This is a genomic window from Roseateles sp. P5_D6, from assembly GCF_054049415.1.
Window position 1 is genome coordinate 1 of sequence record NZ_JBFUMK010000016.1, and the last position, 112574, is coordinate 112574.

105 protein-coding genes (1 of these 105 running past the window's edge) are annotated in these 112574 nt (G+C 67.8%); 69 read left to right on the top strand and 36 right to left on the bottom strand.

The window, feature by feature from the left end; genetic code table 11:
* A partial coding sequence (locus ACXJKM_RS20375) for an integrase core domain-containing protein (protein WP_457354768.1) occupies positions 1-315 on the top strand: 315 nt, incomplete at its 5' end.
* On the opposite strand, the gene ACXJKM_RS20380 is transcribed toward ACXJKM_RS20375, so the two are convergent.
* Positions 312-1544, bottom strand: coding sequence for a potassium/proton antiporter (locus ACXJKM_RS20380; protein WP_457354770.1), 1233 nt, complete (start codon positions 1542-1544; stop codon positions 312-314). The two genes, ACXJKM_RS20375 and ACXJKM_RS20380, sit on opposite strands and share 4 nt — an antisense overlap.
* A gap of 5 nt (positions 1545-1549) precedes the next feature.
* Positions 1550-2698 (bottom strand): mechanosensitive ion channel family protein, encoded by a 1149-nt coding sequence (locus tag ACXJKM_RS20385; protein ID WP_457354772.1) that lies wholly within the window; start codon positions 2696-2698, stop codon positions 1550-1552.
* A gap of 206 nt (positions 2699-2904) precedes the next feature.
* Here ACXJKM_RS20385 and ACXJKM_RS20390 point away from each other — a divergent pair, with 206 nt between their 5' ends.
* The 9 genes from ACXJKM_RS20390 to ACXJKM_RS20430 all read left to right on the top strand — a co-directional run bounded on the left by ACXJKM_RS20390 (position 2905) and on the right by ACXJKM_RS20430 (position 9933).
* Positions 2905-3210, top strand: coding sequence for a DUF2789 family protein (locus ACXJKM_RS20390; protein ID WP_457354774.1), 306 nt, complete (start codon positions 2905-2907; stop codon positions 3208-3210).
* Positions 3207-4178, top strand: coding sequence for an extracellular catalytic domain type 1 short-chain-length polyhydroxyalkanoate depolymerase (locus tag ACXJKM_RS20395; RefSeq protein ID WP_457354776.1), 972 nt, complete (start codon positions 3207-3209; stop codon positions 4176-4178). The genes ACXJKM_RS20390 and ACXJKM_RS20395 overlap by 4 nt, the downstream gene beginning before the upstream one ends.
* Positions 4179-4235: 57 nt before the next feature.
* A complete protein-coding gene (locus tag ACXJKM_RS20400) occupies positions 4236-4571 on the top strand; it encodes an ArsR/SmtB family transcription factor (protein ID WP_457354778.1) in 336 nt (111 codons plus the stop codon).
* 7 nt (positions 4572-4578) lie between these two features.
* Entirely contained in the window at positions 4579-5085 is a 507-nt protein-coding gene (locus ACXJKM_RS20405) for an arsenate reductase ArsC (RefSeq protein WP_457354780.1), read from the top strand.
* Complete coding sequence (locus ACXJKM_RS20410; RefSeq protein WP_457354782.1) at positions 5082-5756, top strand: aquaporin; 675 nt, start codon at positions 5082-5084, stop codon at positions 5754-5756. The genes ACXJKM_RS20405 and ACXJKM_RS20410 overlap by 4 nt, the downstream gene beginning before the upstream one ends.
* A gap of 115 nt (positions 5757-5871) precedes the next feature.
* Positions 5872-6363, top strand: coding sequence for a MarR family winged helix-turn-helix transcriptional regulator (locus ACXJKM_RS20415; protein ID WP_457354784.1), 492 nt, complete (start codon positions 5872-5874; stop codon positions 6361-6363).
* Positions 6354-8213, top strand: coding sequence for an arsenic resistance N-acetyltransferase ArsN2 (arsN2, locus tag ACXJKM_RS20420; RefSeq protein ID WP_457354786.1), 1860 nt, complete (start codon positions 6354-6356; stop codon positions 8211-8213). The genes ACXJKM_RS20415 and arsN2 overlap by 10 nt, the downstream gene beginning before the upstream one ends.
* 2 nt (positions 8214-8215) lie before the next feature.
* Positions 8216-9400, top strand: a complete 1185-nt coding sequence (locus tag ACXJKM_RS20425; protein WP_457354788.1) for an MFS transporter — start codon at positions 8216-8218, stop codon at positions 9398-9400.
* On the top strand, positions 9397-9933 hold the full coding sequence (locus tag ACXJKM_RS20430; protein ID WP_056191545.1) for an arsinothricin resistance N-acetyltransferase ArsN1 family B: 537 nt from the start codon (positions 9397-9399) through the stop codon (positions 9931-9933). The genes ACXJKM_RS20425 and ACXJKM_RS20430 overlap by 4 nt, the downstream gene beginning before the upstream one ends.
* Here ACXJKM_RS20430 and ACXJKM_RS20435 read toward each other — a convergent pair.
* The 3 genes from ACXJKM_RS20435 to ACXJKM_RS20445 are packed head-to-tail and all read right to left on the bottom strand — an operon-like array spanning position 9917 to position 12199.
* On the bottom strand, positions 9917-11446 hold the full coding sequence (locus tag ACXJKM_RS20435; protein WP_056191542.1) for a tryptophan halogenase family protein: 1530 nt from the start codon (positions 11444-11446) through the stop codon (positions 9917-9919). The genes ACXJKM_RS20430 and ACXJKM_RS20435 overlap by 17 nt on opposite strands.
* Positions 11443-11940 (bottom strand): PIN domain-containing protein, encoded by a 498-nt coding sequence (locus ACXJKM_RS20440; RefSeq protein ID WP_056191541.1) that lies wholly within the window; start codon positions 11938-11940, stop codon positions 11443-11445. Before ACXJKM_RS20440 ends, ACXJKM_RS20435 begins: the two co-directional genes overlap by 4 nt.
* 7 nt (positions 11941-11947) lie before the next feature.
* Complete coding sequence (locus ACXJKM_RS20445) at positions 11948-12199, bottom strand: type II toxin-antitoxin system Phd/YefM family antitoxin (RefSeq protein WP_056191539.1); 252 nt, start codon at positions 12197-12199, stop codon at positions 11948-11950.
* A gap of 206 nt (positions 12200-12405) precedes the next feature.
* Here ACXJKM_RS20445 and ACXJKM_RS20450 point away from each other — a divergent pair, with 206 nt between their 5' ends.
* Both ACXJKM_RS20450 and ACXJKM_RS20455 read left to right on the top strand, forming a co-directional pair.
* Positions 12406-13770, top strand: coding sequence for a cation:proton antiporter (locus ACXJKM_RS20450; RefSeq protein ID WP_082532341.1), 1365 nt, complete (start codon positions 12406-12408; stop codon positions 13768-13770).
* 137 nt (positions 13771-13907) lie between these two features.
* Complete coding sequence (locus tag ACXJKM_RS20455) at positions 13908-14441, top strand: HPP family protein (protein WP_457354791.1); 534 nt, start codon at positions 13908-13910, stop codon at positions 14439-14441.
* Here the strand turns inward: ACXJKM_RS20455 and ACXJKM_RS20460 are convergent.
* Complete coding sequence (locus ACXJKM_RS20460) at positions 14438-15541, bottom strand: alpha/beta fold hydrolase (protein WP_457354793.1); 1104 nt, start codon at positions 15539-15541, stop codon at positions 14438-14440. The two genes, ACXJKM_RS20455 and ACXJKM_RS20460, sit on opposite strands and share 4 nt — an antisense overlap.
* A 69-nt stretch (positions 15542-15610) precedes the next feature.
* Between ACXJKM_RS20460 and ACXJKM_RS20465 the strand changes: the two genes are divergently transcribed.
* Positions 15611-16108, top strand: coding sequence for a DUF7482 domain-containing protein (locus ACXJKM_RS20465; protein WP_457354795.1), 498 nt, complete (start codon positions 15611-15613; stop codon positions 16106-16108).
* Here ACXJKM_RS20465 and ACXJKM_RS20470 read toward each other — a convergent pair.
* The 6 genes from ACXJKM_RS20470 to ACXJKM_RS20495 form a co-directional block, all read right to left on the bottom strand.
* Positions 16009-17229 (bottom strand): acyltransferase family protein, encoded by a 1221-nt coding sequence (locus ACXJKM_RS20470; protein ID WP_457354796.1) that lies wholly within the window; start codon positions 17227-17229, stop codon positions 16009-16011. The genes ACXJKM_RS20465 and ACXJKM_RS20470 overlap by 100 nt on opposite strands.
* A gap of 86 nt (positions 17230-17315) precedes the next feature.
* Positions 17316-18812, bottom strand: coding sequence for a hypothetical protein (locus tag ACXJKM_RS20475; RefSeq protein WP_457354798.1), 1497 nt, complete (start codon positions 18810-18812; stop codon positions 17316-17318).
* A gap of 112 nt (positions 18813-18924) precedes the next feature.
* On the bottom strand, positions 18925-19617 hold the full coding sequence (locus ACXJKM_RS20480) for a LytR/AlgR family response regulator transcription factor (RefSeq protein ID WP_457354800.1): 693 nt from the start codon (positions 19615-19617) through the stop codon (positions 18925-18927).
* The gene (locus ACXJKM_RS20485) at positions 19605-20672 is read right to left on the bottom strand and encodes a sensor histidine kinase (RefSeq protein WP_457354802.1); all 1068 of its coding nucleotides are present in this window, start codon (positions 20670-20672) and stop codon (positions 19605-19607) included. The genes ACXJKM_RS20480 and ACXJKM_RS20485 overlap by 13 nt, the downstream gene beginning before the upstream one ends.
* A gap of 75 nt (positions 20673-20747) precedes the next feature.
* Positions 20748-21002: a hypothetical protein gene (locus ACXJKM_RS20490; protein ID WP_457354804.1), complete on the bottom strand. Its 255-nt coding sequence runs from the start codon at positions 21000-21002 to the stop codon at positions 20748-20750.
* A complete protein-coding gene (locus ACXJKM_RS20495) occupies positions 20999-21211 on the bottom strand; it encodes a hypothetical protein (protein WP_056191523.1) in 213 nt (70 codons plus the stop codon). The genes ACXJKM_RS20490 and ACXJKM_RS20495 overlap by 4 nt, the downstream gene beginning before the upstream one ends.
* A gap of 185 nt (positions 21212-21396) precedes the next feature.
* On the opposite strand from ACXJKM_RS20495, the gene ACXJKM_RS20500 reads away from it, so the two are divergent.
* The 5 genes from ACXJKM_RS20500 to ACXJKM_RS20520 all read left to right on the top strand — a co-directional run bounded on the left by ACXJKM_RS20500 (position 21397) and on the right by ACXJKM_RS20520 (position 25561).
* Positions 21397-22533, top strand: a complete 1137-nt coding sequence (locus tag ACXJKM_RS20500; protein ID WP_457354806.1) for an MlaE family ABC transporter permease — start codon at positions 21397-21399, stop codon at positions 22531-22533.
* Positions 22533-23309 carry an ABC transporter ATP-binding protein gene (locus ACXJKM_RS20505; RefSeq protein ID WP_457354808.1) on the top strand — a complete coding sequence of 259 codons (777 nt, stop codon included), beginning with the start codon at positions 22533-22535 and terminating at the stop codon, positions 23307-23309. Before ACXJKM_RS20500 ends, ACXJKM_RS20505 begins: the two co-directional genes overlap by 1 nt.
* The gene (locus tag ACXJKM_RS20510) at positions 23306-24346 is read left to right on the top strand and encodes an MlaD family protein (protein WP_457354810.1); all 1041 of its coding nucleotides are present in this window, start codon (positions 23306-23308) and stop codon (positions 24344-24346) included. Before ACXJKM_RS20505 ends, ACXJKM_RS20510 begins: the two co-directional genes overlap by 4 nt.
* On the top strand, positions 24343-24966 hold the full coding sequence (locus ACXJKM_RS20515; RefSeq protein WP_457354812.1) for a PqiC family protein: 624 nt from the start codon (positions 24343-24345) through the stop codon (positions 24964-24966). Before ACXJKM_RS20510 ends, ACXJKM_RS20515 begins: the two co-directional genes overlap by 4 nt.
* A 130-nt stretch (positions 24967-25096) precedes the next feature.
* On the top strand, positions 25097-25561 hold the full coding sequence (locus tag ACXJKM_RS20520) for a DUF3592 domain-containing protein (protein ID WP_457354814.1): 465 nt from the start codon (positions 25097-25099) through the stop codon (positions 25559-25561).
* 31 nt (positions 25562-25592) lie between these two features.
* Here the strand turns inward: ACXJKM_RS20520 and ACXJKM_RS20525 are convergent, their stop codons facing one another.
* The 8 genes from ACXJKM_RS20525 to ACXJKM_RS20560 form a co-directional block, all read right to left on the bottom strand.
* Positions 25593-27005, bottom strand: coding sequence for an efflux transporter outer membrane subunit (locus ACXJKM_RS20525; protein WP_457354816.1), 1413 nt, complete (start codon positions 27003-27005; stop codon positions 25593-25595).
* 1 nt (position 27006) lies between these two features.
* Complete coding sequence (locus ACXJKM_RS20530) at positions 27007-30294, bottom strand: efflux RND transporter permease subunit (RefSeq protein WP_457354818.1); 3288 nt, start codon at positions 30292-30294, stop codon at positions 27007-27009.
* Between the two features lie 18 nt (positions 30295-30312).
* Positions 30313-31542, bottom strand: coding sequence for an efflux RND transporter periplasmic adaptor subunit (locus ACXJKM_RS20535; protein WP_457354820.1), 1230 nt, complete (start codon positions 31540-31542; stop codon positions 30313-30315).
* A gap of 284 nt (positions 31543-31826) precedes the next feature.
* Positions 31827-33467: a peptide MFS transporter gene (locus ACXJKM_RS20540; protein ID WP_457354822.1), complete on the bottom strand. Its 1641-nt coding sequence runs from the start codon at positions 33465-33467 to the stop codon at positions 31827-31829.
* A 146-nt stretch (positions 33468-33613) separates the two neighbouring features.
* Positions 33614-34123, bottom strand: a complete 510-nt coding sequence (locus ACXJKM_RS20545; protein ID WP_056191502.1) for a hypothetical protein — start codon at positions 34121-34123, stop codon at positions 33614-33616.
* A gap of 198 nt (positions 34124-34321) precedes the next feature.
* The gene (locus tag ACXJKM_RS20550; RefSeq protein ID WP_457354824.1) at positions 34322-35152 is read right to left on the bottom strand and encodes a hypothetical protein; all 831 of its coding nucleotides are present in this window, start codon (positions 35150-35152) and stop codon (positions 34322-34324) included.
* 35 nt (positions 35153-35187) lie between these two features.
* Positions 35188-35586, bottom strand: a complete 399-nt coding sequence (locus ACXJKM_RS20555) for a hypothetical protein (protein WP_056191498.1) — start codon at positions 35584-35586, stop codon at positions 35188-35190.
* Positions 35587-35801: 215 nt separating this feature from the next.
* Positions 35802-36584: an exodeoxyribonuclease III gene (locus tag ACXJKM_RS20560; protein ID WP_056191496.1), complete on the bottom strand. Its 783-nt coding sequence runs from the start codon at positions 36582-36584 to the stop codon at positions 35802-35804.
* Between the two features lie 180 nt (positions 36585-36764).
* On the opposite strand from ACXJKM_RS20560, the gene ACXJKM_RS20565 reads away from it, so the two are divergent.
* The 3 genes from ACXJKM_RS20565 (at position 36765) to ACXJKM_RS20575 (ending at position 40608) form a co-directional block, all read left to right on the top strand.
* A complete protein-coding gene (locus tag ACXJKM_RS20565; RefSeq protein WP_457354826.1) occupies positions 36765-39083 on the top strand; it encodes a TonB-dependent receptor in 2319 nt (772 codons plus the stop codon).
* Positions 39084-39247: 164 nt separating this feature from the next.
* Positions 39248-39916 (top strand): orotate phosphoribosyltransferase, encoded by a 669-nt coding sequence (gene pyrE, locus ACXJKM_RS20570; RefSeq protein WP_457354828.1) that lies wholly within the window; start codon positions 39248-39250, stop codon positions 39914-39916.
* Positions 39916-40608, top strand: coding sequence for a hypothetical protein (locus ACXJKM_RS20575; protein ID WP_056191490.1), 693 nt, complete (start codon positions 39916-39918; stop codon positions 40606-40608). The genes pyrE and ACXJKM_RS20575 overlap by 1 nt, the downstream gene beginning before the upstream one ends.
* 24 nt (positions 40609-40632) lie before the next feature.
* On the opposite strand, the gene gatB is transcribed toward ACXJKM_RS20575, so the two are convergent.
* From gatB to gatC, 3 genes are read right to left on the bottom strand one after another with little or no spacing between them, the layout of a single operon-like run.
* The gene (gatB, locus tag ACXJKM_RS20580) at positions 40633-42081 is read right to left on the bottom strand and encodes an Asp-tRNA(Asn)/Glu-tRNA(Gln) amidotransferase subunit GatB (RefSeq protein ID WP_457321246.1); all 1449 of its coding nucleotides are present in this window, start codon (positions 42079-42081) and stop codon (positions 40633-40635) included.
* Between the two features lie 2 nt (positions 42082-42083).
* Complete coding sequence (gene gatA, locus ACXJKM_RS20585; RefSeq protein ID WP_457354830.1) at positions 42084-43571, bottom strand: Asp-tRNA(Asn)/Glu-tRNA(Gln) amidotransferase subunit GatA; 1488 nt, start codon at positions 43569-43571, stop codon at positions 42084-42086.
* Positions 43568-43867, bottom strand: a complete 300-nt coding sequence (gene gatC / locus ACXJKM_RS20590; RefSeq protein WP_457354832.1) for an Asp-tRNA(Asn)/Glu-tRNA(Gln) amidotransferase subunit GatC — start codon at positions 43865-43867, stop codon at positions 43568-43570. The genes gatA and gatC overlap by 4 nt, the downstream gene beginning before the upstream one ends.
* Positions 43868-44079: 212 nt before the next feature.
* On the opposite strand from gatC, the gene ACXJKM_RS20595 reads away from it, so the two are divergent.
* The 5 genes from ACXJKM_RS20595 (at position 44080) to rodA (ending at position 49962) form a co-directional block, all read left to right on the top strand.
* The gene (locus ACXJKM_RS20595) at positions 44080-45123 is read left to right on the top strand and encodes a rod shape-determining protein (protein WP_457354834.1); all 1044 of its coding nucleotides are present in this window, start codon (positions 44080-44082) and stop codon (positions 45121-45123) included.
* 149 nt (positions 45124-45272) lie between these two features.
* On the top strand, positions 45273-46265 hold the full coding sequence (gene mreC / locus ACXJKM_RS20600) for a rod shape-determining protein MreC (protein WP_457321242.1): 993 nt from the start codon (positions 45273-45275) through the stop codon (positions 46263-46265).
* On the top strand, positions 46262-46783 hold the full coding sequence (mreD, locus tag ACXJKM_RS20605; protein ID WP_457354836.1) for a rod shape-determining protein MreD: 522 nt from the start codon (positions 46262-46264) through the stop codon (positions 46781-46783). Before mreC ends, mreD begins: the two co-directional genes overlap by 4 nt.
* Positions 46784-46786: 3 nt before the next feature.
* Positions 46787-48811 (top strand): penicillin-binding protein 2, encoded by a 2025-nt coding sequence (gene mrdA / locus ACXJKM_RS20610; protein WP_457354838.1) that lies wholly within the window; start codon positions 46787-46789, stop codon positions 48809-48811.
* Entirely contained in the window at positions 48808-49962 is a 1155-nt protein-coding gene (gene rodA, locus ACXJKM_RS20615) for a rod shape-determining protein RodA (RefSeq protein ID WP_056191477.1), read from the top strand. Before mrdA ends, rodA begins: the two co-directional genes overlap by 4 nt.
* Here the strand turns inward: rodA and ACXJKM_RS20620 are convergent.
* Positions 49940-51379, bottom strand: a complete 1440-nt coding sequence (locus ACXJKM_RS20620; RefSeq protein ID WP_457354908.1) for a sensor histidine kinase — start codon at positions 51377-51379, stop codon at positions 49940-49942. The two genes, rodA and ACXJKM_RS20620, sit on opposite strands and share 23 nt — an antisense overlap.
* Positions 51380-51478: 99 nt before the next feature.
* Positions 51479-52150: a response regulator gene (locus ACXJKM_RS20625; protein WP_056191475.1), complete on the bottom strand. Its 672-nt coding sequence runs from the start codon at positions 52148-52150 to the stop codon at positions 51479-51481.
* A gap of 176 nt (positions 52151-52326) precedes the next feature.
* Here ACXJKM_RS20625 and recA point away from each other — a divergent pair, with 176 nt between their 5' ends.
* The 20 genes from recA to ACXJKM_RS20725 all read left to right on the top strand — a co-directional run bounded on the left by recA (position 52327) and on the right by ACXJKM_RS20725 (position 72888).
* The gene (recA, locus tag ACXJKM_RS20630; protein WP_056191472.1) at positions 52327-53364 is read left to right on the top strand and encodes a recombinase RecA; all 1038 of its coding nucleotides are present in this window, start codon (positions 52327-52329) and stop codon (positions 53362-53364) included.
* 21 nt (positions 53365-53385) lie between these two features.
* The gene (locus tag ACXJKM_RS20635; protein WP_457354840.1) at positions 53386-53916 is read left to right on the top strand and encodes a regulatory protein RecX; all 531 of its coding nucleotides are present in this window, start codon (positions 53386-53388) and stop codon (positions 53914-53916) included.
* A 177-nt stretch (positions 53917-54093) separates the two neighbouring features.
* Positions 54094-54747, top strand: coding sequence for a DUF2889 domain-containing protein (locus ACXJKM_RS20640; protein ID WP_457321236.1), 654 nt, complete (start codon positions 54094-54096; stop codon positions 54745-54747).
* Positions 54748-54772: 25 nt separating this feature from the next.
* Positions 54773-55933: an ADP-forming succinate--CoA ligase subunit beta gene (gene sucC, locus ACXJKM_RS20645; RefSeq protein WP_457354842.1), complete on the top strand. Its 1161-nt coding sequence runs from the start codon at positions 54773-54775 to the stop codon at positions 55931-55933.
* 21 nt (positions 55934-55954) lie between these two features.
* Positions 55955-56848: a succinate--CoA ligase subunit alpha gene (gene sucD / locus ACXJKM_RS20650; RefSeq protein ID WP_457354844.1), complete on the top strand. Its 894-nt coding sequence runs from the start codon at positions 55955-55957 to the stop codon at positions 56846-56848.
* A 129-nt stretch (positions 56849-56977) separates the two neighbouring features.
* The gene (locus ACXJKM_RS20655) at positions 56978-57673 is read left to right on the top strand and encodes a TerC family protein (RefSeq protein ID WP_056191462.1); all 696 of its coding nucleotides are present in this window, start codon (positions 56978-56980) and stop codon (positions 57671-57673) included.
* A gap of 10 nt (positions 57674-57683) precedes the next feature.
* Entirely contained in the window at positions 57684-58823 is a 1140-nt protein-coding gene (locus tag ACXJKM_RS20660; RefSeq protein ID WP_457354846.1) for a serine/threonine-protein kinase, read from the top strand.
* On the top strand, positions 58820-59617 hold the full coding sequence (locus ACXJKM_RS20665) for a Stp1/IreP family PP2C-type Ser/Thr phosphatase (protein WP_056191460.1): 798 nt from the start codon (positions 58820-58822) through the stop codon (positions 59615-59617). Before ACXJKM_RS20660 ends, ACXJKM_RS20665 begins: the two co-directional genes overlap by 4 nt.
* Before the next feature lie 52 nt (positions 59618-59669).
* Complete coding sequence (locus ACXJKM_RS20670) at positions 59670-60320, top strand: FHA domain-containing protein (protein ID WP_457354848.1); 651 nt, start codon at positions 59670-59672, stop codon at positions 60318-60320.
* Between the two features lie 165 nt (positions 60321-60485).
* Positions 60486-61271, top strand: a complete 786-nt coding sequence (locus ACXJKM_RS20675) for an MBL fold metallo-hydrolase (RefSeq protein ID WP_056191456.1) — start codon at positions 60486-60488, stop codon at positions 61269-61271.
* 241 nt (positions 61272-61512) lie between these two features.
* Positions 61513-61956, top strand: a complete 444-nt coding sequence (locus tag ACXJKM_RS20680) for a pilin (protein WP_457354850.1) — start codon at positions 61513-61515, stop codon at positions 61954-61956.
* A 244-nt stretch (positions 61957-62200) separates the two neighbouring features.
* Positions 62201-64084 (top strand): hypothetical protein, encoded by a 1884-nt coding sequence (locus ACXJKM_RS20685; protein ID WP_457354852.1) that lies wholly within the window; start codon positions 62201-62203, stop codon positions 64082-64084.
* 1 nt (position 64085) lies between these two features.
* Positions 64086-64496 (top strand): GtrA family protein, encoded by a 411-nt coding sequence (locus ACXJKM_RS20690; protein ID WP_457354854.1) that lies wholly within the window; start codon positions 64086-64088, stop codon positions 64494-64496.
* The gene (locus ACXJKM_RS20695) at positions 64493-66061 is read left to right on the top strand and encodes an NAD(P)/FAD-dependent oxidoreductase (RefSeq protein ID WP_056191448.1); all 1569 of its coding nucleotides are present in this window, start codon (positions 64493-64495) and stop codon (positions 66059-66061) included. The genes ACXJKM_RS20690 and ACXJKM_RS20695 overlap by 4 nt, the downstream gene beginning before the upstream one ends.
* 27 nt (positions 66062-66088) lie before the next feature.
* Positions 66089-67795, top strand: coding sequence for a PglL family O-oligosaccharyltransferase (locus ACXJKM_RS20700; RefSeq protein WP_056191446.1), 1707 nt, complete (start codon positions 66089-66091; stop codon positions 67793-67795).
* Positions 67796-67809: 14 nt separating this feature from the next.
* A complete protein-coding gene (locus tag ACXJKM_RS20705) occupies positions 67810-69456 on the top strand; it encodes a hypothetical protein (protein ID WP_157281017.1) in 1647 nt (548 codons plus the stop codon).
* Between the two features lie 97 nt (positions 69457-69553).
* Complete coding sequence (locus tag ACXJKM_RS20710) at positions 69554-70186, top strand: class I SAM-dependent methyltransferase (RefSeq protein ID WP_162247723.1); 633 nt, start codon at positions 69554-69556, stop codon at positions 70184-70186.
* The gene (locus ACXJKM_RS20715) at positions 70179-70586 is read left to right on the top strand and encodes a GtrA family protein (protein ID WP_056191441.1); all 408 of its coding nucleotides are present in this window, start codon (positions 70179-70181) and stop codon (positions 70584-70586) included. Before ACXJKM_RS20710 ends, ACXJKM_RS20715 begins: the two co-directional genes overlap by 8 nt.
* The gene (locus tag ACXJKM_RS20720) at positions 70586-71719 is read left to right on the top strand and encodes a glycosyltransferase family 4 protein (protein ID WP_457354857.1); all 1134 of its coding nucleotides are present in this window, start codon (positions 70586-70588) and stop codon (positions 71717-71719) included. Before ACXJKM_RS20715 ends, ACXJKM_RS20720 begins: the two co-directional genes overlap by 1 nt.
* Positions 71716-72888, top strand: a complete 1173-nt coding sequence (locus ACXJKM_RS20725) for a glycosyltransferase family 2 protein (protein WP_056191437.1) — start codon at positions 71716-71718, stop codon at positions 72886-72888. The genes ACXJKM_RS20720 and ACXJKM_RS20725 overlap by 4 nt, the downstream gene beginning before the upstream one ends.
* Here ACXJKM_RS20725 and moaC read toward each other — a convergent pair.
* Positions 72879-73358, bottom strand: a complete 480-nt coding sequence (moaC, locus tag ACXJKM_RS20730; protein ID WP_457354859.1) for a cyclic pyranopterin monophosphate synthase MoaC — start codon at positions 73356-73358, stop codon at positions 72879-72881. The two genes, ACXJKM_RS20725 and moaC, sit on opposite strands and share 10 nt — an antisense overlap.
* Before the next feature lie 74 nt (positions 73359-73432).
* Here moaC and ACXJKM_RS20735 point away from each other — a divergent pair, with 74 nt between their 5' ends.
* Positions 73433-75025, top strand: a complete 1593-nt coding sequence (locus ACXJKM_RS20735; protein WP_457354861.1) for a M48 family metalloprotease — start codon at positions 73433-73435, stop codon at positions 75023-75025.
* Here ACXJKM_RS20735 and ACXJKM_RS20740 read toward each other — a convergent pair.
* Positions 75022-75654, bottom strand: coding sequence for a glutathione binding-like protein (locus tag ACXJKM_RS20740; RefSeq protein WP_457354863.1), 633 nt, complete (start codon positions 75652-75654; stop codon positions 75022-75024). The genes ACXJKM_RS20735 and ACXJKM_RS20740 overlap by 4 nt on opposite strands.
* A gap of 69 nt (positions 75655-75723) precedes the next feature.
* On the opposite strand from ACXJKM_RS20740, the gene ACXJKM_RS20745 reads away from it, so the two are divergent.
* Positions 75724-76353: a TetR/AcrR family transcriptional regulator gene (locus tag ACXJKM_RS20745; RefSeq protein WP_457354865.1), complete on the top strand. Its 630-nt coding sequence runs from the start codon at positions 75724-75726 to the stop codon at positions 76351-76353.
* Positions 76354-76539: 186 nt separating this feature from the next.
* Here the strand turns inward: ACXJKM_RS20745 and ACXJKM_RS20750 are convergent, their stop codons facing one another.
* Positions 76540-76896, bottom strand: a complete 357-nt coding sequence (locus ACXJKM_RS20750) for a phage holin family protein (protein WP_235531772.1) — start codon at positions 76894-76896, stop codon at positions 76540-76542.
* A gap of 220 nt (positions 76897-77116) precedes the next feature.
* On the opposite strand from ACXJKM_RS20750, the gene ACXJKM_RS20755 reads away from it, so the two are divergent.
* The 7 genes from ACXJKM_RS20755 to ACXJKM_RS20785 all read left to right on the top strand — a co-directional run bounded on the left by ACXJKM_RS20755 (position 77117) and on the right by ACXJKM_RS20785 (position 83549).
* Entirely contained in the window at positions 77117-77797 is a 681-nt protein-coding gene (locus tag ACXJKM_RS20755) for an energy transducer TonB (protein ID WP_457354910.1), read from the top strand.
* Between the two features lie 97 nt (positions 77798-77894).
* On the top strand, positions 77895-80204 hold the full coding sequence (locus tag ACXJKM_RS20760) for a TonB-dependent receptor (RefSeq protein WP_056191423.1): 2310 nt from the start codon (positions 77895-77897) through the stop codon (positions 80202-80204).
* 28 nt (positions 80205-80232) lie between these two features.
* Positions 80233-80928, top strand: coding sequence for a Fe2+-dependent dioxygenase (locus ACXJKM_RS20765; protein ID WP_056191422.1), 696 nt, complete (start codon positions 80233-80235; stop codon positions 80926-80928).
* Positions 80925-82043: an alpha-hydroxy acid oxidase gene (locus ACXJKM_RS20770; RefSeq protein WP_056191420.1), complete on the top strand. Its 1119-nt coding sequence runs from the start codon at positions 80925-80927 to the stop codon at positions 82041-82043. The genes ACXJKM_RS20765 and ACXJKM_RS20770 overlap by 4 nt, the downstream gene beginning before the upstream one ends.
* Before the next feature lie 10 nt (positions 82044-82053).
* Positions 82054-82338, top strand: a complete 285-nt coding sequence (locus tag ACXJKM_RS20775) for a PepSY domain-containing protein (RefSeq protein WP_056191418.1) — start codon at positions 82054-82056, stop codon at positions 82336-82338.
* 6 nt (positions 82339-82344) lie between these two features.
* Positions 82345-82890 carry a cytochrome b/b6 domain-containing protein gene (locus tag ACXJKM_RS20780; protein WP_457354867.1) on the top strand — a complete coding sequence of 182 codons (546 nt, stop codon included), beginning with the start codon at positions 82345-82347 and terminating at the stop codon, positions 82888-82890.
* Between the two features lie 221 nt (positions 82891-83111).
* Entirely contained in the window at positions 83112-83549 is a 438-nt protein-coding gene (locus tag ACXJKM_RS20785; RefSeq protein ID WP_056191416.1) for an SWIB/MDM2 domain-containing protein, read from the top strand.
* Between the two features lie 117 nt (positions 83550-83666).
* Here ACXJKM_RS20785 and ACXJKM_RS20790 read toward each other — a convergent pair whose 3' ends face one another.
* On the bottom strand, positions 83667-84056 hold the full coding sequence (locus tag ACXJKM_RS20790) for a response regulator (RefSeq protein ID WP_457354869.1): 390 nt from the start codon (positions 84054-84056) through the stop codon (positions 83667-83669).
* A 221-nt stretch (positions 84057-84277) separates the two neighbouring features.
* Here ACXJKM_RS20790 and ACXJKM_RS20795 point away from each other — a divergent pair, with 221 nt between their 5' ends.
* Positions 84278-85090 carry an MHFG family PEP-CTERM protein gene (locus tag ACXJKM_RS20795; protein ID WP_056191411.1) on the top strand — a complete coding sequence of 271 codons (813 nt, stop codon included), beginning with the start codon at positions 84278-84280 and terminating at the stop codon, positions 85088-85090.
* Here ACXJKM_RS20795 and uvrA read toward each other — a convergent pair whose 3' ends face one another.
* Entirely contained in the window at positions 85091-87994 is a 2904-nt protein-coding gene (uvrA, locus tag ACXJKM_RS20800; protein WP_457354871.1) for an excinuclease ABC subunit UvrA, read from the bottom strand.
* Between the two features lie 71 nt (positions 87995-88065).
* Here uvrA and ACXJKM_RS20805 point away from each other — a divergent pair, with 71 nt between their 5' ends.
* The 5 genes from ACXJKM_RS20805 to ACXJKM_RS20825 all read left to right on the top strand — a co-directional run bounded on the left by ACXJKM_RS20805 (position 88066) and on the right by ACXJKM_RS20825 (position 96572).
* Entirely contained in the window at positions 88066-90051 is a 1986-nt protein-coding gene (locus ACXJKM_RS20805; RefSeq protein ID WP_457354873.1) for an alpha/beta hydrolase family protein, read from the top strand.
* 137 nt (positions 90052-90188) lie between these two features.
* A complete protein-coding gene (locus ACXJKM_RS20810; protein WP_056191405.1) occupies positions 90189-90413 on the top strand; it encodes a hypothetical protein in 225 nt (74 codons plus the stop codon).
* A gap of 151 nt (positions 90414-90564) precedes the next feature.
* Positions 90565-91815 carry a hypothetical protein gene (locus ACXJKM_RS20815; RefSeq protein WP_056191403.1) on the top strand — a complete coding sequence of 417 codons (1251 nt, stop codon included), beginning with the start codon at positions 90565-90567 and terminating at the stop codon, positions 91813-91815.
* Positions 91816-91911: 96 nt separating this feature from the next.
* Complete coding sequence (locus ACXJKM_RS20820; RefSeq protein ID WP_457354875.1) at positions 91912-94872, top strand: ATP-binding protein; 2961 nt, start codon at positions 91912-91914, stop codon at positions 94870-94872.
* Positions 94873-95153: 281 nt separating this feature from the next.
* Positions 95154-96572, top strand: coding sequence for a pectate lyase family protein (locus ACXJKM_RS20825; protein WP_082532331.1), 1419 nt, complete (start codon positions 95154-95156; stop codon positions 96570-96572).
* Between the two features lie 53 nt (positions 96573-96625).
* Here ACXJKM_RS20825 and ACXJKM_RS20830 read toward each other — a convergent pair whose 3' ends face one another.
* On the bottom strand, positions 96626-96970 hold the full coding sequence (locus ACXJKM_RS20830) for a hypothetical protein (protein ID WP_056191399.1): 345 nt from the start codon (positions 96968-96970) through the stop codon (positions 96626-96628).
* Positions 96945-100505, bottom strand: a complete 3561-nt coding sequence (locus ACXJKM_RS20835; RefSeq protein WP_056191397.1) for a Dyp-type peroxidase — start codon at positions 100503-100505, stop codon at positions 96945-96947. Before ACXJKM_RS20835 ends, ACXJKM_RS20830 begins: the two co-directional genes overlap by 26 nt.
* A gap of 206 nt (positions 100506-100711) precedes the next feature.
* Between ACXJKM_RS20835 and ACXJKM_RS20840 the strand changes: the two genes are divergently transcribed.
* Positions 100712-100993 carry a hypothetical protein gene (locus tag ACXJKM_RS20840; protein ID WP_056191395.1) on the top strand — a complete coding sequence of 94 codons (282 nt, stop codon included), beginning with the start codon at positions 100712-100714 and terminating at the stop codon, positions 100991-100993.
* 136 nt (positions 100994-101129) lie between these two features.
* On the opposite strand, the gene recQ is transcribed toward ACXJKM_RS20840, so the two are convergent.
* Positions 101130-103019, bottom strand: coding sequence for a DNA helicase RecQ (recQ, locus tag ACXJKM_RS20845; RefSeq protein ID WP_457354878.1), 1890 nt, complete (start codon positions 103017-103019; stop codon positions 101130-101132).
* Between the two features lie 29 nt (positions 103020-103048).
* Between recQ and ACXJKM_RS20850 the strand changes: the two genes are divergently transcribed.
* Entirely contained in the window at positions 103049-103543 is a 495-nt protein-coding gene (locus tag ACXJKM_RS20850) for a cupin domain-containing protein (RefSeq protein ID WP_457354880.1), read from the top strand.
* Between the two features lie 265 nt (positions 103544-103808).
* Here ACXJKM_RS20850 and ACXJKM_RS20855 read toward each other — a convergent pair whose 3' ends face one another.
* Positions 103809-104027: a SlyX family protein gene (locus ACXJKM_RS20855; protein ID WP_457326125.1), complete on the bottom strand. Its 219-nt coding sequence runs from the start codon at positions 104025-104027 to the stop codon at positions 103809-103811.
* A gap of 313 nt (positions 104028-104340) precedes the next feature.
* On the opposite strand from ACXJKM_RS20855, the gene ACXJKM_RS20860 reads away from it, so the two are divergent.
* Positions 104341-105822: a 3-keto-disaccharide hydrolase gene (locus ACXJKM_RS20860; RefSeq protein ID WP_457354882.1), complete on the top strand. Its 1482-nt coding sequence runs from the start codon at positions 104341-104343 to the stop codon at positions 105820-105822.
* Positions 105823-106141: 319 nt separating this feature from the next.
* On the opposite strand, the gene pbpC is transcribed toward ACXJKM_RS20860, so the two are convergent.
* A complete protein-coding gene (gene pbpC / locus ACXJKM_RS20865) occupies positions 106142-108469 on the bottom strand; it encodes a penicillin-binding protein 1C (RefSeq protein WP_457354912.1) in 2328 nt (775 codons plus the stop codon).
* A gap of 143 nt (positions 108470-108612) precedes the next feature.
* Here pbpC and ACXJKM_RS20870 point away from each other — a divergent pair, with 143 nt between their 5' ends.
* The 4 genes from ACXJKM_RS20870 to ACXJKM_RS20885 all read left to right on the top strand — a co-directional run bounded on the left by ACXJKM_RS20870 (position 108613) and on the right by ACXJKM_RS20885 (position 111552).
* The gene (locus tag ACXJKM_RS20870; protein WP_457354884.1) at positions 108613-110169 is read left to right on the top strand and encodes a DUF4331 domain-containing protein; all 1557 of its coding nucleotides are present in this window, start codon (positions 108613-108615) and stop codon (positions 110167-110169) included.
* A gap of 20 nt (positions 110170-110189) precedes the next feature.
* Positions 110190-110729, top strand: a complete 540-nt coding sequence (locus ACXJKM_RS20875) for a PEP-CTERM sorting domain-containing protein (protein WP_457354886.1) — start codon at positions 110190-110192, stop codon at positions 110727-110729.
* A gap of 119 nt (positions 110730-110848) precedes the next feature.
* Positions 110849-111136, top strand: coding sequence for a type II toxin-antitoxin system Phd/YefM family antitoxin (locus tag ACXJKM_RS20880; RefSeq protein WP_457354888.1), 288 nt, complete (start codon positions 110849-110851; stop codon positions 111134-111136).
* Positions 111133-111552, top strand: a complete 420-nt coding sequence (locus ACXJKM_RS20885; RefSeq protein ID WP_457354890.1) for a PIN domain-containing protein — start codon at positions 111133-111135, stop codon at positions 111550-111552. The genes ACXJKM_RS20880 and ACXJKM_RS20885 overlap by 4 nt, the downstream gene beginning before the upstream one ends.
* 28 nt (positions 111553-111580) lie before the next feature.
* Here the strand turns inward: ACXJKM_RS20885 and ACXJKM_RS20890 are convergent, their stop codons facing one another.
* Positions 111581-111961: a YfeK family protein gene (locus tag ACXJKM_RS20890; protein WP_056191382.1), complete on the bottom strand. Its 381-nt coding sequence runs from the start codon at positions 111959-111961 to the stop codon at positions 111581-111583.
* Positions 111962-112025: 64 nt separating this feature from the next.
* Here ACXJKM_RS20890 and ACXJKM_RS20895 point away from each other — a divergent pair, with 64 nt between their 5' ends.
* Positions 112026-112574, top strand: the start of a protein-coding gene (locus ACXJKM_RS20895; RefSeq protein ID WP_457354892.1) for an aromatic ring-hydroxylating oxygenase subunit alpha. It continues 564 nt past the right edge of the window; 549 of the gene's 1113 nt are visible here — the first part of the coding sequence; the start codon lies at positions 112026-112028; its stop codon lies off the right edge, out of view.

Genomic DNA, 112574 nt, shown 5'->3' on the forward strand with positions numbered 1-112574 from the left:
ATCAAGCGGCTGCTCACCGACAACGGCGCCGCCTACCGCTCCAAGCTGTTTGCCAAGGCCTGCAAAGAGCTTGGCATCAAGCACAGCTTCACCAAGCCGTACTGCCCACAGACCAACGGCAAGGCCGAGCGCTTCATCCAGACGTGTCTGCGGGAGTGGGCCTATGGTCGCGTCTGGGCCAACAGCGGTGAGCGCACGGCCTGGTTGCCAGCGTTCCTGACCTACTACAACGCTCGACGGCCTCACTCCCCTCTTGGCTACAGCCCTCCTGCCTCCCGGCTCGGTGGGTACAACCTATCGAAACTCAACACCTAGCGCTCACCCTGATCAAGCCCCAGCCAGCGCGCCAGCAGCGCCAGCGTCGGGCCCTGGATGAGCAGGGACAACAGCACGACGACGAAGGCCACGTCGAAGAAGCGCCAGCCGTTCGGCAGGCCGGCCAGCACCGGGTAGGTGGCCAGCACGATGGGCACCGCGCCGCGCAGGCCCGACCACGCCACGAAGCACTGCGCCCGCCAGCCAAAGCCCAGCGGCGCCAGGCACAGGAACACCGCGGCGGGCCGCGCGACCAGCATCAGGCCGGCCGCCAGCAGCAGGGCCGGGCCGATCAGGCGCAGGACCTCATGCGGCGTGACCAACAGGCCCAGCAGCAGGAACAGCACCGCCTGGGCCAGCCAGGTGTAGCCGTTCAGCCCGGGCAGGCTCATCGCCGCCACGCGTTCGGCGCGGTGGCGCACCAGCAGGCCGGCCACATACACAGCCAGGAAGCCCGAGCCGCCGCAGCGGTTGGTGACGGCGAACAACAGGAAGCCCAGGGCCGCCATCAGCAGCGCCGTCAACCCGTCGTGGTCATCTGTGATGGGCAGCTTGCCCACCCACCATGCGGCCAGCAGGCCGCCCAGTACGCCGGCGAGCAGGCCCAGCCCGAGCTGCTCGCCCAGCAGGGGCAGCAGGTCGACCAGGCTGTTCACTTGCGCGTCGCCCGGCTGGCCGAAGGGCATCAACCAGGCGATCAGGCCGATAGTCAGCACCATGGCCATGGGGTCGTTCAGGGCCGACTCGACCTCGATGGTGGCCGCCAGGCGTGGCTCCAGGCGCAGCTTGCTGGCGGCGAACTGCGCAAACACGGCGGAGGCATCGGTGGACGAGACCGCCGCGCCCAGCAGCAGGCCTTCGGTCCACGGCATGTCCAGCACCGCCTTCGCGATTCCCGCGACGATGGCGGCCGTGATCGCGACGCCTACCGTGGCCAGCAGGCTGGCCGGCAGCATCGCGCGGCGCACCTCGCTCCAGCGCGTGCGCAGGCCGCCATCGAACAGGATGAGGGCGAGCGCGAGATTGCCGACGGTGACGGCCAGCCGGTGGTCGTCGAAGGGCAGGCCCAGCGGCCCATCCACGCCGGTCAGCATGCCAACCGCCATGAAGACGAGCAGATGCGACAGGCCGAGGCGGTGGGTGTAGAGGGCGCCGGCGATGGCGACCAGAACGAGCGCAGCAATGGCCGCCGTCAGCAACTCGGGGCCGGCGGCGGCGCTGTGGATCACAAAGTTCAGCCTGCCGCGGCGGGCACGATGTCAGGCGCATCAGGCGACGAGCCTTTGCGCGTTGGTGCCGGGCCGCCCGGCGCCGGTGACTGCAAGCCGACAACGTTGACGGTGTTGGTGGTGAACGCCAGACGGATGCCGCGCTGCTGCAACTCGCGCATCAGCGCCAGGTTCAGCGTCTGCTGGTGGTCCATGTAGACGTCATAGCTGGGATCGTTGACGCGGTAGACCACCTCAAAGTTCAACGAGTTCTCGCCGAAGCCCTTGAAGTGGGCCCGTACCAGTTCGAGCTTGGGGTCGGCGTCGATCAGCCCCTTGACCAACGGCGGCACCGCGGCAGCGTCGTCGGCGGACGCATCGGACGTGATGCCGAAGGTGAAGGCGACGCGGCGCGTCTGCAGGCGCTTGAAGTTGGCCACCGTGCGCTTGAGCAGTTCGGCGTTGGACATGACGATCTGCTCGCCGCCCAGGCTGCGGATGCGCGTCGTCTTCAGGCCCACGCGCTCCACCGTGCCGGTGACGTCGCCGACGGTGATGGAGTCGCCCACCTCGAAGGGCTTGTCCACCGCGATGGCCAGCGACGCAAACAGGTCGCTGAGGATGTTCTGCACGGCCAGCGCCAGCGCGATGCCACCGATACCCAGGCTGGCGACGAAGGCCGTGATGTTGACGCCCAGGTTGGACAGCACGGCCAGCACCACCACCACCCACAGCGCGCCGCGCAAGCCCCAGCTGAGCAAGGTGGCCGAGGCCGACAGCGCCGCCGTACCGCCATGGCGCGTCTGCTGGGCCGCGAGCACCTGCGCCACCGCCTGCTGGGCCCACAGGCCGAGCTGCAGGGCCACGACGGCGAACCACAGCTGCGACACGCGGTCATGCCAGCGGTCGTCCAGCGGCAGCATGTTGAGCCCGACCAGCAGGCCCACCACCCAGATCAGCGCGCCATTAGTGCGCTCCAGCACGCTGACGAGGCCGTCGTCCAGCGTGCTGCTGGTGCGCTGCGACAGTTTGCGCAAGCGCTGCACGACGAAGCGCAGGCCGACCTTGATGATGACGATGGTCAAGGCGCCGGCCAGCACGGCGGGCAACACGTCGGTCCAGCCCACATCGGGCCACGCGGCCTGCATGCGCGCAATGAATTCATTCCAGGTCATCGCGACCTCCTGCAGTCTTCAATCCCATGACCGTAGGTGCGCCGTTCCCGCCAGTCTGTCAGCGGGTGACAGCCGGCGGTGTGGGCCTCGGCTGACAGGGACGGCCGTCGTGGACGGGGTGTCGGCTGACACCGCGCAGCGGCGCCGACATCTAAGGTCTAAGCCTCACGGTTTCCGCCTTGAAACCCTTTGAAAGAGGATCCGCCATGGACACCACCACCCACCATGACATGCAGGCCCTGTTCTGCCAGCTCGGCCTGCCGGATTCGCCGGCCGAAATCAAGCAGTTCATCCGCCTGCACCGGCCGCTGCCGCAGACGCTCAACCTGTCGGAGGCCCCGTTCTGGAACGCCAGCCAGGTCGCCTTCATCCGCGAGCAATGGCATCAAGACGATGGGGACTGGTGTGGGCAGATCGACCAGCTGAACGCCGCGCTGCGCGAGCACCCGGACCCGTCGGAGCTGGAACAGGCGGACTGCACGCGGGATCCAAGCCATCCGGATTGCCAATGAAGCAACCGTCCTGGGCAGCGCTGCTGAATCGCAACGCCGCGCTGCTCCGACAGGCCGCAAAGCCGCTTCGCGAGCGCCATCGTCCGCCGTCCAGCGCGGGCAGCTGGTTGATGGGCCTGGTGATGGCCGCGGACGGGCCGCGCCGCTACTACCTGTTCCGGCCCGCGAGCGCGCGCTTCGGCGAACGGCTGCCGTTGCTCGTCATGCTGCATGGCTGCCACCAGGACGCCAAGAGCTTTGCCGCCAGCACGCGCATGAATGCCGTCGCCACGCGCGAGCGCTTCCTGGTGCTCTACCCCGAGCAGCCACGGCTGTGCAACACCCAGGGCTGCTGGAACTGGTTCGACACACAGTCGGGCCGCGCCTTCGCCGAGGCCGGCTGGATCATGAAGGCCGTCGACCAGGTCTGCATGCTGTACACGGCCGACCGCGAGCGCATTGCCGTGGCCGGCCTGTCGGCCGGCGCCAGCATGGCGGCCCTGCTGGCCACGCGCTACCCGCAGCGCTTCAAGGCCCTGGTCATGCACTCGGGCGTGCCGCCCGGCACGGCGAGTTCGCCGGTCTCGGCCGTCGGTGCGATGCAGGGACGGCGCCAGCCGCTGCCACCCGGCTCGGCCCAGGACTGGCCGCCGCTGATGGTCATCCACGGTGACGCGGACCGCGTCGTGTCAGCCCGCAACGCCGGTTCTGCGGCGCTGATGTGGTCCGAGGCGGCCGGCGCACACCAGGAGCCGGCGCAAGAACAGCGCCGCGGCAAGCGCTACCCGATGCGGGTGACGCAGTTCAAACGCTCGCGCGAGGTGGTGGCGACGCTGGTGGAGGTCGACCGACTGGGCCACGCCTGGAGCGGCGGCGCGGCGCGCCAGCGCTTCAGCGACGCCAACGGGCCGGACGCATCACGCATGGTCTGGCGCTTTGTCGCCCGGCAGTTCGAGGCGCAGCAGCCAAAGATCAAATCCCTTCGCTGAGCGCCGGCATTGCCGGACCGCTTGCACTTCAATCCATGATTCGATAATAATGGAATCATGGATGAACAAGCCGTCGAGCAATTTGTAATCAAGGCCCTCGCAGCCCTGGCCCAGCCGCTGCGGCTGCAGGTATTCCGGGCCCTGGTCGTCGTCGGTGATGCGGGGCTGACACCCGGCGCCATCCAGGAGGGGCTGGGCGTAGCACCAGCCACGCTGTCCTTCCATCTGAAGGAGCTCGTCAACGCGGGCCTGGTGACCCAGGAGCGCGCCAGCCGCAACCTGATCTACCGCGCCCAATACGACAGCATGAACTCGCTGCTGGGCTATCTGACCGAGAACTGCTGCCAAGGTGCGAGCTGCGCCGTACCGAGCGGCGCGGCATCCTGCTGCTGAGATCGCCATGACCACCCATGTTCTCATCCTCTGCACCCACAACTCCGCCCGCAGCGTGCTCAGCGAGGGCATGCTCAACCACTGGGCAAGGAAGCTCGGCCGCGACGTGCAGGCGCACAGCGCCGGCAGCGCCCCGAGTGGCCGCATCAACCCCTTTGCGCTGGAGGCACTGAGCAACGCCGGCGTCGATATTTCGGGCTACCGCAGCAAGAGCTGGGATGAATTCAGCCAGGACGGCGCACCACCGCTGTCCATCGTCATCACCGTCTGCGACAGCGCGGCCGCCGAGCAGTGCCCGGTCTTCTTCGGTGGCAGCGGCAGCCAGCCGGTCAAGGTGCACTGGGGCTACCCGGACCCTTCCAATGCCGAGGGCGGCGATGAGGGCAAGCGCCGCGCCTTCGAGCTGACGCGCCAGGCCATCGGCTTTCGGCTCCTGCAGCTGCTGCAACTGCCACTGGCCACGATGAGCAAGGCCGAGCTGCAGCAAGCCCTCGTCGGGATCTCAAAGGCATGAACCTGCCTCGCCGACTCCTCGCCGAAGCCCTGGGCACGGCCCTGCTGCTGGCCATCGTCATCGGCTCCGGCGTCATGGCCGAGCGCCTGTCCGGCGGCAACGTGGCCCTCGCGCTGCTGGCCAACACGCTGGCCACGGTCGGCGGCCTGTACGTGCTGATCGAGGTTTTCGGCCCGGTCAGCGGCGCTCACTTCAACCCCGCCGTCAGCGCCGTGATGGCCTGGCGTGGCGAGCTGCCTGTCGCCGCCCTGCTGCCCTATGTCGCCGCGCAACTGACCGGCGCAATGCTGGGCGCGTGGCTGGCCCACGCAATGTTCGACATGAGCGTGCTGCAGTTCTCGACCAAGCTGCGCGCCGGCACGGGGCAGTGGATCGCGGAGGGCGTCGCGACCTTCGGCCTCGTGCTCGTCATCCTGCGCGCGCCGGGCTCGCGCGTCGCGGCCATGGTGGCGGCGTATATCGGTGCGGCCTACTGGTTCACCGCGTCGACCTCCTTCGCCAACCCGGCGGCCGTGTTCGGCCGCATGTTCAGCGACAGCTTCGCCGGCATCGCGCCCGCCAGTGCACCGGGCTTTGTCGTTGCTGAACTGGTGGGCGCCGTGATGGCCGTGGCGGTGAACCGCGTGCTGTCAGGCACGGCCGCCGAGGTCACGGCCCGACGCGCGGCCTGACCGTGACTTGAACGCGCGGGGCTGCGAGCCCCGCCTTTTTGACCCAGGTAGTTGCTATTGACAACGAACAAAGCGGACCTCAACATGCGCCCAGATAGTTGCTATACACACCAAAATGACCGAGTCCACCCCCGGCAGCCTGTTGCGCGAAGTGGCGCGCCTGTACACCCGCGCCCAGCGCGTCGTGGCCGACTGCTGCCGCACCACCAGCACGCAATGCCATCTGCTGACCGAGCTGGGCCGCTCCGGGCCGCTGCCGCTGTCGGAACTGGGCACGCGGGTCAGTCTGGAGAAGAGCTGGGTGTCGCGTGCCGTGGAGGCCATGGCAGCCCGTGGGCTGGTGAGCAAGGAGCCGAACCCGCTCGACGCAAGGAGCTGGCTCGTCACGCTCACCGCCGACGGCGAACGCACCGTCCGTGAGCTGAACCAGACCCTCGACGACCATGCCCAGCAGCTGCTGGCATCCCTGAGCGAGCGCGAACGCGCCGCCGTCGAGACCTCTTTGCTGACGCTCCTGAAGGCCTTGCGCGAAGACCCGGCCGCGACCTGCTGCCTGCCGCCCCAAGTGCTGAAGGAGCCCATCCAGGATTCCAAACCATGCTGTTGAACGACACCCCCTCCCTGCGCCAGGCCGGCGCCGCCGACTGGCCCGCCATCGAAGCCCTGCTGCTGGCGAACAAGCTGCCCACCGAGGGCGCGCAGGCGCACCTGCCCACCTATCTGCTTGCCATCAGCAACGGCGAGGTCGTTGGCTGCGCCGGCGCCGAGGTCTACGGCCATGTCGCCGGAACCATCGCGCTGCTGCGCTCGGTGGCCATTGCCCCGGGCTTGCACAAGCAGGGCATCGGGCGCCTGCTCGTCGAGCGGCTGCTGCAGGAAGCCCGCTCGCGCGACATCGCGGCCCTCTATCTGCTGACCGTCACGGCGCCGGAGTACTTCGCGCAATACGGCTTCAAGCGCATGAAGATCGAGGACGCACCGGCCGCATTGAAGGCCTCGGCCGAATTCCAGGGTGCCTGCCCGGCCTGCGCGGCGCTGATGACGCTGGTGCTGCGTGAAGCGCCGGTCGCCGATGGCCCGCTGCCGGTCGCGGTGCTTGGCGCCGGGCCGGTCGGGCTGGCGGCCGTCGCCCAGCTGATCGAGCGCGGCCTGCCGTTTGTCGCGCTGGAGGCCGGCGCGACGGTGGGCGCCAATCTCGTTGACTACGGCCATGTGCAGCTGTTCTCGCCGTGGCAGTTCGACGTCGACCCCGCGATGGCCCGCCTGCTGTTGCCCACTGGCTGGACAGCGCCGCCGGCGGCCGAGCTGCCCAAGGCCGGCGAGGTGGTCGAGCGCGTGCTCAAGCCCTTCGCAGCGCTGCCCCAGGCGGCTGCCGCGCTGAAGCTCGGCGCACGCGTCGTGGCCATCAGCCGCGAGGGTTTCGACAAGGTCAAGAGCGCCGGGCGCGACCAGGCTGCCTTCCTGATCCGCTACGAGCAAGGCGGCGAAGTGCACGAGCTGCGCGCCCGCGCCGTCATCGACGCAACCGGCACCTGGAACCAGCCCAATCCGGTCGGCGCCAACGGCCTGCACGCCATCGGCGAGACCGAGGCAGGGGCGCAGATCTTCTACGGCATTCCGGACGTGACGGGCGCACAGCGGGCGCGCTACGAGGGCCGGCGCACCCTGGTCGTCGGCGCCGGCCACTCGGCCGCGAATGCGCTGCTGGCGCTGGCCCAACTGGCCAGGCAGTCGCCCGGCACGCGCCTGGCCTGGGCCGTGCGCACGCCGACGCTGCAGCGCGTCTTCGGCGGTGGCGCCGCGGACGCCTTGCCTGCCCGCGGCGCGCTGGGCACGTCGCTGCGCCGGCTGCACGATGGCGGTGCACTGGAGTTCTTCGGTGGCCTGCGCATCACGCGGATCGAGCGCGTGGGCGGGCAGCTGCGCCTCAGCGGTTTGGACCCGAAACAGCAGCCCGTCGTCGTTGACGGTGTCGACGAAATCATCTGTGCGACCGGCCAGCGCCCCGACCTGTCACTGGCCAGCGAGCTGCGCGTCAAGCTCGACCCGTGGCTGGAATCCACCGAAGCGCTGGGGCCGCTGATCGACCCGAACCTGCACAGCTGCGGCACGGTGCGCCCGCATGGCCACCGCGAGCTGGCCCACCCGGAGCCGGGCTTCTACACCGTGGGCGTGAAGAGCTATGGCCGCGCACCGACCTTCCTGATGGCGACGGGCTTCGAGCAGGCGCGCTCGGTCGTCGCCGCTATCGCGGGCGACCTGACGGCGGCGGACCGGGTCGAACTGGAGCTGCCGGAGACGGGTGTCTGTTCGGTCAACCTGGCGGTCGAGGGCGAAGCGTCCGGCTGCTGCGGCCCGGCAGCGGTGGTGGCCGTGGCCGCGCCCAAGTCGGGCTGCGGCCCGAGCAGCTGCGCCCCCAAGCCGACGCCGGAGCGCGCCACGCGCTGCTGCGGCTGAGCATGGCAGCCAGCCGCCTGCGCGTCGTCGGCTCGCTGGGCACGGCCCAGACGCTGGCCTGGGCCTCGACCTACTACCTGCCGGCCATGCTGGCGCGGCCGATGGCGGCGGAGCTGGGCGTGTCGGAGCCGACGGTGTTCGCGGCCTTTTCCGCGGCCCTGGTCGTCTCGGCGATCGTTGGGCCGCACTCGGGCCGCCGCATCGACCACTGGGGCGGCCGGCCGGTGCTGATGGTGACCAGCCTGCTGTTCGCCGTCGGCCTGGCGCTGCTGGCCCTGGTCGATGGGCCGGCCGGGCTTTTCGCCGCCTGGCTGGTGTTGGGCGTGGCGATGGGCAGCGGGCTCTACGAGGCGGCCTTCGCGTCGCTGGTGAGGCTGTACGGCCATGACGCGCGCAGCGCCATCACCGGCATCACGCTGATCGCCGGCTTTGCCAGCACGGTCGGCTGGCCGTTGACGGCGGCGCTGGAGCACACCTTCGGCTGGCGCGGCGCCTGCTGGGCCTGGGCGGGGCTGCATCTCCTGGTGGGCCTGCCACTGAACGCCTGGCTGCCCAAGGCCGCGGCGCTGGCGGTGCCCACCCAGGCGCCAGCGGCCGCGAACGGCGAAGCGCCGCCGATGCGGACCGCCGCGCTGCTGGCCTGGGTGTTCGCGGTGACGTGGTTCATCAGCACGGCGATGGCTGCACATCTGCCACGGCTGCTGGACGCCGCGGGTGCCGCGCCGGCGGCGGTCATCTTGATCAGCGCCCTGGTCGGCCCGGCCCAGGTCGCGGGGCGACTGCTGGAGTTCGGTTTCCTGCGGCGCTTGCACCCCTTGCAGTCGGCGCGCGCCGCGGCGCTGATGCATCCGCTGGGCGCGGCCCTGCTGGCCGTCATCGGCGCACCTGCCGCCATGGTGTTTGCGCTGCTGCATGGCGCGGGCAACGGCGTGCTGACCATCGCCAAGGGCACGCTGCCGCTGGCCTTGTTCGGGCCGCTGGGCTACAGGCAGCGCCAGGGCTTGCTGGTGCTGCCGGCGCGCCTGGCGCAGGCGCTGGCGCCATGGCTGTTCGGCCTGCTGCTGGCGGACTTCGGAACCGGCGTGCTGTGGTTGTCGACCGGTCTGGGCCTGAGCGCGCTGGCCGCCCTGCTTTTCATCCATGTGCCCGCGCGCACCACCCAGCCATTCATGGAGGACCCGCCTTGAAGATCCGCACCGCCACCCCCGAGGACGGCGCCGCCGTCGCAGCCATCTATGCGCCCATCGTGGCCCACACCAGCATCTCCTTTGAGACGGAGCCGCCGGACGCGCAGGAGATGCGCAGCCGCATCGAGAAGACGCTGGCCAGCCTGCCCTGGCTGGTGGCTGAGGATGCAGACGGCGCCATCTGCGGCTATGCCTATGCCAGCAAGCACCGCGAACGGGCGGCCTACCAGTGGTCGGTGGACACGACGGTCTATGTGCGCGAGGGCATGCGCGGCCAGGGCGTCGGCCGGGCGCTGTACGAGCGGCTGCTGCCGCTGCTGGCCGAGCTCGGCTACTTCCAGGCTTTTGCCGGCATCGCCTTGCCCAATGCGGGCAGCGTCGGCCTGCACGAGGCAGTGGGTTTCGAAGCCCTGGGCGTGTATCGCAACGTCGGCTTCAAGAACGGCGAGTGGCGCGACGTGGGCTGGTGGCAGAAGGCGCTCAGGCCCCTGGACACACCCTCGCCGCCCCAGGCCTTCAGCGCCCCGCGTTGATCTGCTGGATCAGCGCCCGGTGGCTGGGCAGATCGGCGATGGCGCGGTCGGCAAAACGCTGGATCTTGGCGAACAGCTTGTCGGCGTCCGCCATCTGCGGGAAATCGCTGCGGCCGGCGCTGAGGTCGGTGGCGAAGCCCATGCCGTAGAGGATGTACTGGTAGTTGAAGAAGGCGAAGGTTTCGGTGTCGAGCACGAAGTCGAAACGGCCCGGCGGGCGCAGCTGCCACTCCTCCAGCAAGCCGGCCAGTCGATCCGGGATGGTGGCCGGCGCGGCGTTGTCGCGCCAGAAGGGCTCCTGCCGCTGGCTCAGGCAGTAGTGCAGCTTCAGGAAGTTGATGATGTTCTCGAAGCGCGCCGTCATCAGCTCGTTGAAGCGCCGCGCCGGTGCGTGCATGGGGCCGCTGTGCGGCAGCATCTCGGCAATCATGCCGACGGCCGCCTCGATGAGGACGAGGCCGGTGGCCTCCAGCGGCTCCAGGAAGCCGGCCGACAGGCCGACGGCGACGCAGTTCTTCACCCACTGCTGCTCGCGGTAGCCGGGCGTGAAGGGGATGCTGCGCATTGCCAGGTCTTCGTTGCCCGCGCCGCAGTAGCCGCGCAGGATGTCGGCGGCACGGTCGTCGCTGAGATGGTCGCTGGAATAGACGCAGCCGATGCCGCGCGCGCCGTTCAGGCCGATCTCCCACAACCAGCCCGCCTCGTGGGCGGTAGCGATGGTGGAGCTTTCCATGACCGCATTGGCATCCAGCGGCACCTTGCAGGCCAGGGCGCGGTCGACGAAGAGCTGGTGGCGCACGGACTTGAAGTTCGAACCCATCGCCCGGCCGATGAGCTCGGCGCGAAAGCCCGTGCAGTCGATATAAAGCTCGGCCTCGAAACGGCCCAGCTGGGCGGTGTCGAGATGGGCGATGGCGCCCGTCGCATCGAGAACGACGTCAGTCACCGTGCCTTCGACGTGGCGCACGCCGAGCTCACGGGCGCGCGCGGCCAGCAGCTTGGCGAGCTTGAGCGCGTCGAAGTGGTAGGCGTAGTTCAGCGGCGCGGCATAAGGCGCTTCGCCGGCCCGCTTGGGCGCGCGGTGGGCTTCGGCGACGCGCACCTGCAGCGTCATGGCCTCGGCGAAGGGCATGCGCCCGGCCTCGTCCTGCAGCAGCCAGTAGGGCACCAGGTTGAGGTCCTCCGTGTAGAAGGGCGCTTCGAAGGGATGGAAGAACTGCTGATGCTGGCCCGCGGTGGGCGTGCGCGCCCAGTCGACGAAGCGGATGCCCTGCTTGAGCGTGGCCGAGGTCTCGCGGATGAAGCGCGCCTCGTCGATGCCGAGGAATTGGAGCGTGCTGCGGATGGTGGGGAAGGTGCCTTCGCCGACGCCGACGCTGCTGATGTCGGGCGACTCCAGCACGGTCACCTCCAGGTGGCTGCGCTCGGACAGCTTGAGGGCCTTGGCCAGGTAGGCGGCGGTCAGCCAGCCGGCCGTGCCGCCGCCGACGATGAGAATGCGTCGCTTGTTCATGCTCTCGTATAGAGGTTCTTCAGCCACTGCTGGCCGGTCTGGGCGCCATGGCTCCAGTCCTCGTCCTCGTCACTGGGCTGGGCGACGTAGCCGGAGGGGTTGAGCAGCTTCACGCGCCCGACGCGGAATGCCGAGACGCGGTGGGTGACGAAGGTGAGGCCATGTTCCAGCGCCGTCGCGGCGAGCAGGCCGTCGCGGGTATTGGCATAGGGCAGCTGGGCCCGGCGGCGCACGACGGCCGCGTCCACCGGCAGCACGCGGCCTTCGAAGGCGGGAATGACGCGGCTATCGATCCAGTCGCGCACGACGAGGCCGGCGGCGCGGTCCTTGCGGCCCAGGCGGGCGGCGGCGTTCTCGATCTCCAGCAGGTTCAGCGCCGAGATGAAGAGTTTTTGGCGCGGCAGGCCGGCGGCCCAGGCGGCCAGGCCGGCGTCGGACTGGCCGGCCTTGGCCTTGCGCAGTTCGAGAACGATGCTGGTGTCGAGCAGGAACATGGCGCCCTCAGGGGAGGTTTTCGCGGTGATCCCAGGCGCCATCGGCCGCGGCGTCGGCCGCATCGATCGTCACGACCTCGGGCATGGCCAGCAGCTCCAGGATGCTCTCGCCCTCGCCGGTCAGGCGGCGGTACTCGGCAATGCTCATCAGCACATGAGTGGGCTGGCCGCGGTCGGTGATGACGACCGGCTCGACCTGCGCCGCCCGCTTGGCGAGGCTGACGTCACGGTTGAAATCGCGGCTGGTGAGCAGTTTCATGGCCTCGCCAATGTACCTACCTACCTGCAATCGCGCAATTGGGATGTAGGTACATAGGCCCGGATCTGTTCGACCCAATGGACATTGAAAACCCGGCTGGCAAAGTGTTCCACGTGGTGAGAGCGCTTTCACCAAAAGAGGCAGACAACGTTGTACAAAACCGCGCGGCGGTGCGTGGCAACGGCAAAAAATCTACAGGAACAGCCATGGAATTCGACCTTCTTGCCATCATGGGCGACGTGTTCGCCAAGCATGGTCCCGCTGCGGCCGCGGCCGCCAAGACCTACGCGCCGGGCGATTTCAGCGTCCACTTCTTCCTGCAGCTCGGGCTGATCATGCTGGCGTGCCGCGTGGTTGGCTGGGCCGGCCGCAAATTCCTGGGCCAGCCCCAGGTGGTTGGAGAAATGATCGCGGGCGTCATCCTCGGCCCGTCGCTGCTGGGCCTGTTCTTCCCCGACGTGCAGTCCGCCATCTTCCCGAAGGAGATGCGCAGCGTGCTGTACTCCGGTGCCCAGCTGGGTGTGGGGCTGTACATGTTCCTGGTCGGCACGACGCTGCGACTGGACCACTTCGCGACCAAGGCGAAGAGCGCGATGGGCGTGTCCTTCGCCGGCATCGCGGCGCCCTTCTTCATCGCCTTCCTGATCACACCGCTGCTGCTCCAGGTTCCCGGGCTGTTTGCCGAAGGCATCTCCACGGCGAATGCGACCCTGTTCATGGGCGCCTGCATCGCGCTGACGGCCTTCCCGATGCTGGCCCGCATCATCAACGAGCAGGGCCTGGCCAACACCTCGCTGGGCACCCTGACGCTGACGGCCGGCGCCTTCGACGACGCCGCCTCCTGGTGCGTGCTGGCCCTGGTGCTGGCGGCCTTTGGTGCGGGCCCCGGCGTGGCCGTGCTGGCCATCGGCGGCGGCGTGCTGTGGGCGGCCTTCGTCATGCTGTTCGGCAAGAAGCTGCTGGCCCCGCTGGGCCGCATGGTCGAGCGTGATGGCCACATGAGCAACACGGTGCTGGGCATCACGCTGATTTGCTTCTGCACGTCGGCCTTCATCATGGACGCCGTCGGCATCCATGCCATCTTCGGCGGCTTCATCCTGGGCGCCGTCATGCCGCGCGGCCTGTTCGCTGCCGAGCTGAAGAAGAAGGTCGAGCCGCTCACGGTGATCCTGTTGCTGCCGATGTTCTTCACCTACTCAGGCCTGAACACGCGCCTGGACATGATCAATTCGGTGCAGCTGCTGCTGATCGCCGCCGGTGTGCTGGTCGCCTCGGTGCTGGCCAAGTTCGGCGCCTGCTACCTGGCGGCCCGCATGGCCGGTGAAGACAACCGCACCGCTTTGGGCATCGGCGCGCTGATGAACTCGCGCGGCCTGATGGAGCTCATCATCATCAACATCGGCCTGCAGAAGGGCATCATCGGCCCGGCCCTGTTCTCGATGCTGGTGCTGATGGCGGTGGTGACGACCATGATGGCCACGCCGCTGTTCGAGATCTTCTACGGCCGCAAGGCGCGTGCATCGGGCGAGCTGGAAGCCGTGCCCGGCACGCCGGCCAGCAACCCGGCCTGAGGCCTCGTTTCGCTCTCCTCGCCATCGCTGAGAGGTGTCGGTGGCGTTCTCAGGGGCAAGGCTGCAGGCCTGCCCCCTTTTTATGCCCTGAGTTGGCGCGCTCCTTGCTGCGACTCCGAGACCTGCCGAGGACATCCATGAGCGAGCTTGCTCCCGACGTCGTGGCCCGCCCGCCTGCGCCGGCGCCCGTCGTGCATCCCACGAGGGCGCCCACTTACACCCTGAGCCAGGGCGTCCTCGCCTGCGCCGGCGTGTTCACCATCATTGGCGTGCTGGCGATCGGCTCGTTCAACCTGGGCGTGCTGCTGCTGCTGGGCTCCTTCGGCTCGACCGCAGTGATGATGTTCACCTTCCCGGAGCTGCACTTCTCGCAGCCCCGCAGCGTCATCGGTGGGCATTTCATCTGCACAGCGGTGGGCCTGGCGGTGCTGGCGGTGTTCGGCCCGGCGTGGTGGTCGCTCGCCGTGGCCGCGGCGGTCTCGGTGGCATTGATGATGCTCACGCGGACGATGCACCCACCCGCGGGCTCCAATCCCGTGATCGTGTTCCTCGTCGCACCCAAGTGGGGCTTTTTGCTCTTTCCCACGCTGTTTGGTGCGCTGACGATGGTGGTCGTCGCGGTGCTTTATCACCGGGCCACGCGGCGGGCGTATCCGGCGTACTGGTACTAACGCACCAACGGACGCACCTGCTCGACCAGAGCGAGCAGGAACTTGCCGGGCTCCTCGTGGGGCGCCAGATGCGCCGAGTGCTCGAACCAGACGAGCTTCTTCACCGGCGCCTTCAGCTGGGTCAACCAGGGTTCGATGACCGAGGACGGCGTGGTCAGGTCGTGGCGGCCGAGGAACATGAAGACCGGGAAGCGCGTCTCGCGGATGCGCGTGTGGTCGACGCGCCGCATGTCGGGCAGCAGGGCCGGCACCGACAGCTGGCCGCCCTGGTCGATGGCCAGGCGGTCCTCGAACTCGTAATAGGGCGACAGCCGCGCGGCGCGGAAGTAGAAATCGGCGTTGTCGCGGTAGGCGGCCAGGCCGCCATAGGCCATCACCCATTTGCGCGCGACATTGACCTTGGCGAAGGGGATCTCGCCCTCGCCGGGATAGGGCACGATGGCTTCCAGCTCGGTCAACGCGACCGTGTCATGGCGCTTGCGCGCCTCGGCCAGCAGCGCCTCATATTGCGCCTTTTCGTTGGCCTGCAGATTCATCAACGGCCCGACACCGACATAGGCGCTGACCCAGCTCGGCTTGGCCATGGCCGCGTCCAGGCCGATGACATTGCCCCAGGAATGGCCCAGCAGGATGACGCGCTCGACCTGGAGGCGCTGGCGCACCATGGCGATCAGCTCGATGAGGTCGTCCGCCATCTGCCGGCGCGTCAGCGAGGCCTTGTTGGCGGCCTCGCCCCCATGGCGCAGCGTCTTGCCGGTGCCGCGCTGGTCCCATTGCACGACGGTGAAGAAGTCCTCCCAGCCGCGCTGGTAGGGCCAGCTGCGCCCCATCTCGGCCGCGCCCGGCCCACCGTGCACATAGATGAGCACCGGGTTGGCCCGGTCGGCGCCGCGGATGGTGATCCATTGCTTGAGCCCACCCAGCTCGACGGCCTCGCTGATCTCGACCGAATTGGGCGCCACGAGGCGCTGCTGATCGGCAATCATGGGCCGCACGGTGGCGTAGGCGGGCTCGGCAGGGGGCGGCGCAACGGGCGCGTCCGCGGCATGGGCCAGGCCGGCGAAAAACAGCAGCGTGGCGGGCAGGAATTTCTCGATCATGGCGGCCGGGCGTTGAACGGGCGGCGCACCATAGCACCAGGGCCGCCCGGCCTGCACGACCGCCACGCCATGAGAGACCTTCCCTGGTTCCTGCTACCCGCCCTGCTGCTGTCCGCCTGCGCTGCGCCAACCGGCATCACCTTGCCGCGCCAGCAGGCTTGGGTCGAGGGCAAGCGCGTCGAGTACGTGACGACGGACATCTCCGACGGGACGATGGCCGCGCAGGCGGGCATCCACCACGTGCCGCGCCTGGCCGGCGCCGTGGGCATGGGATCGGCCTCCCTGACCGAGCGCGTCTACAAGTTTGCCGACGGCGCGCAGATCAGCGTCTTCGCCTCCGGGCCGGCAGCCGTGGGCGCGGTCAAGCCCGACCCGAACTACAGCCCCCTGTGGCGGCTGGTGCTGGTGCGCTGGAAACCGGCCAGGCCGCCGCGCGAGCTGCGCTCCGAAGAGGCGGTGCTGGACGCTCAGGCCTCGGGCGACGTCGAGCTCGACGTGACGGGCATCGTCGTCAACTGCCCCATCACGCGCGGCGTGGACGGCAGCGCCTTGCGCGGCGTGCGCTGAATGCCGACCAGCAACGCCAGCCCCGGCACGCGGCGCAGCACGAGATAGGCGCTGCCGCTGATGGCAAAGGTCAGCACGATCAGCAGCACCGCCTCCAGCCCCCAGGGCAGGGCCAGAGGTTTGAGCCACTGGCTCAGCACGACGATGACGCTCTGGTGCAGGATGTAGAGGCAGAACACCGCCTTGCTCGCCTCCCGCAGCAGCGGCGATTCCTTCGTGAAGGCGCGCTGGGCCCAGCCCCCCGCGGCGACGATGGCAAACCAGGTCAGCGAGCCCCGCAGCGTGCGGGCGGCGGTCAGGACGGCATCGCTCGGCGTCGCCTCGGCGTACTGCTGGCTGAAGACCATCAGCACGGCCCAGCCCGCCAGCGAGACGCCGAGGGCCACCCAGCGCAACCGCAATGCCGCCGCCCAGAAGTCTTGCGCCAACGGCGTGCGGCTGGCCCAGCCGATGGCAAACAGCCAGCCGTATTGCAGGTGGTTGTAGAGGTCATGCACCAGGTCGTGCTCGACCGGGAACCGCGGCTTGATGAAGATGCGCATCAGCGCCAGCGGCACGGCGGGCAGCAGCAGCCAGGCCCAGGTGGGCAGCCGCAGCTCGCCGCGCAGGCGGATGAAACGGGCCAGCAGCGCCCCCAGCACCGCATACAGCCACAGATAGGGCAGGAACCACAGGTGGTTCCAGGTCGGCACGTCCATGCAGTCCTGGCCGCGGCAGTATTTGCCGCCCTTCAGGTAGGCCTCCCAGAAGTCGAGGTAGCCGCCGTCGCCGGGCAACTGTGCCGGCACCTTGGTCAGCACCTCGAAATAGGCCTGCGGCGTGACGATGACGGCCATGCCGAAGAGCAGCGGCAGCAGCAGGCGCAGCGAGCGGTCCTTCAGCGTGCCCAGGGCGCCGCGCTTGGTGAACAGCCCCTGGCAGGCCGCGCCGGCAATCAGGAACAGCAGGCCCAGTCGCCACGGCGAGCTGAGCTGCATAAAGGGCTCGAGGGCGCCGCTGGCCGCGGGGCTCTTCACATGCCAGTCCCAGGTCACGTAGTACATGCCCACGTGATACGGGATCAGCAGCGCGAAGGCGGCAACGCGCAGGCCGTCAAGGAAGGGGAGGCGGTTCGTGTTCATGGCCGCCAGCTTCGCGCTAGCACGGCGCGCGAGCCAGCGCGCTGGGGCGAGTGGCGCCGCCCCAGGGGCCAACGGCTCTCAGCCTCTCAGGGCAGGCTGCTGAGCCGGATGCTGGCCGCCGCGTCGGGCGCGCCGCGCAGCTCGGTCAGCAGCACCGCCTTGCCGTTGACACGATGGAAAACATAGCGGCCAACCTGCGCGAAGCGGTCCGCGCCCACGGTGACAGGCGCCAGCGAGGCACGTGCCTGCAACGCCATGTCGGTCGCGTTGAAGGTGCCGACCCGTGTGAAGCAGGCGTAGAGCATGTCCAGGCGAGGATCGCAATTGAACTTGTCCTGCTCCAGCACCACGAGCTGGTTGCTCACGAGGCTGTCGCTGATGGACAGCGCCGCATAGCCGAAGCTGGCCGTTGACGTTGACGCCGACATCGCGAAGGAGCCGGCATAGCGCATGTCCAGGCTTGGATCGCTGGACGCCGTGAAGACCTTGCCGCAGGCGGTGTACAGCCGTGAGCTGGTTGCCGAGGCCCACACCTGGCCGCAGATTTCATAGTCGCCGTGATAGGGCGAATCGACGGCATCACGCGGGCCAGTGGCTTCCAGCGTGACGTTGTAGATGTCGTTGGGCGAGACGTCCCGGGTCGAGAAATAGATGCGGTCACCGGCGGCGTGCAGTACCGGCCGCACCGGGCTGTAGATGTTGGCCGTGGCGGTCTTGTCGATGCCGTTGGCCGTGTCCACCCAATGCAGGTAGGCCCAGGTCGGCGCCGAGCCGAAGGCGTAGATGCGGCCCTGGCCGTCCAGCACGACGGCGCCGACCGGCATGCTGACCGCAAACCGGCTGACCGCCATCGCCGCGCCCGACGTGGCCGGCACGAGGTCGACGAATGAAACGGCGCCGTCATGCCCCACTGCCGCGCGCCGGCCGTCGGGCGACAGCGCCACCGAGGTCGGCACCGAGGCCAGCGCGACGCTGCGCGTCTGCCCATCGGCGAGCGAGCGCAGGTTCAGCGCGGCGGCCGGCGCCTTGGACACCGACACGACGGCATCCAGGCTCGCGCTGTAGGCAGCGGCAACGACGTCATGCGGCAGCGTGACGGCGTCAGCCAGCACCTGCGGCGGTTGGCCGGCCTCGGGCTCGGCGAAGTAGCCCACCTTGAGTTTGACCGGCACGACGAAAGGGCTGCCGCGCGCGGGCGTGGCGCATTTCGAATCGATGCAGACCTCGACGGTGATCGTGTCGTCATAGCTGCCCAAACCGAGCACGCCAGGAGACGACAACCCGACCTGCAGGTCCAGCCCCGAGTCGGTGCGCGGTGATTCGCCAATGAAGTTCAGGGCCTTTTTCGTGTAGGTCACGCGGTAGTAGTAGCCCTCGGCGGGCGGACGATCCACCAGCAGCGCGAGCTCGACCTTCTCGACCTGGTTGCGCCGGTAAAGGTCGCGCTCCACGGTCACGCTGGACATCGACATGTGGGCGCCGATGTCGTTGGACGGGGTCACCGGCGTGGTCGTGCCGCCGGGCGTGCTCGACCCCCCGCCACCGCCACCGCCACAGGCGGCCAGCACCAGGCAAGAGGCCATCAACGCCCACCGCACACGCCTGCCCATCGCGCCCCCCCGGCCTGTGGCCTTTTGATTGGGCGACGATGCTAACCCGGTCAGCGGCTTGCTTCGTTAGCACACGTATCGACCGTCAGCCGGCGATCGCGTCCAGAACCCCGCGGTAGCCGCGTGACACGCGCAGCGTTCCGCCGCAACTCAACGTCAGCACGGCCTCGCCACTGGACAGGCGCTCGATGCGCCGCACATGCACCGGATTCACCGCGTGGCTGCGGTGCACGCGTACAAAGCGCGCGGCCCAGCCGGGGCGGCCCAGCGCATCGGCCAGCGTGGCGCGCTCCAGCAGGCTGCGCGGGGGCAGGTGCAGCTCGATGTAGTTGTCGGCTGCCGAGATCCATTGCACTTCGGCCAGCGCAATGCGCTCGCCTTCAACCCACCACTCGCCCACTGGCGCCGCGGGGCGCGCCAGCGACTCGCGCACGCGCGCCAGCGCCGCGGCCAGCCGCTCGGCCGTGTAGGGCTTGAGCAGATAGTCCAGCGCCGCCAGCTCGAAGGCCTGCAGCGCGTGCTCGGCGTGCGCCGTCGAGAAGATGATGCAGCGCACACCGGCCTCGCGCAGCGCGGCGGCCAGTTGCACGCCGTTGCCGCCGGGCATCTCGATGTCGAGCAGGGCCAGGTCGGGCGGCGTGGCGAGCGAACGCACGAGGGCCAGGGCCGACGGCGCGTCGGGCGCCTCCATCAGCTCGGCCACGTCCGTCTCGGCCGCCAGCAGGCGGCGCAGCTTGGCGCGCGCGGCGGGCTCGTCGTCGACGATCAGCGCGCGCATGGCAGCTCCAAACTCAAGCTCATGCCGCCACCGTCGGGCCCGAAATTGACGCTGGCAGCATCGGCATAGCGGGCTTCCAGCCGCTCACGCAGATTGCGCAGCCCCAGGCCGCCATCAGGGTCAGGCGGCGAATCGGGCGCCGGGGTGTCGCCATGGTTGCTGACGGTCAGATGCAGCCGCTCGCCGACGCGCTTCGCGACGACGCTGACCGTCACCCGGCCACGATGCCGCGCCACGTCATGCTTGACGGCGTTCTCCACCGGCGCCAACAACAGCAGAGCAGGCAGCCGGCAGGCGCTCGCCGCCTCGTCGGCCTCGATATGCACGACCAGCCGCTCCGGCCCGAAGCGGGCCTGCATCAGCGCGAGGAAGGGCTGCACCAGCGCCAGCTCCTCGCCCACCGTGTGCTCGGCGCGCTGTTGGGCTGCCAGCGTCTGGCGCAGCAGGTCGGCGAGCTGGCACAGCAGCTTGTCGGCGCGCGGCACGTCCTCGTACATCACCGAGCTGATGAGGTTGAGCGTATTGAACAGGAAGTGCGGCTGCACCTGATCGGCCAGGCGGGCCAGGCGCACCTCGGCCAGCTCGCGGCGGGCGCGATCCAGCTCCTGCGCTCGCGCGGCGGCCGCCTGGGCCATCCAGACGCCGCGCGAGATCAGGCAGAAGCTGAGATAGCTGACGGCGTCCTTGCCACCCTCAAAGACAAGCACCGTGGCCAGATCGTCGGGGTGGTAGCCCACGCCGGCCAGGCCGTAGACCGCAAAACGCAGGCCGAACATGCCGGCGATGTGCAGCAGGCTGAACAGCGGCATCGCGGCCGCATGCGCCGCCAGCTGGCGCTGCCAGGACCGGCCCCGCAGTTGGCCCAGCAAGGCATGCACACCCAGGGCCAGCAGGCCGATGACGCTGACCGAGCTGAACTCCCACAGGAACGGCTCCCAGGGGTGGGTGCCGCCCGAAAGGCGGTAGGTCTGCAGCGCGGAGATGCTCAGCAGCAGGCCGATGATGGCCAGCACGGCGACATAAGGCAGGCGCCAGCGGCGCGGCAGGATGGTCATGCCGCGAGGTTAGCCCGGGCAGGGGCTGCGCCTCGGCGCTTCGCCCCGGCCAGGGCGCCATTCGTCCCAGGACCGTCAGCGGTTGGGCCGTGGTTTGCTGTCGGCCGCGCCGTGCTCGCCACCCTTCACCATGCCGCCGCGGCGATCGGCATCCAGCCCCGGCGTAGCGCGCAAGTCAGTGTCAACCTGACCCTGCTTCAGATCGCGCGCCGCACGATCCACCTGAGGGTCGGGCCTGGCGTTGGTCGCCGAGTTCTGCTGGTCACGCTCGTGCGGCAGCGACGGCTTGCCCTCGGGCCGGGCGGCGTCGGGGTTGATGGTCTTGCTCATCGCCTGGCGTGGCTCTTGCCAGCCTGCTCGGCATCGCGCATCTCGCGGGCCTCGTCGATGCTGCGCGGCGCGGCCTCGCGGGCGGCTGGTTCCACACCGCCGCTTTTCACGAACTTCTCGGCGGACTCGCGGTGGCGGCGCGCGGCGTCGTAATTGCCTTCGCCCTGCAGACCGTCGCCCTGGGTCGGGCTTTTGGAGGTGGATTTCATCGCGGGCTCCGGAAGAAGATCAGTTGAACAACTTTCGGCGACGAGCGCAGCGGTCGCGGTCATCCAGGCCGCCTTCGCCCTGTCGGCGCAGGCCGACAGGGCGGTCGCGGCGGCGCGCCGTCCTACAAAGCGCGCAGTCGGCGTCCGGGCCACTGGCAAGACGGCGCGGCAGAGCATGGGTCGTCATGTCCTCCACCCCTGCTGCCTCACTGCCTCCGCCCGCCGACACCGCAAGCACCGGCGAGGGCAAGGCGCATTGGGAAGGCGAAGGCCCGCAGTGGCGCCTGGTGCTGGCGGGCGACGGCGCCGATGTGGCACTGCCCAAACCGCCCGCCGAGTTGCCGGTGGCGGCGGGCACGCGGCTGGGCTTTGACAGCTCGGCGCTGTCGCACTGGCAGCCACCACTGGCCGGCGCGCTGTGGCAGCTGCTGGCACCGCTGGCGCGAGGCGGCGTGCAACTGGACCTGGCTGGCCTGCCGCGCGGCCTGCAGCCGCTGCTGTCGCTCAGCCTGCCCAAGACCGAGGCCGCGCAGAAGAAGAAACCAGCCGCCGATGACGAGCCTCAGGCGGAGCCCGAATGGCGCAAGACCCTGGTCTTCGTCGGCGACATGCTGGGCGCCGTCGGCCGGCTGGCGCGAGGCAAGAGCGCTATGCGCATGAGCGACTGGCTGTGGCAGATCGAGCAGACCGGCCCGCGCAGCCTGCCCATCGTGCTGCTGGTCAGTTCGCTGGTGGGGCTGATCGTGGCCTACATGGGCGCCGAGCAGCTGAAGCGCTTCGGCGCGCAGAGCTACATCGCCAATCTCGTCACCGTCGGCGTCGTGCGCGAGATCGCGGCCCTCGTCGTCGGCATCGTGCTGGCCGGCCGCGTGGGTGCGGCCTTCGCGGCCCAGATCGGCAGCATGCGCGCCGGCGAGGAGATCGACGCGCTGACGACGCTGGGCGTGGACCCGATCGAGCACCTGGTGCTGCCGCGCATGCTGGCCCTGCTGGTGACCGGCCCACTGCTGACGCTGTGCGCTGGTGCCGCAGGCCTGGCCGTGGGCTGCGGCGTGGCCGTCGTGCTCTACGACGTGCCGGCCGCGGCCTACCTGGCGACGACGCGCGAGGCGCTGGAGGGCTGGGACCTCTTCGTCGGCCTGCTCAAGGGCAGTGTGTATGCGGTGCTGGTGGCACTGGCCGGCTGCCGCCAGGGGCTGAATGCCGGTCGCAGCGCCCAGGCAGTGGGCGAGGCGACGACGGCGGCGGTCGTGCAGGCCATCGTCTGGATGGTGGTGGCGGCCTCGGCGCTGACCGTCATCTTCCAAAGGCTAGACATCTGATGGACAAGGGCGAGGTCCTGATGCGTGTCGAGAACCTCAGCCTGCACGCCGGCGGCAAGGAGTTGCAGCATGGCCTGAACTTCGAGGTCAAGGCGGGTGAGGTGTTCGCCATCGTCGGCGCCAGCGGCTGCGGCAAGAGCACACTGCTGCGCCACATGATCGGGCTGCAGACGCCGCAGACCGGCCGCGTGCTGTGGACGGCCGGCGGCAAGGAACGCGATGTGCACGGCGACGATCCGCCGCGGCGCGAGATCGGCGTGGCCTTCCAGGCCGGCGCGCTGTGGAGCAGCATGACCGTCGGCGAAAACATGATGCTGCCGCTGGAGCTGTACACCGAGCTGGACGAGGCCGAGCGCGAGCGCCAGGCCCGCTTCAAGCTCGCCCTGGCAGGTTTGAACGACCCCGCCACCTTCGACGCCGAACCGGCCGCGCTGTCGGGTGGCATGCGAAAGCGCGCGGCCATCGCCCGCGCGCTGATGCTGGACCCGCCGCTGCTGTGCCTGGACGAGCCCTCGGCCGGCCTGGACCCGCTGACCTCGGCGCGGCTGGACGACCTCATCAAGCAGCTGAAGAACGATGTCGGCTCGGCCATCGTGCTCGTCACGCACGAACTGGAGAGCCTGTTTGCCGTGGCTGACCGCGTGCTCTTTCTCGACGTCGAAGCACACACGGCCACGGCGCTCGGGCCGCCGGCAGAGCTGCGAGACCAAGGACCCGAACCGGTGCGCGAGTTCCTGACCCGTGGCCAGTACGAACCGCAGAAGGAAGCCGCGTGAAGCGCCGCCGCGCCAGCCCCCTGGCCATCGGCGCCTTCGTCGTCGGTGCGCTGGCCCTGCTCGCCGTGGCCCTCGTCGTGCTGCCGGGCCAGCACTGGTTCAAGCAGCCGCAACGCGTCGTGATGTTCTTCTCCGGCTCGGTGTTCGGGCTGCAGAAGGGCGCGCCGGTGGTGTTCCGTGGCGTGCGCATTGGCGACGTGACCGACATCAGCGTGCACTACGACAGGGAAACCGACAGCTTCGCCATCCCCGTCGTTGCCCAGCTGGATGCCGACGCCGTGCGCGGCCTGAACGGCCGCAACGACAGCGACGACATCGGCCACGCCTTGCCTGCCCTCATCAAGCGCGGCCTGAGCGCCCAACTCGGCACGCAAAGCCTGCTGACCGGCCAGCTCTACATCGACCTGGACATCCGCACCAAGCAGCGCGGCACGCTGCGCGGGGGCTTTCGCGGCGACATGACGGAGATCCCGACCGTCGCGACGGCCTTCCAGGCGCTGAAGAACCAGCTCGAGAGCGTGGACCTGCGCAAGGTCCTCGATGACCTGAGCCAGATCGCAAATTCTGCTCGCTCGCTGATCGCAGCGCCCGAGCTGAAGCAGGGCCTGAAGGACTTCGCGGCCACCGCGGGCCACGCGCGCAAGCTGGCCGCCCAACTGGAGCAGCGCGCCGCGCCGCTGACGCGCAGCGCCGAACGCGCCATGGCCAGTGTGGATAGAGCTGGCGACAAGGTGTCCGGCGCGGCTGACAAGGTGGGCGTGGGCGCCGACAAGGCCAGTGCCGTGCTCGACCCGAACGGCCCGGTCATGCGGGACCTGCAACGGGCCCTCGCAGAGCTGAGCCGCGCCAGCGCCTCGCTGCAGGAGGCCGCGAGCAGCGATGGCCCCTTGCTGCAGCAGACCGAGCGCACGATGCGCGACTTGTCGCAAGCGGCGCGGGCCTTGCGCCAGCTCGCCAACACGCTGGACGCGCAACCCGAGGCGCTGCTGCGCGGCCGCAAGCCCGACACCACGCCCGCACCGGAGCCCGCACGATGAAGCCGATCGCCCTGCACCGCCGAGACCTGGTCCTGGGCCTGCTGGCCGCGGCCACCCTGGCCGGATGCGCCACGCGCGACGCGCCGCCGCGCCGCCTCTATGGCCTGACAAGCACGCCGCCCCTGCCGGCCAGTGCCAAACCCGGCCAGGATGGCCGCGCCTGGGTGCTGAGCCCGCAGATCGCGCTGCCCGAACTGCTGGACCGCGACGAGATCCTGGTTGCCGAGGGCAGCGCGGGCCTGAGGCCCTGGCCCGAGGCGCGCTGGGCCGAGCCGCTGCGTGACGCGCTGCCGCGCGTGCTGGCCGAGGACCTGGGGCGGCTGCGCCAGCCCTACCCGGTCACGTTGGGCACCAAGTCGCAGCCCGACAACGGCGCGGAGTCGCTGCGCCTGGTCGTGCAGGTCGATGAATGGCTGGCTCGCCAGGATGGCGGTGGCCTGCAGCTGACGCTGCGCGCGCGCTGGCGCTGGGCCCCGCTGCACGCGCCGATCAATACCGCCCTGCCTGCCGCCGGCGCCGCCGAGCTGACCGTCCCGTGCGCGGCGAACGCCGATGCACTGGCCGACGCTTACCGTCGCAGCATCCTGGAGCTGGCCGCACGCATGGTCGCGGCCTCCTGAACCCGTCACTTCAGGGAGACCCTGAGGCGATCGCGCGGCCGGCGCGGAAACAATAGCGGCCGCAGGGGCGGCTGCCTCGTTTAAAAAAGAACCGCGCCCGGGCCGCCCGAGGGCGCCAAGGGAGTGTGTGATGTTGGAAAGTCTCAGGTCCTGGGTCATGGTGCTGGCATTGCTGATCGGCGGCCCCTACGTGATGTTCAGCGGCGCAAACGACTCGCGCGACATCAAGCGCCTGCAGGCCAATGGCCGCGAGACCACCGCCACCGTGGAAAGCATCGAGTGGCGCAAGAAGCGCAGCGGCTCGGAGAGCGGTTTCCGCGGCCACATCGTCTTCAAGACGGAGGCCGGCAACCTGGTCAACGCCGAGATCGGCCTGCCTCAACAACAGGGCCAGGCCATGAAGGACGGCAAGGCCGACCCCATGGTCAAGGTGCGCTACCTGCCCAATGAACCCAGCGTCGTGCGCTTGGCCGACATGCAGGACAACACCAGCGAAACCCGCTGGATCGGCGCAGTCATGTTCCTCGCCGGCCTGGGCCTGTTGTGGTGGCGCTGGCGCAAGAACTCGGGCGGGCCGGCGGCAGTCGCGGCTTGATGGAAGTGGGGCCGGCGATGCCGGCCCCGGATCACTGCGCCACCGTCAAGCGGGCCGCGAACGCCTTGTGCACGCCCAACAGGGCGGCGGCGCGCTGGGTCTGTACCTGAATCAGCGCGTCTGCCGCCGCCAGGCGCTCCTGCTCGACGCTGAGCAGCGCGTAGAAGTCGGTCACACCGGCCTCGTAGCGCTTCAAGGCCAGCTCGCGGGCACGCCGCGTCGCGTCGGCGGCGGTGGCCTGGGCCGCGGCCTGAAGCTCCGTCTCGCGCAGCGTCGACAGGCTGCCCTGGGCGTCCTGCAGGGCCGTCAGCTGGGCCTGCTCGGCACCGGCGACAGCAGCCTCGTAGCCAGCGCGAGCCGCGCTCTCCTCGGCCTTGCGAGCGCCGAAGTCGAGAAAATTCCAGTTCAGCGCCGCGGCAAGGCTGTGGATCTGCGTACCGCTCTTGAACAGGTCACCGGCGCTGCCGGCGCTCCAGCCGATCTGGCCGGTCAGGCCCAGGCTGGGCCAGCGCGCGGCCCAGGCGACATGAGCGCGTGATGCGGCAGCCTGGGCGCGCACGGCGGCGGCCTTTACGTCCGGGCGTTGGGCCAACAGGCCTGCGGGGTCAGGCAGCTGCCCCAAGCTGATGAGGCGGGGCTCGGGCATGGCGGGCAAGGGGTCGCTGTCGGCCTTGTCGCAGTCGGCTGGCGGCTGGCCGCGCAGCACGTCGAGCTGCAGCCGCGTGAGGCAGGCCGCGTTGCGCAGCGCCGGGACGCTGGCCGAGGTCTGCGCCACCAAGGCTTCAGCGCGGGCCTGGTCCAGCGCGGTGCCGCGGCCGGCGCCGACGCGGGCCTTCACCAGATCGAGCAGCTGGTTCTGCACGACCAGGGTCTCCTTGGCCAGATTCAGGCGGTGGCCGAGGCCGATGAGCTGGGTCTGCAGGTTCAGCGCCGTACCGGCCAGGCTGAGCTGGGCGGCGTCACGATCGAGCGCTGCGCCTTCGGCGTCATAGCTGGCGGCCCGGGCGTTGGATGCGGCGCGGCCCCACAGGTCCACCTCCCAGCCCGCCGTCGCATTGACGCCGTAACTGGTGAAGTTGTTGAACACGCCCTGCTCGTTGGGCGCGCGCTGGCGGCTGGCGCTGGCACCCAGGCCCACGGTCGGGAAGCGCTGGGCACCGGCGGCCGTCGCAAAGGCTTCGGCCTGCTTCAGCCGCGCGGCGGCGGCACGCAGGTCCCGGTTGTTGGCCAGCACCTCGTCGACGACGCGCTGCAGCTGGGCGCTGTCGACGAAGGCGGCGGTCATGGTCGCGGCGCCAGGATTGGCCCCGGCCTCGATGGCAGGCAACTGAGCGAAGCTCGCGGGCGCCAGGTTCTGCGGTCCGGAGGAGAGGCCGGGCGCGGCGCATCCGGCCAGCAGGACGGCGGCGGAAGCAGCGGCGAGAGGGGTCAGGCGGGCGAGCATTTCAGTGGCCCTCCTTCTTGGGTGCAGCATCGTCGATGCCGGGATGGAAGGCATGCGCGGAAGCGTCGATCTGGGCACGCACCGTGGCGGCGCGGGCGCGACGCTTCTGGGTGCTGGCGCGCAGCAGGCTGTAGAAGACCGGCGTCAGGAAGATGCCGAACAGCGTCACGCCCAGCATGCCGGCGAACACCGCAATGCCCATGGCACGGCGCATCTCGCTGCCAGCGCCACTGCCGAGGATCAGCGGGATGACGCCGGCGCAAAAGGCGATGGACGTCATCAGGATGGGGCGCAGCCGCAGGCGGCAGGCCTCGATGACGGCCTCGCGGATGGTCTTGCCCTGCTCCTCCAGCTCCTTGGCGAACTCGACGATCAGGATGGCGTTCTTGCACGCCAGGCCGACCAGCACGACGAGCGCCACTTGCGTGAAGATGTTCAGGTCCCCCGCCTGCCCGAACGGCGGGAAGTGCGACAGCCACACGCCGAACAGCGCCGACAGGATGCACATCGGCACGATCAGGATGATGGCCAGCGGCAGGCTCCAGCTCTCGTACTGGGCAGCCAGCACCAGGATGACGAGCAGCACCGAGAACAGCAGCACCGCGGCGAGCGTCGGGATCTGCACGTTGAGCACCGGCACGTTGACGCTGCGGGTCAGGCGGTCCTGGTAGCTGAGCTCGGTGAACTCATAGCCGAAGCCGCGCGGCAGGTTCTTCAGCAGGCTCTCGATCTCGCCTTCGGCCTGGCCGCTGGAGAAGCCCGGCTTGGGCGCCCCGTTGACGTCGGCCGACGGGAAGCCGTTGTAGCGCGTCACGCGCGTCGGGCCGAAGGTCGGCTCGACGCTCATCAGCGAACCCAGAGGCACCATGTCGCCGACACCGTTGCGGGTCTTGAGCTGGACGACGTCCTCGGCCTTGGCGCGGAAGGGCGCGTCGGCCTGCACGATGACCTGGTAGGTCTTGCCGAACTTGGTGAAGTCGTTGACGTACAGCGAGCCGAGGTTGATCTGCAGCGTGTCGTAGATGGACGCGAGCGGCACGCCCATCTGCTTGGCCTTGACGCGGTCGACGTTGGCGAACAGCTGCGGCACGTTGATGTCGTAGTTGGAATACGGCTGGCCGATGGAGGTGTTCTGGTTGCCGTAGATCTGGCCCAGCGTGCCCCAGACGGCGCCATACAGGGCCTGTTCGCCCTGGCTGCTGCGGTCCTGCACCTGCACCTTGAAGCCGCCGGCAATGCCCAGCCCGTCGACCGGCGGCGGCGGCACGACGAACATGCGCGCGCCCTGGATCTGCTGGATGGCGCCGTTGACCTGGCCGAGGATGGCCTCCTTGCTCTTCTCGCGCGAGGTGCGCTCGTCAAAGCTCTCCAGGCCGAAGAAGACGATGCCCTCGTTGGGCGCGGCCGAGAACCCGGCGCTGGACAGGCCGGGAAAGGCCACCGAGTCCTTGATGCCGGGCACTTTCAGCGCGATCTCGCTCATGCGGCGGATGACTTCCTCGGTGCGGTCCAGGCTGGCGCCGGCCGGCAACTGGGCGATGCCGATCAGGTACTGCTTGTCCGGCGCGGGCACGAAGCCGCTGGGGATGCGCGCCAGCAGCAGGGCCGTGGCGCCGAGCAGCAGCGCATAGACGACCAGCGCGAGCGACTTGCGCTTCAGGATGCCGGTGACGCCGCGGCCGTAGTCTTCCGAGCGGCGGTGGAAGAAGCGGTTGAACCAGTTGAAGAAGCGGCCGAACACCTTGTCCATGCCGCGCATCAGCGCGTCCTTGGGCGCGTCATGCGGGCGCAGCAGGATGGCGGCCAGCGCCGGCGACAACGTCAGCGAGTTGAAGGCCGAGATCACCGTCGAGATGGCGATGGTGACGGCGAACTGCTTGTAGAACTGGCCCGACAGGCCCGGCACGAGCGTCAGCGGGATGAACACCGCGCACAGCACCAGGGCGATGGCGATGATGGGGCCCGAGACCTCCTGCATGGCCTTGACGGTGGCCGCATGCGGCGTCAGACCATCCTGGATGTTGCGCTCGACGTTCTCGACCACGACGATGGCGTCGTCCACGACGATACCGATGGCCAGCACGAGGCCGAAGAGTGTCAGCGTGTTGATGGAAAAGCCCAACAGCAGCAGCACGGCGAAGGTGCCGATGATGGACACCGGCACGGCCACCAGCGGGATGATGGAGGCGCGCCAGGTCTGCAGGAAGATGATGACGACCAGCACCACCAGGCCGACGGCCTCGAACAGCGTGTGCACGACCTTTTCGATGGAGGTCTGCACGAAGCGCGTCGGGTCGTAGACGATGGCGTAGTCCACGCCCTTGGGGAAGCTGGGCTTGAGCCTCTCCATGGTCTTGCGCACGTTGTCCGAGATGGCCAGCGCGTTGGAGCCCGGCGCCTGGAAGATGGCGATGGCCGCGGCTTCCTTGTTGTTCAGCAGGCTGCGCAGCGCATAGGTGTTGGCGCTGATCTCGACGCGGCCGACGTCCTTCACGCGCACCAGGGCACCGGTCTTGGGCTCGCTGCGCACGACGACGTCGCCGAACTCTTCCTCGCTGACGAGGCGGCCCTGCGCGTTGATGGCGAGCTGGAAGTCCGTGCCCTTGGGCGACGGCGAGGCGCCGACCACACCGGCCGCCACCTGCGTGTTCTGCTCGCGGATGGCGCCGACGACATCACTGGCCGTCATGTTGCGGGCGGCGAGCTTTTGCGGGTCCAGCCAGATGCGCATGGCGTAGTCGCCGGCGCCGAAGCTCAGCACCGAGCCCATGCCGGGCACGCGCAACAGGTCGTCGCGCACATTGAGCGTGCCGTAGTTGCGCAGGTAGAGGGCGTCGCGCGAGTTGTCCGGGCTGACCAGGTGGACCACCATGGTCAGGTTGGACGCGGCCTTCTCGGTCGTCACGCCGATCTGGCGCACGATGTCGGGCAGGCGCGGCAGGGCGCGGTTGATGCGGTTCTGCACCGCGGTCTCGGCGGCTTCCGGGTGGGTGCCGATCTTGAAGGTGACAGTCAGCGTCATGCCGCCGTCGCCGGTGGCCTGGCTGTCGAAGTAGAGGACGTTCTCGAGGCCGTTGATCTGCTCCTCGAGCGGCGTGGCCACCGTCTCGGCGATGACGCGCGGGTTGGCGCCGGGGTACTGGGCACGCACAACAACCTGGGGCGGCGCGACCTCGGGGTACTCGGAGATCGGCAGCAGCGGGATGGCCAGCGCGCCGATCAGGAAGATGAAGAGGGACAGGACGGTCGCGAAACGCGGCCGGTCGATGAAGAAGCGTGAGATGTCCATGGCAGGGGCCGCCTTTGTTTACTTCGAGGCGGCGGAGGCCGGAGCGGAGGCGGGAGCCGGGGCAGCGCCCGGTGCGCCCGGCGGCGCGGCGGGGATGGGCATGCCCTTGTCGTCGACCTTCAGCACCTGCGGCGTGACCGGCGCGCCGGGGAAGGCACGCAGCAGGCCGTCGACGATGACCATCTCGCCGGCCTTGACGCCATCGACGACGCGCATGCCGTCGATCAGCGCGCCCGGCGTGACGGGGCGGGGTTGCACGATGTTGTTGGGGCCGACGATGAGGACGATCTTGCGCGTCTGGTCGGTCGTGATCGCGCGGTCGGGCACGACGACGGCGTTGTAGTTGCCGCTGCCGACCAGCTTGATGCGGGCGAACAGGCCCGGCGTGAACAGGCCCTGCTTGTTGTCGAACACCGCGCGGCCGCGGATGGAGGCGGTGGCCGGGTTGAGGCGGTTGTCGACGAAGTCCATCTTGCCGGCGTGCGGATAGCCCTGCTCGTTGGACAGGCCCATCTGCACCGGGTTGGCGACGTCGCGCGACGAGCTGCGGCTGCCGTCGCGGGCGGCGCGCATGTACTTCAGGTAGGTTGCCTCGCTGGCGTCGAAATAGGCATAGACCTTGTCGCTGGAGACGACGGTTGTCAGCACCGGGTCGCCCACGCCGACGAGGTTGCCCGGCGTCACATTGGCGCGCGAGGTGCGGCCGCTGACCGGCGCCGTCACGCTGGCGTACTCGACATTGAGCTTGGACTGCACCAGGGCCGCCTCGGCCGCCTTCTGGTTGGCCTCGGCCGAGCGCAACGCCGAGCGCAGCTGGTCGATCTCCTGCTGGCTGACGGCGTTGATGCTGATCAGCTTCTCGGAGCGGGCCAGATCGGTCTTGGCGAGCTCGGCCTGGGTCCGGGCTGCAGCGATCTGCGCCTCCACCCGCGCCACGTCGGCCTTGAAGGCGCGGGCGTCGATGGTGAACAGCGGGTCGCCCTTCTTGACGAGCTGGCCTTCCTTGAAGCGCACCGCGTCGACGGTGCCAGCGACTCGGGAGCGCACGTCGACGGTATCCGGCGCTTCCAGGCGGGCGGTGAACTCGTCGAACTCCTGCACCTCGCGCTGGGTAGCGGGGGCCACCGACACGGGCGGCGGGCCGCCATGAGCCCCCGGGCCGCCGCCGCCCTCCTGCTTCTGACCACAGGCGGCGAGCAGGGCGATGAGGACGGGAGACAGGGTCAGCGCCAGATTCTTCTTGGACATGGGGGGCTCCGAATGCAAGCGGGCGACTGTAAGCACATCACCGCGGCACCGTTACCCCAAAACCTAAAGCCCATTCAGGCTGCTGACATTACTTGTCAACAGGTCGGAACTGTGAACAGCCGGTTGTTTGCGCGCTGGCTCCGAGGCGGCCAGCCGTAGGCAGGCCCCATAACCGTGCGTGTCAGCGGTTCGCGTGCAAACAGCCGTCAAAAAAGCCGCCGGGCACGGGGCCGGGCGGCTCTGGCAGTAACGCACGGGTTTCATGACCCCGCGCAGATGATTTATTAGTGGACGCCGTGCATCTTCTTCTTCATCCACGGGGTCAACAACATCAGTACGAGACCGGCGCCGATGGGGATGGCCGTGAAGATCAGGAAGAAGGCCGACATCGAGTACTTGGTCGAGATCTCGTCGATGTAGGCGCCGGTGGAGCCGGCCAGCTTGTTGGCAATGGCCGTGTTCAGGAACCAGACACCGAACATCAGGCCCAGCAGGCGCGGCGGCGCCAGCTTGGAGATATAGGACAGGCCGACCGGCGACAGGCAGAGCTCGCCCATGGTGTGCAGCAGATAGGCCAGGCTCAGATAGATCATGCTGACCTGGGCCGTCTTGGCGCCTTGGGCGATGCCGGACGAGCCATAGGACAGCGCGGCGAAACCCAGGCCCAGCAGCACCAGGCCGACGCCGAACTTGACCGGGCCAGGCGGGTTCCAGTGCTTCTCCCACATCTTGGAGAACATCGGCGCCAGGATGACGAGGAAGAAGCTGTTCAGCACGCCGAACCAGCTGGCCGGCACTTCGGACTGCTCCAGCGCGAACTCGCGCGCCAGCATCCAGATCACCAGGCCCCAGATGACGGCAAAGGCCAGCCCCAGCATGCCGTTGGCCAGCAGATAGCGGCTGCCGGTGCTGCGGTTGAGCTTCCACAACAGCCAGGTCAGGATCAGCGCGGGCAGCACGGTCATCAGCGAATTGACGACCTTGAAGACGAAGCCGCTGGTGCCGATCAGCGTGCGGTCGGTGTAGTCGGCCGCAAAAATGGTCATCGAGCCGCCAGCCTGCTCGAAGGCAAACCAGAAGAAGATGGTGAAGAAGGAGAAGACGAAGATGGCCTTCAGGCGATCTTCCTCTTCAGTGGCGCGAAAGAAGAACCTGAAGACGGCTTTCCAACGCTGCCACATCACCGACGGCAGGAATCCGCGCAGGATGAAGACCACCAAGTTCACGCATTGCCGCAGGAACGAGGTGTCGCTCTTGGGCGGCGGCGCGCCGACCTCGCCAAAGATGTGCTGGCTGAAATAGAACTGCAGCGCACCCAGGATCATGAACAGGCCCGCGAGGCCGAAGCCCAGGTGCCAGGACACCTTTTCGCCGATGTAGCCGCACAGCAGGATGCCGAAGAAGGCACCGGCGTTCACGCCCATGTAGAACAGTGTGTAACCGCCGTCACGGGCGTTGTCTTCCTTGGGGCCGTAGAGCTGGCCGACGATGGCCGACACATTGGGCTTGAACAGGCCCGTGCCCAGCACGACGAGGCCGAGGCCGATGTAGAAGCTCGGCACCGTGTTCAGGAACATCGAGATGTGGCCGGCCGCGATGACGAAGCCGCCGAACAAGACGGCGCGGCGCGTGCCGAGGTAGCGGTCCGCCAGGTAGCCGCCCAGCACCGGCAGCAGATAGGCCATGCCCGTGTACCAGCCATACAGCGACGTTGCCTCGGCACGGCTCCATCCCCAGCCGCCCTTGGCGACCTCGGTCACGAGGAAGAGCACCAGCAGGCCGCGCATGCCGTAGTAGGAGAAGCGCTCCCACATCTCGGTAAAGAACAGCACGAAGAGCTGATTGGGCTGGCCGAGGATGGTCGCCGGGGTAGGCGCCGCTCGGCCGGCCGTGGCCGGGTTGGCCACGGGGGTGGTGGTAGTCACGTCAGTCGTTCCAGGTGAAACCGCGAGGAGGCGGGCGGGTAGCCCGTGCGGAAGCCTGGAATTGTCCCGCCAGCAGGGCGTTTTCCGCGGACGGGCGGCCCAGGGATTGCCCTGGGTCGGTTCAAGCCCGCGGTATGCCGAGGAACTCAGGGCGCAGCGGCGTGCGGTGCGCCCGCGGCGGCGGCGAGAACGGGCTCACGCTCCGGCAGGATGTAGACCAGGCTCTTGCCAGCGCCCAGTGTGGGCAGCACGACCTCGTCGAAGAAGGCCGGTTCGACGACGACGCAGCCCAGCGTGATGCGACGGTCTTCCAGCTTGGCCGAGGCCAGGCGCTCGGGGCGGCGCTGGCTGGCCGGCGCGGGACGCAGCCGGTGGATGGCAAGGTTGGCTTCGTAGTCGAACCAGACAATGCGCTCGCCGTTCAGGTTGACGCCCGGCTGGGCTTCGAAGCGGCCGGCCGGTGTCACGCGTTCGTTGACCTTGAGCGCCGCCGGCTGCTTGCCGCGCGAGCTCTGCGGCTCCTGGTCACCGGGCGTCAGGCCCAGCAACACGGGGGCGCGGCCGACAAGGCTGCCGTCCGCGGCATAGATCGACAGCGTCGCCTGGCGCTTGTCGACGATCGCAAAAGGGCGGCCGTCCCGGGCGTCACTGGCCACCGGCCTTGAGATGACCTGCGCACCAGCCGAAGCCGTCGCAAAAAGGCTCCACACTGTGGCGATGCCACACATGACGGCCCTGGCCCGATCTGCCCAACTGCTGCCCACTCGACGCCCCTTGTCCCGGGCGGCGCAACCATCGCGCCTGCCTTGGCGGGCAGTCTAGGAAAGCAGTCTTGTAACCAACAGACAAGGACTTCACGGTTTGGCGTTGTTACCTCGTCTTGACCCGGCCTGGGCCAGCACCTGGGGCGGTGCAGCGCCTGGGAAGAAGGCCATCAGGGATTTCTTTTCCGGCAGCACGTAGACAACGGCACGGCTCTGGCCCAGGTTGGGCAGGACGGTGCGCTCGAAGAAATCGACGGGAACGTTGATGCAGCCCCAGCTGATGCGGTTGTCGGCCGCCGTCTTGGTGGCCAGGCGCTCCAGGCGGCGCTCCTTGGGGTTGGAGTTGATCACGCGGTGCATGGACACGGCGGCGTCGTAGTCCACCCAGACGACCTCCTTGCCGTCGGCGTTGCGGCCAGGGGCCGACACGAAGCGGCCGGCCGGCGTCGTGCGCTCCTGCGGCTTGATCTGCTCGATGCTCTTGCTGCCGATGCCAGCCACCGTGAGGTCGCCGGAGGCATAGCCGAGCAGCACCGGACTGGTGCCAAGCAGGCGGCCACCAGCGGTGAAGACGTAGACCTGGGCGCGGCGCTTGTCGATGATGGCGAAGGCGCTGCTGCCGTTGTCGGCCTCGCGCACGGCCCAGGCGGCCACGCGGGTCACGTCCAGCGGCGCACGGACCTTGCCGAAGTCAAGCTGGCGGTCGATGACCGCGGGCGGCTGGGTTGGGGCGGGCGCCTTGGCGACAGCCACCGGGCGATGGGCGGACGCCACGGCGGGCTTGCGCTTGAAGCTGCCGCTAAAGAAGGTGAAGAAAACGGCCAGTGCCAGGGCAGCGATGACGCCACCCTGGCCGAGGCCGATGAGGATGTCACGCCGCCGGGCTGCGGCGGCGAGATCAGCGCGTTCTCCGAAACGCATGGTTTGTGACGGAGGCAGCGCTCAGCCGACGACGATCAGTGACGGTCGGCGCGGGGGGCGGGCGCAGCCGGCTGGTCGTACGACGGGCTCGGCGTGGTCGTCGTGGTCGTGGTCGTCGTGTCAGTCGTCGTGGTGGTCGGCGTCGCGGCGGTGCTGTCGACCGGCGGCGTCACCTTGGCCGGGTCGTCGGCGGGCGGCTGCTGCTCGGCCATGGCGGCCGTGGCGGCGGTGCTGTCCGCAGGCGCCGCTGCATTCGGATCAGCCGGCGCCGCATTCGGGTCGGCAGGGGTCTGTTCGCTGGTGGGCGAAGCCGTGGCAGCGGCCATCGGGTCGGTAGGCTGCTTTTGATCTTCGGTCTGGGCGAAAGCCAGGCCGATGCTGGTCACGAGAACGGCGGCGGTCAGTGCACTGGTGGCGGTCTTGAGGGCGGACATGGGGGGAACTCCTTTTGAAAGCGGGAACCGGCCTGGAGCCGGGTGGCTGGGCCGGGCATTTCCACCGGCTGAGGTCCACTCTAGGCCTGCACCCTTGCGCCCGGCGTCGGCGCCGAGCGTCATCTCATGTAGGAGGCTCCCCCAGTCCGTAGCGGCCGGTTACGCCGTGTAGCTGCCGTGCCTCGCCGCTCGCATTCGCCTGAGCCTTCGCAGCCTCAGAGATTGAAGTCGTAGTCCACCGTCAGCGGTGCGTGGTCGCTGAACATCTGACCGGTGTAGATGGCCTCCCGCCGGGCCAGCGCCGCGATGCCGGGTGTGGCGAGGTGGTAGTCCAGCCGCCACCCGACGTTGTTGGCGCGCGCCGCACCGCGGGCGCTCCACCAGGTGTATTGCTCGGCCTTGTCGTTCAACGTACGGAAAACGTCGACGACACCCCCGTCGTCGAAAAGCGTGGTCAACCAGGCGCGCTCCTCGGGCAGGAAGCCGCTGTTCTTCTGGTTGCCGCGCCAGTTCTTCAGGTCGATCTCCTTGTGCGCGATGTTGACGTCGGCGACGAGGATGAACTCGCGCTCGGCCTTCAACGCCTGCAGATGAGGGTAGAGCGCCGCCAGGAAGCGGTACTTGACCGCCTGGCGCTCCTCGCCACTGGTGCCGCTGGGAAAGTAGACGCTGATGAGGCTGAGCTTGCGGCCGGGCTTGTCGAAACGCTTCTCCACCCAGCGGCCCTCGCAGTCGAACTCGGGCATCGCCAAGCCCGTGATCAGGTCGCTGGGCTCTTCCTTGGTGTACAGGCCCACGCCTGAGTAGCCCTTTTTCTCGGCGTAATGGAAATGGCCGTTGAGCAGGTCGCAGCTGCGGAACTTGGCTTCCACGACATCCGCCTGCGCCTTGAGCTCCTGCACGCCGACGGCATCGGCCTGCTGCTTGTCGAGCCAGTCGAAGAAGCCCTTGCTGGCGGCGGAACGCACGCCGTTGAGGTTGGCGGTGATGAAGCGCATCGGATTAGGGAGAGGGTTTGACCTGGAGAAGTATCGCAGTGCAGCAAATGCACAACACAGCGGCACGCTTTCATCACGGAACCGTCATGTGATCTTTACGATCCAGTAGGAATCAGAGGCGCCGCGAGCGCCCATTTCTTTACCCACTTGCCCGCGAACCCGTCAACCCGAGGATTTCTCATGCCCAAATACAGCCTTTCACCGACCCTGCTCGCGCTGGCGCTGAGCACGGCCTTCCCGATGGCGGCCCTGGCGCAAGCCACGCCGACAGCCGAAGCCAAGAAAGACGTCAGCCAGCTCGAAGCCGTCATCGTCACCGGCAGCCGCCGGGCCGAGAACCTGAAGGAAGTGCCGCTGTCGATCTCGGCGATCAAGTCCGAGGATCTGGACACCTACAACGCCAGCGGCCAGGACGTCCGCGCCTTATCTGGCAAGGTGCCGAGCCTGAACATCGAGTCCGACTACGGCCGCACCTTCCCGCGCTTTTACGTGCGCGGCCTAGGCAACACCGACTTCGACATGAACGCCTCCCAGCCGGTCGGCCTGGTGTACGACGATGTCGTGCAGGAAAGCATCGCGCTCAAGGGCTTCCCGGTCTTTGACATGGCCCAGGTGGAACTGCTGCGCGGCCCGCAGGGCACGCTGTTCGGCCGCAACTCGCCGGCCGGCGTCATGAAGTTTGATTCGGCCAGGCCCACCAAGCGCCTGGAAGGCTACGCCAACATCGGCTTCGGCCGCTGGAGCGCCGTCAACCTCGAGACGGCCGTCAACGTGCCGGTGAACGAAGACCTGCAGCTGCGCGTGGCGGGCCTGGCCCAGCGCCAGAGTGACCGCGTCCACAACCCGGTGACCAGCGCGACGTCCGACCTTGAAGGCTACAACGACAAGGCGCTGCGCCTGCAGGCCCTCTACAAGAGCGGCAACTTCGAGGGTCTTTTCAAGGTCCAGGCCCGCGACTTCAAGGGCACGGCCACGACTTTCCGCGCCAACATCATGAAGCGCGGCACCAATGACCTCGTCGATGGCTACGACGACAGCTCCTACCCCAGCGACGGCTACAACTCGCAGACGCTGAAGTCCAGCGAGATCAGCGCTCGCCTGCGCTGGGATTTCGACGGCGTGTCGCTGTACTCCATCACCGCCCACGACCGCGCCAAGTTCTACAGCCGCGGCGACGTGGATGGTGGCTTCGGCTGCCGCTTCTGCGGCATCCCGGACGGCCCGAAGTACTACCCCTCCGGCTCGAACACGCCCTACCCGTCCGTCATCCCGTTTGACGCGCAGACGGCCGACGGCATCCCCTACCTGCGCCAGACCACCCAGGAATTCCGCCTGCAGTCCAACACCAGCGCGCCGTTCCAGTGGATCGCCGGCCTGTACTACTTCAACGAGAAGCTGCAGGTCGACAGCTTCAACTTCGACAGCTTCGCCGCGGGGGACCCGCAGAACGGCTATGCCGTGCAGCACCAGGAAGCCAAGTCCTGGGCGGCCTTCGGCAATGTGAAGTACGCCGTCACGCCGGACTTCAAGCTCACCGCCGGCCTGCGCTACACCGACGACAAGAAGGACTTCGACGCCGTGCGCACCTGGACGCCGGGCAAGGCCAACAACGTCGACATCATCGGCCCGTTCTACACCCACCCCAAGTCCACGAACTGGAGCTGGGACTTCGGCGCCAACTACAACCTCGACAAGTCCACCAGCGTGTTCGCGCGCGTCGCCACCGGCTACCGCGCGCCGTCCATCCAGGGCCGCGTGCTCTTTGGCGACTCGATCTCGGTGGCGAACTCCGAGAAGGTGCTGTCCGTCGAGGCCGGCTTCAAGGCCGACCTGCTCGACAACACCGCCCGCGTCAGCGGCACGGTGTTCAAGTACCGCGTCAAGGACATGCAGCTGACGGCCGGCTCGGGCTCGACCAATCAGAACCGCCTCGTCAACGCCGCCAAGGCCGAGGGCCAGGGCTTCGAGCTGGACGCCCAGGCCATCATCGCGCGCGACTGGCGCACGACGCTGGGCTTCTCGTACAACGACACGAAGATCAAGGACGCCAATCTCTTCGTGCAACCCTGCGGCAATGCCAACTTCCAGTTCCTGGAAGCCAACACCGGCTGCACGGTGCTCGACCCGGCCGGCCCGCTGGCTGGCACGGTCAGCATCAACGGCAACCCGCTGCCGCGCGCACCCAAGGTCACCTGGAACTGGACGCTCAAGTACAGCGTCGAGCTGGGCAACGGCGAGCTGAGCGTGCTGACCGATTGGGCCTACAAGGACAAGTACAACATGTTCCTGTACGAGGCCGTCGAGTACAAGGCCAAGTCGGCGCTGGAAGGCGGCCTGCGCGTGGGCTACGGCTGGAACAACGGCAAGTATGAAGTGGCGGCCTACTCGCGCAACATCACCAACCACCGCCAGGTCGTCGCCGCCATCGACTTCGACAACCTGACCGGCATCGTCAACGAGCCCCGCAGCTACGGCGTTCAGTTCAAGGCCAGTTTCTGACCTTGTGGGACGGACCTGGCCAGGTAATCCTGGACAGCTCGGTCCTCAACTGATTCAGCGTAAGACGTCATGCGGGCCCCGCCCGCGACTTGGTGAAAACCATCGACGGCCCGGCCCCTTCTAGGGGTCGGGCCTGTTTTTTTGACCCCTAGAATCTTTGTCACATGTCCGCCGCGCCCACCGACTCTCTCGCCCAGTCTTTTGTCGCCTTCGCCGTCGAGGCCGGCGTGCTGCGCTTTGGCGAGTTCAAGACCAAGGCCGGCCGGCTCAGCCCCTATTTCTTCAACGCCGGCCTGTTCGATGACGGTGCCAAGCTGGGGCGACTGGCTGGCTTCTACGCCGAGCGGCTGATGGCCTCGGGCCTGCAGTTCGACATGATCTTCGGCCCGGCCTACAAAGGCATCACGCTGGCCGCCGCTGTATCCATGGAGCTGGCGCGCCGCGGCCACAACGTGCCGTTCGCCTACAACCGCAAGGAAGCCAAGGACCATGGCGAGGGTGGCACCCTCGTCGGCGCGCCGGTCCAGGGCCGCGTGCTGATCATCGACGACGTCATCTCCGCCGGCACCTCGGTGCGCGAATCCATCCAGATGATCGAGGCCGCCGGTGCCGCGCCCTGTGGTGTGAGCATTGCGCTGGACCGCCAGGAGAAGGCGGCCGAAGGCGGCGTCGACAGCCCGCAGTCTGCCGTGCAACAGGTTCAGCAGCGCTACGGCCTGCCGGTCGTCGCCGTGGCGGGTCTTGCCGACCTGCTGGCCTTTCTTGAAGGCGCGCCGGAGCTGGCCGCCCACCGCCCGGCCGTGCTGGCCTACCGAGAGCGTTACGGGGTCTGATGCGCGTCCTGCCCGCCCTGCCCGTTCTTGCCGGCCTGTTCGTCGCCAGCACCGCGCTGGCGCAAGACGTCACGCCCGCCAAGGGCATCTACACCTGCACGACGGCCGATGGCCGCAAGCTGACCGGCGACCGCCCCATCCCCGAGTGCACGACGCGCGAACAGCGCGTGCTCAACCCCGACGGCTCGCAGCGCGCGACGCTGCCGCCCTTCCTCAGCCCCGAGGAGCGCACCGCCAAGGAGGCCGCGGACCGCCGCGCCGCGGCGGAACGCATTGCCCAGTTGGACGCCATCCGCCGCGACCGCACGCTGATGCTGCGCTATCCCACCGAGGCCGCCCACCAGCGCGCCCGCAACGCCGCGCTGGACGACTCCAACAAGGCCATGCGCATGTCCGAGCGCCGCATCAAGGACCTGAACATCGAGCGCAAGCCCCTGCTCGACGAGGCCGAGTTCTACAAGGGCCGCCCACTGCCGGCCAAGCTCAAGCAGATGCTGGACGCCAATGACGCGAGCATCGAGGCCCAGCAGGTTCTCATCGAGAACCAGAAGGCCGAACTCGTGCGCATCAACAAGACCTTCGACGCCGAGCTCGCCCGGCTGAAGAAACTCTGGGCCGGCGCCACGCCGGGCTCGCTGCCACCGCTTGGCGAGCTGCCGCCGACGGCACCGCCGCCGACGCCCAAGCGCTGAGTTCAGCTTCGGGCAAACCCTGGGCTAACCGAGCTTCTTCTTCAGCAGTTCATTGACCAGGGCGGGGTTGGCCTTGCCCTTGGTCGCCTTCATCGCCTGGCCGACCAGCGCGTTGAAAGCCTTGTCCTTGCCGGCCCGAAACTCGTCGACCGACTTCTGGTTGGCGGCCAGCACCTCGTCGAGGATGGCCTCGATGGCGCCGGTGTCATTCGACGTCCTGAGGTCCTTGGCGTCGATGACTGCATCGACATCCTTGCCCTCGCCGCTCCACAAGGCTTCGAAAACTTGCTTGGCAGAGTTGTTGGAGATCGTGCCGTCGGTAATGCGCACGATCAACTTGGCCAGCAACTCCGGGCCGACTGGCGCGGCATCAATCTCGCGGTCTTCCGAATTCAGCCGGCGCGACACCTCGCCCATAACCCAGTTTGCAACCAGCTTCGGAACCGCACCCGCGGCCTTCGCGGCCTCGTAGTAGCGCGCCGTCGCCAGGCTCTGCGTCATCATCGTCGCGTCATAGGCGGGCAAGCCATCGACGCTCTCGAAGCGCGCCGCCATCACGCGCGGCAGCTCGGGCATCTCACCCTTCACGCGCTCCACCCATTCCGGCGCAATGACCAGCGGCGGCAGGTCGGGGTCGGGGAAGTAGCGGTAGTCCGCCGAGTCTTCCTTGCTGCGCATCGCGCGGGTCTCACCCGTGTCGGGGTTGTAGAGGATGGTCGCTTGGCTGATTCGGCGGCCGTCCTCCAGCTCATCGATCTGCCAGTTGACCTCGTAGTTCACCGCGTCGACGAGGAAGCGGAAGCTGTTGAGGTTTTTGATCTCGCGGCGCGTGCCGTAGGGCTCGCCGGGTTTGCGCACCGASACGTTGRCGTCGCAGCGGAASGASCCYTCCTGCATGTTGCCGTCGCAGATGCCCAGCCACATCACCAGCGCATGCAGCGTCTTGGCGTACTCGACCGCCTCCGCACCCGAGCGCATGTCGGGCTCGGAGACGATCTCCAGCAGCGGCGTGCCGGCGCGGTTCAGGTCGATGCCGGACTGGCCGTGATAGTCCTCATGCAGGCTCTTGCCCGCGTCTTCTTCGAGGTGGGCACGGGTCAGGTTGACCTTGTGCTTGACGTCGCCGACGAAGAATTCGACCGAGCCACCCTGCACCACCGGGATCTCGAACTGGCTGATCTGGTAGCCCTTGGGCAGGTCCGGGTAGAAGTAGTTCTTGCGCGCGAAGATGGACAGCGGCGCCACCTTGGCGCCGACCGCCAGGCCGAAGCGGATGGCGCGCTCGACGGCCGCACGGTTCAGCACCGGCAGCGTGCCGGGCAGGGCCAGGTCCACCGGCGAGGCTTGCGTGTTGGGCGCGGCGCCGAAGGCGGTCGAGCTGCCGCTGAAGATCTTGCTCTGCGTGGAGAGCTGGACGTGGTTTTCGAGGCCGATGACGACCTCATAACCGCGGATGAGCTTGGAAGTTGGCATATTCAGAATCCTGCGGGCGCGGCCAGATGCCAGTCGGTGGCCTGCTGGAGGGCATGAGCGGCGTGCAGCAATTGCCCTTCCTTGAAGTAGTTACCGATCAACTGCAGGCCGACGGGCATGCCGCCGTCGCCCAAGCCCACCGGCACGCTCATGCCGGGCAGGCCAGCAAGCGAGCCGGGCAGCGTGAAGATGTCGGCGAGGTAGGCCTGGGTCGGGTTGTCCTTGCCCTCGCCATGCTTCCAGGCGACGGTGGGCGCCACCGGGCCGGCGATGACGTCGCACTGGGCGAAGCACTGCTGGAAGTCGTCAGCGATCATGCGGCGCAGCTTCTGAGCCTGCAGGTAATAGGCGTCGTAGTAGCCGTGTGACAGCACGTAGCTGCCAATCATGATGCGGCGCTTGACCTCTGGGCCGAAACCCTCGGCGCGCGTCTTCTTGTACATATCGAGAAGATCGTCGTACTTGGCCGCACGATGGCCGAACTTGACGCCATCAAAGCGGCTCAGGTTGGAACTCGCCTCGGCCGGCGCAATGATGTAGTAGACGGGAATGGCCAGTTCGGTGCGCGGCAGGCTGACGTCCACCAGCGTGGCGCCCAGCTTTTCCAGCTCGGCCAGACCCGCGCGCACGGCGGCGTTCACGTCCGCCGACAGGCCCGCCGGGAAGAACTCCTTAGGCAGGCCAATGCGCAGGCCCTTCAGCGGTTTGCCGGCAGAAGCGCCCTCGCGGGCCGCCAGCATCTGCGCATGAAAGTCCTGCGGCGGTTGCTGCACGCTGGTCGCGTCGCGCTCGTCGAAGCCGCTCATGCTGGACAGCAGCAGCGCGCAGTCCTCGGCCGAGCGGGCCATGGGGCCGGCCTGGTCCAGGCTGGAGGCGAAGGCGATCATGCCGTAGCGGCTGCACACGCCATACGTCGGCTTGATGCCGGTGATGCCCGTGAAGCTGGCCGGCTGGCGGATGGAGCCGCCGGTGTCGGTGCCGGTCGTGCCGGGCACGAGGCGGGCTGCCACGGCGACGGCCGAGCCGCCGGACGAGCCGCCGGGCACGCGACTGACATCCCAGGGGTTGTGCGCCGGACCGTAGGCGCTGTTCTCGTTGGCCGAACCCATGGCGAACTCGTCGCAGTTCAGCTTGCCCAGGCTCACCGTGCCGGCCGCGTTCAGCCGCGCGACAACGGTCGCGTCAAACGGGCTGCGGTAGCCGGCCAGGATCTTGGAGCCGGCCGTCGTCGGCATGTCGGCCGTGACGTAGATGTCCTTGTGCGCAATCGGCACGCCGGTCAGCGCAGCGGCATTGCCGGACGCCAGCACCGCGTCAGCGGCAGCCGCACGGGCCAGCGCGCCGTCGGCGTCCACATGCAGGAAGGCGCCCAGGCTGGCGTGGGCGGCAATGCGCTCCAGCAGGCTTTGCGTCGCCTCGCGGCTGGACAGGGCACGGCTTTTCAGGGCGGCGGCCAGCTCGGCCACGCCCATGTCGTGAACGGGCTTCATTCGATGACCTTGGGAACGAGGAAGAGGCCGTCCTCGACGGCCGGGGCGCTGCGCTGGTTCAGCTCGCGCTGGTTGGTCTCGGTGACGACGTCATCACGCAGGCGCAACTGCACCTGCTGGATGGCCGACAGCGGCGTGTACAGCGGCTCGACGCCGGCCGTGTCGACGGCGCTCATCTGGTCCACGATCTTGAAGAAGTCGTTCAGGTTGCCCAGCAGCGCCGCAGATTCAGCCGGTTGCAGTTCCAGCCGGGCCAAATTGGCGATGCGGCTCACGTCATCGGGAGTGAGGCTCATGAGTCGTTTTCAGAAGTAAGGATTGAGCCAGAAACCCAGTATTGGCGGGCTCAAAACGAAGGGGTTCGGTTATTATCGCCGTCCATCTTCATGGCCTTCGGGGCTGCCCTCTCAGCGACAGATTTCGTCGCGGTCCGGGCGGCCTTGCTGCTTTAAGCACCCCCCATTTTCAGAGCCGCGCCCCGCCGGCGAGGCTCCTTCCGCGCCCACCCATGTTCGCCTCCCTGCGCCGCTATTTCTCGACCGACCTCGCCATCGACCTCGGCACCGCCAACACCCTGATCTACGTGCGTGGCAAGGGCATCGTCCTCGACGAGCCCTCGGTCGTTTCCATCCGCCACGAAGGCGGCCCCAACGGCAARAAAACCATCCARGCCGTYGGCCRCGARGCCAAGGCCATGCTGGGCAAGGTSCCCGGCAACATYGAGGCCATCCGGCCGATGAAGGACGGCGTCATCGCCGACTTCACGGTGACCGAGCAGATGCTCAAGCAGTTCATCAAGATGGTCCACGACTCGAAGACCTTCAAGCCGAGCCCGAGGATCATCATCTGCGTGCCCTGCGGTTCCACCCAGGTGGAGCGCCGTGCGATCCGCGAGAGCGCCCTGGGCGCCGGCGCCAGCGAGGTCTACCTGATTGAGGAACCCATGGCCGCCGCGATCGGCGCCGGGCTGCCGGTGGCCGAGGCCWSGGGCTCSATGGTSGTCGACATCGGCGGCGGCACSACCGAAGTCGGYGTSATYTCGCTGGGCGGCATGGTCTACAARGGCAGCGTGCGTGTCGGCGGCGACMRSTTCGACGARGCCATCATCAAYTACATCCGCCGCAAYTACGGCATGCTGATCGGCGAGCCCACSGCCGAGGCSATCAAGAAGARCATCGGCWSCGCCTTCCCCGGCTCCGARGTCAAGGAGATGGARGTCAAGGGCCGCAACCTCTCCGAGGGCGTGCCGCGCAGCTTCACGATCTCGTCCAACGAGATCCTGGAAGCCCTGACCGACCCGCTGAACCAGATCGTCTCCGCCGTGAAGAACGCGCTGGAACAGACGCCGCCCGAGCTGGGCGCCGACATCGCCGAGCGCGGCATGATGCTGACCGGCGGCGGCGCACTGCTGCGCGACCTGGACCGCCTGCTGGGCGAGGAAACCGGCCTGCCGGTGCTGGTGGCCGAAGACCCGCTGACCTGCGTCGTGCGCGGTTGCGGCATGGCGCTCGAACGCATGGAGCGCCTGGGCTCGATCTTCACGTCGGAGTGAACCGGCCTTCTTCCCACGCTGAAGCAATGCAACCACAGAGGCACAGAGGCACGGAGAACAGACCGGCTCCGCATTTCCTCTGTGCCTCTGTGCCTCGGTCGTTGCGTTTATCGTCGCAACCGCCACTGTCTGCCTGACCTCGCGGCGCCATGCCCCTCGGCACACTAGACCGCACCCCACCGCCGTTCTTCCGCCAGGGTCCGTCGGCGCTGACCAAGCTCGCGCTGTGTTCGGCGCTCGCGCTGCTGCTGATGGTGGCGGACGCGCGTTTCAAGCTCATGCAGCCGGTGCGCGGCGCCTATGCGCTGGTGCTGCACCCGGTGCAGCGCCTGCTGCTGACGCCGGTGGACGCCTGGGAGACGGCTGGCGACTACCTGCGCGGCACCAAGCGCGCCATGGAGGCCGAGGACCAGGCCAGGCGGCAGCTCAGCGCCCAGGCCGAGCGCCTGTCGCGCGCCCAGGCGCTGGAGGCCGAGAACGACCATCTGCGCAAGCTGCTGGGCCTCAAGCCCTCGCTGATTGCGCCCTCGATGCCTGCCGAGGTGCTGTTCGAAGCACCCGACCCCTTTTCGCGCCGTGTTGTCATCGACCGGGGTGCCACGCTGGGCGTGGTGGCTGGTTCGCCGGTCATCAATGAGGCCGGCGTGCTGGGGCAGGTAACGCGCGTCTACCCGCTGTCGGCCGAGGTCACGCTGCTGACCGACAAGGAGGCAGCCATCCCGCTGTTGAACGCCCGCACGCAGATGCGCAATGCCGCCGCCGGCCGCGCTGACGGATCGGGCATGGAATTGCGCTTCCTGGCGGCGAACGCCGACATCAAGGTCGGCGACCTGATGACGACCTCCGGCCTGGACGGCGTCTACCCGCCGGGCCTGCCGGTCGCCAAGGTCAGCGTCGTCGAGCGGCGCGGCGATTCCAGCTTCGCCCAGGTGCTGCTGGCACCCATTGCCCAGCCCGACAGCGCCCGCCACGTCCTCATCTTGCTGCCGCAGGACCGTCATCTGCCTGCCAAGAAGGAAGCGGAAGCGGCCGCCGCCGATGAAGCCGCCTCCGCCGCGGCCACCAAGGCCGCCGTGCGCGCCGCCAAGAAGGCCGAGCGTGCTGAAAGAGCCGCCGCCAAGGCTTCGGGAGCCTCCCAATGATCATGCCGCGCGCCGCCGACCAGCTGCTGCTGCCGGCCAACCCCTGGTTCATCGGCTTCACGCTGATCGTCGCGCTGATGATCGACATGGTGCCGGCCGGCCGGCTGGCGGCCTCGCCTGACGTGCTGGCCGTCGTGCTCGTGTTCTGGGGCGTGCACCAGCCCCGGCGCGTCGGCGTGTTGTGGGCCTTCATCTTCGGCCTGGCCATGGACGTGCACGACGGCGCCCTGCTCRGGCAGCATGCGCTGGCCTACAGCGGCCTGAGCTTCGGCGCCATCACGCTGCACCGCCGCCTGACCTGGTTCCCGCTGGGCGCCCAGGCCGTGCAGGTGCTGCCGCTGTTCTTCGGCGCCCATGCGCTGGCCTTGATCGTGCGGATGATCATCGGTGGCATGTGGCCGGGCTGGGGCGTGCTGCTGGCGCCGGTCTTCGAGGCGGCGCTGTGGCCCGTGGCGAGCTTCCTGCTGCTGGCACCGCAGCGCCGTGCGCCCGACCGCGACGCCCACCGGCCACTCTGAGCCGTGGTCGTCCTCAAGAACCTCCACCAGGAGCTGTCGCGCTTTCGGCTGCGCGTGCTGGCCGCGGGCGCCTTCGTGCTGTTCTGCTTCGGCCTGCTGGTCGCGCGCCTGCTGTGGTTGCAGGTGGTGCAGTACGACAGCTTCGCCGAACGCGCCGAGTCCAACCGCATCGCCGTCGTGCCCATCGTGCCCAACCGCGGCCTGATCAAGGACCGCAACGGCGTCGTGCTCGCAAGCAACTACTCGGCCTACACGCTGGAAATCAACCCCGAGAAGGTCGTCGATCTGGACGCCACCATCGAGGCCCTGGGTCAGGTCATCGAGGTTCAGGCCCGCGACAAGCGCCGCTTCAAGCGCCTGCTGGAAGAAACCAAGCACACCGACTCCCTGCCCATCCGCACCAAGCTGACGGATGAAGAGGTCGCCCGCTTCACGGCCCAGCGCTTTCGCTTCCCCGGCGTGGAGATCAAGGCGCGGCTGTTCCGCTCCTATCCCCTGGGCGAGGTTGGCGCCCACCTGATCGGCTATATCGGCCGCATCAACCAGGCCGAGAAGAAGGCCATGGACGATTGGGAAGAAGAAGACCTCGCCAACTACCGCGGCACCGAGTACATCGGCAAGCTGGGCCTGGAACAGGCCTATGAGAAGGAGCTGCACGGCGCGACCGGTTTCGAGCAGGTGGAGACGAGCGCAGGCGGCCGCGCCGTGCGGCGCCTGGCCCACAAGCCGCCGACGCCCGGCAACACGCTGAACCTGTCCATCGACATCAAGCTGCAGGCGCTGGTGGAGCGGCTCTTCGGCGAGCGCCGCGGCGCGCTGGTCGCCATCGATCCGCGCAACGGCGAGGTACTGGCCTTCGTCTCCAAGCCGACCTTCGACCCCAACCTCTTCGTCGACGGCATCGACGCCGACTCCTGGCGCGACCTCAACGAGGACATCGACAAGCCACTGCTGAACCGGGCCCTGCGCGGCACCTACCCGCCGGGTTCGACGTTCAAGCCGCTGATGGCCATGGCGGCGCTGAACAGTGGCAAGCGCTCGCCCAGCACGGTCATCATCGACAACCTGACCTACAGCTTCGGCGGCCGCACCTTCGGCAGCCCCGAGACCGATCGCGCCGGCCCCAAGGACATGCGCCTGGCCATCGTCAGCTCGTCCAACGTCTATTTCTACAGCCTGGCCAACGAGATGGGCGTGGACCTGATCCACGACCAGCTGGAGCCCTTCGGCCTGGGCCGCAAGACCGAGATCGACGTGCAGGGCGAGGTCACCGGCGTCCTGCCCTCTCAGGACTGGAAGCGCCGCTACTTCGCCAGGAGCCCGGCGAATCAGAAGTGGTTCCCCGGCGAGACCATCTCGCTGGGCATCGGCCAGGGCTACAACAGCTTCACCATGCTGCAGATGGCCACGGCCTACTCGACCATCGCTTCCGGCGGCCAGCGCTACAAGCCGCGCCTGGTGCGCGAGATCGAGGACGTGGTGAAGCACGAGCAGCGCCGCATCGCCAGCGATGCGCTGCCCGCGCTGCCGCTGAAGCCCGCCGACGTCGCCGTCATTCAGAACGCGATGAACGGCGTGACGCTGGAGGGCACGTCGCGCCAGGTCTTCCTGGGCGCGGGCTACCAGAGCGGCGGCAAGACCGGCACCGCCCAGGCCGTCGGCTTGAAGGCCGGCGAGAAGTACAGCAGCATCAAGGCAGACGAGCGCAAGCGCGACCATTCGCTCTACGTCGCCTTCGCGCCGGTGGACAACCCGACGGTGGCCCTGGCCGTCATCGTCGAGAACGCCGGCTGGGGATCTTCTTCCGCTGCGCCGATTGCGCGCCGCGTATTCGACTATCTACTGCTGGGCCAGTACCCCAGCGAGGAAGACATCGCCAAGACGCAGCTGGGCCAGACCTTCGCCCCCACCGGCACACCGCGCAAGGTGGCGGACGTGCCACTGTCAGGCTGGCAGCCGATAGCGCCCTCGGTCTCGGCCTCCGCAGCTTCGGCGCCCCCCGCACCCACCTCGGGAGCCTCGCGATGACCGTCATCGAACGCCCGCCCCTGTGGCAACGCCTCAAGCCCTGGCTCAGCGGCTTCGACATCCCGCTGCTGCTCGCCGTGCTGTGGATGTGCGGCTGGGGCCTGCTGTGCATGTACTCGGCCGGCTACGACCACGGCACGCGCTTTGCCGACCATGCCCGCAACATGGTGCTGGCACTGGGGCTGATGTTCATCGTCGCCCAGGTGCCGCCGCAAAAGCTGATGGCCCTGGCCATTCCGCTGTACACGATCGGCGTGATGCTGCTGATCGCGACCGCTCTCTTTGGTGTCACGAAGAAGGGGGCCACGCGCTGGCTCAGCATCGGCGTCACGCAGATCCAGCCGTCCGAGCTGCTCAAGCTGGCGACGCCGCTGATGCTGGCCTGGTGGTTCCAGAAGCGCGAGGGCCTGCTGCGCTGGCCCGACTTCATCGCCGCCTTCGCGTTGCTGCTCGTGCCCTTTTTGCTGATCGCCAAGCAGCCCGACCTGGGCACCGGCATCCTGGTGCTGGCGGCCGGCCTTTACGTGATCTTCTTCGCCGGCCTGCCGTGGAAGCTCATCGTGCCGGCCCTGGTGCTGGGCGCCGCCGGCGCGACGGCCCTGGTGCTCAGCGAGGACGCCATCTGCCAGCCCGACCTGAAATGGCCGGTGCTCAAGGAGTACCAGAAACACCGCATCTGCACGCTGCTGGACCCGTCCAAGGACCCGCTGGGCAAGGGCTTTCACATCATCCAGGGCGAGATCGCCATCGGCTCCGGCGGCATGACCGGCAAGGGCTTCATGCAGGGCACGCAGACCCACCTGGAGTTCATCCCCGAGCGCACCACCGACTTCATCTTCGCGGCCTTTGGCGAGGAGTTTGGACTGATGGGGGCGCTGGCCCTGCTGGCCGGCTTCACCGCGCTGATCCTGCGCGGGCTGATGATCGCCTCCGACGCGCCGACCCTGTTCACCCGCCTGATGGCCGGCGCGGTGACGCTGTCCTTCTTCACCTATGTCTTCGTCAACATGGGCATGGTCAGCGGCATCCTGCCGGTCGTGGGCGTGCCCCTGCCCTTCGTCAGCTATGGCGGTACGGCGATGGTGACGCTGGGGTTGTCGCTGGGGCTGCTGCTGTCGATCGCCCGCGTCAAGAAGCTGGTGAAGACGTAGCCGGAAACCTGATCGTGAACCGTGCCCCCGGCCCCTGGCCGTCGGGCGTCTCGCCCCCCACGGCGCGCCGCACGCGCGCGTCATCCAGGGTCAGCTCGGCCTCGTGGTGCTGCACGATCTCCTGCACGATGGCCAGCCCCAGGCCCGAGCCTTCCACACCGCTGCCGAGCGAGCGGTAGAAGGGCTGGAACACCTTGTCGCGCTCGGCGGGCGCGATGCCCGGCCCGGTGTCCTCGACCTGCAGCACGACAACTTGGCCAAAGGGGTCCTCCACCACGCGCACCGTCACCAGGCCGCCGGCCGGCGTGTAGAGCAGCGCGTTGTCGACGAGGTTGCGGATCAGCTCCCCGATCAACACTGGCTGGCCATGCACACGCAGCCGGCTTTCATCCGGCACCACGCCGTCGTAGCCCAGGTCAATGCGGCGCTCCAGCGCGCGCGGCACGAAATCGCGCACCGTGTCGATGGCGATCTCGGCCAGGCTGACGGGTTCACGCCGCATGGCCTGTTCGGCGTCTTCAGCGCGGGCCATGGACAGCAGCTGGTTGACCATGTGGGCCGCTCGCTCGCTGGCGCGGGCAATCTGGGCCAGCGAACGTTTCAATTCATCAGGGTTGGAGCGGCCAGCATCGATCTCGCGCTGCATGAACTCGGCCTGGGTACGCAGGCCAGCCAGCGGCGTCTTGAGCTGATGGGCAGCGTCGGCCAGGAAGTGCTTCTGCCGGCTCATCGATGAGTCCAGCCGCGCGAGCAGGTCGTTGATGGCCTGCACCAGCGGCGCGACCTCATCGGGCACGCGCTGCTCGTCAATGGGCGACAGGTCTGAACTCTCGCGCGAGCGGATGCGCCGCTGCAATTCATTCAGCGGCGAGATGCCACGCGCCAGCGCCAGCCAGACCAGCAGCACCGCCAGCGGCAGGATGACGAACTGCGGCAGGATGACGCCCTTGATGATCTCGTTGGTCAGCCGGGCGCGCTTGCCCAGCGTCTCGGCGACCTGCACCAGCATGGTCTTGGCCGACCCGGCCTGCCCCTCGGGCGCCACCCAGAGATAGGCCACGCGCACGGCGTCGGTGCCGACCTCGTCGTCGCGGAAATGCAGCTCCCAGGGCACGACGGGGGCATCCTCGGTCGGCACCGCCAACGTCGCATCGCCACTGAGCAGTTCGCCACGCAGGCCCAGCACCTGGTAGAAGACCGTGTCCGACGCGTCCGCCCGCAACAACGCCGCGGCCTCGGGCGCCAGCGCATAACGGTCCTTGCCCTTGACAGGCGCCGCCTCGGCCGCCACCTGCAGCCCGAGGCTGCGCGCCATCTCGCCCAGCTCGCGGTCATAGGGCCGGCTGGCAATGCCCTGCGCCACCAGCCAGGTCAGTGCGACGCTGATCGGCCAGATCAGCAGCAGCGGCGCGAGCATCCAGTCGAGGATCTCGCCGAACAGCGAACCCTGCGCAGCAGGGGCGCCCGCCCGAACCAGCGTGCCCTGTTCGGGGCTGGCGCCGTCCTTGTTGGGCATTTAGGAGTTGATCTTCTCTAAGCAGTAGCCGAGGCCGCGCACCGTCGCGATGCGAATCGGCCCCTGCTCGATCTTCTTGCGCAGCCGATGGATATAGACCTCGATGGCGTTGTTCGAGACTTCTTCGCCCCATTCGCACAGGCGCTCGACGAGCTGGTCCTTGCTGACCAGCCGCCCGGCGCGCTGCAGCAGCACCTCCAGCAGCGACAGCTCGCGGGCTGACAGCTCCAGCATCTGCTCGTTGATGTAGGCCACGCGGCCAGTGGCATCAAAGGTCAGCGGCCCGTGCTTGATGAGGCTGCTGGCGGTGCCCAGGCCACGGCGGGTCAGCGCGCGCACGCGCGCCTCAAGCTCCTGCAATGAGAAGGGCTTGGCCATGTAGTCATCGGCGCCCAGGTCCAGCCCCTTGACGCGCTGCTCGACGCTGTCCGCCGCCGTCAGGATCAGCACCGGCATGGTGGAACCGCGTGCGCGCAGCTTGCGCAGCACCTCCAGCCCATGCAGGCGCGGCAGACCAAGGTCGAGGATGACGAGGTCGAACTCATGCGTCGCCAACGCCGAATCGGCCTCGGTGCCAGAACTGACCCTGTCGACAGCGTAGCCAGAGGCCCGCAAGGCCCGCAGCAAGCCATCGGCCAGCACTTGGTCGTCTTCGGCAATCAGGATGCGCATAGGTTTTGTCTCCGCCGCCGATGTTAGGCGGTGGCACGCTGGCTCATGCCATGAGCCACCCCACACCTAGGATGCTCCTCAATCCTGATCCGCTAGCTGCCGTGGATCGGGGGACAAACCACTGTACAAACCCACAGCTTGCCCCATAATTCAGCCCATTCCCCACGGAGATTCGCATGGACGCCCCCGTCAAAGCCCTGAACACCGAAAAAGCCAAGGCCCTGCAGGCCGCCCTCGCCCAGATCGAAAAGCAGTTCGGCAAGGGCTCCATCATGCGGCTCGGTGAAGGCGAGGTCATCGAAGACATCCAGGTCGTCTCCACCGGCTCCCTGGGCCTGGACATCGCACTGGGCGTCGGCGGCCTGCCACGCGGCCGCGTCGTCGAGATCTACGGCCCCGAGTCCTCCGGCAAGACGACGCTGACCCTGCAGGTCATCGCCGAGATGCAAAAGCTCGCCGGCACTTGCGCCTTCATCGACGCCGAGCACGCGCTGGATATCCAGTACGCCCAGAAGCTCGGCGTCAACCTGCAGGAACTGCTGATCAGCCAGCCCGACACCGGCGAACAGGCCCTCGAGATCGTCGATGCGCTGGTGCGCTCCGGCTCGGTGGACCTGATCGTCATCGACTCGGTCGCGGCGCTGACGCCCAAGGCCGAACTCGAAGGCGAGATGGGCGACAGCCTCCCCGGCCTGCAGGCCCGCCTGATGAGCCAGGCCCTGCGCAAGCTGACCGCCACGATCAAGAAGACCAACTGCATGGTCATCTTCATCAACCAGATCCGCATGAAGATCGGCGTCATGTTCGGCTCGCCCGAGACGACCACCGGCGGCAATGCGCTGAAGTTCTACGCCTCCGTGCGCCTGGACATCCGCCGCATCGGCTCGATCAAGAAGGGCGAGGAAGTCATCGGCTCCGAGACCAAGGTCAAGGTCGTCAAGAACAAGGTCAGCCCCCCGTTCAAGACTGCCGAGTTCGACATCCTCTATGGCGAGGGCATCAGCCGCGAGGGCGAGATCGTCGACATGGGCGTGGTCGCCAAGGTCGTCGAGAAGTCCGGCTCCTGGTACGCCTACCAGGGCGAGAAGATCGGCCAGGGCAAGGACAACGCTCGCGAGTTCCTGCGCGAGAACGTCGACGTGGCCCGCGAGATCGAGAACAAGATCCGTGAATCCCTGGGGGTCGCTCCGCTGACCACGGCGGCCGAGGAGTAAGCCTCTGGGCGGGCCTCCCCCATGGCGACCCGGGCGCCGCTGTCGTTGAAAGCCCGCGCCATTGGCCTGCTGGCCCAGCGCGAGCACAGCCGTGCCGAGTTGCGGCGCAAGCTGTTGCGGATCGAGCAGCAACGGCGGCAGCGTGCGCGCCTGGCCGCGGCGCGGGCCGCCGGCGAGGGCGAACCGTCGGCGGCTGTCGAAGAGGAAGATGGCGCTGAGGACGTTGCGGTCGCGGTCGATGCCTTGCTCGACGCCCTCGCGGCCACCGGTTACCTGGACGAAACCCGTTTCGTCGAGTCCCGCCTGCATCTGCGCGCCAACCGCTTTGGCGCCCAGCGCATCCAGCAGGAACTGGCCCAGCACGGGCTCAAGCTGGGTGCCGAACAGCAGGCAGCCCTGCGCGAAACCGAGATGGAGCGTGCCCGCGAGGTCTGGCGCAAGCGCTTCGGCGAGGAGCCTTCGCGCGAGGCGGCCGAGCAGGCGCGCCAGACCCGTTTCCTGCTGGCACGCGGTTTTGCCCCCGAAGTGGTGCGCCGCTTGCTGAGGGCCTAAGGGCCGCTTGACCGAGCGCGCAGGGGGAGTTTTCACCCTCCGTGCTACATTGCCGCCTGCCCCAAAAACGAGGGTTCACCCGGTTACAAGCCCCTTTGCCCCTCTGGCAGAGCGGTGCAAAAACCGGGCCGACCCCGTCCCGGCATCGGCCGGGGTGATTCGCCATTCCCCCGTTTCATGCCTGTCGCCCACCCGTCCGTCCCGCGCCGCCCGCTGCATCGCCGCGCCCTCGATGTGCAGGTGTTCGCGCGTGATGACGGCTTGTTCGACGTCGAAGCCAGCCTGACAGACACCAAGACGCATGACGTGCCACTGGCGGGCGTGCCGCGCAAGGCCGGCCAGCCTATCCACGAGATGCACCTGCATCTGACCGTGGACGCGACGCTCACCATCACCGCAGCCCGTTCCGAGACGCTGTGGATGCCGTATCCCGGCGCCTGCGACCACCATGGCAATGCCTATGCCCGCCTCATCGGCCTGAACCTGATGAAGGGCTTCCGGCAGGCCGTCGGTGAACGCCTCGGCGGCACGCGCGGCTGCACCCACGTCACCGAGCTGTGCCAGATCCTGCCGACGGCCGTCATCCAGGCCATGGCTGGCTCCGTCATCGATACACGTGAGAGCCCCCACGCGCCTTCGGCGCTGCCCCCCGAGGGGGCTGAGACGCCTAGGGGCGGCCCGTCGCCGTCTCGCGAAGGCGATGCCGCCGGCAACCCGCCCTTCCAGCTCGACCGCTGCCACGCCCTGCGCCGCGACAGCGTGACCGTCGCCAAGTTCTATCCCCGCTGGCATCAACAAACCGCTGCCCAGCCGGCCACTTCCGAATCCTGACTTCCCCGACCCGAGAGACCCAGCCATGAAAATCCACGAATACCAGGGCAAAGAGATCCTGCGCCAGTTCGGCGTGCCGGTGCCGCGCGGCATCCCGGCCTTCACCGTGCAGGAAGCCGTCGAGGCCGCCCAGAAGCTGGGTGGCCCGGTCTGGGTGGTCAAGGCCCAGATCCACGCCGGCGGCCGCGGCAAGGGTGGCGGCGTCAAGGTCGCCAAGACACAGGACGATGTCAAGGCGCTGGCCGAGAAGATCCTCGGCATGCAGCTGATCACGCACCAGACCGGCCCTGAAGGCCAGAAGGTCCGTCGCCTGTACATCGAAGATGGCGCTGACATCAAGAAGGAGCTCTACGTCTCGCTGGTCACCGACCGCGGCACGCAGAAGGTCGCCTTCATCGCGTCGAGCGAAGGCGGCATGGACATCGAGGAAGTGGCCCACTCCACGCCCGAGAAGATCATCACCGAGATGATCGACCCGCTGACGGGCCTGACCGAAGCGCAGTCGCGCAAGATCGCTGCGGCCATCGGCCTGACCGGCGCCTCCATCGACCAGGCCGTCGACATCTTCGCCAAGCTCTACAAGTGCTACATGGACACGGATGCGTCGCTGGTTGAAATCAACCCGCTGAACTGCGACTCCAAGGGCAACCTGATCGCCCTGGACGCGAAGTTCAATTTCGAYGCCAACGCGCTGTTCCGCCACCCYGARATCGTSGCCTAYCGCGAYCTGGACGAAGAAGAYCCSGCYGAAGTYGAAGCCAGCAAGTTCGACCTGGCYTACATCAGCCTGGACGGCAACATCGGCTGCCTSGTSAACGGCGCMGGCCTGGCCATGGCSACSATGGACACCATCAAGCTGTTCGGCGGCGAGCCGGCCAACTTCCTGGACGTCGGCGGCGGCGCCACGGCCGAGAAGGTCACCGAGGCCTTCAAGATCATGCTCAAGAACAAGAGCGTGAAGGGCATCCTGGTCAACATCTTCGGCGGCATCATGAAGTGCGACACCATCGCCGAAGGCGTSATCACCGCCTGCAAGGCCGTGAACCTKTCSGTKCCRCTGGTCGTGCGCATGAAGGGCACCAACGAAGAMCTGGGCAAGAAGATGCTGGCCGAWTCYGGCCTKCCCATCATCGCSGCMGACACSATGGCCGAAGCGGCSACCAAAATCGTCGCCGCAGTCGCCTAAGCCCGCCCAGAGGAATCAGACATGTCCATCTACATCAACAAARACACCAARGTCATCACCCAGGGCATCACCGGCAARACCGGCCAGTTCCATACCCTGGGCTGCCAGGCCTATGCCAACGGCAAGAACGCCTTCGTCGCGGGCGTGAATCCGAAGAAGGCTGGCGAGAAGTTCAGCGAGATCCCCATCTACGCGACCGTCAAGGAAGCCGCCTCGCAGACCGGCGCGACCGTGTCGGTGATCTACGTGCCGCCCGCCGGTGCCGCCGCCGCGATCTGGGAAGCCGTCGAAGCCGACCTGGACCTGGCGATCTGCATCACCGAAGGCATCCCGGTCCGGGACATGCTGGAAGTGCGCAACAAGATGAAGGCCAAGGAAGCCGCTGGCGGCAAGCGCACGCTGCTGCTGGGCCCCAACTGCCCCGGCCTGATCACGCCGGAAGAAATCAAGATCGGCATCATGCCGGGCCACATCCACCGCAAGGGCCGCATCGGCGTCGTGTCGCGCTCCGGCACGCTGACCTATGAAGCCGTGGCGCAGCTGACCGAGATCGGCCTGGGCCAGTCGTCGGCCGTCGGCATCGGCGGCGACCCGATCAACGGCCTGAAGCACATCGACGTGATGAAGGCCTTCAACGATGACCCGGACACCGACGCCGTCATCATGATCGGCGAGATCGGCGGCCCGGACGAGGCGGAAGCCGCGCGCTGGTGCAAGGCCAACATGAAGAAGCCGATCGTCGGCTTCATCGCCGGCGTCACGGCGCCCCCCGGCAAGCGCATGGGCCACGCCGGCGCGCTGATCTCCGGCGGCGCCGACACGGCCGATGCCAAGCTCGCCATCATGGAAGAGTGTGGCTTCACGGTCACGCGCAACCCATCCGAGATGGCCAAGCTGCTCAAGGCCCTGCTCTGAGCCTGCTCTCCGTGAGCAATTCGAGGGCCGTTCACTGAACGGCCCTTTTCCTTTGCTGCCTGCGTAGTTGCACGCAGACGCAGCCCGCCCGGGCGGACCGACACTCGGGCGACCAACACCGAGCCTGCCATGGACCTGCTGAACGCCGCCTTCTTCATCGCGCTGCTGAAGATCATCTGGGTCAATATCCTGCTGTCCGGCGACAACGCCGTCGTCATTGCGCTGGCCTCGCGCAATCTGCCGCACAGCCAGCAGAAGAAGGCCATCGTCTTCGGCAGCGGCGCTGCCATCCTGCTGCGTGTCGTGCTGACGCTGTTCGCCGTGCAGTTGCTGCAGCTGCCCTGGCTGAAGCTGATCGGCGCCGTGCTGCTGCTGTGGATCGGCATCCAGCTGCTGGCCGACAGCGAAGACGACGCCGACGTGCACGCCAGCGGCAATCTGTGGACGGCCGTGCGCACCATCCTGATCGCCGACCTCGTCATGAGCCTGGACAACGTCATCGCCGTCGCGGCCGCCGCCAACAGCGCGCCCGAGGGCGCCCGCCTGATGCTGCTCATCATCGGCCTGGGCCTGTCCATCCCACTCATCATCTTCGGCAGCACGCTGCTGTTGAAGCTGATGGAGCGCTTCCCGGTCATCATCACGCTGGGGGCCGCCCTGCTGGGCTTCGTCGCCGGCGAGATGGCGACGACCGATGCGGCCGTGCACGAGTGGTTCGAGGCGCATATGCATGGCCTGGACTACGCCGTCAGCATCAGCTGCGCGGTCCTGGTCGTCGTCGTTGGCATGGCGCTGGCCCGCCGCAGCAAGCGCGAGGCCGCCTAAGATCGACCGCATGGCAAGCGGCGGCAAATCCGGCAAGGCAGGCAGCTTTTGGCAGCGCCTCATCGGTCGGGTGCCCGATCCTGCTGGCTCACCGTACGGCGATCCGTCGGCCCTGCCGACCGTGCAGCAGACTCAAGGCCCCGGCGCGTCCACGCCGCAGGTCAGGGCCGCACAGCCGCCCCCCGACCTGCGCGATTTCGAACTCGGTGCCGAGATCGGCCGCGGCGCGATGGCCGTGGTCTACAAGGCCACGCAACGCTCAACGGGCCGCCAGGTCGCCATCAAACGCCTCGCGCTGAGCCGCGAGTTCTCGGCCGAAGACCTGGCGGACGTGCGCGAGCGCTTCATGCGCGAGGCGCGTGCCGCCGGCCAGCTGGAACATCCAGACATCCTGCAGGTCGTCGACGCCGGCCAGGACGGCGCTGACGCCTGGATCGCCCTCGAATACGTGCTCGGCCGTGACCTGAGCAGCTTCACCAAGGCCGGCCAGCTGCTGCCCGCCCGGGAAGTCGTGCAGATCGGCGCGCGGCTGGCGCGGGCCCTGGCCTATGCCCACAGCCAAGGCGTGGTGCACCGCGACATCAAGCCCGCCAATGTCATGCTGGACCGCATCAATGGCAGCCTGAAGCTGATGGACTTCGGCATTGCCCGCGTTGGCGACGGCAGCCGCACCCGCACCGGCCTCGTGCTGGGCACGCCGTCCTTCATGTCTCCGGAGCAACTTGCCGGCCTGACGGTGGACGGCCGCAGCGACCTCTATTCCCTGGGCGTGCTGCTCTACCAACTGCTCAGTGGCGCACTGCCCCATCAGAGCGAGTCCATGGCGCGGCTGATGCAACAAATTGCGACCGAGCCAGCGCCGGACGTCCGCATCCATCGCCCCAGCCTGCCCGAGGCCCTCGCCCTGGTGCTGGCCCTGGCGCTGGAGAAGCGCCCCGAGCTGCGCTACGCCGACGGCGAGCAGATGGCTCGTGATCTCGAAGCCGTGCTCGTGCTCGGCCTGCAGGCCGAACCCGCTGCGCCCGAAACGGCTGCAGTGGCTTCCCCCCAGGATGCGGCCTTCGCACAAACACTGCGCTTGGCGCCTGAGGAAGCAGGGCAGAATCCTTGCTCCTCTGCCGAGCCCCACGAGCCACCGCAAGCCTCATGACCCTGGAGTTCTTCAGCGCCACCGACGTGGGACGTGCGCGCGACAACAATGAGGATTCGGTCGCCCTGGACGAGGCCGCAGGCCTGACCGTGCTGGCCGACGGCATGGGCGGCTACAACGCCGGCGARGTGGCCAGCCAGATGCTGACCAGCTTCGTCAGTTCCGAGCTGGGCCGCTGGCTCAAGGACGCCGGCCGCGAGGCCCGGGCCGGCGAGGTCAAGCGCGCCATGGACATCTGCGTGGACAACGCCAACCGCGCCATCTTCAACGCCGCCAACACCAACCCGCGCTATGCCGGCATGGGCACGACGCTGGTGCTGGGCGTCTTCCGCCCCGAAGGCCTGCTGCTCGGCCATGTCGGCGACTCGCGCGCCTACCGGCTGCGCGCCGGCCGCCTGACGCAGATCACGCGCGACCACTCGCTGCTGCAGGAGCAGATCGACGCCGGTCTGCTGACCGTCGAAGAAGCCGCGTTTTCCAGCAACAAGAACCTCGTCACGCGCGCTGTCGGCGTCGAGGACACGGTGCTGATGGAGCTCCATCTGCACGAGGTCCAGCCGGGCGACACCTACCTGTTGTGCTCCGACGGCCTGTCCGACATGCTCGACGATGACAGCCTCGCCAACCTGCTCAACGGCAATCCGGCCTTGCCCGAAGCTGCACGCGCACTGATCAACGCAGCCAATGACAGCGGCGGTCGCGATAACATCGCGCTCATCCTGGCCCGCGCAGAAGGACGCCAACGTACCGAAGGACGGGGCTGGTGGCCCTTCGGTCGACGCGGCGGCAACTGACTTGCTACCCCATGCAAAGTCAGGGCACGTACAACAGAACTTGAGGTCATAAATGGGCAAACTGGTGGTTTCGCTCGACGGCGTCGTGATCAAGGAGGTGCAGATCACCAAGGACAAGACCACCCTCGGTCGACGTCCCTACAACGACATCGTCATCGACAATCTCGCGGTCAGCGGCGAACACGCCGTGCTGCAGATGGTCGGCGCCGACGTCTTCATTGAAGACCTCAATTCCACCAACGGCACGTACATCAACGGCAAGGCGATCAAGAAGCAGCTGCTGGCCGACAACGACACGGTCGAAATCGGCAAGTACAAGATCAAGTTCCTGCTGAACGACGGCGGCGACTACGAGAAAACCATGATCCTCAAGCCCGGTTCCGGCGCACCGCCGAACCTGGGCCTGGGCTCCTCCTTCGGCTCACTGGGTGCCGCCGCCATCGGCCCGGCCTCCATCAAGGTGCTGACCGGCGCCGCCGCCGGCCGCGAGGTCGCGCTGACCAAGGTCGTCACCACGCTGGGCAAGCCCGGCGTGCAGGTCGCCTCCATCACCAAGCGCCCCACCGGTTATGTCTTCGCCCACGTCGAAGGTAACCAGCGCCCCAGCGTCAACGGCATCCCGCTGACGGGCGAATCGATTGCACTCCGCACCGGCGACCTGATCGAGCTGGCCGGCACGCAGATGCAGTTCATCCAGGGTTGATCGCCCGAAGTCCAGGCCGGCCGCGGCCTTCGCGGCTGCTGTGACTTCCTCACGATAGCGACACCCCCAACTCGGTAATCCGACCGTCCGACCCGCGGGGCGGGTGCGTACATTCTTGGCTCGGCCTCGCCTGATGCGAGCCACCCATTCCGAGCCACGCACCGCATGAACATCCGCGTCCTGGGCTGCTCCGGCGCCATTGCCGCCGGCTACAAGACCACTGCCTTCCTGCTGGACGACGATGTCCTCATCGACGCCGGCACCGGCGTGGGTGACCTGCCGCTGGATGCGCTGGCCGCCGTCGACCACATCCTGCTCAGCCACTCCCATCTGGATCATGTGCTCGGCATCCCGTTGCTGGCTGATGCGGTGCTGCGCCTGCGCGCCGCGGCGGGCCGCCCGCCCATCCAGGTCCACGGCCTGCCCGAGACGTTGGCCGCCCTGCGCCAGCACATCTTCAATGGCGTGATCTGGCCGGATTTCACCGTCCTGCCCAGCCGCGAGGCGCCGGTGCTGAGCCTGCACCCCTTCCAGATCGGCGACCGCGTCGACCTGGGCGGCCGCCTCATCGAAGTGCTGCCGGCAGCCCACACCGTGCCGGCCGTCGGTTTCGCCGTCGATGCCGGCACCGCGAGCGGCCACGCGCACTGGGTTTTCACCGGCGATACCGGCCCCAACCCGGCCCTGTGGCGGCGCCTGGCCGACCTGCGCCTGTCCCATCTCGTCATCGAGACGGCCTTCAGCGACGACGAGGCCGAGGTGGCCCACGTCAGCCAGCATCTTCATCCGGCGGAGCTGGGCCGCGAATTGACCCATCTGGCCGGCAGCGTCGACGTGCGCATCACCCACATCAAGCCCGGCGAGGTCGAAGCCGTCATGCAAGGCGTGCAGGCCTTGAACAGTCCCCATCGGATCAGCGCGCTGCAGGCCGGCCAGGAAATGGAACTTTGAGCCCGCCTTGCGATCGAGTCTGGCGCCCTGCGGCGCCATTTTTTCGCCTGACGTTTCTCGGCCCGCCACGCTGCAATGACAGAACGCGTCAGCTCGAAGTGACGTTTTTTGTCAGATCTGGCGACTCAACCACCTCAGCCGTGCGCTTTCGCACAGTTTGAGGGCCTGAAAAAGCTGGCACGGCCCCTGCATTCAGGGGGTGTGCCCTCCTCCCACCACTCACACTCGCTGGAGTACTGACATGAACCTGAAAGCACGCGCCCAACAAGGCTTCACCCTGATCGAACTGATGATCGTCGTGGCCATCATCGGCATCCTGGCTGCTGTGGCGATTCCGCAGTACAAGGACTACACGTCCAAGTCCAAAGCAGCGTCTGCCTTGACCAGCCTGGACAGCTACAAGACTGGCGTGGCCCTTTGCGCACAGGAAGCCGGTGGCGTTCTGACCACCTGCGATCTTGGCGCAAACGGCGTTCCTCCGACCATGGCCACTGCGCTGGTTTCCTCCGTCGAAGTCGCGGATGGCGTCATCAAAGCCAACGTTCCCGCCAGCGCGATGGGCAACAGTTCGGCAGGCACCATCGTGCTCACGCCGACGGTGAACGAGGCGAACATTTCCTGGGCGATTACGTCCACGAACATGCCCGCCGCCGTGACCGCAGCCCTGATTAAGAACAACAGCTGATTTCCGAACCGCTGATATTGACAGGGGCTGCGGCCCCTGTTTTCGCTTTTACGCCGGATTCGCGATGCGCTTTTGAACAGTTGGCCCGCCACTTCCATTCGACTTTTCGAATGAGTGCGCCACAAGAGACTATTAAGCGTATCTGGCCCTTGAGCACAAACCAGCAGCGCGCATCTCGTGCGTCGCCCAGCCTGCTCTCGCAACCAGGATGCATTCGCACCTATCCTTGCCTTAAGAACTGGTAATGCTCACGCAGAGTCGTCTGTATTTGCTGTCTGCGGTGTTTTCCATTTTCGCCTGGACGCTTCTGGCGCATCCGTATCAAGGCCTGTGGCACGACGGCGTCTTGTATTTTGGGCAGGCGCTTTTGCACTCCCGCGCACCTCAGCTTGGCCACGACGTCTTTTTCGCTGCTGGCTCGCAGGACCAATACTCCATCTACGCCCATGTGATGGCGCCGCTCTATGTGCACCTGGGGCAGGCGGCCTCCCACATCAGCGTGCTGCTCACCAGCTGGCTGCTCATGGCTGGCGCAGTATGGATGCTGTTGAAGCGATTTGACGCCACCAAGGCCTGTCGCCTCTGGGGCCTGCTCGCGTTTTCAGTGATGTCGCCCATCTATGGCGGCGGCTGGGTATTCAGCTACGGCGAGCCATTTGTCACCGCGCGCAGCTTTGCCGAACCCTTGCTGCTCTGGAGTTTGGTGGCATTGCTGGCGAATCAAAAAGGCGCTGCCTTGGCATTGCAAATGTTGGCAGTGGTGTTTCATCCACTGATGACATTGCCCATCCTGGCGTTGAGCTGGTGCTATCTCGCCGCGGCCGACCGCCGCTGGTTGTGGCTTCTCTGTGCGATTCCCATCGTCCCCATACTGAGCGTGGCAGGCGTCTCTCCGTGGAATGGATTGCTGAAGGCTTATGACCCGTACTGGTGGTCGTTGGTAGACACAGGCAACAGTGAGGTGGCTCTCGGCAACTGGACGCTCGCCGATGGTTTTACCGTTGTGCTGGATCTCGGCGTCCTCGTCTCTTCAGCCCGGCTTCGCCCTTCCGATGCCTGGACACGACTGCTTTTTGCAGTCGTCATCACGACTGTGGGATTGCTGAGCCTCGCAGCGTTCGGGGTGGATGCCTGGCATTCGGTGCTTCTTACACAGTTGCAGGTCTGGCGTGCACATTGGATTGCCCACCTGATGGCCATGGCGCTGGCGCCGTGGTTGATTGCCAGACTTTGGCAACTTGGGGGGCTTTGGAAAGCAAGTTCCTGCGCCCTCGCACTTGCATTGCTCAACTCGCATATCGGAACCTCTCACGGTGGCGCAACGCTGCTGCTTTGGGCGCTAACCTCGGCGGCGGCATGGCGCTTGCGCCACGTCTCGCGCACCACGATTGTTCTGTCATGCTCAACCATCCTGCTTTGCACCATAGGCCTGTCCGTCTACCAACTGGACGACTTGCTGCAACAACAGGCTTGGCAGTTTCCCGATGCCGGCTGGGGCGATCGATTCATCAAGTTTGCGGCCTTCCCAACGGTGGTCGCGCCGTGCTTTGCAGCCTTGCTGTTCGTGGCAAGCAGGCGGCAGTCAGGAGCACTGCTCGCGGCAAGCGCCAGCGCTTTGCTGGTACTCGCATCGTTGATGAGCTGGGATCAAAGGCCCGACCTCGTGAGGGCCGTTGAATCACCTCCGACGTCCGTCCATCCCTTCAACGCGCACATCCCCATACAAGCAACCGTCTACTGGCCAAACCAACTGGTTCCGGTGTGGGGACTGCTTGAGCGATCCAGCCATTACTCCCAGCAGCAAGGGGCGGGCGTGCTATTCAACCGAGATACCGCGTTGATATACGGACCTCGCCGGGAGGCATATCGTTTGATCGACGAGGATCGCAAGAAATGCAGGACTGGTGCCGTGCTAGGCAGGGATCGTGTCGCTCTCTCTTACTGCGACATGCCCACGGAACAACGACTGGTGACCCTGTGCCTTCAACCAGACGCACCCGATTTTCTTGTCCTCATGAATCGACTCAAGCCGCAGCCTCTTGCCACTTGGCAACCGCCAGCTCAACGGGACCTGCCGCAAACCTACGTGCTCTACACCTGCTCTCAGCTGACTGCTCACCAAGCCTGACATGCCCCCGACATTGCGAGAGCTTCTGATCTATTCAGTGGCCAGTGCTGCGGCGCTGGTGCTGGACACCTCGGTGTTCACATTGAGCTTGCACGCGGGCATCAATGTGCCCATCTCCGCGTGCCTGGGGTTCAGTCTGGGCCTCATGTTGGTCTACACCCTCAGTACACGGCATGCATTTACCCAGCATCGCCTTAGCAACCGCAGCAACGAGTTCTGGTTGTTTGCAATGATCGGCATGGCAGGCCTGCTGCTGACCGAAGTGCTGCTGTGGTTCCTGGTCCAGCGGCTCGGACTTTTTCCGTTGCCGGCGAAGCTCGCCACGGCTTGCGTCGTCTTCTTGTTCAACTTCGTAACGCGCAAGGCATTGTTGTTCACGGCCCGCGGTGCGGCATTCAGCGCGCCGCAATGACACAGCCTCGCACCCTCATCATCGGCGCCGGCCCCGCGGGCCTCACCGCAGGCCTGGAGCTGCTGCGCGCTGGCTACCCCCAGGTCACCATCCTCGAAGCCACCGACGCCATCGGCGGAATTTCCAAGACGGTCAACTACAAGGGCAACCGCATCGACATCGGCGGGCACCGCTTCTTCTCCAAGTCCGACTGGGTGATGGATTGGTGGCGCGACGTGCTGCCGGTGGCCAGGCCTGAAAACGGCGGCGATGCACTGCTGGCCTACCAGGGCCAGCAGCGCCTGCTGGGCAGCCACCAGGCCACGGCTAGCGAAGCGGACGAAACGGTGATGCTGATCCGCAGCCGCCAGTCGCGCATCTATTTCGGCGGCAAGTTCTTCGACTACCCGCTCAAGCCCGGCATGGGGCTGGTGCGCAACATGGGCCTGGCGCGCTGCCTGCAGTTCGCCGGCAGCTACATGGCCGCCGCAGCCCGCCCGATCCGGCCTGAAAAGACGCTGGAAGACTTCTTCATCAACCGCTTCGGGCGTCAGCTCTATCTGCAGTTCTTCAAGGACTACACCGAGAAGGTCTGGGGCGTGCCCTGCCGCGACATCAGCGCCGACTGGGGTGCACAGCGCATCAAGAGCCTGTCCATCGGCAGCGCCGCCAAGCAGGCGCTCAAGAAGATCGTCACCGGCACCACCGACACCCAGCACACCTCGCTGATCGAGAGCTTCCTCTACCCCAAGTACGGCCCCGGCCAGATGTGGGAAACGGCTGCGGCCGAGTTCGAGCGCTGCGGTGGCCGGCTGCTGCGCGGCTGGACGGTCGACGAGATTCACCGCCAGGACAGCAAGGTCGAGCGTGTCGTCGCCCGCGACGCAGCCGGCGAACATCAAAGCTTCGACGCCAGTGCGGTCGTCTCGACCATGCCCATCCGCGAACTCGCCCAGGCCCTGCGCCCTGCGCCCGATGCGCCGGCCCTGGCCATCGCTTCTGGCCTCGAGTACCGCGACTTCATCACCGTCGGCTTGCTCTACCGCCGCATGAGCCCCAAGGTAGCAGGCAAGGCACGCCATGTGAGCGACAACTGGATCTATATCCAAGAGCCTGGCGTCAAGGTCGGCCGCGTGCAGGTCTTCAACAACTGGAGCCCCTATATGGTGGCCGACCCGGAAACCGTCTGGCTCGGCCTGGAGTTCTTCGCCCGCGATGACGATTCGCTGTGGGCCATGAGCGAGGAGGCCCTCAAGGCGCTGGCCGTGCGCGAGATGCAGCTACTGGGCCTGGCCGACGAGGCCGAACTGCTGGACGCCACCGTGCTGCGCCAGCCGAAGGCCTATCCAGGCTATTTCGGCGCCGCCTTCCAGCGCTTCGATGAACTGCGTGGCTGGCTGGACGGGCTGGACAACCTCTACCTGTGCGGCCGCAACGGCATGCACCGCTACAACAACCAGGACCACTCCATGCTGTCCGCGCGCCTGGCCGCGCAGGCCATCCTCAACGGCGGCGCCTGCCGCGATGCGATCTGGGCCGTCAACATCGACGACGACTATCACGAGGAAGCGCCGACGAAGAACTGAGGCTGGCCCATGCCATCATCCGCGCCCATGTCGTCCCAGAGCACCCCCTTCGCTGAGGCCCCCGCCACGCCACTCGGCCTCGTTCTCGCCGCCGCCCTGCCACCGCTGCTGGCCTTCAACCAGACGCCCGCAGCCACGCTTTACAACCAGTTGCTGGCGCTTGCCGGCTGGGGTCTGGTCCTGGTGCTGTGGGCTCCTGCCACGCCAGGCTGGCGCGCCGGGCTGAAAAGCCCCGCTGCCATGGCGCTGGCGCTGCTGCTGGCCGCGCCGATGAGCTCCGTCGTGTGGCGTGCCCTGCCGCTGTCGCTGGGCCTGGGCGCCACGGCCATCATCGGTGCCGGCCTGGCCGTACTGCTGGTGGCGCAAGGGCTGTCGACCCAGTCCCGCCAACTCGCCGCCGAAGCCTTCTGCTGGGGACTGCTGATCACGGGTCTGTTGACGGTCGCAGTCTGCATCGTGCAGGTCTTCCTCCCGGCGGGCGCCGACGGCAACTTCATCGCTCGTTCAGGCGTGGTGGGCAGCGCGGTAGGCAATCTGCGCCAGCCCAACCACCTGGCCAGCCTGATGATGTGGTCGTCCATCGCTGCCGTCTTCATCACGGAAAAGCGCGGCTGGCGGCCGGCGCTGGCGCCACTGCTGTTTGCCTTTGTCTTCACCATCGTGCTCAGCGCCTCTCGCACCGGCTATGTCGGCATCGCGCTGCTGGCCTTATGGGGCGTGGTGGATCGCAGCCTTTCGCGCAGCGCAAGGCTGTGTCTGCTGGCCACGCCGTTGATGCTGGGCGTCAGCTGGTGGGGCATGTCGTTGTGGTCGGCCGAAAGCGGCCATGCCTTCCGCGCCGCTTCGCGGCTGTCGGAGGGTGCCGGCTCGCCGTCGCGGCTGGCCATCCTGCGCGACGCCTGGGCGCTGACAACGGCCAACCCGCTGCTGGGTGTTGGCTGGGGGGAGTTCAACTTCGCATGGAGCCTGACGCCATTCCCGGACCGCCCCATCGCCTTCTTCGACCACACGCACAACATCGCGTCGCAGCTCGCCGTCGAGCTGGGCCTGCCCTGGGCCGGCGCGGTGCTGCTGCTGCTGGCCTGGGCGCTGTGGAAGGCGTGGCGCAGCCCCTCCGAGAAGGCAGAAGACACGCCGCTGCGCCGCATGGCACTGATGATCGTGCTGACCATCGCCTTGCACAGCCTGGTCGAGTACCCGCTCTGGTACGCCTATTTCCTGCTGCCGGCCTGCTTTGCACTTGGCCTCGCTCTCCCTGCCGAAGCGCCGGCCAAGCCGGCGGGCGCCACGCCCTGGCGGATGATCGGCGGCCTGCTGATCGCCGGCAGCGCCTTCGCGGTGTGGGACTACCAGCGCGTCGTCGCCATCTACATGCCCAGCGAGGATGCCATGCCGCTGGGCGCTCGCATCGCCGATGGCCAGCGCTCGCTGTTCTTCAGCCACCAGGCGGACTACGCGGCCGCCACCAGCCAACCCCCCGGGCCGTTCGCGCTGGAGGCTGCACGCCGCACGGCCTTCAACCTCATTGACGCACGACTGCTGATGCACTGGTCGCAGTCGCTGGAAAAGACCGGCGACGTGCAAGGCGCGCGCTTCCTTGCCGACCGCCTGCGTGAGTTCCGCAACCCGACCGGGGACAACTGGTTCGCCGCCTGCGAGAACACGGCCTCGGCACCCGCCATGTCGCAATGCCTGCCGGCTTCAGCCGTCATCGATTGGCGGACACTGCGTTGAGAGACAAGGGGCCCGTGACCTTTGCGTCAGGCGATCGCGCCATCCGTTGCTTGGTTGTCGCGACATTGACGCTGGCATGTGCCGCACCGGTCATTACCCGGCTGTCGCGCATGGAGGGCATGCCGTTCGAGAGCTATCCCATCTACGAGCGGCTGTTTGCCTTCAATGACGTCTGGCAGTCACTGGCGATGCTCGCTGCACTGGCGGTGGCGCTGGCCTCGCAGCCGCTGCGCGAGATGGCATCGCGTTTGGCGGCGTGGATGAGTGAACGCCCGGTGCGGACCTCGCTGCTGTGTTTTCTTGGTCTGGCCTTGGGCGCCCAGTTGGTCTATCGAGCCCATCCGCTGTCGATGGACGAGTACGTGCCCTGGATGCAGGCCCACGCGCTGGCCAAAGGACAGGGTGCGCTGCACTACCCACCAGCGCTGCTTGATGCCATCGTGCCGCTGGAGTTCCAGGGTTCCTTCGTTCTCGTCGACCACGCCAGCGGCGCTGCCACATCGGTCTACTGGCCTGGTTTGGCTTTGCTGTTGACGCCGCTGGTGGCACTTGACCTCGGCTGGTGCCTGAATCCCGCCTTCGGCGCATTGACCCTGCTGCTGCTGCACCATCTCGCCCGTGATGCAGCCGGTGATGCACGAGCCGGTGGCTGGGCAATGTTGACAGCCTTGGCCTCGCCACAGTTCGTCGTGAACGCGATGTCCTGGTATGCGATGCCGGGCGAGCTGGCGCTGAATCTGCTTTTCCTGTGGTTGTTGTTGCAGCCACGACGTCGCGCCGCCTTCGCCGCAGGGTTCGTTGGCGGTTTGTGCCTGGTCATGCACAACCCCGTGCCGCATGCCTTGATGGCTGCACCCTGTCTTGTCTGGCTGGCTATGGACCGCAGCCGCTGGACGCGGCTGCTAGGGGTACTGGTGGGCTATTTGCCGCTGGGGGTAGGCCTGGGCCTGGGTTGGTGGCTGCTGAAGTCAGGCTTCGGCGACATCGTGACACACGCCGCAGCGCCCCACGGGCTGCTGGAAGTTTTCGGCCGCGTCCTCGTCTGGCCCGATTCGACGCTGCTAACAGCACGTTGGCAGGCCATCTGGAAGATGTGGATCTGGGCCAGTCCGGGCCTGCTGTTGCTGCCACTGATGCCACGGGCACGCCCGCTCGCGGAGCGCCTGCTACTCGTTGCCTTCGTGCTGACCTTCGCCTTCTATCTGTTCGTGCGCTTCGATCAGGGCCACGGCTGGGGCTTTCGCTACATGCATCCGGTCTGGGGTGCGCTGCCCGTTGCGGCCGGCCTATGGCTACTCGGCGCGCAGGGCTGGGCCCGGCAATGGGGGACGGCCACGCTCGCTGCCGGCCTTTTGGCGATGCCGGTCTTCCTGTGGCAGACCCAAGCCAGCATCGACCGGGCGCTGTCCTTTCGCATCGCGCCCGAAGGTCCCGGCGACTGGGTGGTGTTTGTTTCACAGACGACGGGCCGATACCGCGGCGACCTGGTGCAGAACGCCGACAGCCCCGCGCCGCGCCTGACGCTGATCAGCCGGGGCGAGCGTGCAGATCGCACGCTGATGGCACGACATTTCCCCGACGCAGTCGAAGTGATGCAAGACTCTCGCGGCTCGGCCTGGCGCCTGCCGGCAGGCCGGCTTTCGGGCGCTAACGCGCCCTAGCCTGTTCAGGGCCGAATGACGACTTCAATCTGTCTCAATCCGACGCTTTGCCACATGAACCCAGCGCAGGTGGTGCGCCATGCTGAGGACGCCATTCATGACTTCCAACTCCACGCATCCTTCTAACGCGAGAGGTCTGATTGACCGGCTCAGCACCAGCGCATACCGCCGCAGCATCCTGGACGGCATCACCGCAGCACTCAAGGATTCTTCACCGGTGAACCAGGCGCTCGACTTCGGGGCGGGCGACGGCTTCTTCGCTGCGAACCTGCCACAGCTGACCGCCATCGAGCAGGTGACGCCGATCGACGTGGTCGAGCGCATCTCCAGCTGGGTGAAGCCAATGCTCTACGACGGCGGCAGGCTGCCATTCGACGATCGCAGCTTCGATCTCTGCTACGCCATCGACGTGTTGCATCACTGCCCGGATCCGCTTGCCGCGCTGGCCGAGATGATGCGTTGCACGCGGCGCTACCTGCTCATCAAGGACCACAACCACAACGGGCCGCTGGGTCGGGTCGTGCTGGCCGTACTCGACGAGTTGGGCAACCGCCGGTTCGGCATCCCCTCTCCGCAGCACTATCAGCAGCGCTGGGCCTGGGTGGACTGGATAGAGTCCCAAGGCTTCGTGCGCCGGCACTGGTCTCACCCAATGGCCTGCCACCGCGGCGTGCTGGCGTCGACAAACTCGCTGCAGTTTCTCGGGCTATGGGCCCGCCAGCATGACTGAGCTCAGGCTGCACCCCAAGCTCGGCCGTCACGCAGTCGTCGGAGCGGGCTGCGCGCTTCTCAGCATTGGCCTCGTTCACATCGGCACTGCCGTGTTGCACTGGCAATACCTCGCGGCGGCGTGGCTGACTTGCTTCACCACGATTCCGATCAGCTACTTCCTGCACCGCCGCTACACCTTCAGCGTGGCCAATCGTGCCGGTTGGGCCGAGTTCGGCCGGTTTCTCGGCCAGCAGTTCCTGCAGTTTTGTGCGGGTCTGGTGCTGCTGGCGATCGGCGTCGAATGGCTCGATCTGAATCCGACACTGGCCATGGTCGCCGCGACTGCTGTCCTTTGGCTGTTTTCATTTCTTGTCCAATCGCGCTGGGTATTCCGCGCTGAGTTGCAGGCCAGACGCTGATGAGTGCCTTGCGCGTATTGCAGATCAGCGCGTTTTTTCCCGCGCATGGCGGTGGTATCGAGATAGTGGCCGGCGCACTCGCGACCAGGCTGCCCAACGCTGGTGTCGAAGTGCACTGGATGGCCGGTGGCCCGCGCGAGGAATGGCCCGACAGGTGGCCGGGTGCGACATTGGATTGCGAGCCGGCATGGGACCCGCTCGGGCGGCGTCTTGGCCTACCCTTCCCCATTTGGGGGGCCGCCAGTTTCGGGCGGCTGTGGCGGCGCGTCGGCCAACATGATGTCGTGCACGTGCACGACTTTCTCTACCTGCCGACGCTGGCCGCGATGCTGTTCGCGGCGCTGCGACGCAGGCCCGTCGTGTTGACCCAGCATATCGGCTCGATTCCCTACCGCTCGCGCTTTGCGCGCGGCCTGCTGACGCTGCTGAACCGCAGCCTTGGCGCCTTCGTGTTGCGCAGGGTGGCGCAAGTCGTGTTCGTTGGACTGCCGGTGCAGCACCACTTTGAGCGCTTCGTACACTTTCGTCGCGCACCACGCTTGATTCCAAACGGCGTGGACCATGCCCTCTTCTACCCTCGCCTGGCCGCGTCGGAAGGGCCGCTGCGCATGCTGTTCGTTGGCCGCTTCGTCGAGAAAAAGGGCCTGCCCTTGTTGCGACAATGCCTCGATCTGCCAGGCGCCTCGTGGACCTTTGTCGGCGATGGCCCACTGGCGCCGCAAGGCGGCCCCCGAGTACAGCTGACCGGCCGCCTGAATGCCGGCCAAGTGGCCCAACAGTTGCGTGAAGCCGACCTGCTGGTGTTGCCGAGCACCGGCGAAGGCTTCCCACTGGTCGTACAGGAGGCGCTGGCCAGCGGAACGCCGGTCCTCGTCAGCACCGAAGTGTTTGAGGCTTTTCCCGGCGTGGATGAAGGCTGCGTCTTCCACGTTGAGCTGCGCAACGGCGCGCCGGAGCGCGCATTGCGCGAGCGCCTGAGCCAACTGCTGGCGCAGCCCGAGCGCCTGAGGAAGGCCCGCGTTGCGGCGGTCGAGCTGTCGCGCCAGTGGGATTGGGACACCACCGTGCAGCGCTATGTCGACCTGTATCACGGCCTCGCCCGGCCCGCTGCGAAACCCACGACGTCTTCATGAGCGCTCCCCTCGAACTGACCATCCTCATGCCTTGCCTGAACGAGGCGCTGACCGTGGGCCAATGCGTACGACAGGCGCGCGCCTTCCTCGCGGCAAGTGGCATTCAGGGTGAGGTCGTGGTGGCAGACAACGGCTCCAGCGACGGCAGTCGCGAGTTGGCCGAGGCCGAGGGTGCGCGGGTCGTGGCCGTGCCTGAGCGCGGCTATGGCGCGGCGCTGCAGAGCGGCATCGCAGCCGCGCAAGGGCGCTTTGTCATCATGGGCGACTCAGACTGCAGCTACGACTTCTCGCGCCTGGACGCCTTCGTCGCCGCGCTGCGCAGTGGTCAGCAGCTGGTCATGGGCAACCGCTTTTCTGGTGGCATCGCGCCAGGCGCCATGCCCAGGCTGCACCGCTACCTTGGCAACCCGGTGCTCAGCTTCATCGGGCGCCTCTTCTTCAGAAGCCCGGTGCGCGATTTCCACTGCGGCCTGCGCGGCTTCGACCGCATTGCGATGTTGCGCCTCGGATTGCAGTCGCCCGGAATGGAATTCGCCAGCGAGATGGTCGTCAAGGCAACATTGCACGGACTGCACATTGCCGAAGTGCCGACAACGCTCTCCCCCGACGGCCGCGATCGGCCGCCTCACCTGCGAAGTTGGCGCGATGGCTGGCGCCATCTGCGTTTTCTGCTACTGCACGCGCCGGCGTGGCTCTTCATGTACCCCGGCCTCGCGCTATTCCTGCTGGGTACTGCGGCAAGCGTCGCACTTGGCATCGGCCCGGTGCCACTTGGCTTCGCAACCCTGGATGTGCACAGCATGCTGTATGCAGCGGCATTTGCGTGCCTCGGCCTGCAAATGCTGCTGTTTGCCGGGACCTGCTCATTGCATGCAGTGCGCATAGGCGTATTGCCCCAGTTGCCAAAGGGCCTCGGCTGGGTTCATCGAGTTCAGCTGGAGTCCGCCCTGCTGCTGGCACTGGCGCTATTTCTCGTCGGGCTCGGGTTTGCGTGCGCGAGCGTTTGGCTGTGGTGGCACCAATCGCGCTTCGGAGCTGCCAACCCGGCGCAGCTGATGCGCGCCGTCATCCCCGGCGCCACTTTCATTCTCGCCGCCGGCCAGATAGCGATGAGCGCCTTCATGTTCGAGTTCATCCGCATGGCGCCGCAGCGCCCGAGTCAAGGCTGAGCCCAGTCGCCGCTCTTGCCGCCCTGCTTCTGCAGCACCCGCACGTTGCCGATGACCATGCCGCGGTCCGCGGCCTTGCACATGTCGTAGATGGTCAGCAGGCCGACCTGCACGGCGCACAGCGCCTCCATCTCGACGCCGGTGCGGCCCAGCGTCTCGACCTGGGCGCGGCACAGCACGCGGCCGCCGGCTTCGTCCAGATCGAAGTCCACCGCAACGCGAGTGATCGGCAGCGGGTGACACAGTGGCACAAGGTCGGCGCAGCGCTTTGCGCCCTGGATCGCCGCGATGCGTGCCACGCCCAGCACATCGCCCTTCTTGGCCGTGCCGCTGGCGATCAATGCAAAGGTCGTCGGCTGCATGCGGATCTCGCCGGCCGCAACGGCGACACGGTGGGTCTCGGCCTTGGCCGACACATCGACCATGTGCGCCTGGCCCTGGGCGTCGAAGTGAGTCAGCGGGGTCGACATACCAAGAAACATTCAGGAAACCGAGTTGCAGGCATCATAGACAGCCGGCTCCCGCCGGCCGGAGTCTCTGTTCGATGAAGAAGTCACCCGCCTCCCGCGCCCTGCTGACCCTGCTTGCGGCCGCCTGCCTCATCACCACCAGCCCGATCCGGGCCCAGGTCAACCTGCCCGCCCTGGGTGACTCGGTCTCGCAGGATCTCGATGTCGTGGCCGAGCGGCAGCTCGGCGAGCGCTACATGCGCATGATCCGCATCGACCCCGCGTGCGTGCAGGACCCCATCCTGCAGGAGTACATGGCCGGCATCTTCGAACCGCTGGTGGCCGCGTCGCGCAAACTCGGCCATATCGGCGAAGACATCCAGACCCGCTTCGCCTGGGAAAGCTTCCTCGTCGAGGACAAGAGCGTCAACGCCTTTGCGCTGCCGGGCGGCTTCGTTGGTACCCACCTGGGGCTCATCGCGATGACGGTGTCACGCGACGAGCTGGCCTCGGTGCTGGCGCACGAGATCTCGCACGTGACGCAGCGCCACATCGCGCGACGCATTGCCGGTGACTCCAAGAACAGCATGGTCGCCATCGCGGGCCTGCTGCTGGGCGTGCTGGCCGCGTCGCGCGGCAACATCGACCTGGCCAATGCCGGCATCGTCGGCGGCCAGGCGGCGGCCACGCAGTTGTCGCTGAACTTCTCGCGCGACATGGAGCGCGAGGCCGACCGCGTCGGCTTCAACGTGCTCGTCGAGGCCGGTTTCGCGGGCAGCGGCATGGTCAGCATGTTCGAGCGCATGGAGCAGGCTTATCACCTGATGGACAACGGCGCCTTCCCCTACCTGCGCTCCCATCCGCTGACGAGTGAGCGCATCGGCGACGCACGCACGCGCCTGGCCCTCGAACCGTTCGCGCGCCCGCGGGGCCTCGCCGAGCATGCGCTGATGGCAGCGCGTTCGCGTGTGCTGATGGACCCCCGCGTCGAGGCCTGGAAGGTACTGGAGAACTACGACGCCGGCGCCCGCAACATCCGCGAGAGCGGCGGCTACGAACAGCTCGGGGCGCGCTATGCCGCGGCGCTGGCGTCCATCAAGCTGCGCAACTTCGACCGCGCAGAGGCCACGCTGCGCAGTGCGGAGGTGACGTTGCAGCTCGTCAACCCCAGCCCCGCCGAGACGGTGGCCGCCAGGCGGCAACTGACCTATCTGCGTGCCGAGCTCGCGCAGGCCCGCGGCCGCCCGATGGAGGGCACCGCCGCGCTGGACACGCTGTCAGGCGAGAAATCCCGCCCCATGCTGATGCAGCGCGTGGGCCTGGCGCTGGCGGCCGGCCCGGGGTCGCCAGCCCTGCGCGAGGCCGCGGATGCACTGCAGACCCATGTCAGCCTGGAGCCGCGGGACTCCCTGGCCTGGGCCCAGCTCGCACTGATCTGGCAGAAGCTGGGCCAGCCGCTGCGGGCCGTGCGGGCCCAGGCCGAGGTGCATGCCGCCGCCGGCGACTTGAACGGTGCCATCGACCGCATGCGCTCAGGCCTGCGCCAGTCACGCGGGCCGGATGCCGACCAGGTCGAAGCCTCCGTCATCGACGCCCGGCTGCGCGCCCTGGTCTATGAGCGCCAGTCGCTCCTGGGCGAGATGTACCGCGGCCGCTACATCCCGCCGGACGTCGAACTGCCAAATTAAGCGGCCTGCAAACGCTGCTCTTCCTGGTACAGCGCGAACTCCTCGCGCAGCGCCCGTGCCACCGCCTCGCGCTGGCCGATGCGGCGGTGATAGGCCTTGACCGCGGGCCATCCGCCCAAGTCCACGCCGGCATAGGGCGCCCAGTTCAATACGACGGCGAGGTAGATGTCGGCGATGCCATAGCTGCCCTCCAGGTATTCGTGCTGCTGCAGATGCGCTTGCAGGACGCCCAGGCGCAGCGCCGCCTTTTCCATCGAATAGGCCTTCACGTCGGCGCCGGCCTTGGGATCGAGCAGCGGCACGAAGACGGCCTTGTGCAGTTCGGTGCCGATGAAGCCCAGCCATTGCCGCACACGGGCGCGCGCATCGGCTTCGGCGGGCAGCAGGCCGGCCGCCGGGAAGGCCTCGGCCAGATATTGCAGCACCGCGGCGTTCTCGTTCAACAGCCAGCCCTCGGGGGTGCGCAGCGCCGGCACCTGACCCATCGGGTTGACCTGCCAGTAGTCGCGCCCGTCCAGTGTGCGCTTGGCCTTGCCGTCCACCTGCGTGAAGCGCGCATCGGCACCCACTTCGTACAGCACGGTGCGGCTCGCCAGCGAACAGGCCATGGGGGAAAAGAACAGCTCCATCAAGATCTCCAACAGTGTTTTTGTACTGTATTGAATAGAATTCATTGTCGTCAATGAATTTCATGCGCCGTGGTACAAAAATCTGAAGATGAGGCCAAGCCACCCCCGCGCCCTCGCGGGCGGCCACGCAGCTTCGACACCGAGGCCACGCTCGCGCAGGCCACGCTGGCGTTCTGGCAGCGCGGCTATGCAGCGACGTCGTTGGATGACCTGAGCCATGCCACGGGCCTGAACCGGCCCAGCCTGTATGGCGCCTTCGGGGACAAGCACGCCCTCTATCTGCTGGCGCTGCGCCTGTATACCGAGCAATCCAATGCCGCCATCGCCGCGGCGTTGGCGGACCGTTCGCTACGCGATGGCCTGCTGCGCGTCTACGAGTTGGCGCTGCAGCTCTACTACCCGCCCGACGAGGCCGCGCGGGGTTGCCTGCTGATTGGCACGGCGGCCACCGAGGCGCCGCGGGACGAAGCCATTCGCCAGCAGCTCGGCGATTCGCTGCGCGGTTTCAACACCGCTTTCGAGGCGCGGCTGCAGCGGGCAGTCAACGAGGGCGAGCTGCCGCGCGGCACCGATGTCGCGATGCGCGCCCAGCTCGCATCGGCGGTGCTGCATTCGATGGCACTGCGCGCCCGCGCTGGCGATGCGCGCGAGGAACTGGCCGCCTTCGCGGCCGCGAGCCTGGACTTCGTCTGCCGCTGACGCGTCAGTGATCCATTTCGCGTTTGCGGCACCCGGAATTTGCGGGCCGAGCGCTGGGCCGCTCCCGAGCCAGCCCGCCTAGGGCGATGTGCTTGCCGGTCAATCCGGCAAGTATCGCCGTCCCCTGGGGGGACCGACTGGACTCGCCGGCGTTCAGCAAGGAGAGGCTGGGCGAGGGGCCCCGTCTCAGTCGCCAGGGAAGACGCGCTCGACGACGACGTCGATGACCATGCCGCACAGGCTGTAGATCAGCGAGCCGATCAGCGCGGCGGCAAAGCCCGTCACGGCCAGGCCATCCAGCACCGTGGCGGCCATCCAGAACATCAGCGCGTTGATGATGAAGAGGAAGAGGCCCAGGCTGAGCACCGTCACCGGCAGCGTCAACAGCACGAGGATGGGCCGCAGCAGCGTGTTCAGCAAGCCCAGTACGAAGGCCGCAATCAATGCAGACGTGAAGCTCTTGACGATGACGCCGGGGTAGAGGTGAGCCACCAGCAGCAGGGCGCCAGCGAGCAGCAGCCAACGAACGAGGATCTTGGTCATGGCCGCGAGCATATCGGGCCACCGCCAGAGCGGTGTCGCATGACTGCAGCATCGCGACGCCGCATCAAATAGGAATCGTTCGCATTCGTGTTAAGATTTTTTCATCGAACACGGTCCTGTCTCGCTCGTGAAGCCCGCCCTCGCCTTTGTTGCCTCCAATTCGGCCCTTCCCGCGCCGGTCGYCGTCCCATCGCGACCGGCGGTGGTGCTGCCGTTGCGAGTGCCGGAACCGCGGCTCAGCTTTGCCGAGATGGGGCGCCCGTCGCGCAGCCGGCGCCTGTTGCTGGTGGGCATCGCGGCGCTGCATCTGCTGGGGCTGTGGGGCCTGAGCCAGGTGCAGGATGTGCACCGCACGGTGGCACGCCTGGCACCCGTCGTCGTGCGCCTGGTGGCACCGGCCGAACCGCCCAAGCCATTGCCACCGCCCCCAGTCGCGATGCCGGAGCTGAAGGCGCCGGCGCTGACGATGGTGGACCCGCCGTTGATCGCCGTCGCCGCCGCACCCGCACCCTCTCCTGTAGTCGCGGCCCTGCCGCCACCGCCGCCGGCGGTCATTCCGGTGCAGACGGCGCCAACGCCCGTCATTCCAATCACACCCCCACCGGCCCCCCAGATCAAGCAGATCCCCGCCAGTGCGGTGCGCTATCTGAAGGAGCCGCGCATGACGGTGCCGCTGATGTCCAAGCGGCTGCACGAGTCCGGCGTCGTGCACCTGCGCGTCATCGTCGACGTGCGCGGCCAGCCGCGTGAGATCACCCTGGCGAAGTCCTCGGGCTTCGCCCGCCTGGACGAGCAGGCGCTGCAGGACATGCGCAGTGCCCGCTTCGTGCCATACACCGAGAACGGGCAGCCCGTCGAGTGGGAGGTCATCGCGCCGATGTCCTACGAAGTCGACCGCTGACCCCACCTCCTTTCCCTGAGTAGCCATGCCGTGGGCGGCGCCTTGCGCCGCCGTGGGCAAAGCCATGCCCATTCAACACGATCCCTCGGAGAAATCCATGTCCCGCAAGAACAAATCGAACAAGTCGAAGACGCAGGCGCTGCTACCCCTGGGCGCGCTGGCCGCCGGCTTCGGCCTGGCCACGGCCACCCTGGCCCAGACCGCGCCCACACAGAAAGCGCCCGCCAAGGAAGAAAGCGTGCTGCCCACCGTGCGCGCCAAAGCCACTGCCGAGCCGCAAGGCAAGGACGGCTACCAGGCCACCGAGACGCGCATCGGCAAGGGCAAGCAGGACATCCGCGACATCCCGCAGTCCCTGACCATCGTCACCGAGAAGCTCATCGACGACCGCAACCTCGACAACGTCAAGGAAGTGCTGAAGAACACCGCCGGCATCACCTTCCAGGCGGCCGAAGGCGGCGAGGAAGACATCAAGATCCACGGCATCTCGCTGCAGAGCACCGGTGACATCTTCATCGACGGCATGCGCGACCCGGCCTTCTACGACCGCGACACCTTCTTCCTCGACAAGGTCGAGCTGCTGCGCGGCTCCGGTGCGCTGATGTTCGGCCGCGGCTCCAGCGGCGGCGCGGTCAACCAGGTCACCAAGCAGGCTGTGCTGGCCGACCAGAACGAGATCAACGTCGGCGCCTACAGCCACGGCGGCCTGCGCGTCACCGGCGACTTCAACAAGCGCAGCGGCGAGACGACGGCCTGGCGCATCGGCACCATGGTCAACCGCGCCGACAACGACGGCTCGGGCAACATGATCAACAAGGCCGGGCTGGCCGGCTCGGTGCGCACGGGCATTGGCGAAGACGACGAGTTCGCCCTCACGCTGTACGCCCTGGACAACAACAACGGCATGAACTACGGCATGCCGTGGATCAAGCCCACGCCGACCGCTCCGAGCAGCGCCACGACGCTGCTGCCGCTGGCACCAACCGCCTACTTCGGGCTGGCCAGCGACCGCAACAAGGGCACGGCCAACTACGTGATGGGCTCGCACACGCACCGCTTCAGCCCCAACGTCGAGCTGGTCACCAAGGCCCGCTATGCGTCCTACACGCGTGACCAGCGCGCCGGCACGGTGCGCTTCGCGGCTGCAGCCCTGCAGCCGGGCGGCATTGCCGCGTCACTGGCGACCTTCGGCCCCAACACCGTGCTGGCCCGCGGCACCCAGCTGAAGATCCAGGATCTGCAGACCATCACCGTGCAGAGCGACCTGAGCGCCAGGTTCAAGGCCGCCGGCATGGAGCACCATGTCATGACCGGCGTGGACTTCGCCCAGGAGAAGAAGCAGGTCTACAACGACAGCCCCGGCTTGACGGCAGCTCAGCGTGCGGCCTTCTACGCGGCGCTGGGCCTCACCAAGCCCAGCACGCTGGCCGGCACGCCCGACGATGGTGCCGGCATCGACGAGTCGCGCCGCCAACCTCTGAAGGCGAGCGAGTACACCTCCCGCTCTGCCGGCGCCTACGTGCAGGACATGGTGTCACTCACGCCGCACTGGAAGCTGCTCGCCGGCCTGCGCTACGACAAGCTCAAGGGCGACTACGACAACTTCAACTACAGCTACAACGCCACCGGCACGCCGGGCTACGACAAGATCGCTCGCTCAACGACCGACAGCTACCGGATGAACGTATCGGAGTGGAGCAAGCGCGCCGCCGTGCTGTTCCAGCCGAATGCCCAGCTGTCCTTCCACCTGATGGGCGCGACGTCCTTCAACACCTCGGGCGACACCTACTCGCTGAGCGCCACCAACGCCAACATCCCGCCCGAGAAGTCGGTGAACATCGAGCTGGGCGGCCAGTACGACAGCGCCGACGGCAGGCTGACGACGCGTTTCGGCATCTTCCGCGCCACCAAGCTGCACGAGCGCAATACCGACCCGCTGAGCAATCTGGTCGTGCTGTCCGGCAAGCGCCACGCCCAGGGCATCGACGTCGACATCACCGGCCGCATCACGCCGGAATGGGAAGTCTTCGGCACCTTCACCTGGATGCCGACGGCCATCATCGACGTCGGTGCCGAAGGCGCGGAAGGCGAGGGCACGCGCCCGTCGCTGACGCCGCGCTACTCCGGCAGCTTGTGGACGACCTACAAGATCACGCCGCAATGGCGCGTTGGCGGCGGCTTCAACGCTCGCAGCGGCCAGCAGCCCAACCGCAACCCCGGCTTCTACGCGCCCAAGTTCATCATCGGCAACCTGATGGCCGAATACACCGTCGTCGAGGACGCGCTGCTGTTCCGCCTCAACGTCGACAATGTGACCAACAAGCGCTACGCCGACACCCTCTACACGGGCCACTACATCCCGGGCAAGGGCCGCGTCGTCGCGCTGACGGGCACCTACAAGTTCTAACCTCCTCCCAAAAGGCCCGCGCCACGCCATGCTGCTGAAGATCCCCCAGATCCTCGACGCTGCCGGCGTGGCCCGGGCCCGCGAACTGCTGGCCATCGCTCCGTGGGCCGATGGCCGCAGCACTGCCGGCCGCCAGGCCGCGCAGGTCAAGAACAACGAACAGCTGCAGCCCCTGAGCGAGAAAGATCGCGAACAGCACCGCGAGCTGCAGACGCTGGTGTTGCAGGCGCTGGAGAAGCACCCGGTGTTCTTCTCCGCCACGCTCCCGAAGCGCGTGCTGCCGCCGCTGTTCAACCGCTATGCCGGTGCCAGCAATGCTTACGGCAGCCATGTCGACCAGGCCGTGCGCTATCTGCCCGGTGGGGTGCAGCGCGTGCGCACCGACATCTCCTGCACCCTGTTCCTCAGCGCACCGGCCGACTACGACGGTGGTGAGCTCGTCATCGAACACGCCTTCGGCGAGCAGCGCGTCAAGCTCGCCGAAGGCGACCTCGTCGTCTATCCCGGCAGCAGCGTGCACCGCGTCGAGCCCGTCACGCGCGGCGAGCGGCTGGCCAGCTTCTTCTGGATCGAGAGCATGGTGCGTGGCGACGAACAGCGCCGCCTGCTCTATGAGATGGACATGAGCCTGATGAAGCTGCGCGGCGAGCTGGGCGAAACGCCCGAACTGGTGCAGCTCACCGGCACGTATCACAACCTCTTGCGGATGTGGGCCGACACGTGACTGCGCCTCGCATCGAGTCGTTGCCGGACGGCCTCGCCAACCTGGCAGATTTCGAATCGCACGCCCAGACCCGCGTCGATGCCAAGGCCTGGGCCTATCTGAACGGCGGCGCGGCCGACGAGATCACGCTGCGCGCCAACCGCGCGGCCTGGGACGCCATCAAGCTGCAGCCCCGCGTGCTGCGCGACCTCTCCGGCGGCCACACGCGCGTGACGCTGCTCGGCCGCGAGCTGCGCCACCCCATCCTGCTGGCGCCCATCGCCTACCAGCGCCTTTTTCATGCCGACGGCGAGCTGGCCATCGCCCACGCCGCCGCCGCCCAGCAGGCCGGCCTCATCCTCAGCGCCCAGGCCAGCATGACGATGGAAGAGGTCGCCGCACCGATGCTGGCCGACCCGAGTGCCGGCCCGCTGTGGTTCCAGCTCTACTGGCGTGACGACCGCGACTTCATGCGTGCGCTGCTCCAGCGCATCGAAGCCACCGGCTACCAGGCCCTGGTGCTCACCGTTGATGCACCCGTGCACGGCGCGCGCGACCGTGAGCGCCGCATCGGCTTCAAGCTGCCCGATGACATCCGCGCGGTGAACCTCGGCGGCGTCAAGAAGCCGCTGAACCTGCAGCCCGGCCAGAGCGCGCTCTTCGACGGCCTGATGCCGCGCGCCGCCACCTGGCGTGAGATCGACTGGCTGCGCGCCGAGAGCCGGCTGCCGCTGCTGCTCAAGGGCGTCACGCACACCGACGATGCGCGTGAAGCCCTGGCCCGCGGCGTGACCGGCTTCATCGTCTCCAACCACGGCGGCCGCACGCTGGACACGCTGCCGCCCACCGCCGAACTGCTGCCACCGCTGCGGGCCGCCCTCGGGCCCGACGTGCCGCTGCTCGTCGACGGCGGCATCCGCCGCGGCACCGATGTGCTCAAGGCCATGGCCCTGGGTGCCAACGCCGTGCTGCTCGGCCGCCCCTACGTTCATGCCCTCGCCGCCAGCGGTGCGCTGGGCGTGGCGCATGCGCTGCGCCTGCTGCGCGACGAACTCGAGATCGCCATGGCGCTCTCCGGCTGCAAGACTCTCGCCGACGCCGGCCCGGCGCTGCTCTGGCCAGGCAACTCCCGTTGAAAGGCTCACCATGAAATTCCTCGCCTCCCTTCTCCTCGCTTTCACCGCCTCCGCCGCCTTCGCTCACGGCAACGTCTCCTGCCCCGCCGTGCCCAAGGAAGAGAAGAAGCCGCAGATGGAACTCCAGAAAAAACTCGAAGGCGAAGGCTGGAAGGTCCGCAAGGTCCAGAACTACAACGGCTGCTACGAGGTTTACGGCTTCGATGGCGCCGGCAAGAAGGCCGAGGCCTTCTTCAATCCCAAGACCTTCGAGCGCGTCTATCCGGAAGGCGAGCAGCCCGCCGAGAAGAAGTAGATCAGCATGCGCGTGCGCGTCTGGGACGGCCTTGTGCGCCTGCTGCACTGGACGCTGGCGGCCGCCGTCGCGACCGCGTGGATCAGCGGGCACTGGCCGCCCAGCCACTTCGACGCCTGGCACCACACTGCCGGCTATGTCGCGGGCGCGGCCGTGATGCTGCGGCTGGCCTGGGGCTTCGTTGGCCACGGCTATGCGCGCCTCGCCCAGTTCGTGCGCCGGCCGCGCACGGTGCTGGCCTATGCCCGCGCGATGCGCGCCGGGCGCGAGCGGCGCTACGTCGGCCATAACCCGCTGGGCGGATGGATGGTGCTGGCGCTGTGGTCCACGGCCGCCTTGCTGACGCTCAGTGGCTGGCTCTACACGACCGACTGGCTGTGGGGCTACGAATGGCTGTCGGACCTGCACGCGATGCTCGCCTGGCTCGTCGCGACCCTCGTGATCGGCCATCTCGGCGGCGTCCTTTTGACGAGTTGGCGGCATCGCGAGAACCTCGTCAGCGCCATGTTCAGCGGCATGAAGCGCGCGCCCGGCAGCGACGACATCGCCTGACTGCAAGGCCCGTGAAGGCCCAAGTGATGCGGCCTAGCGACAAGCAGGGCCTCAAAGGCCCGATTTCATGGGCCTTTGCGGGTCATCCCCTCTATGAAAGCCTTCTCTTCCCCTAGGGAGCGCAGTACCATCGCCGCCGCAGGGTGCTAGAGAGTATTGAAGGCTTACGCGGCCTTCACCCGGACCCGGCACATCAACAACCTTTGATGGAGTGAATCGACATGGCAACTGCGAAGAAGGCCGCGCCCGCGAAGAAGGCGGCGGCACCGGCTAAGAAGGCCGCACCGGCGAAGAAGGCAGCAGCGCCCGCAAAGGCGCCTGCAGCAAAGAAGGCAGCTCCGGCCAAAAAAGCCGCGGCACCTGCGAAGAAGGCAGCTCCGGCCAAAAAAGCCGCAGCACCCGCCAAGAAGCGCACGCCCAACGCCGCCTTCATGAAGGCCCTCACCCCCAGCGCCGCTCTTGCGGCCATCGTCGGCGCAGCTCCCCTGCCGCGCACCGATGTGACCAAGAAGGTCTGGGAATACATCAAGAAGAACAAGCTGCAGGATGAGCTGCAGAAGCGTGTCATCAACGCCGACGCCAAGCTGAAGGAAATCTTCGGCAAGGCCAAGGCCGACATGTTCGAGATGACCAAGCTGATCAACAGCCACCTGAAGTGAAGCGGCGCCGCGCAAGCGGCCTCGTCAACACAAGCCCGGTTCTGCCGGGCTTTTTTTCGTCCATATCAGCCGACCGTGGCACAGCGGGTTCACTGCTATTACAGCGGCGGGCCGACCCTAGCCCAGCAGCTTGTGCAAGCCGGCCTGAAGGATCGGCACGTCGATGGGTTTGAGCCAGTAGTCGTCGAAGCCCGCCGCGCGGGCGGCGCGTACGAGGGCACCCGGGTTGTCGGCCGAGAGCGCAACCCAGCGCGCGCTCAAAGCTGTGGCCAGGCTGGCGTCCGCGGCCACGCGTTCGCGCAACTCCAGGCCGGTCATGTCGGGCAGGTTCATGTCGACCAACACCAGCGCCGGCTGGCATTCGGCCAGGGCCGCCAGGGCCTCGGCGCCTGTCTCGACCATGCGCAGCTCCCAGCCCTGCAGCAGCCGGAACACCTCCTCCATCAGGATCAGGTGGATGCGGTCGTCTTCGACGTAGAGCACCAGCGGCGCGGCGCGATCGGGCATGGAGGGTTCGGGGGGACTGCGGGAGGCGGTCGGCACGATAGCAGCAATGGCGGGCCGGACCAGCAAGCGATGACGGGCAATCGTTTTCAGCCTTTTGCGTGATTTATCTCACCCGATGGCCACCCCCTCTTTGCGGGTCTTCAACGCGGATAAACCCTAGCCTTCCCTAATACTAGGGACATGCGCCCTGGTTCGGGCGCTTCCCTTTTGCGGGCCTTCCGATGTCCTTGATCGCCACCCTCGCCCTCGCCGTTTCCGCCGGCTCCACGCTGCCCCAGTGCAGTTGGGACCGCCCCGGCGCCAATCCATTCATGGGCGACGTGGTCGCGGCCGTCGATCGCTACCAGGACATCCCCACCGCGACGCGCGAGAAGCTCAAGGCCCGCATGAAGGCGCGCAGCTATGACGACATTGCCGTCATCGGGCGCGATGCCATCACAGGCAAGGCGAGCTACGCACCCGAGATTCGCGACATGCATTTCGGCCCCGGCGCCGTCTGCCGCACGGTGACGCGCAGCAAGTGGACGGCGACGACGCAGGAGCGCGGCCTCGTTTATTGCGAGGACGGCCAGTGCATCCTGGTACCCACCGTCTGCCGCAACGTCAGCCGCATCCGCCGCCTGGACAAGCCCAGCGCCGTGGCACCGGCCCACGCCAGCAACGTCGCCTCGTCGACTCGTGAGGGCGAAGAAACCGCGCCACTGGAATTCGAGGCCCCGGGCGCCGGCCCCGCAGCCGCAGCGCCGGACAGCTTTGCCACCGCATCCGGCGTGTCAGCGCTGTCGAGTTCGCCCGCTCAGGGCGGCAGCCTGCTGGCTGGCGGCGGCGCCAGCGGCCCTGCCAACGCCGGCGGTGGTGGGGCTCCCGGCCTCGTCAACCTCGGCATGCCCGCCCTGCCGCCCGGCACGATTCGCCCGGCCGACGGCCCCATTGATCTGCCCCACACGCCGGCCGTGCCCGAACCCGGCACCTGGGCCATGATTGCCCTGGGCCTGCTCGTCATCATCTTCCGCGCGCGCCAAAGGCGCCGTTGATCAGCGCCTGAGCAGCGGCGCCAGATAGCGCCCGGTGTGGCTGGCCTCACAGGCCGCCACGTCCTCGGGCGTGCCCGCCACCAGGAGCGTGCCGCCGCCGGCGCCGCCTTCCGGCCCCATGTCGATGAGCCAGTCGGCCGTCTTGATGACGTCCAGGTTGTGCTCGATGACGACGATGGTGTTGCCCGCGTCGCGCAGCTGGTGCAGCACCTTCATCAGCAGCGCGATGTCGGCGAAGTGCAGGCCGGTGGTCGGCTCGTCCAGGATGTAGAGAGTGCGCCCCGTGTCGCGCTTGGAGAGCTCCAGCGCCAGCTTGACGCGCTGGGCCTCGCCACCGGACAGCGTCGTCGCACTCTGGCCCAGCTTCACATAGCCCAGGCCCACGTCCAGCAGCGTCTGCAGCTTGCGCGCCAGCGCCGGCACGGCGTTGAACAGCTCGTAGGCGTCCTCCACCGTCATGTTCAGCACCTGGGTGATGTTCTTGCCCTTATAGAGCACCTCCAGCGTCTCGCGGTTGTAGCGCCGGCCCTGGCAGACGTCGCAGGGCACGTAGACGTCGGGCAGGAAGTGCATCTCCACCTTCAGCACGCCGTCACCCTGGCAGGCCTCGCAGCGGCCGCCGGCGACGTTGAAGCTGAAGCGCCCGGGACCGTAGCCGCGTTCGCGCGCCGTGTTCATCTCGGCAAACAGCTCGCGGATGGGCGTGAACAAGCCCGTGTAGGTGGCCGGGTTGGAGCGCGGCGTGCGGCCGATGGGTGACTGGTCGACGTTGATGACCTTGTCAAAGGCGTCCAGGCCCTCGATCTCGTCATAGGGCGCCGGGTCGGCGTGGCTGCTGTAGAGTTTCTTGGCGACGGCCGCGTACAGCGTGTCGTTGACCAGCGTGCTCTTGCCTGAACCCGACACACCGGTCACACAGGTGAACAGGCCCACCGGGATCTCGACCGTCACGCCCTTGAGGTTGTTGCCACGCGCATTGACGATGCGCAACCGGGACTCCTGCACGGGCTTGTGCCGCTCGGCGGGCACCTCGATGCGTGCCACGCCGCTGAGGTACTGGCCCGTCAAGGAATTCGGGTTGGCCGCCACCTGATCAGGCGTGCCCTGGGCCATGACCTGGCCGCCATGCACGCCGGCGCCGGGGCCGAGGTCCAACACCCAGTCGGCGGCGCGGATGGCGTCCTCGTCGTGCTCCACCACCAGCACCGAGTTGCCCAGGTCGCGCAGCCGCCGCAGCGTCGCGATCAACCGGTCGTTGTCGCGCTGGTGCAGGCCGATGCTGGGCTCGTCCAGCACATACATGACGCCCGTCAGGCCCGAGCCGATCTGGCTGGCCAGGCGGATGCGCTGGGCCTCGCCGCCGGACAGCGTCTCGGCGCTGCGGTCCAGGCTCAGGTAGTTCAGGCCGACGTCGTTGAGGAAACGCAGCCGCGACGCGATCTCGCGAATGACCTTGTCGCCGATCTCGGCCTTGTTGCCCTTGAGCTTGAGCGTCTCGAAATAGTCCAGGCACTCGCGCAGCGTCGAATGCTCGACCTCGAAGATTGGCCGGCCCTTGACGCCCGGCGGCGCGTCGGCCGGCTGCAGCACGACGTGGCGGGCCTCGCGGCGCAGGCGCGAGCCCTCGCAGGCCGTGCAGGGCTTGGCGGCCATGTAGCGGGCCAGGTCCTCGCGCACGGCGGCTGAATCGGTCTCCTTGTAGCGCCGCTGCAGGTTGGGCAGGATGCCCTCGAAGGGATGCTGGCGCTTGACCGAGCGCTTCTTGCCCGCGGCCGTCTCGGCCTGGTAGACGAAGCTGATGTCCTCGGTACCCGAGCCGCGCAGCAGCACCTCCTGGGCAGTGGGCGGCAGGCTGTCCCACGGCGCCTCGACGTCGAACTTGTAGTGCGCCGCCACCGACTCCAGCAGCGAGAAGGTGTAGGGGTTGCGCCGGTCCCAGCCCTTCACCGCGCCACTGGCCAGCGACAGCGTCGGGAAGGCGACGACCCGGTCGGCGTCGAAGACGGTGACCTGGCCCAGGCCCTCGCAGCTCGGGCAGGCGCCCACCGGCGAGTTGAAGGAGAACAGCCGCGGCTCCAGCTCCGGCAGCGAATAGGAACAAACCGGGCAGGCGAACTTGCTGGAGAACAGTGTCGTCTGCTCGCTGTCCATGTTCATCACCAGGGCCCGCCCGTCGGCCAGGCGCAGCGCCGCCTCGAAGCTCTCGGCCAGGCGCTGGCGCAGCGAATCCGCCGCGTCATGGCGCAGCTTGATGCGGTCGATGACGACGTCGATGTCGTGCTTCTCGGCCTTCTTCAGCGCCGGGATGTCGGGCGCCTCCACCGTGGCGCCGTCGACGCGAAAGCGCACATAACCCTGGGCCTGCAGGTCGGCGAACAGCTCGACGAACTCGCCCTTGCGGTCGCGCACCACCGGCGCCAGCAGCATCAGCTTGGCCTCGTCCGGCATGGCCAGCACGGCGTCCACCATCTGGCTGACCGACTGCGCCTCCAGCGGCAGGTCGTGGTCGGGGCAGAAGGGCGTGCCGGCGCGGGCATAGAGCAGGCGCAGATAGTCGTGGATCTCGGTGACCGTGCCGACGGTCGAGCGCGGGTTGTGCGACGTTGCCTTCTGTTCGATGGAGATCGCGGGGGACAGGCCCTCGATGATGTCCACGTCGGGCTTGTCCATCAGCTGCAGGAACTGCCGCGCGTAGCTGGACAGGCTCTCCACATAACGCCGCTGGCCCTCGGCATACAGCGTGTCGAAGGCGAGCGACGACTTGCCCGACCCGGACAGCCCCGTGATGACCACCAGCGCATGGCGCGGCAGGTCGACGTCGATGTTCTTCAGGTTGTGCGTGCGCGCACCGCGCACGCGGATGAATCGGGATTCAGGAGGCGCGGGCAAATCCGGGAGGGCCATGGCAGTTTTCACAAGCGAACCGGACATGATAGGCCGCCACAATCTGGCGCGTCCAAACCACGCTACCGCACATGAAGTACCGCCTCGCCGCTGCCCTGCTTGCAGCCGCCACCGCGCTGAGCGCCAGCACGGGCGTCAGTGCCGCAGAGCCGCCGTCCGCCGCCGCCTTCTTCAAACGCGCGGCGGTGCGCGCGCCCAAGCTCAGCCCCAGCGGCCGCTTTCTCGCCATCCAGGCCGCCGGCAAGGGTGACCGCATCTGGCTGGCCGTGCTGGACCTGCAGACCATGCAGCCGCCCAAATTCATCGCCGGCTTCAATGACGCTGACATCTCGACCCACCATTGGATCAGCGAGGACAGGCTGGTGTTCGACGTGTCCGACTCTCCGGACGGCACCACGCGCGTCAACGGCCAGGGCCTGTGGGCGGTCGACCGGGAAGGCGCCAACCTCCGCCAGCTGATCAAGACCGACAAGCCCTTCGTCACCACGGCGACGCTGATCAACGATCGGCGGCTGGACTTCAACTGGGTGCTGCACAGCGTGCCGCCGGGGCTGGACGGCGGCGAGGTCATCGTCCTGCGCCGGCCTTGGTCGAACGAACGCGAGGCCACGGGCGTGCAACTGGCGCGGCTGGACACCCGCACCGGGCTCACGCGCACGCTCAGCGCGGGCATGCCCGACCACACCAGGAATTGGCTGCTCGACTGGCGCGGCGAACCCCGCGTCATCGACACCGAGCACCAGGGCCGCAGCCAGCTGTTCAGCCGCGACGATGCGGGCCGCTGGCAGCCCTGGTACGACGACGACCCCCACGCGCGCAAGCACCCGTGGCCGATCTGGGCCGGGCCGGACGGCCTGATGCTGGGCGAACGCGGCTACGGCGGCTATGACGCCGTCTTCCGCGTCGACCCCAAGACCGGCAACGCGGACGGGGAACCGCTGATCTCCACGCCCGGCTACGACTTCGAAGGCCGCCTCGTCACCGAGCCCGGTACCGGCCGGCTGCTGGGCGTGCGCTTTGAAACCGACGCGCCCGGCACCGTGTGGCTGGACAAGACGATGAAGGCCGCCCAAGCCGACATCGACGCTCGCCTGCCTGGCAGCGTCAACCTGATCGAATGCCTGCGCTGCGTGCAAGCCAGCCACTTCATCGTCACCTCGCTGTCCGACGTGCGCCCGCCGCTGTACTACCTGTACGAGACGGCCGAGAAGCAGCTGCAGTCGCTGGCCGGCACCCGCACCGACCTGCCGGCCGCCGCCATGGGACAGCGCGACTACCACCGCATCAAGGCCCGCGACGGCCTGGAGCTGCCGGTGCTGGTCACGCAGCCGGCCGGCGGCGTCAAGGGCGCCACGCCTACCGTCGTGCTGGTGCATGGCGGGCCTTATGTCCGCGGCACCCACTGGTCATGGTCACCCTATGCCCAGTTCCTCGCCAGCCGCGGCTACCTCGTGCTGGAACCGGAATTCCGCGGCAGCACCGGCTACGGCTTCAAGCACTTCAAGGCCGGCTGGAAGCAATGGGGCCTGGCCATGCAGGACGACCTCGCCGACACCCTGGCCTGGGCCGTGAAACAGGGCTGGGCCGACCCCAAGCGCGCCTGCATCATGGGCGCCAGCTATGGCGGCTACGCCGCCATGATGGCCGCCGTCACGCAGCAGGACCTGTTCAAGTGCGCCGTCAACTGGGTGGGCGTGACCGACATCGGCCTGCTGAGCAGCATCAGCTGGAGCGACATGTCCGACGAGTGGAAGGATTACGGCATGAAGCGCCTCGTGGCCGACCCGGACAGCGACGCCGAGCAGATGCGCAAGACCTCGCCGCTGGCGCGCGCCAGCGAGATCCGCAWGCCGCTGCTGATGGCCTACGGCGGCGAGGACCGGCGCGTGCCGCTGAAGCACGGCACCGAGATGAAGGCCGCGCTGCGCGCCGACCAGCCGCTGGAATGGGTGGTCTACCCCGACGAAGGCCACGGCTGGTTCAACCTGAAGACCAACGAAGACTTCTGGGGGCGCGTCGAGCGCTTCCTGGCCAAGAACCTGGCGGCGAAGAACTAGCGGTTTGTCGCGGCCGCATGCAGCTCGCGGCCCGCGTCTGGCGATTCATCGCAGCGCCATGGCGGCGCCCGTGTCCAGTGACGAAACTGCTTCCATCGACACAGCAAACCCGCTGAACGAAACCCCAAGGAAGCATCATGAAAGCCACCGTCCTGATCCAAGCCGCCGCCGTCGCCGCCTTCGTGTTCACCGCCTTCGCCGCCAGCGCCGCCCCCCAAGAAGTCACCAAGCTGCCCCGCGTCGTCATCACCGGCAAGGCCACGCAGGAAGTCGCCCAACTGCCGCGCGTCGTCATCACCGGCTACGCCGTGCGTGAAGTCGCCCAGCTGCCGCGCGTGACCATCACCGGACACCGCGTCTGAGTCCCACATGAGGATTCAAATGACCCAGGAACACCGAGCCGAGTCGCCGGTGCAGCAGGCCGGCGGCCCAGGCTGTGCCGACGACTCGGCTTGGCGTGAAAAAATCACGCGTCTGTGAAAGACAATCCAGGCTTCTGATTGGAGCCTGCTTGTGAAAGAAGAGCTGCGCAAACGCCGGTCCTGGCTGGATGGCTTCATGGCTTATCCAGCACCGGCCGGCCTGAGCGAAACCGCACTGCGCGAGAACATCATCCTGCTCGACCAGGCGCTCTACACGCTGTGGGGCCTGGGCGACAACCTGATCTACGCCTGGACACCCGAGCCGCGCGGCCTGCGCGTGCTGGTCGCGCCGCACCAGATGCTGACCGAGTACACGCTGGGTGACGGCACCTCGCCGCTGACCGAGGTGACGCGGCGCACGCGGCTGCTGGACAACCTGCTGTCCAACCAGGAGCACCTCGAAAAGCAGGCCTTCGACAGCGTGGCCGCCGCGCTGAGTGTGGTGCCCAAGCTCATCGAGCTGCCCTTCAACCCCGAGCGGGGCCTGGGCCTGCCGCTGATCGCGGCCATCGCGGCGCGCTACGGCATCCGCCTCGTCGAGGACCGCGCCGTCATCCTGTTCGACGCGGTCGGCTTCTCGCTGCTGACGCCGCTGCAGCAGGTGGTGCAGCTCAACAGCCTGTCCTGCTCGGTCAACGCGGCCTACGCCAAGTTGCTGGACCGCGAGATCAACATCAACTTCGCCCGCACAACGACCGGCGACGGTTTCTACATCTGGAACCGCATGCGTGGCGTCGAGGCCAATGTCGAGCTGTACCAGCTGATGCAGTTCATCCTCGCCGACAACGCGCTGGCGCTCGAGCGCGCGACGCGCCCCGAGTCGGTGCCCAAGCTGCGCGCGTGCTTTCACGTCGGCTCGCACTACGAGTTCTACCAATCCGAAGGCCTCAACCCCACGTCCTTCAGCTATTTGGTCGGCCAGGTCACGATCGAGCTCGCCCGCATGATCGAGCGCGCCGAACCGGGCCAGATCCTGGTCGGCAAATTCAACACGCTGATGCACGACGAGGTCAACGGCGAGGACGTGCACATCGACAGCCTGGACTTCGTCGAGCGCACGCGGGCGCCGCTGCGCAGCCTCAATGGCCTGAAGCTCGCCGGCTCCGAGGTCGACGAGATCGCCTGCTACCTGACCGGCCGGCGCGACTCGACCGGGCTTTGGGGCATCAGCGAATACCACATGGCCGACAAGCACGGCTTGATCCACCGCGTCTACAACGCCAAGATCAACATCCATCGCCGCAACGGCGAGCCCATCTACCTCGGCCTGCGCGAGGAAGACCTGCCTCCCGACGCGCCGCGCACCGTGGCGGACACGGATTTCGTGCCGCTGCAAGGTTGACGACGGTCAACAGGCGACAAGAGCTAGAGCAGAGCCCCCAGAACGGCCTGTTCATGCGGTCAGCCCCGAAGCGCAACGGCTAGGATGACCAGCGCCGTGACCGAGTCCTCCGCGCCCTTCGCTGCCCCCCCTGCGCCTGTCGGCCAGCGCCGACTGCTAACCCTGCTGTTCGCCGACCTCAGCGGCTCCACTGCCATGGCCGAGTGGATGGAGGCCGAGCACTATGCGGCCATGCTCGGGGGCTTGCGCGCGCTGTACGAGCGCATCGTGCCCCACCACGGCGGCGTCATCGCCCGCATCCAGGGCGATGGCATGCTGGCCGTCTTCGGCCACCCCGACGTGCGCGAGGACGACGGCCGCCGCGCCACCGAGGCCGCGCTGGAACTGCACGCCGCCGTGCGCGAGCTGCTGCCGCCCGGCCCCCGCCCCGCCGACTTCCCCGGCCTGGCCCTGCACAGCGGCATCCACGCCGGCATCGTCCTCGTCAACGACGGCGACCAGATGCGTGGCCGCTTCGAGCTGCTCGGCAACGCACCCAATATCGCGGCCCGGCTGTCAGAGGCCGCCAAGCGTGACGAGATCATCGCCAGCGAGGAGAGCCTGGGCCTGCAGAGCCAGTTCTTCGACACCGGCCCGCGCTTCTCGCTGCAGCTGAGGGGCCGCGCGACGCCGCTGGCCGCCTACCGTGTGTTCGGCCGCGCGCCGGTGGGCCGGCGCTTCGAGGCCAGCATGCGCCGCGGCCTGGCCCCCTTCGTCGGCCGCGGCGGCGAGCTGGCAACCCTGGAGGCCACGCTCGCGCGCGCGCTGCAGGGCGGCACGCTTTGGCTGGGCATCCGCGCCGGCGCGGGCGTGGGCAAGACCCGGCTCACCGAGGAATTCCTGCGCCACGCCCAGGACCAGGCCGTCCAGATCCACCGCGGCTATTGCGAGAGCTACCTCAGCGCCGAGCCGCTGCAGCCCTTTTTGCAGATGCTGCGCGCCATGGACATGCATGACGGCGGCCTGCACGACGCACCGCCCGAACTCTTCGCCGCCCAGCACAGCCAACCCGGCCAGCGCGCCGACGCCCTGCTGACCCTGCTGCTCGCGCTGGCGCGGCGCATGCCCCAGCTCGTCTTCATCGACGACCTGCAATGGGCCGACGACGCCTCACTGCGCCTGCTGCACCGGCTGCGCGCCGCTGCCGATCGTGAGCGCCTGCCGCTGCTGCTGCTGACCGCCAGCCGACCGCAGCCCGCCTTGCCGGGGGCCAACGACGGCGATGCCGACCTCATCGAGTTGCCGCCGCTGACCGAGACCGAGGCCGCTCGCGCCGTGCAGCAGCTGCTGCCGCAGATCGACCCCTTCATCGCCGCCGAGGTGCAGCGCCACGCCGGCGGCAATCCCCTCTTCATCGAGGAGCTCTGCCACGCCGCGGCCGACACGGGTGAAGGCCTGGTCGCCGGGCCGAGCAGCTCGGCCTGGCTGGCCGCCCTCGTCGAATCCCGCGTCGGCCGCCTGCCGCCCGAGCAGGCCCAGCTGGTGCGCGTGGCGGCCGTCATCGGCAATGTCATCCCGTCCTGGCTGCTGCAGGCGTTGTCCGGCTGCGGGGAGCAGCACCCCGCCGTGCAGGCTTTGGCGGCCCAGGACTTCATCTTCCCGGACCAACGCCCCGGTCATCTGCGCTTCAAGCACGGCATCACGCGCGACGTCGTCTACGAGGCCACCGGCCTGCACCAACGCCAGGCCCTGCACCGGCGCATCAGCGTCGAACTGGCAGAACACGGTGGCCAGGACCTGCACGAACAGCTGGCCTATCACGACGCCGCCGCCAACGACTGGCCCGCCGCCGCCCACCACGCCGAAGCGGCCGGTGACCAGGCCCTGGCCGCCTCGGCGCTGGACCGGGCCAAGAAGCAGTTCCGCGCCGCCCTGGCCGCGCTGGAGTTTCTTCCCGACGGTGCGGAGCGCCGGCGCCGCTGGGTTGGCATCGCCCAGCGCCTGGGCATGGCCTGCGTCTTCGACGCCTCCCAGGACGACCTGCGCGTGCTCCGGCATGCCGCCACCCTGGCCAAGGCCGAAGCCGAGCCCGGCCTCATCGCCCGCACCGAATACTGGCTTTCCTATGTCGGCTACGCCCTGGGTGAGACGCGCGACAGCCTGCGCCATGCGCGCGCCGCCGTCGAGACGGCCCAGGACTGCGGCGACCATGCGCTGCTCGCGCAGTTGCCCGGCACGGTCGGCCAGCTGCAGGCCGCCGCGGCCGACTACGCCAACGCCCTGCCCATGCTGGACCTGGCCATCGCCCGCCAGCGGGCGCGCGCCCGCAAGAGCGCGGTCAACCAGATCGGCCTGTCCTTCTCGCTGTGCTGCCGCGCCTATGTGCTGGCCGACCAGGGCCATTTCGACCAGGCCCACGAGATCTTTGCCGAGGCCCTGACGCCCTTCGATGGCAGCGGCCATGCCGTCGAGGCCAGCATCCAGGGCTGGCGCGCCGCCGTGCTGCTGTGGCAGGGCCGCTGGGCCGAGGCGCGCGAGGCCGCCCTCGTTGCCCACCGCGTCGGCGCCCAGGTGCGCAGCATGTTCACCTGCGCCATGGGCCACGCGGCCGGCGCGTATGGCGCCTGGATGCAGGAGGCCGACCCGACCGCGCGCCAGCACATCCTGGACGCCACCGCCTGGCTGGCGCCGCGCGGCGGCGGCCTGTACAGCAGCTTCCAGCACGGCTGGCTGGCCGACATCCTGGCCACCCAGGGCGACGCCGGCGCGGCCCGCCACCACGTCGCGCTGGCCCTCAAGCGCGGCCGCCAGCATGACTGGATTGGCGGCGCCATGGCCTACCGCGCCGCCGCCCGGCTGGCAGCGCGCATGGGGGACAGCGAGCGCGCCAAACGCTATCTCGGCCTGGCCCGCGGCGCTGGCGAGCAGCGCAACTCGGCGCATGAAGCCGCCGTCACGGCGCTGCTGGAAGCCGAGCTGCGGCTGGACGACCGCTGGCAGACCGCACGGGACCGCGCCGGGCGGGAGTTCGAGCGCCTGGGCATGAGCGGCTTCCTGGAGCGGGCCCTCCAGCTCTGAGCGCAGCAAAGTCGCACTCATCGGCTACGTGAAACCACGTATCCATAAAAACAGAACGCTGTTTCATAGTTGCCTCGCGATGCGCGGCGATGCCGCACCGACCTGACGTCGCCGCGCCCCAGCGCGCGGATCGACCGGTAGTGACCTGACGTCGGCACCGGTTTTCTTCTCCCTTGCCCCGACAGCCTTCGTGGCGGCCGCTCCTCGGCCCCGACGACGGCCCGCTGCGCGCATCCGGACGGAAACCGCGCGCCCACACAACGACCGGAGACAAACAAACCATGATCACGAAGAAGCTCACACCCCCGCCCCTGCCCGTCATCCGCACCGCCGGCACGGCCCTGTCGCTGCTGCTGGCCGCCTCGGCCGCCCACGCGGTGGACTGGCCCTCGGGCTATTCCAAATGCGCCGACGAAGGCGAGACCTGCAAGGTCGGCACCAGCACGCGTGCCGTGTCCTATGGCATCAAGGACAAATGGGTCATCAAGAACCTCAGCGGCAACATCGCCTGCACGACGGCCACCTTCGGCTCCGACCCCAACCCCGGCATCACAAAGAAATGCGCCATCGGCCCGGTGGCGTCGCCGGCGCCAACACCTGCTCCAACCCCCGCACCAACACCGGCGCCTACACCTGCTCCCACGCCGGCCCCTTCACCCGCTCCGACGCCAGCACCCGCTCCGGCCGGCAGCAGTGACGGCTATGCCGGCACCGTGACCGGAGGTGGAACCAAGACGGCGGTGACGGTCAGCACCGCCGCGGCGATGCAGGCCGCCCTCAATGCCTATGACGGCAGCTCCGGCCTGGTGCTGCGCTACACCGGCACGTTCGACTTCGGCGCCATCCCTGACGCCTGCACGCAGTGGCAAAAGCCCGCCGGCGCCATCGTCGAGATCAAGAACAAGAACAACGTGACCATCGAAGGCGCCAACGGCTCGGCCGCCAACTTCGGCCTGGCCATCAAGGCCGCGGCGCAGAACATCATCATCCGCAACATGACCATCGGCCTGCTGCCGGGCTCCATCGACGCCATCGGCATCGAAGGCCAGAGCGGCGGCATCCCGGGCTACATCTGGATCGACCACAACACCCTGTTCAGCAGCCTGAAGGAATGCAGCGGCGCCGGCGACCTGGAGTTCGACGGCCTCGTCGACAACAAGGCCGGCGCCCACCACATCACCTACTCGTACAACCACATCCATGACCACCACAAGGTCGGCCTGATCGGCTCCAGCGACAGCGACGCCAGCGACCGCTTCATCACCTTCCACCACAACTACTACAAGGATGTGGGCTCGCGCCTGCCGCTGCAGCGCGCCGGCTATACCCATCTGTACAACAACCTGTACAGCGGCCTGCTGACCTCGGGCGCCAACATCCGCATGGGCGGCTACTCGCTGATCGAGGGCAACTGGTTCGAGAACTCGCAGAACCCGGTGACCTCGCGCGACAGCCCGTCCATCGGCTACTGGCAGCTGCGCGGCAACAACATCACCAGCCCGGCCGACTTCGCAACCTATGGCATCACCTGGGTGGCCAGCGGCTCGTCACCGTCGCGCGATGCGACGGACTGGGCCAGCACCGCGACCTTCCCGCTCGGCATTCCCTACGGCTACACGCTGCAGGCGCCGTCGTGCGTGAAGCAGAAGCTGCCGGCGGCGGCGGGGGCGGGGACGGGGTTGGCGAAGGTCAGCTGCTGATGGCGTGGCCGGTCGGCGCCCCACAAAGCGAGCCGACCGGCCACCCGCTACCGTCATCCCCAGGTCATGCTCCACTCGACTCGGACATGGGGCCTGAGCTGCAGCTCGCAGAACTTGATGCGCTCATCGTTGAACGCCACGCGCAGAACTTCCCTGCCTCCAGCCGATTCGATGTGCCAGGTATGGGCCATCACCGAACTGAACCGCAGCCGCAGCAAATCGCCCTGCCACCATTCGACAGCGAACTCCATGTCATCCGGTGCAACGGTAGCGACGACCCGGTCGTCCCCGCGCAGCGTCGCGAATCTGGCACCGTAGTACCAACCTTCGGCGTGAGTCCACTCGGGCTCCGTCTCGAAGAACACCACATAGTCAAGAAGCTCGAGCCGATCGGTCATCCATTCTCTCCACCCCCATCGCCACCACCGTCGGCGCTCCCGTAAACCGCAGCACCCCCGCATCCAGCACCGCCGCGATCACCCCCAGCATGACGCCCATGCCCATGCCATAACCCGAGCAGGCATGCGGCGAGCGGCCCTGGGGGTCGGCGCAATCGCCACCGAAGGCGACGTGGTGGCGCAGCGGGTCTTGCTGGGTGGCCGAGCCCAGGCCGACGACGACGACGCGGCCGAGATCAATGTGCACCGTGCCCAGCTGGTGCGCCATCTTTGCCTTGCGCCAGACCTGGAAGGGCGTGGGGCGCCGGGTCAGCGTCGCGACCATCGTCGGGCGCAGCCGGGCCACGGCCTCGGCGTAGGGGCGCATCTGGGTCTGCGGATCGGGCACGACTTCGTGCCACAGCGGCTGCAGCTCCCACAGCTTGCGCGTCTGCACCCAGGCGGCCAGCACGGTGATCAGGTTGGCATGCGTGGTGGGCGGAAAGCCCAGCATGATGCCGGCCAGCGTGCATGCGGGCAGGTCGGGCGTGGCGTCGGGCAGGGCTCTGGCGGCGGCGACGATCTTCTGCGCCAAAGGCGGCAGCACGGTGCCCGGCTCGGCCAGCCAGGCCTCGACGGCGGCCGTGAAGCGGCGGCCGGCGGCGCGGCCCTCGGCCTGCACCGCCTCGGTCGGGTAGGGGCCGAAGACATGGCGCGAGACCTTGAAGAGATCGCGCGGGCAACGCGCGGCCGCTCCTTGAGCCGGCGCCTCGGCATGGAACTCGGTGCCCCAGATGTGGCGCCCGTCGGGCTGGCCGAACCAGAGCTGGCAGAGCTTGGCCAGCACGCCCTCGCTCAAGCGCTCGAAGTCCAGCGGCGTGTCGGTGGGCAGGTCCTTGGGTTTCTGCGAAGCCGGAAAAGCGTTCAGCAGCCCATGGGCCTCTTCCTTCAGCTTCGCCAGGCCGGCCTTGGCGACCTGGTAGGCGGTGGCATAGCAATCAGCCTCGCTGAAGGCCTCGATGGCCGCATTGATGATGGGCGCCAGTGCTCGATGACCGCTGCTTTCGTCCTGACCCAGAAAGCCCAGGCCGATGGAGTCGTGCATGCGCTCGCCGTAGCCGCTGACGGAGTAGCGGTCGGGGGCGTTCCTCAGCACCTCGCAGACGCGCTCGGGCGCGCCCACCAGCACGCCATAGGCCGTGTCGACGACGCCACCAGGCTGGGCGCGCACCCAGGCCCAGGCGGCATCGCGGGTGTTGGTGTCTTCCAGCCAGAGTTGCATGGCCGCCTTGTCCTGCAGGTCGGGCACGCGCTCGGGCACCGGCGTGGGAGGCGGCAGCGGCAGAGGCAGCTCGGTCAGGCAAGGCAGGGATTTCAGCGCGGCGATGGAGGGCACGAAAAAGTACGCGCCCCATTGCAGCGTGACGAAGGGCTCGGGGCCGAGGTCGATCTCGTAGGGCTTGCCGGCGTGCTCGAAGGGGAAGAGGCGCGGGCCGCCGCTGCCGTCGACGACGCCCAGCAGCGGGTCGCTCTGCGCCGCATAGCCGCCGCTCGCGTTGCCGCCGGCCACCCAGCGCTGCACCACTTCAAACTGCTCGGCCAGATGGGCGTTGTAGGCCATGAAGACCAGGCCGCGGTCCTCGTCGTCCGGGGCATCGGCATGCACCGGCGCGCCATAGCTCATGCCGCGGCGCAGGATGCGCGGCATGCGGTTCCTGGAGAAGGCCGTGCCGGCCAGGTCGCGCGGGTTGGTGCGGCGGATGTGGGCGTGGAAGGGGCAGGCCGAGCCTTGCGCGTCCTTGGCGAAGTTGAAGTCGTTGCTGCTGCCGGATGCCTCGGGCGCCGCGAGCGGCCGGCCGTCCTGCCAGCGGCCCATCAGCTTGGCAAGCACCAGCTCGTGGTCCAGGCCGATCTTCCTGGCCTCCTGGTAGGTGCGCTTGGCAAAGCGGCCGGTGTACTGGCGCAGCTTGCGCACGACCAGGAAGCTGCCGCGGTCCAGCAGCGCATCGGGCTGCTCGGGCACGGTGTAGCCCTTGTCGCGCTCGGTGGGGAAGCCTTGCAACACCTCGCCGTACTTGACCTTGTCGTCCCAGGCCAGGCCCGTGGGCGGTGCGTCGTCCGGCGTCGGCACAGGCTGGCTGATGCCGTCCTTGAAGCCGAAGTGCTCCTTGTCGGCGGCGTTGCTGCGCATGGGCTCGATGGCCATCAGCGCCAGGCCCGTGTTGACGGTCAGCGCTTCAGCCAGTTCATGCAGGCGCTTGTCGTCAGCGGCCGTGAAGTTCTCGCCCGGCTCGGCGGCCGCAAAGCGCAGCTGCACGAGGACATGGGCGTTGGCGGGGTCAATGCGGTCGATCTTGTTGACATGAGGCGCCAGCACCCAGTGCGAAGGGTGGTTGTGGCGCACGTCGCCCAGCAGGCCGGCGCGCGCGGCCATGCCTTCCTTGAAGGCCTGCGGGAAGCGTTCCAGGCGCGAAGCCGGGACGCCCAGCGCCCTCAGGCCTGACAGGGTCAGCGCCACCTGGCGCCAGACGGCGAGCTGGGCGCCGTCTTCGTTGTCACGCTGCACCGACGCCGTGCTGAGCCAGGCGACAGCCTGGGCCGGCTGGGCCACGCGCAGCAGCACCAGGCCGCCGCGGTTGCCGGGCGGTTTGCTCAGCAGGCAGCACTGCAGGTCGCCCGGCAGCAGCGACAGCTCGCGCGCCCGGACTGAGGGCTCGGGCAGCGGCTGCTCGAACCAGGCCAGCATCTCGTGATGGCGCTGGCGCAGCTGGCCGCCGGCGGTCTTGCCGCCGTCCTTGGGAAACTGTTCAGCCGTGCCCAGCTCGCGCAGCTCGAACAGCACATCGTGGGTGGCGCGCAGCAGGCAGTCGCGGTCGGGCGCCCCGGCGCCGAAGTAGCGCTGCAGCGTGTACAGGCCCGCCAGCGGCAGCAGGCCGCGCGCCGCCATCGCGAAGCGCTCCTTGTCGCCAGCGGGCAGCGGCGGCGTCTCGCCGGAGGCCGGCGCGCGCAGGCGGTTGAATTCCAGCTCGTTGGCACGGCCGCGCTGGGCGGCCTCCAGCCGGGCGAGGTATTCGCCATCGCCGACGCTGCGGCCGGAGGCGATGAACAGGAAGTCGGCCGAGATCTCGTGCTCGCGCACCCAGCGCGCATAGGTCTCGAAGCTGCAGTCACGCGACAGCGTGTAGGCCTCGGTGTGGCAGAGCATCAGATCCAGCGTGGAGCCGAGCTGGTCCCAGATCACCCGCATATAGGGCTCCCAGCCGCCGTCGAAGCAGACGTTGAGCAGCAGCCGGTCGGGCGCTCCGTCCTTGCCGTCGACGATGCTCCAGCGGAAGGAATGGACGATGCGCCAACGGGCGACGATGTCGGTATAGGGCGAGGCCGGCGCGCTGGACTCGCGCGAGCCCAGGCGCAGGCCGTTGAGCGTCTTCAGCACCCTGCGCAGGCGGTCCACATAGGTGACGACCTCGAGCGCGTCGACAAAGCCGCGCTTGATGTCAGCCAGCAAGTTGAGGTCGGTGATGCCGCCGAGCTGAACGTCGTTGCCCCGTGCCATGACTCTTCTCCCTAGCTTTTAGGGGAGAAGTATCCCGGCACCGCATGACGCCGGGGACAGGGTCGGCCCTCAGGTTTAAGGAGGGATTCCGTTGATCCCTGCCGGACGCATTTCATCCGCGAAAAGCCGCAACCTATCGCAAACCCTTAGATCGGATGACCCCTCAAGAACACACTGGCGGCACACCAGAGAGAAAGAAGTCCGCCATGAACCGCATCAGCACCACCACCGCCGCCGCCCGCACCCGCCTGCAAGCCGTCAGCGCCGCCATCCTCGTCGCCCTGGTCGCCCTGACCGGCGCTACCTGGATGACGCTCACCGTGCCGGCCGAAGCGCCCGAAGTCGTCAAGCTGGACCGCGTGGTCATCAGTGGCGTGAGCACCCCGGAGCCGACGATTGCCCAGCTGCCCCGCGTCGTCATCGAAGGCCGCCGCACGCCGGATGCGACGCAAGTTGCCAGCGCCGAACTGACGGCCGCCGTCCGCTAAGCGGGCCGAGCGCCGGGCCGCTCCCTAGCCGGCCCGCACTGGCGATGTGCGTGGGGCTCAACGCCATACGCATCGCCGTCCCCTCGGGGACCGGCCAGACTGGCCTGCCTTCAGCAAGGCGAGACTGGACGAGGGGCTAACGCCCCAACACGCGAAGGATCTCCCGGCCGTAGGCTTCGAGCTTCTTCGCCCCCACGCCGCTGATCTCCCCCAGTTCGGCCAGGTCCCCCGGCAGGACGCGGGCCATCTCCGCCAGCGTCGTGTTCTGGAAGATCACATAGGCCGGCAGGCCATGCTCCTTGGCCACCTCGGAGCGCCAGGCCTTCAGCGCCTCGAAGCGCTCGTGGCCCTCGGCGTCCAGGCCGAGTGCCGGATCGGCCTTCGGCTTCGCGCCGCCACGGGCGGTCTTTGACTTGCCGCGCGGCTTCTTCTCCTCGGCCTCGCGCAGGCGCAACTCCACCTCACCCTTGAGCACCGCCCGGGCGCTGTCCTGCAGGGCCAGCGTGTTGAACTCGCCCTCGGCGGCCACATGGCCCAGCGAGATCAGCTGGCGCAGCACGGCACGCCACTGCTGCTCGGACAGGTCGGCGCCGCAGGCCCAGGTCGACAGGTTCTCGTGGCCGTATTGCTTGGTCTTGTCGGTCGCCTTGCCGCGCAGCACGTCGATCAGGTGGCCGGCGCCGAAACGCTCGCCGCGCTGGTGGAAGCGGTAGATGCAGCTCAGCAGCTTGCGTGCCGCCTCGGTGCCGTCCCAGGTCTGCGGCGGGTTCAAGCAGTTGTCGCAGTTGCCACAGGGCGTTGACGCTTCGCCGAAGTAGCCCAGCAGCCGCACGCGCCGGCAGTCAGTCGCCTCGGCCAGCGCCAGCAACGCATCCAGCTTGCCGCGCTGGCCCTGCTTGAAGACCTCGTCGGCCGGGCTGTCGTCGATCATGCGGCGCTGGTTGACGACGTCGGCCAGGCCATAGGTCATCCAGGCCTCGGCCGGCGCGCCATCGCGGCCGGCGCGGCCGGTCTCCTGGTAGTAGCTCTCGATGTTCTTGGGCAGGTCCAGGTGGGCGACGAAGCGCACATCGGGCTTGTCGATGCCCATGCCGAAGGCGATGGTGGCGACCATGACGATGCCGTCCTCGCGCAGGAACCGGTCCTGGTGGCGGCGGCGCACGTCGGCGTCCAGGCCGGCGTGGTACGGCAGGGCCTTGATGCCCTCGCTCTCCAGCCACACCGCTGTCTCGTCGACCTTCTTGCGGCTCTGGCAGTAGACGATGCCGGCTTCGCCCTCGTGCTCGTCGTTGATGAAGCGCAGCAGCTGGTCGCGCGGCGAGGTCGTCTTTTCCGCGATCAGGTAGCGGATGTTGGGCCGGTCGAAGCTGCTGATGAAAACGCGGGCGTCCTGCAGTTGCAGCCGCTGGATGATGTCGGCCCGCGTCAGGTCGTCGGCGGTGGCCGTCAGCGCGATGCGCGGCACATCGGGGAAGCGCTCGTGCAGCAGACTGAGCTGCAGATACTCGGAGCGGAAGTCATGCCCCCACTGGCTGACGCAATGCGCCTCGTCGATGGCGAACATCGACAGCAGGCCGCGTTCGTGCAGCGAGGCCAGCTGGGCCAGGAAGCGCGGCGTCGTCAGCCGCTCGGGCGCGGCGTAGAGCAGCGTCAGGCGCCCGCTCATCATCTCGCGCTCGATGCGGCTGGCCTCCTCACCGGTCTGGCTGGAGTTCAGGAAGGCGGCGTGCACGCCGGCCTCCTCCAGCGCGCCGACCTGGTCGTGCATCAGCGCGATCAGCGGGCTGACGACGATGGCCACGCCCTGTTGGCGGGTGTGGCGCACGATGGCGGGCACCTGGTAGCACAGGCTTTTGCCACCACCGGTGGGCATCAGCACCAGCGCGTCGCCGCCGGCGGCCACCTGCTGGACGATGTCGGCCTGCTGGCCGCGGAAGGCGGTGTAGCCGAATACTGCTGACAGGACCTGGTGAGCTGCGGATTGCAGGTCGTCGGAGGCTTGGGGAAGATGCAGGGGCGGATTCATTCAGCCGCCATTGTCCCAGGAGCTTCCAGATGCCCCCGTCCGATAAAGCCGCCGAATTGCGCGAGCGCCTGATCCGCAATTTCAATGACGCGCCGCGCGAGCGCTTTGTGCGCCCGCCGCGCTACGACACCGAGACCACGTCGCTATCCAAAGGCACCGCCGCCCAGCAGTTGGGCGCCAGCTTCGACATCCTGGCGCCCGGTCAGATGGGCTGCCCTTACCACTTCCACTACGCCGAGGAGGAGATGTTCATCGTGCTGCAGGGCGAGGGCACGCTGCGCGTCGCCGGCGAGCTGGTGCCCATCCGGGCCGGCGACACCATCAACATCCCGGCGGGCCCGGAGTACCCGCACCACATCATCAACACCTCCGACGCGCCGCTGCACTACCTCAGCATCAGCACCCAGAAGGAGCCGGAGATCTGCGTCTACCCGGATTCGGGCAAGGTGGGTGCTTTCGCGCCGGGCCTGCGCCTGCTTCAAAAGCAGGACGCCGGGCTGGACTACTGGGTTGATGAGCCCTAGGAGCCTGTCGGGCTTTGGGTCGGGTGCGCGTTGGGCCTGCAAGGGGGCTCAGCCTAGGCGCAAAGCGGAGCTGGGCCGGGTGCCCAGCGAGCATTTGCAACGACGGATCAGCCCCCTTGCAGGCCCAACCCGAAGGGCCGGGGCGATTTGCGGGGCGATTCGGCGTTGCCGACTCGTTGTGGGGGCCGATCCCACGCCTCGTCGGCGCCTTGCCTCGCCCCGCAACTCACCCCGGCGCGCACCCGACCCAAAGCCCGACAGACTCCTAGTAATGCGGCGGCAGCTCGTCGCGCGGACCGCGCATGCCGTCCGGCTCGGCCGCGGTGGCCCGGTTGCGCAGCTCGACCAGCTCACGCACCAGCCGGTCGATCTGCTCCTGCTGGCGCACGACGACCTGGTTGAGCTGCTCGACCGTGTCTTCGGCGAAGCTGGCCTTGATCTCGAGGTCGGTGATGCGTTGTTCGAGGGCTTGCAAGGTGTCCATGACGATATGGTGGCGCATTTCGGCGGGGTTGCGGGCCGAGTTGGGCGACGTACGCGCGCGGTGGAGCGGCTGGTTTGCGGCGGCGGAAATCGGCACAGCCTGAGCAAGCCTTCGGAAAGCGGCCGCTCAACGTTTGAACTTATCGGTAGTCACAATGGGCGACGCCCGCTTTCGCCTGTCCGTGCGATGGAAGGGCTAGGCGCCATCGTCTTCCTCACAAGACAGGTACTCAGCTACTTGGCCAACGCCTTCCACTTCAAATCCAACTTTCTGGGCCACCCTCCCGGGGCCCGCACTTTCGGGGATGGGAAGAATGAACCTGATGTCGAGGCTGGTCTGCGCCAGCATGTGTTTGTTTGCCGGCACTGCCTTGGCCGCCGGCAACACGGCGAACACCGCAACATGGAAGCTCATCTTCAACGGCAAGGATCTCAGCGGCTGGTCGGCGCACTACGCATCCAAGGTCAGCGCCGATACACCGGCCGCGTCCAGCATCTTCGAAGTGAAGAATGGCGAGATCCACGCGTATCCCACGCACGTGGCGGGCACGCCCCAGCCGTTCGCGTACATCATCACCGACGCTGACTTCAAGGACTATGTGATCAGCCTCGAATACAAATGGGGCAATAAGAAGTTTCCGCCGCGGCTTCACGAAGTGCGCGATGCGGGCCTGCTGTATCACGTGTATCGCGTGCGGCCGTCAGACTGGCCGGCGAGTGCCGAAGCCCAAATCCAGGAAGGCGACACCGGAGATTCGTGGGCGATATCGACGCAAGCCTCGAGCTTCGTCGATCCGAAGACCGGCCGTTATGCACTGCCCGAAAACGGCGGTGTCCCCATCACGGGCGGCGAGAACGAGGGCTACCACCGTACGCGCCACGGGCGTGTCAACGAGCGTCCGGGCTGGAACACGCTCGAAGTCATCGTGCGCGGCGATCGCGCCACACACGTCGTCAACGGCGTCGTGAACATGCGCGTCAGCGAACTCAAGTCCTGGGATGCCGGCACGAGCAGCTGGGTCAAACTCGACCACGGCAAGATCGTGCTTCAAGCTGAAGGCGCCGAGGTTTTCTATCGCAACATCAAGGTTCGGGCGCTCACGGAGACCGACGACATGCTGCCTGCGCCTGCACTCAGCGAGGTATGGTTCCCGGTTCCACCCAAGGTGACGCCGGGCGCGGCGCCAGGTGCCGCACCGTCGGACGCCATCGTGCTGTTCGACGGCAAGAGCCTCGACGCATGGAAAAGCGCGAACACCGGGGCAGCCGCGGGCTGGAAAATTGACAACGGCGAATTGGTGGTCGGCCCGGGCACCGGCGACATCCAGACCCAACAGTCCTTTGGTGACGTTCAACTGCACCTGGAGTGGCGCGCGCCCAAACTTCCCGCCGACAAAGTGAGTCAGGATCGCGCCAACAGCGGCGTATTCCTGCAGGATGTCTACGAGGTTCAGATTCTCGACAACTTCGAGAACCCGACCTACGTGAACGGCATGGTGGGGTCGATCTACAAGCAGTTCCCGCCGCTCGTCAATGCCACTTGGCCAGCCGAGAACTGGAACACTTACGACATCATCTACGCCGCGCCGCGCTTCGCGGCTGACGGTTCGCTCATTTCACCGGCGCGACTTACGGTGTTGTTGAATGGCGTGCTGGTGCAGAACAACTCCGCGCTCAAGGGCGGCACCACCTACATCGGTACGCCCAGCTATCGAGCACATGCCGAAATGCCGCTGCGCCTGCAGGATCATGGGCATCTGGTCCGGTACCGCAACATCTGGGTGCGCAAGCTTTGATGGGGACGTTGCTGGTTTCCTGACAAGAGGGAGACCGGTTCGAAGTGCCCTGTTCTGCCCGGTACTGCCGTCCTCGGGCTGCTCACCGAAGTGGTGAACGGCGCAAAGTGCGCAAGGTGTTGAGGCATCGAGACTTTCAATGAGTTGCGAGCGGTCAACTGCCGGATCTAGGTTCAATGACCGTTGCCGCTGGTATCGGCCATTAGGTCGCGAGATCTGGGTGACAGCAGCCAGTCTGAAGCACGCGCCTGTTTACGCTCGCTGACGCCCGCGATCCAGCGCGGCGGCCGCCATGCTGCCTATGTGCCTAAACACCGCGCTATGGCGCCATCTGAAACTCGACCCGCGCCCAATGTCCAAGCCCGTCCATGACGGTGAGCCGGTGCGCGCCCGCGCGCTCCACGTGCAGCGTCTGTGCCGCGCCAGCCGTCGTGCTGGCCGCCATCCATTGACCATCAAGCAGCCACGTCAGCCCCTGCTGCGCGCCGATCGCCTGCAGCTTCAGCACGACCTCGCGCTGGCCCGGCGCCGGGCGCAGCACCGTGCCGGGCTCCAGGCCCACGACGCGCAGCCGGTTGGCTGCCAGCTGCTGGCTGGCGCAGCCCGGTCGCCAGGCCAGGCGCTCCAGCGGGTGGCGCTGCTCGGCATCGAGGAAAGGCCCGAGCAGCGCAGGCCAGCGCACGGCCTCAAAACGCTCGGCCTCGGGCGCGCAACCGGGTTGCACGCGCTGGCCCGCCGCCACCCAGACAGGCTCTACCAGCGGCCCCGGTCGCAGCCGGTCGGGCAGCGTCGGCGGCACGGCGCCGTCCAGCGTCCAGGCGATGCGGCGCTGCAGGCACAGCGCGGGCTCGGTGGCCGACTCGGCCAGTCCCAGTGGCCAGCAGATAGGCACGGCCGCCACGCTGTCGGGCCGGCGACGCGGCGCGAGCTGCTGGCGGGCCTCGTCAGGCCCCAGGGCCGCGGCCAGGTCGCGCAGCAAGGGCGCGGCCGAGTTGGCGCCAAAGTGGCCGGGATTGGGCGTGCCGTCGGGCCGGCCAATCCACACGCCGAAGGTGTAGCGGTCCGTCACGCCCAAGGCCCAGGCGTCGCGAAAGCCAAAAGACGTGCCCGTCTTCCAGGCCACGCGCTGGCCGCTTTCGCGGAAGGGCGAGCCGGGCCGGCCGCCGTTCTCCAGGATCTCGCGCACGATGTAGGCGGCGCCCTCGCTCATCAGCCGCGCCTCCTTCAGCGGCTCGTCGGGCGTGAGCCGCGGCCGGGCCGCGATGCCGCCGCGCGCCAGCGCCGTGTAGCCGCCAACCAGCTCCTCCAGCGAGGTGCTGCCGCCGCCGAGGATGAGGCTCAAGTTGGGCGCCGCATTGGCCGGCATGCGCAGCCTCAGGCCCGCGTGGCGCAGCCGGCCGGCAAAGCGCTCGGGGCCGAGGCGGTCCAGCAGATCCACGGCGGGCACGTTCAGCGAGCGCTGCAGGGCCTCGCTGACGCTGACCGGCCCGGAGAAATCGGCCTGGAAGTTGCCCGGCGCATAGCCGCCAAAGTTCTGCGGTGCGTCGATGAGCAGGCTCTCGGAATGGATCAGCCCTTCGTCCAGCGCCATGCCGTACAGAAACGGCTTGAGCGTCGAGCCCGGTGAGCGCTTGGCGCGCACCATATCCACGTGCGCCCCGCGGCGCGCGTCTGTGAAGTCGGCTGAGCCGACATAGCCGCGCACTTCCAGCGTGCGGTTGTCGACGACGAGGGCCGCGAGCGACACGGCATCGGGCAGGCTGTTGAGCCGGTCCGTCAGCAACTGCTCCAGCCGCGCCTGCAGGCCGGCGTCCAGCGTGGTCTGGATCGTCGCTGCCGTCTGACCGTGGCGTTTGGCATCCTGGCGCAAGCGCTCGGCCGCCAAGGGTGCCAGCCAGCGCGCGCGCAGCGGTGGCGCAAAGACGCGCTCCTGCTTGGCGTCGGCCACGTCGGCCGCGCTCCAGATGCCCAGCGTCTGCATGCGCGTCAGCACCTTGTCGCGCGCCGTCTGCGCGGCGGCGACGGCACGGTCCGGCCGCAGCCGTGTCGGTGACTGCGGCAAGGCGACGAGCAGCGCGGCTTCGGCCTTGGACAGGTCCGCCGCGCCCTTGCCCAGGTAGGCCCGGCTGGCCGTCTCCACGCCCTCCAGCGGGCCGCCCATGGGCGCGAGGTTCAGGTAGAGGGTCAGGATCTCCTGCTTGCTGCAGTGCAGCTCCAGCTGCAGCGCGCGGGCGATCTGGCGCAGCTTGGCGGGGATGGTCCGGCCCGCCGCTCGCTCGTCCACGAGGCGTGCGACCTGCATCGTCAGCGTCGACCCGCCCGACACGATGCGCCCATGCCGCACCCACTGCCAGGCCGCGCGCACCAGGGCCACCGGGTTCACGCCCGGGTGCCAGCGGAACCAGCTGTCCTCGTAGTGCAGCAGGGCCTCGACGTAGTTGGGCGAGACGGCCTCAGGCGTCGTCGGATGGCGCTGCGCACCGTCGTCACCGGGCCAGGCGCGCAGCGGCGTGCCGTCCGCCGCGAGGACGGTCAGCGTGGGCGACTGCGCTGCGGGCTGCGGCAGCGGGCAGGCCAGGTCCAGCACGAGGACAGCGGTGAGCAAGCCGGCAAGCGTGAGTTCTATGTGTCGGCGGGTGATGCGCATCGGCATGCCGAAGACGATAGCCGAAGCGCCCCCCTAGCTTGCATTGCATCCAGCCCGCCCGCGCTGCGTAAAGACAAGGCCGCAGCGCTGGTTGTGTCCATCTGTTTGCGGTTCCACCCACGACCCGTCCAACAGGAGATGCCATGAAACTGCCCACCCGCGCGCCGACCCTAGCGCTCATCACCGCCAGCGTTCTCACCGGCCTGGCCGCTTTGCCGGCCCATGCCTCCAGCCACCGCGAGGCGCCGTCGATTGGCGGCATGCCGCGCGTCGATGGCACCGACTTCTACCTGTTCAACAGCTACGAAGGCGTGGCCGCCAACGGCAGCGGCGGCCGTGCCGGCTATGTGACGCTGATCGCCAACTACCTGCCGCTGCAGGATGCCTATGGCGGCCCCAACTACTTCAAGCTGGACCCGAACGCGATCTACGAGATCTACGTCGACAACAACGGCGATGCGAAGGAAGACATCACCTTCCAGTTCAAGTTCATGAACACGCTCAAGGGCATCACCCTGCCCATCGGCAACCAGGTCGTGCCCATTCCGCTGACCCAGGCCGGCACGGTGAGCGCGCCCAATGCCGCAGCCCTCAACGTCAACGAGAAGTTCGCCCTGACCCTGATCCGCGGCGACCGCCGCACCGGCACGGCCAGCCCAGTAGCCAACCCGGCCGGCGGCACCTGGTTCGACAAGCCGGTGGACAACATCGGCACCAAGACGATTGCCGACTACCCGGCCTATGCCGCCCAGCACATCTACAGCGTCAGCCTGCCCGGCTGCGGCTTCCCGGCCAAGGTCTTTGTCGGCCAGCGCCAGGAGGCCTTCGCGGTCAATCTCGGCCCCATCTTCGACCTCGTCAATGCCGACGTGGGCGTCATCACCAACCGCAGCCTGATCAATGCGGCGGCGGTCAATTCCATCCAGGACAAGAACGTCACCTCGCTCGCGCTGGAGGTGCACAAGAGCTGCCTCACGCAGGGCAACGAGACCGTCATCGGCGGCTGGACTACGGCCAGCGTGCGCCAGAGCCAGATCGTCAACGCCGCACCACCCAGCGGCTACGACACGGCCATCAAGACCGGCGGCGGCTGGGTGCAGGTCTCGCGCCTGGGCAACCCACTGGTCAACGAGGTCGTCATCGGCCTGGCCGACAAGGACAGGTTCAACGCCTCGGTGCCGTCGGGCGACGGGCAGTTCGCCACCTACGTCACCAACCCGACGCTGCCGGCCCTGCTGTCGGCCGTGCTGCCCATCGGCAACGCCGCCCCCACCAACCTGCCGCGCCTGGACCTGGTGACGACCTTCCTGACCGGCATCCCCGGCGTCAACCAGCCGGCCAATGTGGTGGGCTCGGAGATGCTGCGCCTGAACACGGCAATAGCGCCGCGGCCGTTTGCGATGCAGAACCGCCTGGGCATCGTCGGCACACTGCGCGATGGTGAGAACCCGCCCGACCTGGCTGGCTTCCCCAATGGCCGCCGGCCCAAGGACGACATCGTCGACGTATCGCTGGCCGCCGTCATGGGTGGCCTGTGCTGGCTGAACAACGGCGGCGCGCTGTTCGGCCCGGCCTGCACCCGCGCCGTGGTGCCGCTGGGCGCCACCTCGCTGGAGCTGCACGACGGCGTCGACCAGGCCGTGGTGCCGCTGCTGCCCGGCTTCCCGTACCTCAACACGCCCAAGCCAGGCGCGAAGTGAACCCTTCCAGGAGCAAAGCCATGAATCGATTCCTCGGCGCCGTGGCCCTCGCGGCCGCGATGTGCAGCGGTGGGGCGGCACACGCCGGCCTCATCACCTTCGACAACCCCGGTGTGATCGACATCGACAACAACACCGGCATTGCCACCTACGGCGAGGCGGGCTTCGTCATCAGCGGGTCGGCCACCAGCTTCCTGCCGCTGGACGGCGCGATGGTGGGCGGCTTCGACACGACGCCCTTCATGCTCAGCCTGCTCGGCGGCGGTGGCTTCGGGCTGCAGTCGCTGGACGTGGCGGCCTACGACCTGGGCTTCGGTCCAGGCACTCTCGCTTTGGTCGGCCTGCTGGGCGGCACGCAGGTGGCCTCGCTCAGCGTCGACCTGGCCAACCCGGGCAGCGTGGTGTTCGACAGCAGCTGGGCCAACCTGACGTCGGTCAGCTTCTCTGCCAGCGGCGGCTTTGCGCTCGACAACATCAGCGCGGTGCCGGAGCCGAACAGCTTTGCGTTGGCGGGCGCAGGGCTGCTGTTGATCAGGGTGGCTCGCCGGCGGCGGCGCTGATCGGCGCGGCAAGGGTTGGGGCCGGCCGCGTTGTCTGGACGAGCCGGCGCAAACGCACGGCTTGAGCTTTCTCGTTGACCCATATATTTTGGTCAACCTGACCAGAATTGGAGCGCAACGTGAACCCAGCGAAACCCGAAAGACCAGCCAACCCAAGGCACTGGGTATTGCAGGACGCCAAGGCCCGCTTCAGCGAGCTGGTGCGGCGCGTCCACAGCGAGGGGCCGCAACACGTCACCGTGCACGGCCGGGACGAGGTGGTGGTCATCACCCTGCAAGACTTCCGCCGCCTGCAGGGTGAGCGCACCGGGCGCGACCTCATCGAGGTCATGCAGGCCTCGCCGTGGCGCGATGTCGATCTCGACGTGAGCGGCTCGCCCATGCCCGTGAGGGATGTGGAGCTGTGACCGGTTACCTGCTGGACACCAACGTCATCTCCGAGCTACGCAAGCCCCGGCCCGAGCTTCGCGTGCTGGAGTTCGTGGCCGCGCAGGCGTTGGAGAACCTCTACGTCAGCACGGTGACGCTGGCGGGAATCCGCTTCGGCATCGAACGAGTCCCCGATGCCGGCCGCCGTGCCGAACTGAGCGCCTGGCTCACGCACAAGGTGAGGCCGATGTTCGAGCACCGCGTGCTGCCCGTATCGGAAGACGTGATGCTGGTGTGGCGCCTGCTTGTGGACGCCGGGCGCAAGGCCGGGCACACCTTCTCCCAACCCGACCTGATCATTGCCGCCACCGCAGCCCACCACGGGCTCACCGTGGTGACGCGGGACGTTTCGGAGTTCGAACACGCCAAGGTCCCGGTGCTGAACCCCTGGTGATAGCGGTCGAATCTCGCCGGACGACGAGCTAGCGAGCGCTGGACGCCGCCCGCGCCGCACGCACCTGCTGAAGTTCGGCCTTCAGCCACTGCGCGCTCTCCACCGGCGCCTTGCCGGCACAGCGCACCAGATACGGCTTGCCGCTCATGCTGCTGGTGGCCGCGCCGCGTTCGATGAACTGCTCGGCCGTCTGCACCATGTCCTTGCCTTCGAGGACCTCCAGCTTCTTCAGCAGATGCGCCCTAGCCTCGGCGCCGGCATACCAGCTGCCGTTGCGGTTGAACTCGCAGCCGGAGGCCTGCAGCCGCGTCAGCAGCGCGTCGACCTCGGCGCGAGCGACGGGTGGCAGCGGTGCGGCGTGGGCCAGGCCGGCGGCCAGCGAAAGCAGAAGGGTGAAGGCAGTGCGCATGAGCCGGATGCTACGAGGACAAACACGTGTCCGACCATAGCGGCCGCGAGGGTAAAACTGCCTCATGAACGACACCTCGCAACGCTGGCAGGTCCACCCCGAAGTCGCACGCGCCGAGACGCTGGACAAGGCCTTCTACCTCGACCCCGCCGCGCAGCGCCTGCAGTACGAGCGTGTGCTCGCGCGCAGCTGGCAGTGGCTTGCTGACCTGCAGGGCGTGCGGGCGCCGGGCAGCCTGCAGCCGGAGACGCTGCTGCCAGGCAGCCTGAACGAACCCCTGCTGCTGTCGCGTGACGCGGCCGGTGCGCTGCGCTGCCTCAGCAACGTCTGCACCCATCGCGGCAATCTGCTCATCCACCAGCCCTGCCAGGACGCCGCCCAGATCCGCTGCGGCTACCACTCGCGTCGCTTCGAGCTGGACGGGCGCATGAGCTTCATGCCCGAATTCCAGCAGGCGCTGGACTTCCCCCGCCCTTGCGACAACCTGCCGCAGTTGCCGCTGCAGGACTGGGGCGGCCAGGGCTTTGTCGCGTTGGAGGAGCCGCTGGACACGTTCGACGCCTTCTTCGGCCCGGCCATGCAGCGCCTGCACTGGCTGCCGCTGCAGGACTTC

Coding starts and splice junctions, on each gene's coding strand:
- ACXJKM_RS20480 (WP_457354800.1), bottom strand. CDS start 19,617: ATGCGCGCGCTGATCGTCGACGACGAGCCCGCCGCGCGCGCCAAGCTG.
- ACXJKM_RS20725 (WP_056191437.1), top strand. CDS start 71,716: ATGAGCGCTCCCCTCGAACTGACCATCCTCATGCCTTGCCTGAACGAG.
- ACXJKM_RS20875 (WP_457354886.1), top strand. CDS start 110,190: ATGAATCGATTCCTCGGCGCCGTGGCCCTCGCGGCCGCGATGTGCAGC.
- gatA (WP_457354830.1), bottom strand. CDS start 43,571: ATGAAGCCCGTTCACGACATGGGCGTGGCCGAGCTGGCCGCCGCCCTG.
- recQ (WP_457354878.1), bottom strand. CDS start 103,019: ATGAATCCGCCCCTGCATCTTCCCCAAGCCTCCGACGACCTGCAATCC.
- ACXJKM_RS20440 (WP_056191541.1), bottom strand. CDS start 11,940: ATGTTCCTGCTCGACACCAGCATCGTTCTCGAACTGCGCAAGGCCAAG.
- ACXJKM_RS20785 (WP_056191416.1), top strand. CDS start 83,112: ATGGCAACTGCGAAGAAGGCCGCGCCCGCGAAGAAGGCGGCGGCACCG.
- ACXJKM_RS20535 (WP_457354820.1), bottom strand. CDS start 31,542: ATGTCCAAGAAGAATCTGGCGCTGACCCTGTCTCCCGTCCTCATCGCC.
- ACXJKM_RS20475 (WP_457354798.1), bottom strand. CDS start 18,812: ATGGCCTCTTGCCTGGTGCTGGCCGCCTGTGGCGGTGGCGGTGGCGGG.
- pyrE (WP_457354828.1), top strand. CDS start 39,248: ATGTCCGCCGCGCCCACCGACTCTCTCGCCCAGTCTTTTGTCGCCTTC.
- ACXJKM_RS20555 (WP_056191498.1), bottom strand. CDS start 35,586: ATGTCCGCCCTCAAGACCGCCACCAGTGCACTGACCGCCGCCGTTCTC.
- ACXJKM_RS20860 (WP_457354882.1), top strand. CDS start 104,341: ATGAACCTGATGTCGAGGCTGGTCTGCGCCAGCATGTGTTTGTTTGCC.
- ACXJKM_RS20530 (WP_457354818.1), bottom strand. CDS start 30,294: ATGGACATCTCACGCTTCTTCATCGACCGGCCGCGTTTCGCGACCGTC.
- ACXJKM_RS20415 (WP_457354784.1), top strand. CDS start 5,872: ATGACCGAGTCCACCCCCGGCAGCCTGTTGCGCGAAGTGGCGCGCCTG.
- ACXJKM_RS20660 (WP_457354846.1), top strand. CDS start 57,684: ATGGCAAGCGGCGGCAAATCCGGCAAGGCAGGCAGCTTTTGGCAGCGC.
- ACXJKM_RS20870 (WP_457354884.1), top strand. CDS start 108,613: ATGAAACTGCCCACCCGCGCGCCGACCCTAGCGCTCATCACCGCCAGC.
- ACXJKM_RS20840 (WP_056191395.1), top strand. CDS start 100,712: ATGAACCGCATCAGCACCACCACCGCCGCCGCCCGCACCCGCCTGCAA.
- ACXJKM_RS20735 (WP_457354861.1), top strand. CDS start 73,433: ATGAAGAAGTCACCCGCCTCCCGCGCCCTGCTGACCCTGCTTGCGGCC.
- ACXJKM_RS20520 (WP_457354814.1), top strand. CDS start 25,097: ATGTTGGAAAGTCTCAGGTCCTGGGTCATGGTGCTGGCATTGCTGATC.
- ACXJKM_RS20700 (WP_056191446.1), top strand. CDS start 66,089: ATGTCGTCCCAGAGCACCCCCTTCGCTGAGGCCCCCGCCACGCCACTC.
- arsN2 (WP_457354786.1), top strand. CDS start 6,354: ATGCTGTTGAACGACACCCCCTCCCTGCGCCAGGCCGGCGCCGCCGAC.
- ACXJKM_RS20830 (WP_056191399.1), bottom strand. CDS start 96,970: ATGACCGATCGGCTCGAGCTTCTTGACTATGTGGTGTTCTTCGAGACG.
- uvrA (WP_457354871.1), bottom strand. CDS start 87,994: ATGGCCCTCCCGGATTTGCCCGCGCCTCCTGAATCCCGATTCATCCGC.
- ACXJKM_RS20425 (WP_457354788.1), top strand. CDS start 8,216: ATGGCAGCCAGCCGCCTGCGCGTCGTCGGCTCGCTGGGCACGGCCCAG.
- ACXJKM_RS20825 (WP_082532331.1), top strand. CDS start 95,154: ATGATCACGAAGAAGCTCACACCCCCGCCCCTGCCCGTCATCCGCACC.
- ACXJKM_RS20565 (WP_457354826.1), top strand. CDS start 36,765: ATGCCCAAATACAGCCTTTCACCGACCCTGCTCGCGCTGGCGCTGAGC.
- ACXJKM_RS20855 (WP_457326125.1), bottom strand. CDS start 104,027: ATGGACACCTTGCAAGCCCTCGAACAACGCATCACCGACCTCGAGATC.
- ACXJKM_RS20675 (WP_056191456.1), top strand. CDS start 60,486: ATGAACATCCGCGTCCTGGGCTGCTCCGGCGCCATTGCCGCCGGCTAC.
- ACXJKM_RS20690 (WP_457354854.1), top strand. CDS start 64,086: ATGCCCCCGACATTGCGAGAGCTTCTGATCTATTCAGTGGCCAGTGCT.
- ACXJKM_RS20385 (WP_457354772.1), bottom strand. CDS start 2,698: ATGACCTGGAATGAATTCATTGCGCGCATGCAGGCCGCGTGGCCCGAT.
- ACXJKM_RS20680 (WP_457354850.1), top strand. CDS start 61,513: ATGAACCTGAAAGCACGCGCCCAACAAGGCTTCACCCTGATCGAACTG.
- ACXJKM_RS20625 (WP_056191475.1), bottom strand. CDS start 52,150: ATGCGCATCCTGATTGCCGAAGACGACCAAGTGCTGGCCGATGGCTTG.
- ACXJKM_RS20715 (WP_056191441.1), top strand. CDS start 70,179: ATGACTGAGCTCAGGCTGCACCCCAAGCTCGGCCGTCACGCAGTCGTC.
- ACXJKM_RS20740 (WP_457354863.1), bottom strand. CDS start 75,654: ATGGAGCTGTTCTTTTCCCCCATGGCCTGTTCGCTGGCGAGCCGCACC.
- ACXJKM_RS20515 (WP_457354812.1), top strand. CDS start 24,343: ATGAAGCCGATCGCCCTGCACCGCCGAGACCTGGTCCTGGGCCTGCTG.
- ACXJKM_RS20435 (WP_056191542.1), bottom strand. CDS start 11,446: ATGAACAAGCGACGCATTCTCATCGTCGGCGGCGGCACGGCCGGCTGG.
- ACXJKM_RS20465 (WP_457354795.1), top strand. CDS start 15,611: ATGAGAGACCTTCCCTGGTTCCTGCTACCCGCCCTGCTGCTGTCCGCC.
- ACXJKM_RS20455 (WP_457354791.1), top strand. CDS start 13,908: ATGAGCGAGCTTGCTCCCGACGTCGTGGCCCGCCCGCCTGCGCCGGCG.
- ACXJKM_RS20790 (WP_457354869.1), bottom strand. CDS start 84,056: ATGCCCGATCGCGCCGCGCCGCTGGTGCTCTACGTCGAAGACGACCGC.
- ACXJKM_RS20505 (WP_457354808.1), top strand. CDS start 22,533: ATGGACAAGGGCGAGGTCCTGATGCGTGTCGAGAACCTCAGCCTGCAC.
- ACXJKM_RS20850 (WP_457354880.1), top strand. CDS start 103,049: ATGCCCCCGTCCGATAAAGCCGCCGAATTGCGCGAGCGCCTGATCCGC.
- ACXJKM_RS20710 (WP_162247723.1), top strand. CDS start 69,554: ATGACTTCCAACTCCACGCATCCTTCTAACGCGAGAGGTCTGATTGAC.
- ACXJKM_RS20550 (WP_457354824.1), bottom strand. CDS start 35,152: ATGCGTTTCGGAGAACGCGCTGATCTCGCCGCCGCAGCCCGGCGGCGT.
- ACXJKM_RS20835 (WP_056191397.1), bottom strand. CDS start 100,505: ATGGCACGGGGCAACGACGTTCAGCTCGGCGGCATCACCGACCTCAAC.
- ACXJKM_RS20795 (WP_056191411.1), top strand. CDS start 84,278: ATGTCCTTGATCGCCACCCTCGCCCTCGCCGTTTCCGCCGGCTCCACG.
- ACXJKM_RS20485 (WP_457354802.1), bottom strand. CDS start 20,672: ATGACCATCCTGCCGCGCCGCTGGCGCCTGCCTTATGTCGCCGTGCTG.
- mreC (WP_457321242.1), top strand. CDS start 45,273: ATGCCCCTCGGCACACTAGACCGCACCCCACCGCCGTTCTTCCGCCAG.
- ACXJKM_RS20685 (WP_457354852.1), top strand. CDS start 62,201: ATGCTCACGCAGAGTCGTCTGTATTTGCTGTCTGCGGTGTTTTCCATT.
- ACXJKM_RS20500 (WP_457354806.1), top strand. CDS start 21,397: ATGTCCTCCACCCCTGCTGCCTCACTGCCTCCGCCCGCCGACACCGCA.
- ACXJKM_RS20670 (WP_457354848.1), top strand. CDS start 59,670: ATGGGCAAACTGGTGGTTTCGCTCGACGGCGTCGTGATCAAGGAGGTG.
- ACXJKM_RS20720 (WP_457354857.1), top strand. CDS start 70,586: ATGAGTGCCTTGCGCGTATTGCAGATCAGCGCGTTTTTTCCCGCGCAT.
- ACXJKM_RS20390 (WP_457354774.1), top strand. CDS start 2,905: ATGGACACCACCACCCACCATGACATGCAGGCCCTGTTCTGCCAGCTC.
- ACXJKM_RS20780 (WP_457354867.1), top strand. CDS start 82,345: ATGCGCGTGCGCGTCTGGGACGGCCTTGTGCGCCTGCTGCACTGGACG.
- ACXJKM_RS20750 (WP_235531772.1), bottom strand. CDS start 76,896: ATGACCAAGATCCTCGTTCGTTGGCTGCTGCTCGCTGGCGCCCTGCTG.
- ACXJKM_RS20635 (WP_457354840.1), top strand. CDS start 53,386: ATGGCGACCCGGGCGCCGCTGTCGTTGAAAGCCCGCGCCATTGGCCTG.
- ACXJKM_RS20395 (WP_457354776.1), top strand. CDS start 3,207: ATGAAGCAACCGTCCTGGGCAGCGCTGCTGAATCGCAACGCCGCGCTG.
- ACXJKM_RS20775 (WP_056191418.1), top strand. CDS start 82,054: ATGAAATTCCTCGCCTCCCTTCTCCTCGCTTTCACCGCCTCCGCCGCC.
- pbpC (WP_457354912.1), bottom strand. CDS start 108,469: ATGCGCATCACCCGCCGACACATAGAACTCACGCTTGCCGGCTTGCTC.
- recA (WP_056191472.1), top strand. CDS start 52,327: ATGGACGCCCCCGTCAAAGCCCTGAACACCGAAAAAGCCAAGGCCCTG.
- ACXJKM_RS20560 (WP_056191496.1), bottom strand. CDS start 36,584: ATGCGCTTCATCACCGCCAACCTCAACGGCGTGCGTTCCGCCGCCAGC.
- ACXJKM_RS20695 (WP_056191448.1), top strand. CDS start 64,493: ATGACACAGCCTCGCACCCTCATCATCGGCGCCGGCCCCGCGGGCCTC.
- ACXJKM_RS20410 (WP_457354782.1), top strand. CDS start 5,082: ATGAACCTGCCTCGCCGACTCCTCGCCGAAGCCCTGGGCACGGCCCTG.
- ACXJKM_RS20460 (WP_457354793.1), bottom strand. CDS start 15,541: ATGATCGAGAAATTCCTGCCCGCCACGCTGCTGTTTTTCGCCGGCCTG.
- ACXJKM_RS20640 (WP_457321236.1), top strand. CDS start 54,094: ATGCCTGTCGCCCACCCGTCCGTCCCGCGCCGCCCGCTGCATCGCCGC.
- ACXJKM_RS20400 (WP_457354778.1), top strand. CDS start 4,236: ATGGATGAACAAGCCGTCGAGCAATTTGTAATCAAGGCCCTCGCAGCC.
- moaC (WP_457354859.1), bottom strand. CDS start 73,358: ATGTCGACCCCGCTGACTCACTTCGACGCCCAGGGCCAGGCGCACATG.
- gatC (WP_457354832.1), bottom strand. CDS start 43,867: ATGAGCCTCACTCCCGATGACGTGAGCCGCATCGCCAATTTGGCCCGG.
- ACXJKM_RS20450 (WP_082532341.1), top strand. CDS start 12,406: ATGGAATTCGACCTTCTTGCCATCATGGGCGACGTGTTCGCCAAGCAT.
- ACXJKM_RS20655 (WP_056191462.1), top strand. CDS start 56,978: ATGGACCTGCTGAACGCCGCCTTCTTCATCGCGCTGCTGAAGATCATC.
- ACXJKM_RS20890 (WP_056191382.1), bottom strand. CDS start 111,961: ATGCGCACTGCCTTCACCCTTCTGCTTTCGCTGGCCGCCGGCCTGGCC.
- ACXJKM_RS20405 (WP_457354780.1), top strand. CDS start 4,579: ATGACCACCCATGTTCTCATCCTCTGCACCCACAACTCCGCCCGCAGC.
- ACXJKM_RS20575 (WP_056191490.1), top strand. CDS start 39,916: ATGCGCGTCCTGCCCGCCCTGCCCGTTCTTGCCGGCCTGTTCGTCGCC.
- ACXJKM_RS20470 (WP_457354796.1), bottom strand. CDS start 17,229: ATGAACACGAACCGCCTCCCCTTCCTTGACGGCCTGCGCGTTGCCGCC.
- ACXJKM_RS20810 (WP_056191405.1), top strand. CDS start 90,189: ATGAAAGCCACCGTCCTGATCCAAGCCGCCGCCGTCGCCGCCTTCGTG.
- ACXJKM_RS20765 (WP_056191422.1), top strand. CDS start 80,233: ATGCTGCTGAAGATCCCCCAGATCCTCGACGCTGCCGGCGTGGCCCGG.
- ACXJKM_RS20620 (WP_457354908.1), bottom strand. CDS start 51,379: ATGCTCGCGCCGCTGCTGCTGATCTGGCCGATCAGCGTCGCACTGACC.
- ACXJKM_RS20445 (WP_056191539.1), bottom strand. CDS start 12,199: ATGAAACTGCTCACCAGCCGCGATTTCAACCGTGACGTCAGCCTCGCC.
- ACXJKM_RS20495 (WP_056191523.1), bottom strand. CDS start 21,211: ATGAAATCCACCTCCAAAAGCCCGACCCAGGGCGACGGTCTGCAGGGC.
- ACXJKM_RS20490 (WP_457354804.1), bottom strand. CDS start 21,002: ATGAGCAAGACCATCAACCCCGACGCCGCCCGGCCCGAGGGCAAGCCG.
- ACXJKM_RS20760 (WP_056191423.1), top strand. CDS start 77,895: ATGTCCCGCAAGAACAAATCGAACAAGTCGAAGACGCAGGCGCTGCTA.
- ACXJKM_RS20525 (WP_457354816.1), bottom strand. CDS start 27,005: ATGCTCGCCCGCCTGACCCCTCTCGCCGCTGCTTCCGCCGCCGTCCTG.
- rodA (WP_056191477.1), top strand. CDS start 48,808: ATGACCGTCATCGAACGCCCGCCCCTGTGGCAACGCCTCAAGCCCTGG.